Genomic DNA, 109,016 nt, shown 5'->3' on the forward strand with positions numbered 1-109,016 from the left:
GGCGGACGCGTCAGCGTCCGTAGGCCCACCGGCCGGCCCGGCGGCCTCCGGGCCGCCAGGGCCCCTTCATAAGCCGCCACAGATCGCTACGCGCTTCGGCCGTCTCAGCGGCCGACAGGCCGCCCGGGGCTGAACAGGCCGCAGGCGCTCCCAAAGCGGCCGGTCCGAGCCCTGCCGGCGTCTGCACCCGCGGATGACCTGTCGACAATTCCGCTCAGCGGACCTCTCGGCCGGGGAGACGCCGATTCGCTGGTGCCGGGAGGGCGCGGCATGGTTTTCCCCGTGCCGGGGGCTGATTCAGGCCGGTCCGAACCCTCCGGGCGTCTGGGCCCGCGGATCACCTGCCCACAGTTCCGCTCAGCGGATCTCACGGCCCGGGAGGTGCCGATTTGCTCGTGCCGGGAGGTTGCGGCGTGCTTTTCGTCATGCGGGGGGCGTTTCAGACCGGTCCGAGCCCTGCCGGCGTTTGGGCCCGCAGATCACCTGTCGACAGTTCCGCTCAGCGGACCTCACGGCCCGGCAGGTGCCGAGTCGCTCGTGCCGGGAGGCAGCGGCGCCCTTCCCCCCGTGCCGATAGCCGATTCGTGCCGGATCCGAGCCCTGCCTCGGGTGCTGGGCCCCGCGCTTTGGGGCTGCGGTTCGCTGCGTGGGGGGCTTCGGGGCGGTGGGTGGGTTACTTCCATTCGTAGAGCTTTGCCGAGGCCTTGCCCGCTGCGTCCGTTTCGAATTCGAAGACGGCCGCTATGCCGGTCAGGCGGTCGTGCTTGCCGTTCGGCGAGTCGTAGAAGATCGCGCCGCGCCAGCTGACCGCGCCGCCCTCGCCCAGGTGGCCCACGCCGGAGCCGTGCCAGGTGAGGGTGTCGCCGGACTCGGTCATGACCACGCCCTGGCCTTCGCCGAAGAGGGTGCCGTCGGCGCGCATGACCGACTCGTACGTGCCCATGTCCTGGACCCCGGCGCCCAGGAGCGTGCCGGATGCCTGGAACGAGGCCTCGATGATGGGGTGGCCGCCGTCGGTGGACAGGACGCGCCTGCCGGTGACCTCGCCCTGCTCCTCGCCGATGAGTTCGCCGAGCATGATGGGACGCCTCCTTAGGATGGGTCCCCTCTTCCGGACTACGCCCGGTGCCGCCGCCCGTCAAGCGGGGCCCGCACGGGTCATTCGCCCCGCAGGTAGCCCACCGTCAGGCCGGCCGTCCAGCCGCCGTCCACCGCCAGTTCGGCGCCCGTGATGTACGAGGCGGCGTCGGACAGGAGGAACGCGACCGCCGGGCCGATCTCCTCCGGGACGGCGACGCGGCCCATCGGGGTGCGGGGGTAGCCGCCCTCGCCGGCCTGGATGCCCACCGGCGCCGTCATCGGGGTGAGCGTCATGCCGGGATGGACCGAGTTCACGCGGATCCGGGCCTCCGCCAGCTCCACCGCCCCGATCTTCGACAGGCCCCGCACCCCCCACTTCGAGGCGCCGTACCCGGCGGTGAGCGCCAGGCCCGTGAGACCGGCGGCCGACGAGATGTTCACGATCGAACCGCCGCCCGCGGCCCGGAGGTGGGGGATGGCTGTCCTGATGCCGATGAAGACGCCGACCAGGTTGACTTCGACCACGCGGCGGAAGTGGTCCACCGGTTCGTGTTCCAGCAGTTGGCCGGTGGCTATGCCCGCGTTGTTGACCAGGCCGTCCAGTCGGCCGAACTCCGCGACCGCGTACTCCACGGCCGCCTGCCAGTCGGCCTCGCTGGTCACGTCGTGGCGCAGGAACCGCGCCGCGTCCCCCAGCTCCGCCGCCGTGGCCTCGCCCTCGTCCTCCAGCACGTCGGTGATCAGCACCCGTCCGCCGCCGTCCACGACGGACTGCGCCGCCGCCGCGCCGAGTCCCCGGGCACCGCCGGTGATCAGCACGACCTTGTCCGTCAGGTCCGCGGTCTTCGTCATGGGGCTCCGTCCATCGTTATGACTGTTCGTCATATGGCTGGCGGGTCAGTCTGGCAGAGCGGCCAGGGCCTGGGACACCCCCTTCTCCCTCGGGCCGAGGAAGTGCGGGTCGGGCTTGAAGGCGGCGTCCAGTGCGGCCTTGCCGGAGGCGAACACCTCGCGGACCCCGCCGTAGTACCAGGTCGCGTCGTGCACAGCGGCCACGCCCACCCCGTACGAGTCGATGCCCGCGGCCTGGCACAGCGCGACCGCCCGGCGTATGTGGAAGCCCTGGCTCACCAGGACCGCCCGCTCCACCCCGAAGATCTTCTTGGCCCGCACGCACGAGTCCCAGGTGTCGAAGCCCGCGTAGTCGCTGACGATCCGGTCGTCCGGCACGCCATGCCCCGTCAGGTAGGCCCGCATCGCGTCCGGCTCGTCGTATTCCACGCGGCTGTTGTCGCCCGTGACCAGCACGACCTTGACCCGCCCCGCGCGGTACAGCTCGGCCGCCGCGTCCAGCCGGTGCGCGAGGTACGGCGTGGGCCTGCCCCGCCAGAGCCCGGCCCCGAAGACCACCGCCACGTCCGAGGCGGGTGCGTCGGCGGTGCCGCGCAGCCGGTCCCCCGCGGTCACGTGGGTCCAGGTCGAGGGCAGCAGCGCCAGCACGCACAACGCCATCACCGCCTGGACCGTCCGCCGTCGCCATGCCCGGCTCATCCCGACCCCCCGTTTTCCGCCAGCCCCCGGGCGCGCCCCGGTGGCGGCCCCTCGCAAGATCAGACGTGCGGGTGGCGACCGGGGGTTCCCCGGGCCGGCGGGGATTCACTCGTACGGATGTTCCTTTCAGTGGGGGGAACGGCCGGGTGAGCGACCGGAAAACACCCGTCACCACCACGCAACGCCCCGGCAATCTCCGCCCGCCAGGATCGGTCCATGACGGAGCCGGTGCACCCTCCCGAATCCCTGTCCCCGCCCCTCGGCAGCGCGGCCGAGCTGCTCGGCCGCGTCGCCGTGCAGCTCGGTACCCAGCTCAGCGGCCTGCGCCCGCCGGGGGCCCGGCCCTCCGGAGCGCGCGCATGCCCCCCACCCTCGTCCTCGTGGCCCACGGCAGCCGGGACCCACGTGCCCTCTCCACCGTCGAGGCACTCCTCGGCCGCGTCCGCGAGCTGCGCCCCGGCCTCCCTGTCCGCCTCGGCCACATCGAGCTGACCGCCCCCCTCCTCACCGACACGCTGGACGCCCTGCACGAGGGAGGGGAAGCGGTCCTCGTACCGCTCCTCCTCGGCCGCGGCCACCACGTCACCCACGACCTCCCCCGCGCCGCGGCCGGCGCCGCCCACCTGCGCACCCGCGTCGCCGCCCCGCTCGGCCCGCACCCCCTCCTCGTCGAGGCACTCCGCGACCGGCTCGCCGAGGCCGGCTGGGCCCCCGGCACGGCCGTCGTGCTGGCCGGCGCGGGCTCCCTCGACCCCCGCTCCGCCGCCGACGCCCGCGCCACCGCCGCGCAGCTCTCCGAGCGCCTCGGCGGTGTCCCCGTCGTACCGGCCTACGCCTCCGCCGCGGCGCCCACGGTCCCCGCCGCGGCGCGCGCCCTCGCAGCCCGCGGCCACCACCGCCCCGCCCTCGCCGCGTACTTCACCGCCCCCGGCCGCTTCGCCACCCAGAGCGCGGCCGCCGCGCCCGGCCTCGCCGCCGAGCCGCTGGGCGACCACCCGGCCCTCGCGCGCCTGGTGCTGCACCGCTACGACCAGGCCTGCGCGCAGCCTTACCGCCCCGCCGGCCGCGAACTCGCCACGGCCTGAAGCCCCTCCGCCCCCGGCCCCATGCCGGCCGAACTCCCGCCGGCCGCCGGATGACCTCCGGATTGTCGGTCCGTCCGGTTAACGTCGAGACATGGAAGGCACCGCACCCGCCCCCTCGTACGACCCGTCCGAAGCCGGGTACGACCCGGCCACTCCCGGGTACGACCCGTCGGCCACCGAGCGCTGGGCCGCCGAGCCCGACAAACGCCCCGGCCGCACCGCCTTCCAGCGCGACCGCGCCCGCGTGCTGCACTCCGCCGCGCTGCGCCGCCTCGCCGGCAAGACGCAGGTGGTCACGCCCGGGACCAGCTCCCAGGACTGGGACGCCAGCCCCCGCACCCGGCTGACCCACTCCCTGGAGTGCGCCCAGGTCGGCCGGGAGCTCGGCGCCGCCCTCGGCTGCGACCCCGACCTCGTCGAGACCGCCTGCCTGGCCCACGACATGGGCCACCCGCCCTTCGGGCACAACGGCGAGGAGGTGCTCAACGACTTCGCCAAGGACTGCGGCGGCTTCGAGGGCAACGCCCAGTCGCTGCGCCTGCTCACCCGCCTCGAACCCAAGCGGTTCGTCGCCGACCCGCGCACCGGCGAGCCGGCCAGCGTCGGCCTCAACCTCACCCGTGCCGCCCTCGACGCGGCCACCAAGTACCCCTGGCCGCGCGGCGGCCACCCCGCCGACCCGACCTCCGTGAAGTTCGGGGTGTATGCGGACGACCTGCCGGTCTTCCACTGGCTGCGGCAGGGCGCACCCGCCGACCGCAAGTGCTTCGAGGCCCAGGTCATGGACTGGTCCGACGACGTCGCGTACTCCGTGCACGACTTCGAGGACGGCCTCCACGCCGGCCACCTCGACCCCAACCTCCTCTTCGCCGAGCCCGAGCGCCGCGCCATCTGGGACGTGGCCATCGGCCGGTACGTCCCCGCGGACACCGACCCCGAGGAGCTGCGGGAGGCGCTCGACCGCCTGATGGAGGAGGACTGGTGGCCGCACGGGTACGACGGCTCGGCCGTCGCCCAGGCCCGCCTGAAGGACGCCACCAGCCAGCTCATCGGCCGCTTCTGCCTCGCCGCCGAGGGCGCGACCCGCGAGGCGTACGGCTCCGGCCGGCTCACCCGGTACGCGGCGGAACTGGTCGTCCCGCGCGCCACGCGGAACGAATGCGCCGTGCTCAAGGCCGTAGCCGACCTGTACGTGATGCAGCGCGACGAACAGGAGCGGCTCCGCGCCGACCAGCGCATCGTCCTGGCGGAACTGGCCGAGGCGCTCAGCGTCCGCGCCCCCGAGGGCCTCGACCCGCAGTTCCGGGCGCTCTTCGACGCGGCCCCCGACGACCGGGCGCGCAAACGGGTGGTCGTCGACCAGATCGCCTCCCTCACCGACGCCTCGGCCCGGTCCCTGCACGCCCGGCTCACGACGCGCCGCGGGTGAGCTGATCGGGCCACTCCCTCTTCCCGAGGCAGGCTCGGTGCGGGACGCTCGCATGTGGCCGCCCGTGGCGACGAGGTCATGGCGCGGAGGTTATGAGGAGGCATCAGGTGGTCGACGCACACCGGACGTTCGTCATCGTCGGCGGGGGACTGGCCGGGGCCAAGGCGGCAGAGACGCTGCGGGCCGAGGGGTTCACCGGGAGGGTGATCCTCATCTGCGACGAGCGCGACCATCCGTACGAACGGCCGCCCCTGTCCAAGGGCTATCTGACCGGCAAGGAGGAGCGCGACAGCGTCTTCGTCCACGAGCCGGCCTGGTACGCCCGCTCCGACGTCGAGCTGCACCTCGGCCAGCCGGCCGTGCGCCTGGACCGCGCGGCAAAGACCGTGGAGCTGGGTGACGGCACCGTCGTCCCGTACGACCGGCTGCTGCTGGCCACCGGCGCCGAGCCGCGCCGCCTCGACATCCCCGGCACCGACCTGGCCGGGGTGCACCACCTGCGCCGCCTGGCCCATGCCGAGCGGCTGCGCCGGGTCCTGGTGACGCTGGGCCGCGACAACGGCCACCTGGTGATCGCCGGCGCGGGCTGGATCGGCCTGGAGGTGGCCGCCGCCGCCCGCGGCTACGGCGCCGAGGTCACCGTGATCGAGCCGGAGCCCACCCCGCTGCACGCGGTGCTCGGCCCCGAGCTGGGCCGGATCTTCACCGACCTGCACACCGAGCACGGTGTCCGCTTCCGCTTCGGCGCCCGCCTGGCGGAGATCGTCGGCCAGGACGGCATGGTGCTGGCCGCCCGCACCGCGGACGGCGACGAGCACCCGGCCCACGCCGTGCTGGCCGCCATCGGCGCGGCCCCGCGCACCGCCCTCGCCGAGGCGGCCGGCCTGGTGCTGGCCGACCGCGCGGACGGCGGGGGCATCGCGGTGGACGCGAGCCTGCGCACCTCCGACCCGGACGTGTTCGCGGCCGGTGACGTGGCCGCCGCCCAGCACCCGCTGCTCGGCCACCGCCTGCGGGTGGAGCACTGGGCCAACGCGCTCAACGGCGGCCCGGCCGCCGCCCGGGCCATGCTGGGCCAGGAGGTCGCGTACGACCGGGTGCCGTACTTCTTCTCGGACCAGTACGACATGGGCATGGAGTACTCGGGGTACGCGCCGCCCGGCTCGTACGACGAGGTGGTGATCCGCGGCGACGTGGCCAAGCGCGAGTTCATCGCCTTCTGGCTGGCCGAGGGGCGCGTGATCGCCGGCCTCAACATGAACGTGTGGGACGTCACCGAGTCCATCCAGGCCCTGATCAGGACGGGTGCGCGGCCCGGCGGGGAGGCGCTGGCCGATCCCTCGGTGCCGCTCGCCTCGCTGCTGGAGGCGCAGGAGGGGCGGGAGGCGACCGGCTGACGGGATCGGAGCGCCCCGGCCGTAGACTTCACGCGTGGCAGGCAGGATCAACGACGACGACGTGAAGGCGGTACGGGACGCGGTCCCGATCGACGCCGTGGTGTCCGAGTACCTCCAGCTGCGGAACGCCGGCGGCGGCAACCTCAAGGGCCTCTGCCCCTTCCACGACGAGAAGTCCCCGTCCTTCCAGGTCAGTCCGAGCAAGGGCCTGTACCACTGCTTCGGCTGCCAGGCGGGCGGGGACACCCTCGACTTCATCATGAAGATCGACCACCTCTCGTTCTCGGAGGCGGTGGAGCGGCTCGCCGGCCAGGCCGGCATCACCCTCCGGTACGAGGAGGGCGGCTACACCCCCGGCCAGAGCGGCCGCGGCGAGCGGATCCGGCTCGTCGAGGCGCACAAGGCCGCGGCGGAGTTCTACGTCGGCCAGCTGGAGAGCCCCGAGGCGGAGATCGCCCGGAAGTTCCTGGCCGGCCGCGGGTTCGACCAGGGGGCGGCCGCGCACTTCGGCGTCGGCTACAGCCCCGCGGGCTGGGACCACCTCACCCGCTTCCTGCGCGGCAAGGGCTTCAGCGACAAGGAGCTCCTGCTGTCCGGTCTGGCCCAGGACAGCCGCAGCGGCAAGCCCATCGACCGCTTCCGGGGCCGGCTGATGTGGCCGATCCGCGACATCACCGGGGAGGTCGTCGGGTTCGGCGCGCGCAAGCTGCGCGACGACGACAACGGCCCGAAGTACCTGAACACCCCCGAGACGGCGATCTACAAGAAGTCCCAGGTCCTCTACGGCATCGACCTGGCCAAGAAGGAGATCGCGAAGACCTCCACGGCCGTCGTGGTCGAGGGCTACACGGACGTGATGGCCTGCCACCTCGCCGGGGTGACCACGGCGATCGCGACCTGTGGCACGGCCTTCGGTGGCGACCACATCAAGATCCTGCGCCGCCTGCTGATGGACAACGCCACCGCCGAGGTGATCTTCACGTTCGACGGCGACGCAGCCGGCCAGAAGGCCGCCCTGCGCGCCTTCGAGGACGACCAGAAGTTCGCCGCGGAGACCTCCATCGCGATCACGCCGGGCGGCATGGACCCGTGCGAGCTGCGCCTCGCGAAGGGTGACGAGGCGGTGCAGGACCTGGTCGGGTCCCGCACCCCGCTGTTCGAGTTCGCGCTGCGGCACATCGTCTCCCGCCACAATCTCGACAACCCGGCGGGCCGGGCGGCCGCGCTGGACGAGGCCGCGCCGGTGGTCGCCAACATCAAGAACATCGCGATCCAGCACGAGTCCGCCGTGCAGCTGGCCGGGATGCTGGGCGTGCGCGACGAGCAGTTCGTGGTCAAGCGGGTGGCCCAGCTGGCCCGCTGGGCGCGCGAGCGCGGCAAGCAGCCGGACCGGCCGCAGCAGCGCCCCCGGCCGTACGAGCAGGTGCCGGCGCCCGCGGCCCAGCCGGCCGGACCGGCGCTGAACCTCCGCAACCCCGTCCACCTCACCGAGCGGGAGCTCCTCAAGCTCGCCCTCCAGCGTCCCGAGCTCGTCTCGCCGACCTTCGACGCGTACGGGGTCGACGAGTTCACCGCACCGCCCTACGCGACGGTCCGCCAGGCCATCGCCGAGGCCGGCGGCGTGGTGTCGTCCGGCGAGGACTACCTCGCCCGGGTCCGCGACGCGGCGCCGAACGACACGGTCCGCGCCCTGGTCACCGAACTGGCCGTGGAGGCCATCCGGCACAAGGCCCCGGACGAGGCGTACGCGGGCGAACAGCTCGTCCAGGTACGGCTGCGCGCGGTCGACCGCCGCTTCCAGGAGGTCCAGGGCGCGATGGCCCGGCTGGCCAGCCACGCCCCGGCCGAGCAGGTCACGGCGCTCCAGCAGGAACTCTGGGTGCTCCAGCAGTACCGCCAGTCCCTGCGCAACAACGGCGCGGCGGCCCTCTAGGCGGCCCCCGCGGGCCGGTCCCCGGGACGCCCCCCCACCCCGCCGCCCCTTCCGTACGTACGTGCGGGCGGCTTCGGGAATCCCGGCGGGGGGTAACCATCCGGTCACGCACCGGACTCAAAAAGTGCCCGCACGCCCCTCGTGGCGGTGATGTGTCGTACTCCACACTGAGTTGCGGTGCCTGAGTCCTCGGAGCCCAGGAGGTCGCCCCCGTGCAGACCCAGACCCTGACCGAAGCCGTGACCCCGGACACCCGGGTGGAGGAGCACCGCGAGGCCGCGCCCGGGGCCGGACTCGCGGGCGGGCCCGAGGAGGGGCCGGAGGCGGACGGGCCGGAGGCCGACGGGCCCGCGCTGGAGGCAGGGCCGCCGGAGCCCGGCGCCGTACCCGAGGCCGAGGCCGAGGCCGAAGTCGACACCGAGGCCGACACCGAGCCGGAGGCGGAGGCCGCAGAGATCCCGCTGCCGCGCAAGGTGGTGGAGTCCGGGGGCCCGTCCTCGGACCTGTTCCGGCAGTACCTGCGCGAGATAGGCCGGATACCCCTGCTCACCGCGGCCGAGGAGGTGGAGCTCGCCCGCCGCGTCGAGGCGGGGCTCTTCGCCGAGGAGAAGCTCGGCAGCACCCCCGACCTCGACTCCCAGCTCGCCGTCGACCTCGACCGGCTGGTCGTGATGGGCCGGATGGCCAAGCGGCGCCTGATCGAGGCGAACCTGCGGCTCGTGGTCTCCGTCGCCAAGCGGTACGTCGGCCGCGGCCTGACCATGCTGGACCTGGTCCAGGAGGGCAACCTCGGGCTGATCAGGGCCGTGGAGAAGTTCGACTACGCCCGCGGCTACAAGTTCTCGACGTACGCGACCTGGTGGATCCGCCAGGCCATGTCCCGCGCCCTGGCCGACCAGGCGCGCACGATCCGCGTCCCGGTGCACGTCGTGGAGCTGATCAACCGCGTGGTCCGGGTGCAGCGCCGGATGCTCCAGGAGCGCGGGTACGAGCCCACGGCCGAGGAGGTCGCGAACCACCTGGAGCTCTCTCCCGAGCGGGTGAGCGAGGTGCTGCGGCTGGCCCAGGAGCCGGTCTCGCTGCACGCGCCCGTGGGGGAGGAGGACGACGTGGCGCTCGGCGACCTGATCGAGGACGGCGACGCCACCTCCCCGGTGGAGTCCGCGGCCTTCTTCCTGCTGCGCGAGCACCTGGAGGCCGTGCTCTCCACGCTCGGCGAACGCGAGCGGAAGGTCGTGCAGTTGCGGTACGGGCTGATGGACGGCCGTCCCCGGACGCTGGAGGAGATCGGCCGGATCTTCGGCGTCACGCGTGAGCGGATCCGCCAGATCGAGTCCAAGACCCTCAACAAGCTCCGCGACCACGCCTTCGCGGACCAGCTCCGCGGCTACCTGGACTGACCGGCCCCCGCGCGTACGGGGACGAGGCCGGCACCCCGAGGGGGGTGCCGGCCTCAGCCGTGGGGCGTACGGTGCTGCGGGCCCGGCCCGAGCCGCGGTTCAGGCGGCCGGCACGTGCTCCGGCTCGGTCTCCGCGACGGGCTCGGCCTTCCTGTCCCGCATCACCGCGGTGGCCAGCAGGGCCGCCGCGAGGACGCCGATCGCGCTGATGGTGAAGGTCGTCGACATCGAGGCGGTGAACGCCTCCCGGGCGGCCCGGACCAGCCCGGCGTCGCCCTGGGCGGCGGCCAGCGCGCCGGCGATGGACTGCTTGGCCTGCTCGGGCGCCCCGGCCGGCATCTCCCGGGCGAAGGTGCTGGTCAGCAGCGAGCCGAGGATCGCGATGCCCAGCGCCGTACCGGCTTGCTGGATGGTGTCGTTCAGGGCCGAGCCGACGCCCGCCTTGTCGGCCGGGATGGTGCCCATCAGGGCGCCGACGGCGGCCGGCATGGCCAGGCCGGCACCGAGGCCGAGCAGGCCGAGGGCGACGGCCGGTACGGCGAAGCCGGAGTCGGCGGAGACGGTGGTCAGCAGGGCGAACGAACCGGCCATCAGGACCATGCCGGCCAGGATCAGGTAGCGGTGTCCGGCCTTCTGGGCGAGCTTGGCACCCACGCCGTTGCCGACCAGGGCGGCCACGGCGAGCGGCGTGAACGCCAGCCCGGCCTTCACGGGCGAGTAGCCGAGCACCGACTGCAGGTACTGGGTGAGGACCAGCAGCAGACCGCCGTTGCCGATCTGGACCAGGGCCAGGGAGAGCGAACCGCCGCTGAAGTTGCGGTGCTTGAAGAGGACCAGCGGGACCATCGGCGCGGCGGTGACGTTCTCCCAGACCACGAACCCGGCCAGGGCGAGGACCGCGACCGCCAGCGTGACCGTGGAGCGGCCGCCGAACGCCCCGTGCTGCGGGATCTCGATGATCCACCAGACGAGGGCGGTCATGCCGGCCGCCGACAGCACCGCGCCGAGCGGGTCGGGCTTCTGCCAGGGGGCCTTGGACTCCGGCATCAGGGTCAGGGCGGCGACGACGGCGAGCACCACGACCGGCACGTTGATGAAGAAGATCGAGTGCCAGGAGAAGCGGTCGATCAGCACGCCGCCCAGGACCGGGCTGCCGACCAGGCCGAGCATCGAGACCGAGCCCCAGGCCGCCATCGCCTTGGGGCGCTCGTCCTCGTCGAAGACGGTGATGAGGATCGACAGGGTCGAGGGCATGATCAGCGCTCCGCCGACGCCCATCGCGGTGCGTACGGCGATGACCTCGCCCGGGGTGGTGCAGAAGGTCGCGGCCAGTGAGGCGGCGCCGAAGAGCAGCAGGCCGAGGACCATGATCCGGCGGCGGCCGAACCGGTCGCCGAGGCTGCCGGAGGTGAGCAGGAGACCGGCGAAGACCAGGATGTAGGAGTCCAGGATCCACTGGGTGTCCTGGGCCGACGCGCCGATGTCCTCGATCATCGCGGGGACCGCAACGGTCAGCGCCATGTTGTCGACGACCAGGACCAGGGTGCTCAGGCAGAGCACGACCAGGATCCACCAGCGGCGTGGATTGCGGCTTTCCATGGGGTTTCCTCTCGGCTCTCGCCTTGCCTGCGAACACTGTTCCTGCGGTGCGAACACTGTACGCACAGCGGAACAGTGTTCGCAAGATTGGATTCCTGTACGCTCGATGCGAACGGTGTACGCACACCCGGCGGTGGCCGGCAGTGGCAGGTGGAGGAGCGAGCCCGATGGCCGAGAAGACGAAGCCGATCCCGTCCGTATGGGCCCGCGGACAGCGCGAGGCGGACCAGCCCGCGCTCAGCCGGGCCGCGATCGTCCGCGAGGCCATCGCCATGCTGGACGCCGACGGCATCGAAGCCCTCAGCATGCGCAAGCTGGCCGCCCGCCTGAACGCCGGCGCGACCTCCCTCTACCGGCACGTCGCCACCAAGGACGAACTGATGGAGCTCGCCGTGGACGAGGTCTGCGCCGAGGTCCACGTCCCCGACGCGGGCCCCGACTGGCGCGCGGACGTCACCGCCGCCGCGAGCTCCTTCCGCGCGACGGCCCTCCGGCACCCGTGGCTGTCCTCGGTCCTCGGCCAGGCCGGCCTCGCCTACCTCGGCCCCAACCTCATGGCGTACTCCGAGCGGCTCGCCGCCCTCTTCACGGCCGTCGGCCTCCCCGAGCCCAGCCGCGCCATCGACACCGTGTTCTCGTACGTCATCGGCATGAGCACCACCGAGGCCGCCTGGCTGACCACCGTCGCGCGCACCGGCGTGACCGAGGCCGCCTTCATCGCGCGCCTCATGCCGGCCGCCCAGCAGGCCGCCGCGGGCCACGAGCACCTCTACGAGGCCTACGGCGAGGCCGCCGCCCGGCTCGTCGGCGGGGAGGCGGACACCCCCGCCTCCCCGGCCGCCGCCCCCGCCTCCCCGGCCGCCGCCCCCGCCTCCCCGGCCGCCGCCCCCGCCTCCCCGGCCGGCGCCCCCGAGTCGCCCGAGGCATTCCGGGACGCGAAGTTCGCGTACGGCATGGAGGTCGTCCTCGACGGGCTGGCCCTGCGCCTGCCGCGCTGACTCCGGCGGGGACCAGGCAGCCTCCGGAAACGCCGCCGGGCCCGGTCCCACGAGGGGGGCCGGGCCCGGCGGCGTACGAGCAGGCGGCAGGCGCGTACGCCTCAGTCGACCTCGGCGACCGCCTGCGCGAACTGGGCCGCGTACAGCCGCGCGTACGCGCCGCCCGCCGCCAGCAGCTCCTCGTGCGTGCCCTGCTCCACGATCGAGCCGTCCTCCATCACCAGGATCACGTCCGCGTCCCGGATCGTGGAGAGGCGGTGCGCGATCACGAAGGACGTCCGGCCGTGCGCCAGCCGGGCCATCGCCTTCTGGATCAGCACCTCCGTACGGGTGTCGACCGAGCTCGTCGCCTCGTCGAGCACCAGGATCACCGGGTCAGACAGGAACGCCCGCGCGATGGTGATCAGCTGCTTCTCGCCCGCGCTGACGCCCTGGCCCTCGTCGTCCAGCACCGTGTCGTAGCCGTCGGGCAGGGTCCGGATGAACCGGTCCGCGTGCGCGGCCCGCGCCGCCGCCTCGATCTCGGCCCGGCTCACCTCACGCGCCGCGCCGTACGCGATGTTCTCCGCGATGGTGCCGCCGAAGAGCCAGGTGTCCTGGAGGACCATCCCGATGCCGGCGCGCAGCTCCTCGCGGGTCATCTTGGCGATGTCCACCCCGTCCAGCGCGATCCGGCCGCCGGTCACCTCGTAGAACCGCATCAGCAGGTTGACCAGCGTGGTCTTGCCGGCGCCCGTGGGACCCACGATGGCCACGGTGTGGCCCGGGTCGACCGTCAGCGAGAGGTCCTCGATGAGCGGCTTGTCCGGCACGTAGCGGAAGGCCACCTTGTCGAAGGTCACCTGACCGCGCAGCTCCTCCGGACGCTCCGCCACCTCGGGGTCCGGCTCCTGCTCGTCCGCGTCGAGGAGTTCGTACACCCGCTCCGCGGAGGCCACGCCCGACTGCACCAGGTTCGCCATCGACGCGACCTGCGTCAGCGGCATCGAGAACTGACGCGAGTATTGGATGAACGCCTGCACGTCGCCGATCGAGAGGGTGCCCGACGCCACCCGCAGACCGCCGACCACCGCCACCAGCACGTAGTTGATGTTCGAGACGAACATCATCACCGGCTGCATGATGCCGCTGACGAACTGCGCCCGGAAGGAGGCCCGGTACAGCGCGTCGTTCTGCTCGGCGAAGGTCTCCGCGGACTCCTTCTGGCGGCCGAAGACCTTGACCAGCGTGTGGCCCGAGTACATCTCCTCGATGTGGGCGTTCAGCTTGCCCGTGGTCTTCCACTGCTCCACGAACTGCGGCTGCGACTTCTTGCCGATCTTCGTCGCGATCACGATCGAGACGGGCACGGTCACCAGCGCCACCAGCGCGAGCAGCGGCGAGATCCAGAACATCATCGCCAGCACGCCGACGATCGTCAGCAGCGAGTTCAGCAGCTGGCCCATGGTCTGCTGCAGGGTCTGCCCGATGTTGTCGATGTCGTTGGTCGCCCGGCTGAGCACCTCGCCGCGCTTCTGCTGGTCGAAGTACGACAGCGGGAGCCGCGACAGCTTCGCCTGGAGCTCCTCCCGCATCCGGTAGACCATGCCGTTCATCACGTGGTTGGACAGCCGCGTGGCCACCAGCATCAGCAGGCCGGACGCCGCGAACACCACCAGTGCGAGCACGCACACCTGACCGACCGCACCGAAGTCGATGCCCTCGCCCGGGGTGAAGTCCGTCCCCGAGAGCATGTCGGCCGTGCCGCCCTCACCCTTGGCGCGCAGGCCCTCCAGGGCCTGCTCCTTGGTCAGGCCGGCCGGCATCCGGCGGCCCACGATCCCGGCGAACACCAGGTCGGTGGCCTTGCCGAGGATCTTCGGGCCGATCACGGTGGCCACGACGCTGCCGAAGACCGCGACGACCATGCCCCACAGCTTGGCCTTGTCCTGGGCGAGCTGGCGCAGCAGCCGCTTGCCGGACCCCTTGAAGTCCATGGACCGCTGGGCCGGCCCCATCATCATCCGTCCGCCGGGCCCGCTCATGCGGCTTCCGCCTCCGTCAGCTGGGAGAGCACGATCTCCCGGTAGGTCTCGTTGTCCGCCATCAGCTCGTGGTGCCGGCCGACACCCACGACCTGGCCCTCGTCGAGGACCAGGATCCGGTCGGCGTCGCGGATCGTGGACACGCGCTGCGCGACGATGACGACGGTCGCGTCCTCGGTCTCGCGGGCCAGGGCGGCGCGCAGTGCGGCGTCCGTGGCGTAGTCGAGTGCCGAGAACGAGTCGTCGAAGAGGTAGATCTCCGGGCGCTGCACCAGGGTGCGCGCGATGGCCAGGCGCTGGCGCTGGCCGCCGGAGACGTTCGTACCGCCCTGCGTGACGGGCGCGTCCAGGCCGCCCTCCAGGGCCTCCACGAACTCCCTGGCCTGGGCGACCTCCAGGGCCCGCCACAGCTCCTCGTCGGTCGCGTCGGGCCGCCCGTAGCGCAGGTTGGTCGCCACGGTCCCGGAGAACAGGTACGGCTTCTGCGGCACCATGCCCACGGTGCCGGCCAGCAGCTCGGGGTCGATCCGGCGGACGTCCTCGCCGTTGACGAGCACCTCGCCGCCGGTCGCGTCGAACAGCCGCGGTACGAGCCCCAGCAGCGTGGACTTGCCGCTGCCCGTGGACCCGATGATCGCGGTCGTCTCGCCGGGCCGCGCCACCAGGTCGACGCCGACCAGGACGGAGGCCTCGGCGCCCGGGTAGCGGAAGTCCGCCCCGCGCAGTTCCAGCGAGCCGCGGCGGGCCAGCTCGCGCACCGGCTCGGCCGGGGGCACCACGGAGGTCTCGGTGGCGAGGACCTCCTGGATGCGCTCGGCGCAGACCGCCGCGCGCGGCACCATCATGAACATGAAGGTGGCCATCATCACGGACATGACGATCTGCAGCAGGTAGGCGAGGAAGGCGGTCAGCGCGCCGATCTCCATGCCGCCGCTGTCGATGCGCATCGCGCCGAACCAGATGACCGCGACGCTGGAGAAGTTGATCACGATGATCACGGTGGGGAACATCAGCGCCATCAGGCGGCCGGCCGAGAGGGACACGTCGGTCAGCTCGGTGTTGGCCTTCCGGAAGCGCTCCTCCTCGTAGCCGTCCCGGACGAACGCGCGGATCACCCGGTTGCCGGAGATCTGCTCGCGCAGCACCCGGTTGACCGTGTCGAGGCGCTTCTGCATCTGCCGGAACAGCGGCTGCGTCTTCCAGACGATCGAGCCGACCGCGATGCCGAGCACGGGCACGACGCCGAGCAGCACGCCGGACAGCTTCACGTCCAGCGAGAGCGCCATGACGATGCCGCCCACGCACATGATCGGCGCGGAGACCATCAGCGTGAACGTCATCAGCACCAGCATCTGGACCTGCTGGACGTCGTTCGTGGTGCGGGTGATCAGCGAGGGCGCCCCGAACTGGCCGAGCTCGCGCGCGGAGAAGCTCTGCACCCGGTCGAACACCGCGGCGCGCACGTCCCGGCCGAGGGCCGCCGCCGTCCGCGCGCCGTAGTAGACGGCTCCGACGTTGCACACCAGCTGCACGAGGCTGACGCCGAGCATCAGGGCGCCGAAGCCGAGGATGTAGCCGGTGTCGCCCTCGATGACACCGTTGTCGATGATGTCGGCGTTCAGCGTGGGCAGGTAGAGGGTGGCGCTGGTCTGCAGCAGCTGGAGCAGGACCAGCAGGGCGATCGGTTTCCGGTACGGACCCAGATGGGTCCGCAGAAGTCGTATGAGCACGCGCAGGCTCCGGGTCGGCAAGATCGGGGGTCACCCCATCTTCCGGCACCGGCCCCGCCGCGACCCACCGGTTTTCGCAAAGGCCGGTCAAAAGGAGTAGCCGCCGCCCTCCGGGTCGTAGGGCGGCGGCCGGAGGGGGCGGGGCCGGGGCCCGCGGGGGCCGCGGTCTCAGAAGGCGCCGGGGTGGATCTGCTCCCGCGTGGCCGCGTACTGCTGGCGCACGGCCTGGCCGGCCGCCAGCTCGTCGCCCGGCTCGAAGACCTGGGCCACCGCGCCCTGCCACGCCGGCGGGCTGTGCGGGGCGAGCGAGCCCTGCTGCACGCCGAGGGCCCAGGCGGCCTGGCGGGCGGCGCCCAGGGCCGCGTAGTCCGCGGGCTGCGGTACGACGACCTGGGTGCCGAACAGCCCCGGTGCGGCCGCCTGTACGGCCGGCAGCTCGGCCGCCGCGCCCAGCAGGAAGACCCGCCGGATCTCGACGCCGCGCCCGCGCAGCACGTCCAGGGCGTCCACGAGCCCGCACAGCATGCCCTCGAAGGCCGCCCGCGCCAGGTGCTCGGGCTTCATCGAGTCGCGCCGCAGGCCGGTGAGGGTGCCCGCGCTGTGCGGCAGGTTCGGCGTCCGCTCGCCCTCCAGGTACGGCAGGAGTACGAGGCCGTGGGCGCCCGGCGTCGACTTCAGGGCCAGCGCGCTCAGCCCCTCCAGGTCGGTGCCCAGCAGCTCGGCGGTGCCGCGCAGGGCCCGTACCGCGTTGGAGGTGTACACCACCGGCAGGTGCATGCCGGTCGCGTCGGCCAGCGAGGTGATCGTGCCGCCGGGTTCGAAGAGGGGCTCGTGGTGGACGGCCATCACCGAACCGGAGGCGCCCAGGGAGACCACCGCGTCGCCCGGAGCCAGCCCGAGGCCGAGGGCGGCGGCCTGCGTCTCGCCCGTACCGGCGGAGATCAGCAGGCCCTCGGGCGTGGTGCCGGCGGCGTCGGCGGGGCCGAGCACCTCGGGCAGCACCGCCCGCTGGCCCAGGGCCAGTTCGACGAGGTCGGGGCGGTAGGTGTTGTGCGCGGGGGACCAGTAGCCGGTGCCGGAGGCCGCGCCGCGGTCGGTGGTGCGCCGGGCCGGCCGGCCCAGCAGCTGCCAGACCAGCCAGTCGTGCGGCTGCATCACCACGGCCGTGCGGCGGGCGGCCTCGGGCTCCGTGCGGGCCAGCCAGCGGAGCTTGGCGACCGGCTGGGCCGACTGGGGGACGCAGCCCACGGCCTCGGCCCAGGCCTGCCGGCCGCCCAGCTCCTCGATGAGGTCGGCGGCGGCCACCTGGGCGCGCTTGTCGTTGCCGACCAGGGCGGGCCGGACGAGGGCGCCGCCGGCGTCGAGGAGCAGCAGGCCGTGCTGCTGCGCGGAGACGCCGATCGCCTGGACGCCCTCCAGGAGCCCTCCCCCGGCGGCCTCGCCGAGGGAGAGCAGCCAGGACTGCGGGTCGGTCTCGGTGGGCTTGCTCTCGCCCGCGGGCTGCGGATGGGGGGCGTACCCCTGGCGCAGCACGGCACCGGTGTCGGTGTCACAGACGACGATGCGAGTGAAGGCGGAAGAGCTGTCCAGCCCGGCGACTATCCCCATGCCCACGATTCTGCCGCACCGCGGGGCGCGTGGGGCCCCGCCGGTACGTCAAGATCGCCGCCCGAACCTAGGTGTTGCTGGTGCCCCAGTCGTCCTCGGTGGCGGACGAGCCGTTGTGGTGGACCCGCAGCCGCTCGGGGAGGTGCTCCCCGACGGCGACGAAGGCCTTGCCGGCGTACTGGCGGCCCGTGTGCGCGGCCGTCTCGGCGGCGTTGCGCACGGCGGGGTTCTGGGCGATCCCGCGAGCGGACTTCTTCAGCTGCTCGTACCGCTCCCGCCCGGCGGCCGTGCCGAGCACGTAACCGAGGGCCAGTCCGGCGACGAACGTGAGCTTGTAACGCATGCCTGCCACCCTTCTGCATCGCTGCTGCGTGCGTGCTGCGTCGGTGCCCGGCCGCCTACCCGTCGGGGGCCGTGATCACCCGGGGCGATACCGATTGGCGGAGCACCCCCCTGCTTGCGCTAATGTATGTCTCGCAACGGGCGCCCGCCCCCCAGCAAGGCTGGTGGTGGGACTGTTCGGGGCACACGCAGCAATCCCCTGTAGCTCAATTGGCAGAGCAGCCGGCTGTTAACCGGCAGGTTACTGGTTCGAGTCCAGTCGGGGGAGCGCGATCCCCTGTAGCTCAATTGGCAGAGCATTCGGCTGTTAACCGGAGGGTTGCTGGTTCGAGTCCAGCCGGGGGAGCGATCGAAGAAGAGGGCCCCCTGATGGGCCCTCTTTTTCTGTTTCCCGTGCCGAAGTGGAACCGGGCGGCGCTGAACGCGGTCTCCTTGGGCAGGCGAAGCCGATCATGCGAGGCATCCGGAGCAGGAGATCGTATGAGCGGCTATGCTGCGGCAGACGGCGCGCACAAATGTGCGCGACGCGCCGCAAGGGGCGGTAGCTCAGCCGGTTAGAGCAGCGGACTCATAATCCGTCGGCCGTGGGTTCGAGTCCCACCCGCCCCACCGCAAAGCTGGTCAGCAGAAACGTTCTGGCCAGCCACCTTGGTGCCCCGCCCGGTCTCGCCGGGTCGGGGCACCTTGTCGTTTACCCCCTCGTGCGTGAGTGATGCGCGAGCGGCGGCAGATCGGTGCTCGCCAAGATTCGCTGGAGGGTCTCGGACACCGTCTCCGGACGCACCTCGGCGCGTGGAGACGACAGCTTGATCACGTGGCGCCCGCCGAGTCCGCCTGGCGGGTGTGGGAGGGCCTGCAGCAGGCCCACGGAGATGGCGGGGCGCAGGCGGGCGGAGTCGCCTGAGATCCGCGGGCGCGGGACACGCCGGGCCGCGCAGGCCGCGCCTCGCCGGCGCCGCCGGCGCCGTCGGCCACGGCGCGCCCTGGACGGTCGGCGACCGCGTCGGCCGCTGGCCACCTGAAGCCTGGCGGCACCCACGACGGAAGGAGCCGCTGCGAAGGTGATCACGACCCTGCAGAGCCTGGAGCACTCCAGCACGATCCGCTCCATGGGACGTCACGCGAAGGTGACCTCCGACGTGTACGTCGAGTTCCCGGCCGGTGAGAACTCCGCCCCCGATCTCGCCATCCTGCGCGAGGACGCACAGAAGCGGGGCAAGCGCTACAGCTTCGAGGACGTCCTGCTGATCGCGGAGGTGGTGTCCGTCTCCTCGGCCCGCAAGGACTACGACGACTCCACCGCCCAGTACGGCTGCTACGGCATCCCCGTCCACGTGGTGGTGGACCCGTATGCCGCGGAGGTCGTCGTTCACACGCAGCCCACCGGAACCGGCCACATCGCGGCGCACACGCACAAGTACGGCACCGGCAAGCTCCCCATCGATCTGGCCGCCGGCCGCACCTTCACTCTCGACCTGGACGAGCTGCCCCGACCCGAACCGGAGACCGGCGCGCGCTGACGGGCCGGCTACTGGTGGCCGGGAGGAAGCTGGTGTGTCAGCGGTGGTCATTAGAGTGCGGAGCGTGAGTGACGATTCCGGGCCGCGACCCACTGTCGATGATCTTGTTCAACTGATTCCGGCGGTCGTACCCCTGGAGGGAGTCGACGCCGAGCTGGTGGTGATCGGGGAGCGGTATTGGGCGCTCGCCGGTTTTGCGCCCGAGCTCGGGACTCCGGTCTGGTGCGAGAAGGTCAAGGACATTGACACCGTCGGCTGGGGGCACCAGATCTACGCCGTTGCCGCGGCTGGTGTCCGGGCGGTGGTGGCCGGAAGACTGTGCTCGCAGTGCGGGGGCCCGCTCAGCCTCACTTCCCGAGCAGCCTTCCAGCAGGTTTGCGAGGGGTACGACCCTGCGTGCGTGGACTGCAACGAGTCGCTGACGGCTGCGGTGCGTCTCATCATCGATCCTGCGCGGAAGGCCAAGCGCGAAGCCGCCAGAGCCAAAGCCGAAGAGCGGAACGCCGTCGACTCCGCCCACGCACGCTGGAATCGGCTCCAGCGGGAAGCCATTGCCGAGGAGTACGCCGCCGTCTTCCCCTCGAATGGGGAGATGCCGGCCTCGGGGGTGCGCGAGATGGTCGGCGCGCTGGCCTTGTTGCGCTACGCCCCGTCGACTTCACCCATCGCGGGTGTCGGGTCCTGGCCGGACCCGCTGTATCCGGACAACAGCAAGACCGGCTCGCTCCTCGGAACGCTGATCCGGGCCGACCTCCTGAGGATCCATGCCTCCAGTCCCGTGACCGCATTTGTCTGGGAGCCGGCGACCTTCGAAGAAGCCCTGCGCGAGGCCGAGGGCGATCTGGACGCCATCGGCACGCCCCATCTGCCCGGCAGCTTCTACCCGCTGGCCGCCCACTACTACGCACCCCACGGTACGAGCGCGGGCAAGGCCGTCGAGGAGCTCGACGCCCATCTCACCGCCGCTCTGGCGCCCGCCGGGATGACCGAAGGCCGTCAGGAGGATCTGCTGGCCGTCGCCCGGGAGCTCATCGCCGAGGAGGCGCTCCGCTACTTCACCAACCGGCTGGAGGACCTCAACCTGCCCGCCGTACCCGAGAACCACGCTGCCCGGCTCTCCGAAGCCGCGTACAAGGTGGCCGAGATCAGGCCGATCGGTGAGATCTACAACCTCGTTTGGCGTGCCACCCGCGCGGCGGCGGAGGCGGCACAGAAGAATCCCCGGGCTCCACGCGCCCACATGACCACGCACGCCGTCAACCGGTTCGAGACCGATGCGCAGCGGGCGACCGCCGACCCTGGCTGGGAGCTGAAGTCCTTCACCGCGATCACGGGGCAAGGGCCTGCAGCCATGACGCGGGCCCTGTTCTACAACATCCTCGACAGTGACCCGATCGAGACGAGTCTCCCGCAGCTCAGGGAAGCGCTGCCGGAGCCCGTCGTCGCTCCGAGAGGGGCGGCCCCAGCGGGCGGCGACGAACTGGCGGCCACGGTCGCCTGGCTGAATTCCCGGCCCGACGCATGGGATCCGCACCTCGTCGCCGCCGGCCTCAGCGTCCTTGCGGACGAGCGGGAGGACTCCCCGGAGTGGCACTACGAGGGCAGGATCCTCGCGCGGGGAGCGGGGCAGCTCCTCCGGCTCTACGGACGTCTGGCCCCGGTCATCGGAGTGCGGGAAGCCGTTCTCGCCGTCATCGCCGCTACTCCGATGCTCGTGCACCCGGTGACGATCGACGGCACGACGCTGAACAGCGGAACCTGGATCCTCGACAGGATCGGCACCCTCTTCCTCGCCCCGCCCGTCGAGGAGACAGGCGACACGGAGGACGTTCCGGAGGAGTGACTTTCCTCGGGAGAGGACTTGGCAGGGCGGCGGCGAGGAGGGCGACGGTTCCGGCCGGTCGGGGTGGGGCAGCGGATCTCGTGGAGCAGGGCCGGGGCGTCATCCCGGTCGGGGCCCAAGGCGGCGGCCTGCGTGTGCTCGTCCCGCAGGCTGGAACCGAGGCGGCAGGGTCAGATGAGGGGCTGTGACAGGTAGTCAGAGCCGTCGGTCAGCGGGGTGGTCTTCGTCAGTCCTCGCGGGTCTGGGTCACGCGCCAGAGGCTGCGGGGGAGGTCGCCCTCCTCGAAGGGGTGGAGCTCGGTCAGGTGCCAGCCGTGGGCGAGGTCGAGGACCAGGCTGCGGGGGAAGAAGTGCACGGCGAAGCCGCCGTGCTCGTAGATGTCGTCGCCGTGCGGGGTGCCCGCGCCGTAGTGGGCGTCAGCCGTGTGGCGGACCGTGTAGACGAAGGTGCCGCCCGGGCGCAGGACGCGCCGGACCTCGGCCACGAGGGAGTGGATCTCCTCGGTGGACAGCGCCATGCAGAGCAGCATGTGGGCGAAGACGGCGTCGGCCGAGGCGTCGGGGAGCGGCAGCGGTTCGCGTACGTCGTGGACGGTGGTCGTGACGCGGGCGGCGAGGCCCTCGGCTTCGGCGGCGGTACGGAGCTGGGCGAGGCCGGCGGCGGAGAAGTCCATGGCGTGCACGGTGAAGCCCCGGCGGGCGAAGTACAGGGCGTCCCGCCCGTGCCCGGCCCCGAGCTCCAGCACGTCCCCGGCCTCCCGGAACACCGAGGCGGCATACACGGCAGCCTCGGACGGCCCCGCACCGTACATCCGGGGATGTGCCCGATAGGTCTCCTGCCAATGTCCCCGCTGCCGGCCCGCCAGCCGTTCCCCGTCCGCCATGCCGATGCCTCTCTGTGCTCCCCGTTCAGGGTCTCACCGTTCCCCGGTCGAGTGGATCTCCTGGTCAATGTGGTGGAGCGGGTCCGCTGAAGAGGAGGAAGATCCGCGACCTCGGGCTGGACGAGGCGGCTGCAACGAGGGAAGGAACCGCACATCGTCCGCGGCGAGGGCAAGCAGATCACGTACCGGAACGCGGGCGTGGACTGCGCCTTCGTCGGGGCGCTGAGCAGCGGATTCTGCAACCGTTCAGGATGAAAAGGGTTCACTCTCACGAAACCGAGAGATCGCATTCAACCTCAGTAGTCCCATCGGTCCTCCGAACAGGGGATGTTCATCACGGCTCCCCGAGTCAGACTTGGCGGGCCGCAAAGTACGAGGAGTGCGAAATATGAGCAGGGTCCTGGCCGTCGTGACCAACCAGGCGACCTACGGGCGCAGTACTCACCGGACCGGGCTGTGGATCGGGGAGCTGGTGCACTTCCACGCCGGTATCCTGCAGGCCGGGTTCGAAGCCGACATTGTCAGCCCCTCGGGCGGGCGGGTCCCCCTGGACCCACGCAGCGTGAAACTGGCCGATCGAACCACGCGCAAGTACATGGCAGACCGCGCATTCATGTCCGGCCTGGACGATTCCGCCAGGGCCGCCGACATGGATCCGAACCGCTATGCCGGGATTTTCTACACGGGCGGGCACGGCGTCATGTGGGACTTTCCCGAGGACAGCGCCCTTCAGGCAACTGCCCGACAAATCTACGAGAACGGTGGGGTCGTCTCTTCGGTCTGCCACGGCGCCTGCGGGCTGCTGAACATCAGACTGTCCGACGGCTCACTGCTCGTCGACGGCAGGAAAGTCACCGGATTCTCCACCAACGAGGAGCGCGTGTCGTTCGTCAAGAACCGCGTGCCGTTCCTCCTGGAAGACGAACTTCGACAACGCGGCGCGCACTACGTCCGGGGCAAGCTCCCCATGGCCCCCTGTGCCGTCACCGACGGCAGGCTCGTGACCGGCCAGAATCCCTATTCCACCAAAGCCGTCACCAAGAAGATCATCGAAGTACTGCAACGCCTTTGACGCCCACCCAGGGCGCCACTGAACCCTTTCCATCCTGAATAGCTGCAGTTCAGCAGTGTGTGGATGGCCTTGACGATCAGGGTGATGCGGGTGGTGGGGCAGAGGCTCGGCGGTGGGTGGGGCCGCCGTGGCGCGGCGCCCGGTGGTGCGGTGGTGGCCCCGGAGCGGTCGTGGGGGGTTCGGGGGAGGGGAGCCCCGCGGGTGGGGCGTGCCGGGCGTGGGTGGTGGGCCGGCACGCGGTGGGTCAGTGGGTTCGGCGGGTCAGTGGGTTCGGTGGCGTCGGCCGGGCGGGGTGGCGGGGGCGGTGGTGTCGGCCGGGGTCAGAGGGATTCGGTGGCGTCGGCCAGGTGGTGGAGGACGTCCGTGAGGCTCTCCCGGCGGGCGTAGACGGCGCGCTGCCGGTGGGCGCCCGAGCCGTCGCGGAGCAGGGACGCCAGGGTGGCCGACGCGTGCTCCAGGTCGCCCGCCGCCGCGAGCTCCGGGGCGAGGAGGTCCAGCAGGGCTTCGGCGAGGGTGGCCGCCGGGAGCTCCGTACCGGTGAACGGGTCGAGTCCGTACCCCTCCAGGCCGTCGTGGGCGGCCCGCCAGCGGGCCAGCTGAAGGACCTCGTCGCGAACCGTCGCGGCGGGTTCGCCGGCCGCGAGGGACTTCAGCGCCGCGCCCACCAAGGCCCGTCCCAGCGCGGCCTGCAGCACGGCCACGTCCAGCCCGGGGGACATGTCGGGCGCCCGGATCTCGAGCGTCGGCCAGGTCCCGGAGGGCCGCATGTCCCAATAGACCATCTTCGTGTCGAGCGCGGCGCCCGAGGTCAGCAGCAGTTCCACCGAACGCCGGTAGTGCGCGGTGGAGCTGAAGTGCGGCGGCAGCCCCGCGGAGGGCCAGGTGGACCAGGCCATCGCCCGCCAGCTGGCGTGGCCGGTGTCGCGGCCGCCCCAGAACGGCGAGTTGGCCCCCAGCGCGATCAGCGTGGGCAGCCAGGGCCGTACGCGGTTGGCCACGGCCACCGCGGTGTCGGTGTCGAGCGTGCCGACGTGGATGTGCCGGCCGCACCCGACCAGGTTGTCGGTGAGCGCCCCGAACCGCTGGAACTGCGCGCGCTGCCGCGGTTCGTCGTCGTTGAGGTGCGGGGGCGTGCGCACCGTGAGGACGGGCGAGGGGCTGGCCAGCAGCCGGCAGCCGTGCTCCCTGGCCGTCTTGGCCAGGACGCGGCGGAGCGCGGTCAGCTCGTCGCGCAGCTGGTCGGCGGTGTCGGCGACCGGAGTCGCTATCTCCACCTGGTAGCGGGTGCCCTCGGAGTGGATCTGGGGCACATCGCCGACGTCGGACAGGACTTCGGGGGCGACGGGCGCCACCCGCCAGGTCTGGGCGTCCACGAGGAGGAACTCCTCCTCGACGCCGAGGGTCAGCGAGGGCGCCGGAACCGTGTCCGGCGCCCAGGACCACGTACGTGATGTGCTCTTGCCAGGTTCGATCACTACGCCTCCCTGGACATACGAGTCGGTTTCATGATGAGCCGACCGGCGGGTGCGGAGCGAACGTCTATTCAGTCAATCGCGGGTGAACGCCCGGCGTGTGGCGGGTACTCGCCCCCGTCGCGGCGCAGCTCACGGGGCGCCCGCCGTCCCGAGGGATGGGCGGGGCGGATGGTTCAAGTGCGAACGATTTACCATCCCGTGTGACCGCTACGACCTCGACACCGCCCAAGCGGCGGATCCTCGCCGACCTGACCCCGCTGCGCACCTCCGCCGACTACCGGCGGCTCTGGCTCGGCAACACCATCTCCTGGATGGGCCAGGCCATGACGGCCCTCGCCGTCTCGCTCCAGGTGTACGAGATCACCCGGTCCAGCTTCTCCGTGGGCCTCGTCGGGCTCTTCTCGCTCGTCCCCCTGGTCGCCTTCGGCCTGTACGGCGGGGCCATCGCCGACACCGTCGACCGCCGCAGGCTCGGCCTGTACAGCGCGCTCGGCGCGGCCGTGCTGTCCGTCGCCCTGGCCGTTGCCGCCTTCGCCGACTACCACCGCGTCTGGCTCCTGTACGCGGTCGTGGGCCTCCAGGCGGTCTGCTTCGCGCTGAACTCGCCCGCCAGATCGGCCATGATCCCCCGGCTGCTGCCGCCCGAGCAGCTGCCCGCCGCCAACGCCCTCCAGTCGCTGACCACCACCTCCGGCATGATGTTCGGCCCGATGCTCGGCGGCTTCATCGTCGGCCTGTGGGGCTACCAGGCGGCGTACCTGATCGACGCGGTCGCCTTCTCCGCCGCCCTGTACGCGATGTGGCGGCTGCCCGCGATGCGCCCCGACCGCCCCGACCGCCCCGACCGCGCCGACCGCGCCGACGGCGCCGACGGCAAGCGGGGCCGGGCCTCCGTGGTCGACGGGCTGCGCTTCCTCGCCACCCGCCCCAACATCCGGATGACCTTCTTCTCCGACATGTGCGCGATGGTCCTGGCCCAGCCCCGTGCGCTGTTCCCGGCCATCGCCGGGCTCTGGTACGGCGGCGACGCCAAGACGGTGGGCCTGCTCGTGGCCGCCCCGGCGGTCGGGGCGCTGCTGGGGGGCCTCTTCTCGGGCTGGCTCGGCCGGATCCGCCGGCACGGCCTGGCCATCCTGCTGTCCGTCGCCGCCTGGGGCGCCGCCGTCGCCGTCTTCGGGCTGACCCGCAACCTCTGGCTCGGCCTGCTCTTCCTGGCCCTCGCAGGCTGCGCCGACACCATCTCGATGGTGTTCCGCACCACCATGCTCCAGGCCGCCACCCCCGACGACCTGCGCGGCCGCCTCCAGGGCGTGTTCATCGTCGTGGTGGCCGGAGGCCCGCGCCTCGGGGACTTCCTCGCCGGCACCGCGGCCGACCTCACCTCGCCTGCCGTGGCCGTCACGGGAGGCGGCATCGCCTGCGTGGCGGCCCTGGCCCTGCTCGCCGCCGTCTGGCGCGGCTTCGCCCGCTACGACGCCCGCACCCCGGAAGCCTGACCCGGGGCCGGGCCGGCGGCCGTACCGCCGCCTCGGCGTGCCGGCGGTGCTGCCGTGCTGCGGTGTTGCCGTGCCGGCCGGCCAGTACGCGTACGCCGTCGACCCCGGCCACGGGCTGGTCGAGCCGGCGCCCACCCGCGACGGGCGGCTGCTGGTCCTGGAGCGCGGCTTCACCCGGGAGTTCAAGATCACGGCACGGCTACGTCGCCGATCCGCTCGGCGCCACCGACACCCGCCGCACCGCGGTCCCCGCCGAGGGCCCGGGCTGCGCACCGCCCGCAAGACGCTGCCGGCACAGATAACCCGCCTGCACCGGCTGGACGTGCGCCTGCCCGGCCGGTTCCAGGACGGGCCCCCGGATCAGGCCGGGTCCTGGTCCTCCGGCGCGACGATGCCGCGGGCCACGCCCAGGTCCACCAGGTCCTGAGGGCGCAGGCGCAGTTGGCCGGCGGTGGCCGGGGCCTCCTCCGGCGGGCGCTTCAGGATCGCGGCGGCCAGCTCCGGGGCGATGACGGAGAAGTAGCTGTCCGGAGTCACCCAGGTGTTGCCGGGGACCGCCAGGGCCAGCGCGCCCCCGGAGCCGCCCTCGCCGATCAGCAGGGTGGTCACCGGGACCCGCGCCCCGGCCACCGCGGCGAAAGTGTCCGCGATGGCCGCGCCCGCCCCGGAGCGTTCCGCGGCGGCGTCGTTGGCGGCGCCCGGGGTGTCGACCAGGGTGAGCACCGGGATCCCGAGCCGGTCGGCCAGCCGGATCACCCGCGCGGCGGTCCGGTACCCCGCCGGGAGGGTCGCGGTGCCGCACTGGGCGGCGTACGCCACCGTGCGCCCGCCGCGCAGCCCGAACCCGCAGAGCATCCCCGGGTCGGTGCCGCCCGCGCGGTCGCCGGACAGCGGCAGGCGCACGTCGAAGTACGCGTCCAGGTACGCCTCCGCCCGCGGCCGCCGCGGGTCGCGCGCCCGCAGTACGGCCTCCCAGCCGGTCGCGGCGGGCTCGGCGGCGGCGAGCGCGGCCGGCGGCTCCACGGGCCCGCCGGGGCCGGCATGCGAGCCGGCACTCCCGTCCGCCCCGGCGTCACATGCGTCCGAGCCGGCACCGCCCACTGCCCCGGCGTCACCGCCGTCCGGGCCGGCACCGCCCGCCACCCCGCCGAGCAGCCGCAGCCACCCGCCCACCACACCCGGCAGCTCCGCCCGCGGCACGACGGCGTCCACGTGCCCCGCCGCGTACTGGCCCTCGGCGGTGTACGCGCCCGGATCGGCGTCCGCGGGACGCACCCGAGACCCCGCGAAGCCGACCTGCGCACCGGGCAGGGCCAGCACCACGTCCGCCCCGGCCCCCAGCGTGGCCCAGCCGCCGCCGGTGGTCGGATCCCGCAGCACCGCGATCTGGGGCAGCCCCGCGGCCCGCGTCAGCACCGACTGGCGGGCCACCCGCTGGAGCTGGGTCAGCGCGAGCATCCCCTCCTGCATGCGCGAGCCGCCGGTCGCGATCAGCGACACCAGGGGCAGCCGGTGCTCGCGCGCATGCGTGTACGCGGCCTCCAGCCGGTCCCCCGTGCGCTCGCCCAGGGAACCGCCGAGGAAGCCGAACTCGAAGGACACCAGCACCGCTTCCCGGCCGCCGACCCGGGCCGTGCCGCAGACCACGGACTCGTCCTCGCCGGTGCGCCCGGCGGCGCGGGCGCGCGAGGCGTCGTAACCCGCCCAGCCGAGCGGGCCGTCGGGCCGGGACGGGCGGGCGGGGGCGGGCAGCTCGGTGAAGGAACCGGGGTCGGTGAGCGCGTCGAGGCTCTCGCGGGCGGTGAGGCGCTCCGCGGCGAGCGCCCGCTTCATGATCTTGCCCAGGTCGTTGCGGGGGAGGGCCTCGCGGAAGCGGACCACGCGGGGGCGCTTGTGCGGGGCGAGGAGCCCGGCCACGTGCGCGGTCAGTGCGTCGGCGGAGGGCGGGGCCGCCGGGTCGGCCGGGACCACCCAGGCCACGATCCGCTCGCCGAGGTCGGCGTCGGGCTCGCCGGTCACGGCCGCCTCGCGCACGCCCGGGTGGTCGAGGAGGACGTTCTCGATCTCGCCGGCGCCGATCTTGTAGCCGCCGCTCTTGATCAGGTCGGTGGCCTTGCGGCCGACGATCCGCAGGTGTCCGGCCGCGTCGCGGGTGGCCATGTCGCCGGTGCGGAACCAGCCGTCGGCGGTCAGGGCATCGGCCGTGGCGTCGGGCCGGTTCAGGTACCCGGTGAAGAGGTTCGGGCCGCGCACCTGGATCTCGCCGATGGTCTCGCCGTCGTACGCGGCGAGCACCGCGCCCGCGTCGTCGGCCAGCCGCAGCTGCACGCCCCGCACCGGGACGCCGACCGTGCCGGGGGCGGAGGCCGTGTCGTCGGCGCGGACGCTGGTGTTCATCAGGGTCTCGGTCATGCCGTACCGCTCGATCACCCGGCGCCCGGTCGCCGCCGCGATCCGCCGGTGGTCGTGCAGGGGCAACCCCGCGGAGCCGGAGACCAGCAGCCGGGCCTCCGCCAGGGCCTTGGCGAGGGCCGGGTCGGTGCCGACCGCGTCGGCGAGCCGGTGGTACATGGTCGGTACGCCGAACAGCATCGTGCCGCCCTCGCTCAGCGCCCGCGTGACGCCCTCGGCGGTGAACCGGCCCAGGTGGTGGACGGTGCCGCCGCGGCGCAGCGGGCCCAGGGTGCCGAGGACCAGGCCGTGCACGTGGAAGAGGGGGAGCGCGTGGACCACGGTGTCGGCCGCGGTCCAGTCCCAGGCGTCCTCCAGGGCGTCCAGGGTGGCGGCGACGGCGCGGCGGGGGAGCACTGCGCCCTTGGGCGGTCCGGTGGTGCCGGAGGTGTAGATCACGAAGGCGGGGGCGTCGTCGCCGGCCGCGTCCTGCGCCGGGGTGGTGACGGGACGGCCCCCTGCGGCGCCCTCGGCCGGGATGTCGAGGCGCGGCAGGCCGGCCAGCTCCGGCGGGAGTCGAGCCTCCGTGGCCGCGAGCACGAGGGCGGGTGCACTGTCGTTCAGGACGTGTACGAGTTCCCGCGCGCCGGTCTTCGGGTTCAGCGGTACGACCGGCACCCCGGCCAGCAGCCCCGCGACCACCCCGACCGCGGTCTCCAGGGTGGGGGTGGCCCACAGCGCGACCCGGCCGGCACCGGCCAGGCGGGCGGCCAGGGAGCCTGCGGCGTCCGCCAGTTGACGGTAGGTCAGCGTCCGCCCGTCGAAGCGCAGGGCGATGCGGTCGGAGGGCGCGTCCAGCGCCGGGAAGAGGGCGGTCACGCCCGTACCCTACGGCGTCACGGCAGCGGGAGGGCGATCTTCACGGCGTACACGGCGACCAGGCCGTAGCCGATCCGGAAGGTCCAGGCGCGGGCGGCGTCGGAGATCCGGGCTCCGGCGAACGACCCGGCGAGCACCAGGAGTTGCTGCCAGAGGAGGCTGGCGGCGAAGACCGCCGCGACGAACACGGCCCCCGCGGTGCCGCGGGCCAGCTCGTCGCCCTGGGCGGTGGTGAGGGCCGCGAAATAGAGGGCGGTGGTGGGGTTGACGGCGGTCAGCGCGGCAAAGCGCAGGAACGTGCGGGCGGGGCGGGGACCGGCCGCCGCTACGGGACCGGGACCGGGGGCGGTGGCCGCGGTCGGGTTCCCGGGGGTCGGCACGGAGCCCGTTACCGCCGCCCCGGCACCGACCGCCGCCGGCCCGCCAGCCGCCGCCGGCCCGCCACCCGCCGCCGGCGCACCCGTGCCCCCGCCCGCCCCGTTTCGCGGTTTCCACAGCCCGTGGGCGGCGATGGTCAGCAGGACGGCCGCCGAGAGCAGACGCACCCAGGCCTCCACGTCCGACAGCGCGGCCGAGACCAGCGGGCCGAGGGCGGTGGCGAGGGCGGCGTACGCGAGGTCGACGACGGCCACGGCCGCCGCCGCGGCCACGGCGCCGCGCCGCCCGCGCATGCTCTCCTGGAGCAGCAGCACGCCCATCGCCCCCACGGGCATCGCCACGCCCAGGCCCGCCGCCGCACCCGCCACCGCCGTCGTCCACAGTCCGCTCATGGGCCCGAGACTGGACCGCGCGGGCCCGACCGCGGCAGCGCTTAACGGCAGGCACCGCGATAATCGCGGTATGGACCGGCTCGACAGGGAGATCCTCGGGATCCTGCAGCAGGATGCGCGGATCTCGTACCGCGACCTCGGCGTACGGGTCGGCCTCAGCGCCAACGCCGCCGCCGACCGGGTCCGGCGGATGCGCCGCGACGGGGTGATCCGCGCCTTCACCGTGCTGGTGGACCCGGCGGCCGACACCGGCGGCGGGCTGGTGGTGTTCATCGACGTGACCCTGCGCGAGGACACCACGAACGAGCATTTCGAGGCCCGGGTCGCCACCCTCCCCGGCATCACCGAGGTCGTCCACGTCACCGGCGCCCACGACTACCTGGTCCGGGCCCGAGCCGCGGACCCCGCAGCGCTCGACGCACTGCTGCGCCGGCTCAAGCGGGAGGCGGGGGTGGCGCAGTCCCACACCCGGATCGCCCTGCGCGCGGCCTCGCGGCCACCTCAGCTGCCCTGACGGACGGAGCCGATGCGCCGATGCGCCGCTGAGCCCGTCCGGCTACAGCGACGACTCCCACGTGACGGTCGTGCCCCGGGCGCCCTCCGGGGTGCGGCCGTCGTCCGTCACCGTCAGGCGCACGCCCTCCGGCCGGGCGTCGACCTCGACGTCGACCGCGCCGACCTCGGGTCGCCGGTGCGCGGCGGCCAGCGCCCCGCGCAACGCCCCGATCAGCTCCGCCGCCACCTCGTCCGGCAGCAGTGCGTCCACCGCCCCGGCGAACGTCACCGACGGCTGGAAGCCGAGCAGCACCCCGGCGCCGCTGGTCTCCCGGAGCACCCGGCCGCGGACGGTGGTCGGCGCGTCGCCCGGCGGCTGCTGGAGCGCGAAGATCGCCGTACGCACCTCCTGGATGGTGGAGTCCAGTTCGTCCACGGCGAGGCTCAGCTGGTCGCCCACCGTGGGCGTGTCCTCCACCTCGGCCGCGGCGGACCTCCGCCGGGTGGCGTCCAGCATCATCTCCGTGGCGAACAGCCGCTGGACCACCAGGTCGTGCAGGTCCCTGGCGATGCGGTCGCGGTCCTCGTACACGGCCAGCTGCTCGCGGTCGTGCTGCGCGTCGGCCAGTACGAGCGCCAGCGCGGCCTGCGAGGCGAACTGGCTGGCCAGCAGCCGGTCGACCGCGTCGTACGGCTCGCCGCCCCGGTGCCGGGGCAGGGCGAGGGTGCCGATCAGCTGGCCGCCGCTCTGCAGCGGCAGCATCATGCTGGGCCCGAAGCGCTTGCGGACGTGGGTGGTCATCCGCGGGTCGGTGGCCGAGTCGTCGATGAAGACCGGCTCGCCGCCGAGGAGCTGCTCCAGCACCGGGCTGCCGGGCGCGATGGTCGTGCCGACCAGGTCGCCGGGGTCGTCGTGCGTCGAGGCGGCGACGATCTCCATGCCGCCCTCCGGGGTGGGCTGGAGCACCACCCCGGCCGCCGCGTCCGCGAGCAGTCGGGCACGGTCGGCCACGCACATCAGGGCGTCGGCGGCCGGCCGCCCGGCCAGCAGGGTGGTGGTCACCGCGGCGGCGCCCTCGATCCAGCGCTCCCGGCGGCGCGCGGTCTCGTACAGCCGGGCGTTGCCGATGGCGATGCCGGCCTGCGAGGCCAGTACGCGCACCAGGGCCAGGTCGTCCTCCGTGAACGGGCCGCCCCCGCGCTTCTCGGCGAGGTAGAGGTTGCCGAAGATCTCGGTGTGGACGCGGATCGGCACCCCGAGGAAGGTCCGCATCGGCGGGTGCCCGGGCGGCAGACCGGCGGACCTGGGGTCGGTGGTCAGGTCGTCGAGCAGCAGCGGCCGCGGGTCGTTGATGAGCGCGCCGAGCAGGCCCGTCCGGCCGTCGGGACGCTTGGGGATGCGGGCGGCCTGTTCCTCGGTGAGGCCCGAGGTGAAGAGGTCCGTCAGCTTGCTGCCGCGGGTGCGGTCCGGGTCGACGACGCCGAGCGCGCCGTACCGCGCACCGCACACCTCGGTGGCGGAGTCCACGATGTGCTGGAGCGTGGAGCGCAGCTCCAGGTCGCTGCCCACGCTGAGCACGGCCTCCAGCAGTACCGGCAGCCGGGGCGCCTCGGAGGAGGCGTCCCGGCTGCCACCGGGGTCGTGGGCGGGGGCGGGGTCGGGCTCGTGCGGCGTCATTCGGCCAGGGGGTTGAGAACCATCGGGGCGATCTTCCCTTCCAGCATCGCGCCGAGGCCCATCACGGCGCACACGTCGGGCCGTTCCGCAATGGCGACGGGCATGCCGGTGGCGTCCCGCAGCATCTGGTCGAGGCCGGGCAGCAGGGCGCTGCCTCCCACCATCATGATCCCCCGGTCCGTCAGGTCCGCGACGAGGTCCGGCGGGCAGTCCCGGAGGACCTTGCCGATGCCGTCGAGCACGGCGGTCAGGGGGGTGTGGATGGCGTTGCGCACCGCCGCGGTGTCGACCCGTACGGAGCGGGCGAGGCCGGTGGCCACGTCGCGGCCGTGGATCTCGGTCACGGCGGGACCGTGCGGGGTGATGCCGTTGCCGTGCAGGGCCAGCTGGAGGGGGCGTACGGCCTGGCTGGGCAGCATCAGCTCGTGCTGGTGGCGCAGGTGCTGGACGATGGCGTGGTCGACGGCGTCGCCGCCCACGCCCACCCGCTCGGCGGTGACGATCGAGCCCAGCGAGAGCACCGCGATCTGGGTCGCCGCGGCCCCGCACACCATGATCATCGTCGCGGTCGGCTGCTCGACGGGAAGTCCGCAGCCGACGGCCGCGGCGATCAGGGTGTCGACCAGCTCCACGCGCCGGGCACCGAGTCCGACCAGGGTCTCCACGGCCGCCCGCTGGGCCAGCGGGTCGGCGTCGTGCGGGGTGCACGCGGCGGCGCGCAGCCGCGGCTTGCGGCGCAGGGCGCGACGGAGTTTCTCGCCGAGCAGGTGGCGCAGCATCCGCTGGGCCATCTCGATGTCGACGACGGTGCCGCCGGAGACGGGCCGGGCCACCCGGATGTAGTCGGGCGTGCGGCCGGTCATCCGTTCGGCGAAGGTGCCGACGGCGATCAGGGCGCCCGTCCGGGTGTTCACCGCGGCCACGCTGGGCTCGTCGACGACCAGTCCCTGGCCCTTCACGTAGACGCGGGTCCTGGCGGCACCCAGGTCGACGGCGACGTGGCAGCGGCGCAACTGCTCAAGACTGACGGTCACGGCGGATCCTCCCGAGAGCGCTGACGCAAGGCGACCGGCCGAGCGCCGATCACAATTCACACCTTCTCGGGCATTTCGGACATTTGCCACGTTGGGCTGAGCCGCACGGGGGTGCTGCACAAGGGTGGTCTTCTGCCGTGTCAGGCCCCACCATGCCCTCACTACTCGCGCGTAACAAGGTATGGAGGCACGCATGCTGACGGCCCGCCAGAGACTGGCAGCCCTCCTCGTCCTGCTCGCCGCACTCCTCGCCCCGCTCCCGGCGCACGCCGCTGACCAGGCCGTACCGAGGAACCCGGTGGTGTTCGTGCACGGCTACAACGCCGACCCCGGCGTGTGGGGATCGCTCCGCGGCAAGCTCAGGGCGGCGGGCTACCCGGACGCCGAGCTGTTCTCCTGGGGCTACGACACCCACCAGTCCGTCAACGAGGTGCTCTCCGGGCGCCTTTCCGCGTACGTCGACCAGGTCAGGGCGCAGACCGGCGCCGACCGCGTCGACCTGGTCGCGCACTCGTTCGGTTCGCTCGTCACCCGCTGGTACGTGAAGTTCGGCGGCGGGACCGCCGCCGTCGGCCGCTGGGCCTCCCTCGCCGGCCCCAACCACGGCACCTCCACGGCGTGGGCCTGCGCCCTGTGGGACCAGGCCTGCCGCGACATGACCCCCGGCTCCTGGGTGGTCAGCCGGCTGGCCGAGGGCGACGAGACGCCGGGCCCGGTCGCGTACGCCACCTTCTGGTCGAATTGCGACGAGGTCATCAACCCCGACGGCAGCGTGGCCCTTTCGGGCGCCGCCAACACCGCGGTCGGCTGCCTCAAGCACAACGACCTGCTCGGCGACGACGGCGTGGCGCAGGGGGTACGGGCGTTCCTGGGCTCCTGAGCCGCGTCCTCCTGAGCCGCGCCCAGCCCAGGGCGCCGATGGCCCCCTCAGCCCGCCCCGGCGTCCTCGGAGAGGCGCTGCAGCAGCCCGTACGTGAACTCGGCCACGCAGCGCCGCTCCGCCCCCGCCGCGTCCTTCCCGTGGAACTCCAGCCGCCAGCGCGTGGGGGCGGTGCCCTCCATCGGCCGTACGGGCGCGAAGGCGCGTGCCACCTCGTCGACCACGCAGGACCAGGGCGCCAGGTCGTCCAGGGTCTCCAGTACCGGACCCGGCTCGCCCGGCGCCCTGACCAGCCACTCGTTCCACACCGCCCCGTCCGGCCCGGCCAGCACCTCGAAGCGGAGCGTGGGCCACAGCGGCACCGGCCACAGCAGCGCCTCGCACTCCAGGTCGCCGATGCGGCGCCGGCCGACGGACTCGGCCGGGCCGAGCACGGAGCGGTAGCGGGCCAGGGCGCCGCGGGAGCGGGGCGAGCGGACCATGGCCTGCCAGCGCTTGTTGGCCTCGCGCTGGTCGGCGAGCGTGGCGCCGAGCGAGCGGCGGGCGTCCTCGGCGAGGTCCGGCCGGAAGTCGGCCATCCGGCGCAGCAGGACGAGCTGGAAGGCGGCCGGGCCGAAGGCGTTCATGGGGTAAAGGCTGCCATCGTGCCTGGCGGCGGCGGAATTCCACACAGGATCCTTACAGGCCCGGGACCCCGATGTTGCCGGGCGCCACGTAGCCTGCGGGCGCCATGGACTACTGCCACGCGTGTCGGCGGCACCTCAACGGCGCACTCGCGTGTGCCGGATGCGGCACGCCGGCCGAGTACCTGACCACCCGCCCCGCCGCGCCCGCGGGAGGATCCCCCGAGCCGTACGCGGCACCGGAGCCGTACGCGGCGCCCGGCGGGTACGCCGAGGCGGGCCCGTACCCCCAGTACCCGGCCCCCGGTTCGTATCCCGCGCCCCAGGCGTACGCCGCCCCGGAAGCCGCCGCGTACGGCGTCCCGGCGCGGGCCGACGAGCCCCGGGACCTCGCCGATCCCGGCGACCTCGGGGTCATCGGAGCGCCCGGGGGCGGGGAGCGCGGGGGTGCCAGGCGGCGCAGGTCGGCGCACCGGCGCCGTCGGCGCACCGCCGTCACGGCCGGTTCGGCCCTGGTCTTCGCGGTGGCCGGCTCGCTGGCGGTGGCGAACCTGGTGGCCGACGACCCGGCGAAGGACCGCGCGTCCACGGTGGTCCAGCAGCAGGACCTGGGTATGGAGCAGCCGGAGGAGACCGGGGGCGCGGCCGACCCCTCGCCGTTGGCGAGCGAGAGCGGGGCGGCGCCGGTGGAGGGCACGAGCCCGGCCACCACCGCCGCAGCAGTCCCCCCGGCGCCCCGGAAGACGACCGCGGTGCCCACCACGAGCGCGCCCGCGCCGGAACCCTCGGCGTCCAGGAACGGGTCGGCCAGGACGAACAAGCCGAAGAAGGACTCGGGCAAGCCGCGCGCCACGGACGAGGGCGACGTGGCGTCCCCGGACGCCGACGACAACGGCAATGGCAACGGCGGCCAGGACGGCGAGGACAGCACCCCGGCCCCCTCGCCCACCCCGACGCAGTCGGAGGAATGCGAGTGGTTCCTCTGGTGGTGCGTCTAGGGGGTGTTGCGAAAGTCCTGTGTGGTGCCCGCGGTGTCCGGTGCGTGCTCTCGGCGTGCCGGACGAAGACCCTCGTACTGGGCGTACTCGGGGCTTTGGCCGGTGCGGCGAGAGTGCGTGCCGGGCGCCGTGGGCGCCGTGCGGGACTTTCGCAACACCCCCTAGCCGTCCGGCGGCCTCCGGGCCCACCCCGCACCGGCGGCCGCGCGCCGCTGCCGCCCCCGCCCCCGCGAGGGTGACGTGCCGGGCACCGGGCCGCCCGGGTGCTTGGGCACAGGGCCCGTCACATGGCGTGGGTCCGGGCCGGTCGCGACCTCGCGGGTGGCTGCGGTGTCGCGCAAGGGCGGGTGGGGGTGGCGGCCGCCGCCCCGCGCCGGTCGGCGGACGAGCGCGGAGCCCCCTTCCCGTGTCCGCTCGGCGTTAGCCGAGCATCCGCTTCAGGAGGTCCCGCAGGGTCGTGCGCTCCGCCTCCGAGAGGGCGGCCAGCGGCTCGCGGGCGAAGTCCAGGGTGTCGCGCAACTGGGCGGCGGTGTCGCCGCCCGCCTCCGTGGCGACGGCGAGCTTCACGCGGCGGTCCGCCGGGTCCGGGCGGCGCTCGACGAGCCCCCGGCCCTCCAGGCGGTCGATGATGCCGGTGACGTTCGACGGCTCGCACTTCAGCGTCTGTGCGATGTGCCGCATCGGCATGGGTTCCCGGGCGAGCAGGCCGAGGACTTTGGCCTGCGCGCCTGTGAGCTGGTGACGCGCGGCCGCGTGCTCGTACTCCTCGTGGTACCGGGACACCACGGCGGCGATGAGCTCGACGACCTCACAGGTCAGGGGGTCTCTCTGGCTGGGCATGGATCCAGGGTACCCATTTACTTGACAACATGAAATATCCCGGAGCATGGTTGTTTCACTCACGTAATCATTCAGGGAGTGAAGTAAAGCCATGACCGAGACCCCCGTCATCCCCTCCGTCAGCCGCGAATGGCACCTGGTGCGCCGCCCCCAGGGCTGGCCCGTCGCCGAGGACTTCGCCCTCCGCGAGGTGCCCGTGGTCGTCCCCACGGAGCCCGGCCGGATCCTGGTCCGCAACCTCCACATGTCCGTGGACCCCTACATGCGCGGCCGGATGAACGACGTGAAGTCCTACATCCCGCCGTTCCAGCTGGACCGCCCGATGGACGGCGGCGCGGTCGGCGAGGTCGTCGCCTCCACCGACGAGGGCTTCCAGGTCGGCGACCACGTCCTGCACGGCCTCGGCTGGCGCGAGTACGCCGAGGGTGACGCCAAGCTCGCCACCAAGGTCGACGGCACCCTCGCCCCGCTCTCCGCGTACCTCGGCGTCCTCGGCATGCCGGGTCTGACCGCCTACGCGGGCCTCTTCGAGACGGCCTCCTTCAAGGAGGGCGACGCGGTCTTCGTCTCCGGCGCCGCCGGCGCGGTCGGCAGCCTGGTCGGCCAGTTCGCGAAGATCAAGGGCGCCTCGCGCGTCATCGGCTCCGCCGGCTCCGACGACAAGGTGAAGCTGCTCACCGACAGGTACGGCTTCGACGCCGCCTTCAACTACAAGAACGGCCCCGTCGCCGGCCAGCTGAAGGACGCCGCCCCCGAGGGCATCGACGTCTACTTCGACAACGTCGGCGGGGACCACCTGGAGGCCGCCATCGGCTCCCTGAAGGTCCACGGCCGCGCCACCCTCTGCGGCGCGATCGCCCAGTACAACGCCACCGAGCCCACCCCCGGCCCGGCCAACCTGGCCCTGGTCATCGGCAAGCGGCTGCGCCTCCAGGGCGTGCTGGTCGGCGATCACTACGGCATCCAGCAGCAGTTCGTCTCCGACGTGGCCGGCTGGCTCCGCTCGGGCGAGCTGACCTACGACGAGACGGTGGTCGAGGGCATCGAGAACTCGGTCGACGCCTTCCTCGGACTGCTGCGCGGCGAGAACACCGGAAAGATGATCGTTTCTTTCACCCGCTAGGCTCACTCCAGACCACCGCGATCGTGGGCGCGAGTCGTGGTGCTGACCAGGAGGATTTTCCTTACATGTCCATCCAGCAGTCCGACGTGCTCTACACCGCTGTCGCCACCGCGGAGAACGGCCGTGACGGTCGCGTCGCCACCGACGACGGCCAGCTCGACGTCGTCGTGAACCCGCCCAAGGCCATGGGCGGCAGCGGCGCCGGCACCAACCCGGAGCAGCTGTTCGCCGCCGGCTACAGCGCCTGCTTCCAGGGCGCCCTCGGTGTCGTCGCCCGCAACGAGAACGCCGACATCTCCGGCTCGACGGTCACCGCCGAGGTCGGCATCGGCAAGAACGACGACGGCTTCGGCCTGATCGTCAAGATCTCCGCCACGATCCCGGACGTGGACGAGGCCAAGGCCAAGGAGCTCATCGAGAAGGCCCACCAGGTCTGCCCGTACTCCAAGGCCACCCGCGGCAACATCACGGTCGAGCTCGCCGTCTGAGACTTTGGGCCGCTGAGCCGCTGAAGCGCTGAGCCCCGCAGCCGTCCAGGCATCCGGGGCGCACCGCCTCCGCCGAGGGCCGCACCCCCGTCGACATCCCGTCGACGGAGGTGCGGCCCTCGGTCGTTAGGCTGGTCCCATGCGAGATCTTGCGGGGGGCTTCCGCTATCTGGTGTCGGGACAGCGGTGGGTCGTCGGCCACGGCCGGTGGCTGGGCTTCGGGCTGCTGCCCGGGCTGGTCTCGCTCCTGCTGTACGCGGGGGCGCTGATCGCCCTCGGCTACGGCGCCGACGACCTGACGGCCTGGGCCACGCCCTTCGCCGACGACTGGTCCTCGCCCTGGATCGGGCTGTTCCGGGGCTTCCTGACCTTCCTGGTCTTCTCCCTGGGGCTGTTCCTCGCCGTGATCACCTTCACGGCGGTGACCCTGCTGATCGGCCAGCCCTTCTACGAGTCGCTGTCCGAGCAGGTCGACCGCTCCGAGGGCGGCGAGGTGCCGGAGTCCGGCCTGCCGCTCTGGAGGGAGCTGCTGATCTCGGCCCGGGACAGCCTGCGGATCCTGGCGCGCGTGGCGCTCTACGGGATCCTGCTCTTCGCCCTCGGGTTCGTGCCGGTCATCGGGCAGACCGTGATCCCGGCCCTCGGCTTCTGCGTCTCCGGCTTCTTCCTCACCCAGGAGCTGACCTCGGTGGCGCTCCAGCGCCGCGGGGTCGGCCTCACCGACCAGCTGGCGCTGCTGCGCGGGCGGCGGATGCTGGCCCTCGGCTTCGGCGTGCCGCTGGTGCTGTCCTTCCTGGTCCCGCTGGTCGCGGTGTTCCTGATGCCGGGCGCGGTGGCGGGCGCCACCCTGATGGTGCGCGACCTCACGGGCGCCTCGGGCGACGCGGACGACGAGGCCGACGGCCACGACGAAGCCCCCGCGGCCCCCGGCGCCGCTGCCGCCGCCACCCCCGCACCCGGCTTCGGCCCGCCGCCGGTCATGGGCGGGCCGGACCTCGGCAAGGGCCGCAACCCGTACTCCACCCCGGCCTGAGTCAGTCCAGACCCATCCCCTCGGCCACCGCCGTCAGCACCCCGAGGAACGCCGTCACGGCGGGGGAGCGGGTCAGGCCGCGCGGGGTGGCCGCGTACACCTCCCGGTGCGGCAGGTCCCGCGGGGAGACCCGGACCAGCGCCACGTCCGCCCGCACCGCCCCGGCGGCCAGCGCGGGCAGCACCGTGATGCCGAGCCCGGCCGCGACGAAGCCCTGCTTGGCCGTCCAGTCGTTCACCCGGAACGCCACCCGGGGCTCGAAGCCCGCCCGCAGCGCGGGGAACATCAGCGTCCGCTCGGGCCGGACGTCGCCCTCGATCCACTCCTCCCCGGCCAGCTCCGCCAGCCGCAGGGAGCGCCGCCCGGCGAACCGGTGGCCGCGGGGCAGGGCCACGTACATCGGCTCGTCCAGCAGCGGGTGCAGCTGGGGGCCCGGCAGCGGGTGCCCGGCCGGGGTGCTCACCACGGCCAGGTCCAGTTCGCCCGCCTCCAGCAGTGCCACGTGCTTGGCCGTCGGGCCCTCGGTGTGCACCACCGCGACGTCCGGGTGCCGCTCGCGGAACTCCGCCATGGCCCGGGGTACGAGCGTCACGTCGGCGGCGGCGAACGCCCCGAGCCGCAGCATCCCGCCGCCCAGCGAACGCACCGCGTCCAGCTCGGCCCGCGCCGCCCGCAGCCGGTCGCGCACCCCCTGTGCGTGTGGCAGCAGCACCCGTCCGGCCTCGGTCAGCCGCACCCCGCGCGGCAGCCGGTCGAAGAGCACGGTGTCCCACTCGTCCTCCAGCGCCTGGATCTGTCGGGAGACCGCGGACTGGGTGTACCCGAGCGCGCGGGCGGCGGCGGTGAAGGAGCCCTCCCGGGCCACCCGCAGGAAGACCTCGTACAAGCTGTGCGGATCAGGCATGGACGCCATGCTAGACATTCGCTTGTCGCATGAATGCGGGCAGCCTAGCGTCGGGGCATGGAGAAGATCGCATTCATCGGACTGGGCGGCATGGGCGCACCGATGGCCCGTCACCTGTTGTCCTGCGGGCACCCGTTGACCGTGTGGAACCGCACCGCGGGCAAGGCGGCGCCGCTGGCCGCCGAAGGCGCCGTGGTGGCCGCGACCGTGGCGGAGGCGGTCCGCGGGGCCGACGTCGTCATCACGATGCTGGCCGACCCCGCGGCGGTCCTGGCCGTCGCGGAGGACCTGGTGCCCGCGCTGCGGCCGGGCGCGCACTGGATCGACACCTCGACCATCGGCCCGGAGCCCGTACGGGAGTTGGCGGCCCGGCTGCCGGCCGGGGCCACCCTCACCGACGCGCCCGTGATGGGGAGCGTGGACCGCGCCGCCACGGGAGACCTCTGGGTGCTCGCCGGCGGTCCGCTGCCCGACCCCGTGGAGCGGGTGCTCGACCGGCTGGGCGCGGTGACGCGCTGCGGCGGGCCCGGCACGGGGGCGGCGCTGAAGCTGGTGCTGATCAACGCCGTGATCGGCGGAGTGGCCGTCGTGGCCGAGGCCCTGAGGCTGGGTCGGGCGCTGGGGCTGCCGGAGGAACTGGTGCGTACGGAGCTCGCCAGGGGGCCGCTCGCGGGGGCCGTGGGCCGGGCCTTCGCCGAGGGCGCACACTTCCCTGTGTCGCTCGCGGCCAAGGACGTGGGCCTGGCGACCGCGCTGGCGGAACTCCCGGTACTGGAGGCCGTACGCGCGGGCCTCGCCGCCCGCCCGGAACTCGCCGGACAGGACCTGGCGCTCATCCGCTCCTGAGGCGCCCCCGGCACGCTCTCCGACGGCACCCCGGGACACCCCGCCGGGCCGGCCGGCCCGCACCGGGGACGGGCCGGCCGCCCCGGCGGGGTACGGGTCTGTCAGGCGCCCTCCGGGCCCGTCCCCAGCAGCGTCACGAACGACCGGAAGGCCGCCGGCATGTCCACGGACGCGGGATCCAGCAGCCACTGGAACTGGAGCCCGTCCATCACCGCCGTCAGCAGCGGGGCGGCCTGCTCCGGCGTGAGCCCCGACGGCAGCCGGGGCCCGAACTCGGCGCGCAGCATCGCCGCCATGTCCTCGCGCACCTGCACGTACCGGCGGGTGAAGAACTCCCGCGCCGGGTGCTCGTCCGTGACGCTCTCGCCCAGCAGCGCCGAGAAGGTCTGCACGATCCCCGGCCGCATCGCGTTGTAGTCCACCAGCGAGGCCAGCAGGTCCAGCCGCCAGGCGTCCGCCGACCGCGGCCCGCCCCCGGTGTCCCAGCGGTCCCGCTCCTCCAGCACCGCGACGAGCAGCGCCTCCTTGGTCGGGAAGTAGTGCAGCACGCCCTGCTGCGTCAGGCCCACCCGCTCGGCCACCGCGCCCAGCGACGCGCCCCGGTAGCCGCGCTCGGCGATCACCTCGACGGCGGCGCGCAGGATCTCACCGCGCCGCTCCTCGCTCCTCGCCCTGGCCATCGCCGGCACCCCTTCCTTCGGTCCCTCACGAGGACCGTACGGCATCCAATAGTCACGAAACAGTAACGTCACCTACCGCTCTACAGGGAACGGCTGCACGATGGGGGCACCCCACCAGCACTGCAACGAGGAGGTGCGGCCGTGGCGGAGACGCCCGACACCCAGGCCGACCGGACCCGCGACGAGGCCGTCGAAGCGGCACTCGGCAAGCTCGACCTCGACACGAAAGCCCGGCTGCTCTCGGGCCAGGACATGTGGACCCTGCCCGCACTCCCCGAGATCGGGCTGGGGTCCCTGGTGATGTCCGACGGCCCCATCGGGGTCCGCGGCGTGCGCTGGACCGCGGACGACCCGTCCGTCGCCCTGCCGTCCCCGACGGCCCTGGCCGCCGCCTGGGACCCCGAGCTGGCCCGCCGCGCCGGCCGGCTGCTCGCCCAGGAGGCCCGCCGCAAGGGGGTCCACGTGCTCCTCGCGCCCACCGTGAACCTGCACCGCTCGCCGCTGGGCGGCCGCCACTTCGAGTGCTACTCCGAGGACCCGTACCTCACCGGCCGGATCGGCACCGGCTACGTGAAGGGCGTGCAGGAGGGCGGCGTCGGCACCACCGTCAAGCACTTCGTGGGCAACGACGCCGAGACCGACCGCTTCACCGTCGACAACCGCATCGCGCCCCGCCCCCTGCGCGAGCTCTACCTGGCCCCCTTCGAGGCCATCGTCGAGAACGCCCACCCCTGGGGCATCATGACCGCCTACAACCAGGTCAACGGCACGACGATGACCGAGCACCGCCACCTGGTGAACGAGGTGCTCCGCGGCGAGTGGGGGTTCGACGGCTTCAACGTCTCCGACTGGATGGCCGCCCGCTCCACCACCGGCGACATCGCCGGCGGCCTCGACGTGGCCATGCCCGGCCCGCAGACCGTCTACGGCGAGCCGCTGGCCGCCGCCGTCCGCGCCGGCCGGGCCGACGAGGCGGACGTCGACGCCGCCGTACGCAACGTCCTCCGCCTCGCCGCCCGCGTCGGGCTCCTCGAAGGCGCCCCGCCCGTGGTCGCCGAGCCGCCCGCGGCCGTCGACGGCCAGGCCCTGGCCGCCGAGATCGCCCGCCGCTCCTTCGTCCTGGTACGGAACGAGAACGGCGCCCTCCCGCTCCCCGCGGGCCGCACCGTCGCCCTGGCCGGCGCAGCGGCCCGCGACGCCCGCGTCCTGGGCGGCGGCTCCGCCACCGTCTTCCCCGAGCGTGTGGTCTCCCCGCTCGACGGACTGACCGCGGCCCTCCCCGACGGCGCCCTGACCTTCAGCGTCGGCGCCGACCCCAGCGACGAACTCACCCCCGCCGACAAGGGCTTCACCCTCCGGGCCGTCTGCCGCGACGCCGAGGGCACGGTCCTGGGCGAGGGCGCCCTGCCCAGCGGCCAGGTCCAGTGGATCGGCGACGACCTGCCCGCCGGCGTCTCCTACGACACCCTCGCGACCATCGAGGTCACCGGCACCTTCGTGCCCCGCGAGAGCGGCGAGCACGCCTTCGGCACCCGGGGGCTCGGCGCCTTCGCGCTCACCGTCGGCGGGACCCCGCTCTGGACGGGCGTCCAGGAGATGGGCGACGAGGCGGACCCCTTCGAGGCCTTCTTCGGCGCCCCCAGCGAGCGCGGCCGCGTCCTCCTCACCGAGGGCGAGTCCGTCGAGGTCTCCCTGCTGTACCACGTGCCGGACATGACCGCGGCACCGCTCAAGGCCGTCATGTTCTCCTTCCTCCACCTCGGCCCGCAGCGCGACGGCGACGAGCTGATCGCCGAGGCCGCGGCGGCCGCCCGCGCCGCCGACACCGCCGTCGTGGTCGTCGCCACCACCGAGCGCGTCGAGTCCGAGGGCTTCGACCGCAGGGACCTGCGCCTGCCCGGCCGCCAGGACGACCTGGTCCGGGCCGTGGCCGCCGCCAACCCCCACACGGTGGTCGTCGTCAACGCCGGCTCCCCGGTCGAGCTGCCCTGGCGCGACGAGGTCGCGGCCGTGCTGCTCGGCTGGTTCCCCGGCCAGGAGGGCGGGGCCGCGCTGGCCGACGTACTCCTCGGCGCCGCGGAGCCCGGCGGGCGCCTGCCCACCACCTGGCCGGCCGTCCTCGGCGACGTCCCCGTCACCGACGTCACCCCGGTCGACGGCCGCCTGGAGTACGGGGAAGGCCTGTTCATCGGCTACCGCGCCTGGGAGAAGGCCGGCGCCGTCCCCGCGTACTGGTTCGGCCACGGCCTCGGCTACACCGACTGGGCGTACGAGTCACTCGACGTGACGGGATCCACCGCCCGGGTCCGGATCCGCAACACCGGCACCAGGCCCGGCCGCGAGGTCGTCCAGCTGTACGCCGCCCCGCTCGCGGACAAGGCGGAGCGTCCGGCACGGTGGCTGGCCGGCTTCGCCGGCGTCGAGGCGGGCCCCGGCGAGACCGCCGAGGCCGTGATCGAGCTGCCCGCGCGGGCCTTCGAGGTCTGGGACGAGCAGGCCGGGTCCTGGGCCCAGGTGCCCGGCGTGTACGAGATCCAGGCCGGGCGCTCGGTCGGCGACCTCCGCCTGACCGCCACGATCGTCCACTGACCGGCACCCCGGACCGGAGCCGGGGCGGGCCCTGACACCCGCCCCGGCTCCCGCACCACTCGGTCACCGGACGGCGCCCGCGCCGCCGGAGCCTGCGCCACCAGCCCCCTGCGCCACCAGCCCCTTGCGCCACCAGCCGATCGCGCCCCCGGCCCCCTGCGCCGTCGACCCCTATGCCAGCGGCGCCCGGGCCGCCGTCACCTGGCGGTGCGCCAGCTCCGCCAGCCGCGCCTGCCCGTCCTTGCCCGGGTGGAACCAGTCCCACCGGCTCAACTGCCCGACCGTGAAGGGGTACTGGAAGACCGCGCCGCCGTCGTACCGGCACAGCGGGTCCTTCCCGCACACCTCGCGCAGCGCGTCGTTGTACGCGACCACCCGGGCCCGCACCGACTTGCGCCGCGTCACCGCGGGCGCGTCCACGGCCAGCGGGTCCGCCAGCATCGAGGGGCACACGCCCAGGTTCCAGATCTTCCGGCCCAGCGGGCTGCCCCGCCCCTGCTCCCACAGCCGCATCAGGTCCGGCACGCTCGACACGTACACCTGCGTCTTCGGCAGCCTGGCCCGCAGCGTCTTCAGGGCCCGCTCGAAGTCGGCGCGGAACTCGGCCACCGGCGTCATCGCGCCGGCCGTGGCCCGGCACGCGTCGTTGGAACCGGTCATGACCGTGACCAGCTCGGGGCGCTGCACCGCCGCCTCCTCCAGCTGCGCCGGCAGGTCGGCCATACGGGCGCCCGTCCGGGCGAAGTTCCAGCTGCTGCCCGCGGCCTTCGCGTCCCCGAGCAGCCGGGTGGCCAGACTGCGCACCGCGGGATCGCTGCCGGTCGCCCACGAGGCCTCGGGACAGTCCGCCAGAACCGAACATGCATCGAAACCCCGGGTGATGGAGTCACCCACAGCGGCGATGGAGGAAGGATTCGCCTTCCACTCTGGAGTGGGCTTCGCCGAAGGCCGCGCGGCGGACACCCCACTGCGTCCACCCTGACCCCCGCCGTCACCCGCGGAACAGCCCGAGACCGCCCCGACCAGCACAAGTACGGCCGTGGCCGCTCCCGCGACGGTGGTCCCGGCGCGGTGGCGCCCCGTCGTGCTCCCCATGCCCGTGGTCCCCTCCCTCGTCGCCGGGCGGTGTTCCGTCGGCGTCCTGCTGAGTGAAAGCCCGGTGTTTCCGGCCCTCGGGACCGACCGTACGTCACACCTGGCACCCCGGCGCACGGTAGCTTTTCCCCGTGGCGATTCAGCCGCACAACCCCAGTGGCGCAATGTCAGATCGGTTCCGGTAAATTACAACACGTCACATACTGTCCGTTTTCAGGAGATTCACTCCCGATGTTGTCTACTATCAGTGACCTCGGGAGCGGCACCGGAACGAGGCCGCTGGGGAAGGCGAACCTCGTCCCACACTGGAGGTCCCGGTGACGACACGTGGAGTTCTGTACGTGCACTCCGCACCGCGCGCGCTCTGTCCGCACGTGGAATGGGCGGTTGCGGGCGTGCTCGGAGTGCGGGTGAGCCTCGACTGGATCAGACAGCCCGCGTCGCCGGGCACCTGGCGGGCCGAGTTCTCCTGGGAGGCCGAGGCGGGTACGGCGTCCAAGCTCGCCTCCGCCCTGCGCGGCTGGCACCAGCTGCGCTTCGAGGTGACGGCCGAGCCCTGCCCCACCGCCGAGGGCGAGCGCTACAGTTCCACGCCCGAACTGGGCATCTTCCACGCCGTCACCGGCCTGCACGGCGACATCCTGGTCCCCGAGGACCGGCTGCGCGCCGCCCTGGCCCGGGCCGCCGGCGGCGAGACGGACCTGGAGGCGGAGATCGCCAGACTGCTGGGCAAGCCCTGGGACGACGAGCTGGAGCCCTTCCGCTACGCGGGCGAGGGCGCCCCCGTCCGCTGGCTCCACCAGGTGGTCTGAGGACGCGCGGAGCACCCGCGGTCACGACGGAGGGCCCCGCCCGGCAAGCGCCGGGCGGGGCCCTTCACGTCAGTGCGACTCCGCGGATCAGACCGTCCGGAAGGCGAGGACCACGTTGTGGCCGCCGAACCCGAAGGAGTTGTTGATCGCGGCGATCTGGCCCTCGGGCAGCTTCCGCGGCTCGCCGACGACCACGTCGGCGTCGATGTCCTCGTCCATCGCGTCGACGTTGATGGTCGGCGGGGCGACGCGGTGGTGCAGTGCCAGCACGGTCGCGACGGTCTCGATGCCGCCGGCGCCGCCCAGCAGGTGGCCGGTCATCGACTTGGTCGCGGAGATCGCGACGTGGTCGAGGTCGTCGCCCAGCACCTTGCGCAGGGCCTTGATCTCGGCGATGTCGCCCTGCGGGGTGGACGTGGCGTGCGCGTTGAGGTGGACCACCTCGGACGGCTTCAGGCCGGTGTTGTCCAGCAGGTTCTGCACCGCCGCCGCGACGCCGCGGCCGGTGGGCTCGGGCTGCGCGATGTGGTGGGAGTCGGCGGACAGGCCCTGGCCGAGCACCTCGCAGTAGACGCGGGCGCCACGGGCGGCGGCGTGCTCGGCGGACTCCAGGACGACGACGCCCGCACCCTCGCCGAGGACGAAGCCGTCGCGCTCCTTGTCGTAGGGACGCGAGGCGAGCGTGGGGTTCTCGTTGTTCTTGGACATCGCCATCATGTTGGCGAAGGCCGCGATGGGCAGCGGGTGGATCGCCGCCTCGGTGCCGCCGGCGACGACCACGTCGGCACGGCCGGTACGGATCATCTCGACGGCGTACCCGATGGCCTCGGCGCCGGAGGCGCAGGCGCTGACCGGGGTGTGCACGCCCGCCTGGGCGTTCACCTCCAGGCCGACGTTGGCCGACGGGCCGTTCGGCATGAGCATGGGGACGGTGTGCGGGGAGACCCGGCGCACACCCTTTTCCTTCAGTACGTCGTACTGGTCGAGCAGGGTCGTCACGCCGCCGATGCCGGAGGCGATGACGGTGCCGAGGCGGTCCGGGTCGATCGACGCGTCCTCGCCGGCGGGGCCGGTGTAACCGGCGTCCTGCCAGGCCTCCTTGGCCGCGATCAGCGCGAACTGCGCCGAGCGGTCCAGCTTGCGGGCCACCGGGCGGGGCAGCACGTCCATGGGGTCCACGGCGGCCGGAGCGGCGATGCGGACCGGCAGGTCGGCGAACCGCTCGCCCTCCAGGGGCTTGACCCCGGAACGGCCGGCGAGCAGGCCTTCCCAGGTCGACGCGCTGTCGCCACCCAGCGGAGTGGTGGCGCCGATACCGGTGACGACCACGGTGCGATTGGTCGGGCTCACAGGAATTCTTTCTCCACGTGTAAGAGGGTGCTGAATTGTCACGGCGCCACCGCCGGGTGGCGACAAGCGCGCTCGATCAGGCCTGGTGCTTCAGGATGTAGTCGGCAGCGTCGCCGACCGTCTTGAGGTTCTTGACGTCCTCGTCCGGGATCTTGACGTCGAAGCGCTCTTCGGCGGCGACGACGACCTCGACCATGGACAGGGAGTCGACGTCCAGGTCGTCGGTGAAGGACTTGTCGAGCTGAACGTCCTCGGTCGGGATGCCCGCGATCTCGTTGACGATGTCGGCGAGACCCTCGACGATCTCGTCCTGGGTGAAGGCCATCTGGCGCTCCTTCGATAGCTGTCGTAAAAGGTGGTGCTCGGCGGGTGACCGGAGGATCCGGACGCCTAGGGGAGAGTAACGACCGTCGCGGCGTAGACGAGACCCGCCCCGAAGCCGATGACGAGCGCGGTGTCCCCGCTCTTCGCCTGCCCGGTCGCCAGGAGCCGCTCCATCGCGAGCGGGATCGAGGCGGCCGAGGTGTTGCCGGTGGTTTCGACGTCACGGGCGACCGTGACGTGCTCCGGCAGCTTCAAAGTCTTCACCATCGAGTCGATGATCCGCATGTTTGCCTGGTGCGGGATGAAGACGTCCAGGTCGTCCGGGGTGATCCCGGCCGCGTCCAGCGCCTGCTGGGCGACCTTCGCCATCTCGAAGACGGCCCAGCGGAACACCGCCTGGCCCTCCTGCGTGATGGCAGGGAACTTGTCCCCGGTCTGGTACTTGTCCCACGGCACGGTCTGCTTGATGGTCTCCGACTTGTCGCCCTCGGAGCCCCAGACGGTCGGACCGATGGCCGGCTCGTCCGAGGGCCCGACGATCACGGCACCGGCGCCGTCACCGAACAGGAAGGCCGTGGCACGGTCCTCCAGGTCGGTCAGGTCCGAGAGCCGCTCCACGCCGATGACCAGCACGTACTCGGCGGAACCCTCGACGACCAGACCCTTCGCCAGGGTCAGGCCGTAGCCGAAGCCGGCACAGCCCGCGGAGATGTCGAACGCGGCGGGCTTGCCCGCGCCGATGCGGTCGGCGATCTCCGTGGCGACCGCGGGGGTCTGCTTGAAGTGCGAGACCGTCGAGACGATCACGGCACCGATCTGCTCCGCCGAGATGCCGGCGTCGGCCAGGGCCTTGCCGGAGGCCTCGACGGACATCGAGGCGACGGTCTCGTCCTCGCCGGCCCAGTGGCGGGTGGCGATGCCCGAGCGGGAACGGATCCACTCGTCGGACGAGTCGATCGTCTCCAGGATGACCTCGTTGGGCACCACGCGGGTCGGGCGGTAGCCGCCGACACCGAGGATGCGGGCGTACGGGGAGCCCTTGGCAGGCTTGATCTTCGACATGCTGTGGGGGCTCCTTCTCTCAGGCCGCGTGCTCGGCGATGAGCGCGGCGGCCTTTTCGAGGTCGTCCGGGGTCTTGAGGGCCACCGAGGGAACACCCTTGAGCGCGCGCTTGGCAAGGCCCGTGAGGGTCCCGCCCGGGCACAGCTCGACGATCCCGGTGACCTTCAGCTCCGCGAAGGTCTCCATGCACAGGTCCCAGCGCACCGGGTTGGCCACCTGGCCCACCAGGCGGGCGACGACCTCGGCGCCCGAAGCCACGACCTGGCCGTCCTTGTTCGAGACGTAGCTCAGCGACGGGTCCGCCGGGGAGAGGGCCTTGGCGGCCACCTCCAGGGTGGCCACGGCCGGAGCCATGTGGTGCGTGTGGAAGGCCCCCGCGACCTTGAGGGGGACGACCTTCATGGCGCCCTCGGGCTTGTCCTCGCCCAGGGCGGCCAGCTGCTCCATCGTGCCGGCGGCCACGATCTGGCCCGCGCCGTTGATGTTGGCCGGGGTCAGACCCAGCTTCTCCAGGTGGGCGACCACGGTGTCCCGGTCGCCGCCGAGCACGGCGGACATGCCGGTCGGGGTGACCGCGGCGGCCTCGGCCATCGCCAGGCCGCGGGTGCGGACGAGCTTGAGCGCGTCCGTTTCGGACAGCACGCCCGCGTAGCCGGCGGCGGTGATCTCACCGACGCTGTGGCCGGCGACGGCGCCGAAAGCGGAGCCCGCGTCCAGGGCGGCGGCGGACAGCAGACCCGCGGCGACGAGCAGCGGCTGGGCCACCGCCGTGTCACGGATCGCGTCGGCGTCGGCCTGCGTGCCGTAGTGGGCGAGGTCGAGACCGATGGCGTCGGACCAGGCGGCGAGCTTGTCGGCGGCGCCGGGAAGGTCGAGCCAGGGGGTCAGGAAGCCGGGCGTCTGAGCGCCTTGGCCGGGAGCGACGAGTACGAGCACCCTCACACTCTCTCTTGTCGATGGTCCCCGCCGCCCGTGGGGACAGGGACGAAGAACCGATGGGGTAATTGTTGATGTCCTACAAAAGTCTAGGACCCAGTATCACCGTCGGCCAGACGCCCCAGAATCAGCGCGATCCTCAGGGTGAACGCTGAACGTACATCGGACGGGGACCATCCGGTGACGTCCGTCACACGTCGCAGCCGGTAGCGCACGGTGTTCGGGTGCACGAACAGCATCCGCGCAGCCCCCTCAAGACTGCTCGCCTGCTCCAGATAGACGCTCAAGGTTTCCAGGAGCGCCGATCCGGCCTCCTCCAGCGGTCTGTAGATCTCCTCCACCAGCTGTTCGCGGGCCGAGGGGTCTCCCGCGATGGCGCGCTCCGGCAGGAGATCGTCCGCCAGCACCGGGCGCGGCGCGTCCTGCCAGGCCGCACAGGCCTTCAGGCCCGCGGCCGCGGCCTGCGCGGACCTCGTCGCGGTGAGCAGGTCGGGTACGACGGGCCCCGCCACGACCGGGCCCGCGGCGAACGGGCCGATCAGCGCCTTGGCCACGCCCAGCGGGTTGTCGCTGCCGCCCGCGATGACCACCAGCCGGTCGCCCAGCACCCCGGTGAGCACCTGGACCTTCGCGTGCCGGGAGGCGCGCCGGATGGCCTCCACCGTGAGTTCGCTGTCGCCGTCGGGGGCCGTGCCCAGCACCACGCAGACGTGCTCCGGCGAGTTCCAGCCGAGCGCGGCGGCCCGGGAGAGCGCGCCCTCGTCGGCCTCGCCGGACAGCACCGCGTTGACGACCAGGGACTCCAGCCGGGCGTCCCAGGCGCCGCGCGCCTCGGCGGCCTGCGCGTACACCTGGGCCGTGGCGAAGGCGATCTCCCGGGCGTACACCAGCAGCGCCTCGCGCAGGATCGACTCGTCGCCGGGTGCGGCGACCTCCTCGATCGCGGCCTCCATGACCTCGATCGTGGTGCGCACCATCTCGACGGTCTGGCGGAGCGTGATCGCCCGGGTCAGCTCGCGCGGAGCCGTGCCGAAGACGTCGGTCGAGATGGCCTGGGGGGTCTCGGGGTGCCGGAACCATTCGGTGAAGGCCGCGATGCCGGCCTGGGCGACCAGACCGATCCACGACCGGTTCTCCGGGGGCATCGCCCGGTACCACGGCAGCATCTCGTCCATGCGGGCGATCGCGTTCGCGGCAAGGCGGCCCGACGACTTCTCGAGCCGTCGCAGCGTCGCGGCGTGCGGGTGGGCGGGATGCGCGGGGGAAAGCTCACGATCGGGTTCTGGCACGGGACAAGACTGCCTTATCCGGACGCCCGGGCGGAGCCCCGGGGTCTACGGTGGCTCCCATGACGGATGTGCGGCGCGGTGCTGACCGGTATGCGGGCGGGGACGGGGAGGCCGGCATCACGACCCGGCACGCCTTCTCCTTCGGGAGCTTCTACGACCCCGAGAACATCCGGTTCGGACCGGTCCTGGCGTGCAACGAGGAGCTGCTGGCGCCCGGCGCGGGCTTCGAGGAGCACCCCCACAGCCACACGGAGATCGTCACCTGGGTCGTGGAGGGCGAGCTGACCCACCGCGACACGGCGGGCCACGCGACCGTGGTGCGGCCCGGGGACGTGCAGCGCCTCGGCTCCGCCGCCGGTGTCCGGCACGTCGAGCGGAACGACGGCGATGTTCCGCTGCGCTTCGTGCAGATGTGGCTCGCGCCTCTGGAGGCCGGGGGCGATCCCTCGTACGAGGTGGTCCGGGGGATCGCCGACGGCACCCCGTACGGTCTGCCGGCCGCCGGCGCGGTGCTGCACGTGCGCCGGCCGGCCGCCGGCGAGCGTACGGCCGTACCGGACGCGGCCCGCGTGTACGTGCACGTGGTGCGCGGCGAGCACGGCCTTGACGGCGAGTTGCTCGGCCCCGGGGACTCGGCGCGGATCACCGGCCCGGAGGGCCTGGAGATCGTGGCGAAGTCCCCGGGGGAGCTGCTGATGTGGGAGCTGCCGTGACGGCGGTTCCGGCAGCGGCCCGAGGGGGCGGCCCGGCTACCTGAGGTAGACGATGCCGTCCGTCGTGATCGTCGGGCGGCCGGCGGTGCCGACGTTGACGACCTTCAGGGTGTGGGTGCCGCCGGTGGTCCAGGACTTCGTGAAGACCGCGTCCCGGTACTTCACGGTGTCCGACTTCAGGTCCACCGTGGCGACCTTGGCCCCGTCGAGGTAGACGTGCGCCTGGCCGGAACCGCTCGCCCGGGACACCACCCACGCCACCGAGCGGCCGGTGAAGGTCCAGCCGAGGGAGGCGTTCGCGGACGAGGTCGAGAGCGAGCCGCCGCCGAGGTAGCTGCTGCTCGAACGGGCGGCCCAGGTGCCGGACTTGACGGCCGCCGTCTCCTGGAGGAGGGCCGGCGCGGCCGTGCCCGAGGCGGTGGCGGTGTTGCCCGCCTGGTCGTACGCGGTCATCGGGAAGGCCGTGGTGACGCCGGGCGCGGCGGTCTTCGCGGAGCTGAGCGTGGTCGGCAGGTAGGTGACCTGGACCGGGGCGGTGAGCTTGACGTTCTTCAGCGCCGCGGTGTCGGCCGCCCGCCAGGAGAGCGTGACCGGGACGGCCGTGGGCTCGACGGTGCCGGCGCGCAGGGCGAGCGAGGGCTTGACCGGGAAGGTGGGCGGGGTGGTCTCCGCGACCACGGTGACGGCCGCCGAGGTCGCGACCCTGCCCGACTGGTGGGTGGCGCGGACCTGGACCTGGTGGCTGCCGGGCGGCAGGGTCGCGGCCGCCGAGGTCGCCGTGCCGCTCTCGCTCGCCACGGACGTGCCGTCCACCAGCAGTTCGTACCTGGTGATGAACGCGGCGGGGGTGGTGGCGGTCCAGCGGACCGTGACCGCGCCCCTGGTGTAGTACGTGCCGCCCGACTTCCCGGCGCCCGACACGGAGCTGACGGCCAGTCCGGCGACCGGGCCGGCCGCCCAGTTGCGCAGGGCGGGCAGCTGTCCGTACAGCGTGGTGCCGGGGCACTCGGTGGCGAAGCCGTCGCGGTGGCCGGAGATCCGCCGGAAGGTGACGTCCGTACCGGCGGTGTACTTGCCGTTGTCGATGACGGCCTTGACGGTGGTGCTGCCGGCCGGGTCGTGCCGGTACTGGCCGAGCTTCCAGGCGGCGACGCGGGCCACCGCGGTCTTGGCGGCGGCCGGTGCGTCGACGCCGGTGTAGCTGCCGATCACCGCGATGCCGGTGGTGTCGGTGTTGAAGCCGTACGTCTGGGCGCCGACGACGGGGAGGTCGACGCCGCCCTTGCGGCCCTCGAAGACCGTGCCGCACTTGTCGACGATGAAGTTGTAGCCGAGGTCCTTCCAGCCGTTCGTCTTCACGTGCAGCGTGTGCAGGCCGCGCATGATCGCGGCCGAGTCGGCGCAGCTGTAGTCGTTGTTCTGCGCGGTGTGGTGGACGAAGGCGACCTTGACCTCGGTGCCGTACGCGGCCGCCTCGTCGTTCATCGTCTCGTCGGCGCCCCATTCGGCGCGGGTGACGATCGGCGGCCGGGGCACGGTGGAGACCGGCGCGGCCGGCGGCGGGGTGGTGGAGACGCTCGGCGACGGCGTCGCCGGGGCGGGCTCCGAGGTGCTGGCCGACGGCTCGGGGGCGGTGGCGCTCGCGGAGGGCGCGGTTCCGTCGGCGGTGGGGGTGCCGACGGGCGTGGGCTCCGGTGCGGTGGCGCTCTCGGACGGCTCGGGAGCAGGCGCGGTGGGGGTGGCCGTCTCCTCCTCCGTGCTGCCGACGGCGTACGCGGCCGGCTCGGCCCGTACGACGCGGGAGCTGCCCGGGTCGACCAGGTCGACCCGCAGGCCCTCGGGCAGGCCGGCGGAGCCGCGACCCTCGACCCGGACCTCGACGCCGTCGGAGGGGCCGGTCCAGGCGGGTTCGGAGACCCCGCGCAGGCCGGGGCGGGCGGCTCCGTCGGACGCGGCCTCGCCCTCGGAGCCGAGAGTGAGCCAGCGGCCCCACTCGCCGGTCTTCCGGGAGTGGGCGCGGACCTTGATCACGCCGTCGACCGTGCGCGAGGGGTCGGCCCAGGAGACCGCCAGCATGCTGAACGGGCCGGTGTCCTCGTCCTGGTACGCGGCCTCGGCGCCGGACACCTCCAGGGCCGGGGTGCGCATGGTGGAGACGACCGGTCCGGAGGATCTGCCGCCGCTCTCCGGCTCGGGGTCGAGGCCGTCCGTGCCGACCACACCCTGGAGGGTGAGGACGCCGGCGATTCCTGCGGTGACGGCGACGGCCGTCAGCCAGATTCTGCGCGTGCGCACCGGTTCTCTTTCTCTCCGACCAGTGGGGGGTGGCGGGGGGAGAACCGGAATCTATCCGTCCGAAGGGGGTCGACTACGGGCGCTTTTCGGCCGCAACCGGACAGACCGTCAGGAGGCGGGTCCGTGATCTGCGTCTCAAAGGGAACGCAGCTCGGCCAGCACCGCGTCCGTGAAGGGCGGCCACGCCTCGACGGCCCAGGGGCCGAAGGGGCGGTCCGTCAGCGCCACGCACGCGGCGCGCGCGTCCGGGTCCACCCACAGGAAGGTGCCGGCCTGCCCGAAGTGGCCGAAGGTGCGGGGCGAGGAGCCGGCGCCGGTCCAGTGCGGGGACTTGCCGTCGCGGATCTCCATGCCCAGGCCCCAGTCGTTGGGGGACTGGCTCCCGTAGCCGGGCAGCACGCCCTTGAGGCCCGGGTGCACCACCGCGGTGGCCTCGGCGACGGTGCGGGGGTCGAGCAGGCGGGGCGCCTGGAGCTCCGCCGCGAAGCGGACCAGGTCCTCGACGGTCGAGACCGCGTCCTTGGCCGGCGAGCCGTCCAGGGTGGTCGACGCCATGCCGAGCGGCTCCAGCACCGCCTGGTGCAGGTACTCGGCGAAGGGGATGTCGGTGGCCTTGGCGATGTGGTCGCCGAGCACCTCGAAGCCGGCGTTGGAGTAGAGCCGCCGCTGCCCGGGAGGGGCCATCACCCGGTGCTCGTCGAAGGCCAGCCCGCTGGTGTGCGCGAGCAGGTGGCGTACGGTCGCGCCCTCGGGCCCGGCCGGCTCGTCCAGCTCGATCGCCCCCTCCTCGTACGCGACCAGTGCGGCGTACGCGGCGAGCGGCTTGGTGACGGAGGCCAGCGCGAAGCGGTGTCCGACCGGCCCGTGCGTTCCGGCGACGGTGCCGTCGGCCCGGACCACCGCGGCGGCGGCGGTCGGCACGGGCCAGGTCTCGATGATGCGCAGGCTCTCCATGCCGCCGAGCCTACTTGCTTGGAGTGCACTCCAAGTCTCTAGCGTGGGGGCCATGAGCCTGACGGAGAGCCGGTACACCATCGGCGAGGTGGCCGAGCGCACCGGACTGAGCGCGCACACCCTGCGCTGGTACGAGCGGATCGGCCTGATGCCGCACGTGGACCGGTCGCACTCCGGCCAGCGGCGGTTCAGCGACCGGGACCTCGACTGGCTGGCCTTCGTCGGCAAGCTGCGGGCCACCGGCATGCCGGTGGCCGACATGGTCCGGTACGCGGAGCTGGTCCGTGCGGGCGACCACACCTTCGACGAGCGGCGCGAGCTGCTGGAGCGGACCCGTCGCGACGTCCTCGCGCGGATCGACGAGCTCACCGGCACGCTCGCGGTCCTCGACCGCAAGATCGGCATCTACACGGGGAAGGCACGTTCCTGATGGAGCACGGCAAGATCGCACAGGTGGCACTCGGTACCGGCGGCCCGCTGGTGGGCGTCCAGGGCCTGGGCTGCATGGGCATCAGCGAGTACTACGGCGAGACGGACGAGGCGGCGGCGCGCGACACCCTGGAGGCGGCCCTGGAGGCCGGCGTCACCCTCTTCGACACCGCCGACGTCTACGGTCTCGGCAGGAACGAGGAGTTCCTCGCCCCCTTCGTGGCCGCCCACCGGGACGAGATCGTCCTGGCCACCAAGTTCGCGCTCGTACGCAGGCCCGACGACCCCTCCTACCGGGGCATCCGCAACGACCGCGACCACATCCGCTCGTCCGTCGAGGGCAGCCTCAAGCGGCTGGGCGTCGAGACCCTCGACCTCTACTACATGCACCGCCGCGACCCCGCCGTGCCGCTCGCCGAGTCGGTCGGCGCCATGGCGGAGCTGGTGGCCGAGGGCAAGGTGCGCCACCTCGGGCTGAGCGAGGTCACCGGGGCGGAACTGCGCGAGGCGCACGCCGTGCACCCGATCACCGCGCTGCAGTCGGAGTGGTCCCTGTTCAGCCGGGACGTGGAGCTGAGCGCGGTGGGCGCCGCGGCCGAGCTGGGCGTGGCCTTCGTGCCGTACTCGCCGCTGGGGCGGGGCTTCCTGACGGGGGCCTTCGCCGACGCCGGCAAGGAGCTGACCCCCGGCGACTTCCGGCAGGTCCAGCCCCGGTTCAGCGGCGCGAACGCGCGGGCCAACGGCCTGCTGCTGGAGCCGGTACGGGCGGTGGCCGCGGCGCGCGGTGCGAGCCCGGCGCAGGTCGCGCTGGCCTGGGTGCACCAGCGGGCCGAGGTGCACGGCCTGGCGGTCGTGCCGATCCCGGGCACCCGGAAGCGGGCCCGGCTGCTGGAGAACACCGCCGCCGCCCGCATCACGCTGACCGCGGAGGAGCTCGCGCTGCTGGAGCCCCTCGCGGGCCGGGTCGCGGGCGACCGCTACCCGGACATGACCTTCACCTCGCTGGTCCGGGAGGCGTAGGGAGGGGCCGGGGCCCGGTGCCGGCCGGGCCCCTCACAGCTGGGCCAGCAGCTCGGCCTTCTTCGAGGTGAACTCGTCGTCCGTGAGCAGCCCGGCGCTGTGCAGTTCGCCCAGGTGCCTGATCCGGTCGGCGATGTCGGCCGGGTCGCTGCGCGGGCGGACCGCCGCGACCGGCAGGGCCGGCCCCCGGCTCCGTACCGCCCGCAGCACGGCCGCGGCGAAGGGCAGCGACTCGTGCACCGCACCGCTGCCCGTGCCGAACAGCACGGTGGCCGGGTCCTGGTCGGGCTCGGCGGTACGCGTCCCCGCGCCCGGCCCCTCGCGGCGCAGCAGCCGCAGGTGCCCGCCGGGCGCCTCCGGGGTGCGCCACTCCACGCCGCCCAGCTCCGCCACGGGCAGGTACTGGTCGCCGGCCCGCCACTTGGTGGTGGAGGCGCCCGTCCGGGACCAGCGCAGCGTCACGGCCGTGCCGTCGAAGGAGGCCTTGGCGTCGTACCCCTTGAAGTGGACCGGAGCCTCGGGCGCGGCCACCAGGAAACGATTCGCCGGCTCGTCCGGCACGGGGCCCAGCGCGTCCCGGAGCTGCCGCACCAACTCGCCCGCGAGCGCGGCCCGGTCGGCCGGCAGCACCAGCCGGTACGGGTCGCAGGACTCCTTGAGCTGCCCCGCGGCAGCCTCGACCAGCGGATCGGCGCCCGGCCGCGGCTGGGCCCGCAGCACCACCGTGTCCCGCTTCCCCGGGGTGACCGTCGCGCCGGCCAACGCCTCGTAGGGCACGCGCCGTTGACCCAGCGCAGCCCACAGCCGCGGCGTCCTGATCCCCCGTTCGAAGCGGATGAGCACCGAATCCGAATGGAACTCCCAGACGGCGTGATTTCCGGCCAGTACATCACCCATGCGGCTCATCGTAAGCGGGCGTACGCCCCGGCGTCCCCTCGCACAATGGGCGGATTTCCGGGCCCTAGGCCCCTGCGGGACCGTCTGTCCCGGAAATCCCTCGCGTACAGGAGGTTTCACCGGGCGCACAGGTCACGGACGTGTACGAACCGACGCCGATCCGGGCGAAGTTGCCGAGGGAGGCCGATCCTGGCGTGAAATAGCCGGTGTGCCCCTTCGCGCCGGCGGAGGACAGCACCCTCGCCCCGAACGCCGGGTCCACCGGGTCCGCCCCGTGCCCGATGCCCCCGACCTCCAGGTACGGCACGTCGCCGATCCAGTCCTCGGGGTCCCGGGTGGCCCAGACCCGCGCGGCGGTGCCCAGTCCGGCCGCCGACCGGGCGCGCATCCCGGGGCTCCCGGCGACGGCGATGTCGGTGACCCGGGCCGGCAGGTGCCGTGCGGCCACCCCGCACACCACGGAGCCGTAGCTGTGGCAGAACAGGGCCACCGAGGAGTGCCCGGGCAGCCCCGCGGTGAGGGCGGCCAGCCGTGCGGCGCCCTGGGCGGCGAGGTGCCCGGTGGCGGCGTCCACCCCGACGCCGGCCGGTGTGGTGTACCCGGCCCAGGCGATCACGGCGGTGCCGCCGCCCGGTGCGGCCGCGCGCTCGGCGTCGTACAGCGCCTCGGCCATGCCCACGGGGGCGGAGTAGCGGCGCTGGGTGCGCTCGAAGGTCAGTACGTCGGTGTCGACGCCCGGGACGACGACGGAGACCCGGCGTGCGGTGTCCAGGTCGCCGAAGACCTCCGCGACCAGGCCGCCGCCGGTGGGGTCGAAGAAGAGGATCCGGCGCCCCGGCTCCAGCAGCGAGCCGAACCGGTGCGCGCGGCGGGCGGATGCGTCGCGGGCGGCGGGGGCCAGCCCGCTGTCCCGGGCGCGGGCCTGCTCGGCGGTGCGGGCGAGGGCCAGGGCCCGCCGGTTGGCCCGGTACCGCAGGGTCACGGGCGCGCCGTCGAGGCCGCCGACGACGAGCGGGAAGCGGTCGGCGAGCCGGGCGCGCTGGGCGCCGTCCAGGCTCGCGAAGAAGCTCCGCAGGCGGGGGGCGGGCGCGTCGGCGGGCGGCAGCCGGCGGCCGTCGATGGTGGCGCGGGCCCACACGGCCAGGGCCCCGGCACGCGGCGACGGCTCTTCCGCCGAACGGTGCAGGGCGGTCCAGCCGGTGGTGAACAGCATGACGAGGACCACCAGGAGGGCGAGCAGCGCGCGCCCGGCGGTGGGGCCGCCGACGGCGGGGGTGCCCACGGCGGTGGCAGGGGGAGGGTCGGTGGGAGTCACTGCGGACCACAGTAGGAGACCCGTACGGGCGAGTCCCCACAGGGTGACCGGCGTCACCTTCCGTACGGCGGTGGCGTCACCCTCCGTACGCAGCCGGTGTCCGCCAGTCGGCGGCGAGGGCCGGTGTGAGGTGGTCGAGGTACTCCTCCGTCATCCGGCGGATCGACTCGACGGAGGCGTCGGAGCCCAGTCCCCACAGCCGTCCGGTCACCCGCATCACGCCGGAGAAGGCGGCGACCGCGACGCGGGGGCGGGGGTCGGCGTTCACGTCCAGGCCCTCGCGGTCGGCCACCAGCCGGGCGATCTGCTCCTCCAACTCCACGGACCGGCGCAGGTGCACGGCGAGCAGCGCCGGGGTCGACTCGATCATCTGGTAGGTCCGCATGTGGAGTTCGACCGGTACGACCTCGCCGATGGCCTCCTCGATGGTCTCCCAGGCGCCGAGCACAGCGCCGCGCAGGGCGGTGAAGGGGTTCTCCTCGGCCGGGCGGGCGCGCAGGGCGGCGAGGAAGTGGGACTCGACCAGGTCCTGGGCGGTGAAGGCCACTTCCTCCTTGTTGGCGAAGTAGCGGAAGAAGGTGCGCTGGGAGACGTCGACGGCCTCGGTGATCTCGTCGACCGTGGTCTGCTCGTAGCCCTTGGTCGTGAAGAGCACGAGGGCGGCGCGCAGCAGCGCGTCCCGGGTGCGCTGCTTCTTGCGCTCGCGCAGCCCGGTCGGGGCTCCGGTCGGGGCGGCCGGCGCGATTCGATGTTCCGTCATCACCGGATTTGTCCTCTCTCCGCCTGGGCGGCTCACCCTAGCCTGTGAGCCAAATGACAGTCGCTGTCTCGTTAACCCGTTGGAGAAATGTCAGCGACTGACACTAGCCTTCCTGTCATGACTTCTCAGCTCACCGTCGCCGACGGGGCGACTTCCAAGACCCCCGGCGACGAGCCGGGCAAGGGGCTGCGCGGCCACCCGTGGCTCACGCTCTTCGCTGTCGCGATCGGCGTCATGGTGGTCACCCTCGACGGCACGATCGTCGCGATAGCCAACCCGACGATCAAGGAAGACCTCGGCGCCACGCTCGCCGAGGTCCAGTGGATCACCAACGGCTACCTGCTCGCACTGGCCGTCTCCCTGATCACCGCGGGCAAGCTCGGCGACCGGTTCGGCCACCGCCAGACCTTCCTCATCGGCATCGCCGGCTTCGCCTCCGCCTCCGCCGCCATCGGCCTCTCCGACAGCGTCGAACTGGTCATCGCCTTCCGCGTGCTCCAGGGTCTCTTCGGCGCACTGCTCATGCCGGCCGCGCTCGGCCTGCTGCGCGCCACCTTCCCCGCCGAGCGGCTCAACATGGCCATCGGCATCTGGGGCATGGTCATCGGCGCCTCCACCGCCGGCGGCCCGATCGTCGGCGGTCTGCTCGTCGAGCACGTCAGCTGGCAGTCCTGCTTCTTCATCAACGTGCCGGTGGGCCTGATCGCGCTCGTCTTCGGCCTGGTCATCCTCAAGGACCACCGCGCCGAGAACGCGCCCAAGTCCTTCGACCTGCTCGGCGTCCTGCTGCTCTCCGGAGCCATGTTCGGGCTCGTGTGGTCCATCATCAAGGCCCCGGAGTGGGGCTGGGGCGACGGCCGCACCCTCGGCTTCCTCGCCGGGACCGTGCTCTCCTTCGTGCTCTTCGCCTTCTGGGAGACCAAGGTCCGCGAACCGCTCATCCCGCTGGGCATCTTCCGCTCCGTACCGCTCTCCGCGGGCACGGTCCTGATGGTCCTGATGGCCTTCGCCTTCATGGGCGGCCTCTTCTTCGTGACCTTCTACCTCCAGAACGTGCACGGCCTCAGCCCGGTCGACAGCGGCCTCTACCTGCTGCCGCTCACCGGCATGATGATCATCGGCTCCCCGGCGGCCGGCGCGGCCATCACCAAGCTCGGCCCGCGCATCCCGCTGGTCGCCGGCATGGTCGCCACCGCTGCCGCCTGCTTCGGCCTGGCCGGACTCGACGCCGGCACCGGCACCCTCGCCATGTCCCTCTGGTTCGCCCTGCTCGGCCTCGGCCTCGCACCGGTCATGGTCGGCGCGACCGAGGTCATCGTCGGCAACGCCCCGCTGGAGCTGTCCGGCGTCGCGGGCGGCCTCCAGCAGGCCGCCATGCAGGTCGGCGGCAGCCTCGGCACGGCCGTCCTCGGCGCCGTCATGGCCGCCAAGGTCGACGGCGAGTTCGAGGACAACTGGGCCCGTGCCCAGCTCCCGCCGCTCCGGCCGGAGCAGCTGGAGCTGATGAAGAAGGGCGTCGAGGTGGGTTACGTCCCGCCGTCCCCCGAGGGCACGCCCGAGGCCGTCACACAGACGATCTCCACCGTGGTCCACGACACGTTCGTGTCGGGCATGAGCCTCGCCTTCCTGGTGGCCGGCGTCGTCGGCGTGCTCGCCGCGGCCGTCGCGCTGCTCACCAAGCGGGGCGAGAACGCCGAGGCGGGCGCCGGAGTCGGCCACATCTGACCCGCCGCCCGGACCACCGCGCGGGCGTCAACCCGATGCGTACGAGAGCCCCGCCGGCCACCGCCGGCGGGGCTCTCGCCTATCCGGGTGGACCCGGGCCGGCCCCCTTCCGCCAGGGCATCGGCGCAGGTCAGCGTGGGGGCACGGCGATCCGTACGGGCCCCCGGTCCGCCAGGACCACCCGTACGGGCCATCGCCGCACCACGAGACGGGACGAACCATGCGCATGTACCCCAGCACCCTCGCCGCGGCCGCGCTCCTGGCCGCCACGGCCCTGCTGCCCAGCACGACCCCGCAAGCCCAGGCGGCCCCGACCACCCGCACCACCGCCACCACGGCATCCCACGCCCAGGCGGCCCCCGGCACCCACACCACCTCGGGCATCCGGCCCGCCCCCCGAACCCAGGCCGCCCCCGCCGCCCCCGGCACCCGGGGCGCCGCCCCGCCGCCGCTCGCGCTCGGCACCTGTGAGCGCGGCCAGCTCTGCCTCTGGGCCAAACCCGGCTTCCAGAGCACCCGGCGCGTCCACGAGCTGAGCACCACCGACGTGGACAGCTGCGTACCGCTGCCGCCCGGCAAGACGGCTCAGGCCCTGGCCAACCGCACCGGCCGCCCGGTCACCACGTACCAGTCCGCCGAGTGCGCCGAGACGGGCGAGTTCCAGACCTACCCCGGCGACGGCGTCTGGCTCCCCGAATCGCCGTACCAGATCCGCGCGTTCAAGGTGTGGGAGAACTAGGCGGCGCCACGGCTGCACCGGCCTCGGGGAGCGTCGCCGACGGCACTGCCGCCGGCACCGCCGCCGGTTCGTTCCCCGAGAGCCGGGCCACTTCTGCGCGGAGGGCCCTGACCTCTTCGGTCAGGGCGGCGATCGCGGCGGTCTGGAGGCGTTCCTCCAGGTCGTCGCGTTCGAAGCGGGAGATGAACCAGGCCGCGATGTTGGCGGTCACCACACCGAGGAGGGCGATGCCCGACAGCATCAGGCCCACCGCCAGCACCCGGCCGAGCCCGGTGGTGGGGGAGTGGTCGCCGTACCCGACGGTCGTCATGGTCGTGAAGGACCACCAGACCGCGTCCCCCAGGTTCCTGATGTTGCCGTCGGGGGCGTCCCGCTCCACGCTCAGCACCGCCAGCGAGCCGAACATCAGCAGCCCCACCACCGCGCCCGCCACATAGGTGGTCAGCCGGATCTGCGGCGCCATCCGGGCCCGCCGCCCGACCAGCAGCAGCGTCGAGACCAGCCGCAGCAGCCGCAGCGGCTGGAGCATCGGCAGCAGCACCGCCAGCAGGTCCAGCCAGTGCGTACGGACGAACCGGCGGCGGTCCGCCGAGAGCGCCATCCGTACCAGGTAGTCCAGGGCGAAGGCGCCCCACACGCCCCACTCCACCAGCAGGCACGCCTCGTGCACCCGGACGCTCGCCTCCGGCACCACGATCGGCACGGCGTAGGCCACACCGAACGCGACGGCACAGGCGAAGAGCGGGATCTGGGTGCGGCGCTCCCAGCGGAGCTGGCGGGACGGTTCCTTCATGCCCCGCATCGTAAGGAAGACACGGGAGGGGCCGGGACCACGGCTGTCCGCGGTCCCGGCCCCTCCCGGTGCTCCGGCTCCTCCGGCGCTCCGGCGCCGTACGGCTACGCGTCGCCGCCGGCGGCGCCCGGGTCGGCCGCGGACACGTCGAGCAGCTGGTACCGGTCGATCGCCTGCTTCAGCACCGAACGGTCGATCACGCCGTCCTTGGCCAGCTCCGTCAGCACCGCCAGCACGATCGACTGCGCGTCGATGTGGAAGAACCGGCGGGCCGCCCCGCGGGTGTCCGCGAAGCCGAAGCCGTCCGCGCCCAGCGAGGTGTACCGGCCCGGCACCCAGCGCGCGATCTGGTCCGGCACGGACCGCATCCAGTCCGAGACCGCCACGAACGGTCCCTGCGCGCCGGACAGCTTGCGGGTGACGTACGGGACGCGCTGCTCCTCCTCCGGGTGGAGCAGGTTGTGCTCCTCCGCCTCGACGGCGTCGCGGCGCAGCTCGTTCCAGGAGGTCGCGGACCACACGTCGGCCCGGACGTTCCACTCCTGGGCCAGCATCCGCTGCGCCTCCAGCGCCCACGGCACCGCCACGCCCGAGGCGAGGATCTGCGCCGGTACGGCACCCGCCTCGCCCGCGCTGACGCGGTGCACGCCCTTGAGGATGCCCTCCACGTCCACGCCCGCCGGCTCGGCCGGGTGCTGGATCGGCTCGTTGTAGACGGTCAGGTAGTAGAAGACGTCCTCGCCCGGCCGGCCGTCCTCGGTCGCCCCGTACATCCGGCGCAGGCCGTCCTGGACGATGTGCGCGATCTCGTACCCGTACGCCGGGTCGTAGGCGACGCACCCGGGGTTGGTCGAGGCGAGCAGCTGGGAGTGGCCGTCCGCGTGCTGGAGGCCCTCACCGGTCAGCGTCGTACGGCCGGCGGTCGCGCCCAGCACGAAACCGCGCGAGAGCTGGTCGGCCATCTGCCAGAACTGGTCACCCGTGCGCTGGAAACCGAACATCGAGTAGAAGACGTACACCGGGATCAGCGGCTCGCCGTGCGTCGCGTACGCCGAACCGGCCGCGATCAGCGAGGCCGTGCAGCCCGCCTCCGAGATGCCGTCGTGCAGCATCTGGCCGGTCGGCGACTCCTTGTACGCGAGCAGCAGGTCGCGGTCGACCGCCTCGTACTGCTGGCCCAGCGGGTTGTAGATCTTGGCGCTCGGGAAGAACGCGTCCATGCCGAAGGTCCGGTACTCGTCCGGAGCGATCAGCACGAACCGCTTGCCGATCTCCTTGTCCCGCATCAGGTCCTTCAGGATGCGGACGAAGGCCATGGTCGTGGCGATGGACTGCTGGCCGGAGCCCTTCTTGGCCGCCGCGTACGTCTTGTCCTCCGGCAGCGGCAGCGGCTTGGCCCGCACGACCCGGGTCGGCACGTACCCGCCCAGCGCCTGGCGCCGGTCGTGCATGTACTGGATCTCCTCGGAGTTCCGGCCCGGGTGGTAGTACGGCGGCGCGCCGTTCTCCAGCTGCGCGTCCGTGACGGGGATGTGCAGGCGGTCGCGGAAGCGCTTGAGGTCGTCGACCGTCAGCTTCTTCATCTGGTGCGTGGCGTTGCGGCCCTCGAAGTTCGGGCCCAGCGTCCAGCCCTTCACCGTCTGCGCCAGGATCACCGTCGGCTGGCCCTTGTGAGCCTTGGCCGCCGCGTACGCCGCGTAGATCTTCTTGTGGTCGTGGCCACCGCGACCCAGGTGGAGCAGCTGGTGGTCGCTCATGTTCTCGACCATCTGCCGCAGCCGGTGGTCGTCGCCGAAGAAGTGCTCGCGGATGTACCCGCCGGTCTCGGTGGCGTACGTCTGGAACTGCCCGTCCGGCGTCGAGTTCATCTTGTTGACCAGGATGCCGTCGCGGTCCTGGGCCAGCAGCGGGTCCCAGGAGCGGTCCCAGATGAGCTTGATGACGTTCCAGCCGGCACCCCGGAACTGGGACTCCAGCTCCTGGATGATCTTGCCGTTGCCGCGGACCGGGCCGTCGAGGCGCTGGAGGTTGCAGTTGACCACGAAGGTCAGGTTGTCCAGGCCCTCGCGGGCGGCGAGGGAGAGCTGGCCGAGCGACTCGGGCTCGTCCATCTCGCCGTCACCGAGATACGCCCAAACGTGGGACTTGGAGGTGTCCGCGATTCCGCGCGCCTCCATGTAGCGGTTCATCCGGGCCTGATAGATCGCGCCGAGCGGGCCGAGGCCCATCGAGACGGTCGGGAACTCCCAGAAGTCCGGCATCAGACGCGGGTGCGGGTAGCTCGAAAGGCCGTACGGGGCCTTCGACTTCTCCTGGCGGAACGCGTCGAGCTGCTGCTCCGAGAGGCGGTCCAGCAGGTAGGCGCGGGCGTAGATGCCGGGCGAGGCGTGGCCCTGGAAGAAGATCTGGTCGCCGCCGTCGCCCTCGTCCTTGCCCCGGAAGAAGTGGTTGAAGCCCACGTCGTAGAGGGAGGCGGAGGAGGCGAAGGTGGCGATGTGGCCGCCGACGCCGATGCCGGGGCGCTGGGCGCGGGAGACCATGACGGCCGCGTTCCACCGGGTGGCGTTGAGGACCTTGCGCTCGATCTCCTCGTTGCCGGGGAAGAACGGCTCGTCCTTGGTGGCGATGGTGTTGACGTAGTCCGTGCTGCGCATCTCGGGCACGGCCACGCGCTTCTCGCGGGCCCGCTCGATCAGCCGCAGCATCAGGTAGCGGGCACGCTCACGGCCCCGCTCGTCGACGGCGGCGTCCAGGGAGTCGAGCCATTCCCGGGTCTCCTCCGGATCGAAGTCCGGTACCTGACTCGGCAGGCCGCCAATGATGATCGGGTTGCGATCGGATGCGGAAGCCACGCTGTTCCTTCGCTGTCGGGGGAGTCGTGCCTTGGGCTTTCAGGCCGCCTCCCATCGTCTACCGCCGCGTCCGGGACGTCATCTTTACCGCTAGGTAACCCAGGGAACTTCCGGTGATTGCCGAGTTTCCAATGGGATGGTCCGGACATCTCGCAACCTTACGCCCAAGAGGTTTACGAGGTTCGTAAGGCCGTTCGTCCCTCAAAGGGGTAGGAAAGTCATCAAGGGATTCCGAATACCCTTGGACGATGTGGCGCGGATCACGGAAGGGGCGGTGTCGAGGTGCCCTGAGTTGCGGCGAGACGACCCTGATCGTCACCGTTTCGACGGTCTCGACGGCCGGGTACTTGCGCGATCCGCCGGTCCCGTGTGGACTACGCCCAATGCTGCGCGTACGCGCGCGGCCGAAGACATTCACCGAACATGAGCAGGAGGCAACCCGTGAGCGCGACCGCGGACCACGCGGAGAACCAGGCCGTCAGGCTGGGTTTCCAGTCCGAGCAGGTGGTCCAGGAGATCGGCTACGACGATGATGTCGATCACGACTTCCGCGAGATCGTCGAGGGAGTCGTGGGTGAGCTCGTCGACGAGGACTACGACGACGTCGCCGACGCCGTGCTTCTCTGGTTCCGCGACGAGGACGGCGACCTGACCGACACGCTGGTGGACGCCACCGAGCTGGTCGAGGACGGCGCGCTGATCCTGCTGCTGACGCCCAAGACCGGACGCGACGGTTACGTGGAGCCCAGCGACATCAGCGAGGCGGCCACCACCGCGGGCCTGTCGCAGACCAAGAGCGTCAGCGTCGGCAAGGAGTGGATCGCCAGCCGCCTGATGACCCCGAAGGCCGCCAAGTCCGGCAAGCGCTGATCCGGCGCCGCACGTGCGGACGGACCCCCGCCGACCACCCGGTCGGCGGGGGTCCCGCGTTTTTTCCGCACCCGGCCGCCGGGCATAGGCTGTGCCGCACCCGTACAGCCCCACCGAAGGGAAGCGAGCGATGGCCATCGAGGTCGGCGACAAGGCCCCTGACTTCGAGCTCAAGGACAACCACGGCGTCACCGTCCGGCTCTCCGACTTCCGCGGCGAGAAGAACGTCGTCCTGCTCTTCTACCCCTTCGCCTTCACGGGCGTCTGCACCACCGAGCTGTGCGAGCTGCGCGACCAGCTGCCGCGCTTCGTGAACGAGGACACCCAGCTGCTGGCCGTCTCCAACGACTCCGTCCCCACCCTGCGCGTCTTCGGCGAGCAGGAGGGCCTGGAGTACCCGCTGCTGTCCGACTTCTGGCCGCACGGCGAGACCTCCCGCGCGTACGGCGTCTTCGCCGAGGACAAGGGCTGCGCCGTCCGCGGCACCTTCATCATCGACAAGGACGGCGTCGTCCGCTGGACCGTGGTCAACGGCCTGGCCGACGCCCGGGACCTGAACGAGTACGTCAAGGCCCTCGACAGCCTCTGATCCGGCGCGGCAGCCTGGGGAAAGACGGTGCCGGCAGCCCGGGAAAGTCCGGTGCGGACGGGAACCCGTCACTAGGATCGAACCGTTGATCCGGTAGCAACGCACGACGGGGCACCGCCCCACACAAACCAATGGAGGACCCGTGGGAGTCAGCCTCAGCAAGGGCGGCAACGTCTCGCTGACCAAGGCCGCCCCCAACCTGACGGCGGTCATCGTCGGCCTGGGCTGGGACGCTCGCACCACCACCGGGGTTGACTTCGACCTCGACGCCAGCGCCCTGCTGACGAACGACCAGGGCAAGGTCACCAACGACTCGAACTTCGTCTTCTTCAACAACCTCAAGAGCCCGGACGGCTCCGTGGAGCACACCGGTGACAACCTCACCGGTGAGGGCGAGGGCGACGACGAGCAGATCAAGGTGAACCTGGCCGGCGTGCCGGCCGATGTGCACCGCATCGTCTTCCCGGTCTCGATCTACGAGGCCGAGAGCCGCCAGCAGAGCTTCGGCCAGGTGCGCAACGCCTTCATCCGCGTCGTCAACCAGGCGGACAACGTGGAACTCGCCCGCTACGACCTCAGCGAGGACGCCTCCACCGAGACCGCCATGGTCTTCGGCGAGCTGTACCGCAACGGCGCCGAGTGGAAGTTCCGCGCCATCGGCCAGGGCTACGCCTCGGGCCTGCGGGGCATCGCGCAGGACTTCGGCGTCAACGTCTGAGCCGCCGAGCAGTAACCGGTCCGGCGCCGCGCACCCCGTGTGTGCGGCGCCGGACCGGCTTTGCCACCACACCGTCGTCCGGGGAGGACCACGAACATGGGCGTCACACTCGCCAAGGGGGGCAACGTCTCCCTCTCCAAGGCCGCACCGAACCTCACCCGCGTGATGATCGGGCTCGGCTGGGACGCACGCTCCACCACGGGGGCCGACTTCGACCTCGACGCCAGCGCCCTGATGTGCCAGAACGGCCGGGTGCTCGGGGACCCGTACTTCGTCTTCTACAACAACCTCAGGAGCCCCGAGGGGTCCGTCGAACACACCGGCGACAACCTCACCGGCGAGGGTGACGGCGACGACGAGTCGATCCTCATCGACCTCACGCTGGTGCCCGCCGAGGTCGACAAGATCGTCTTCCCCGTCTCGATCCACGACGCCGACGCCCGCCGCCAGACCTTCGGCCAGGTCACCAACGCCTTCATCCGCGTCGTGAACGTCGCCGACGGCGCCGAACTCGCCCGCTACGACCTGAGCGAGGACGCCTCCTCGGAGACCGCGATGATCTTCGGCGAGGTGTACCGGTACGGCGGCGAATGGAAGTTCAGGGCCGTGGGCCAGGGGTACGCGTCGGGCCTGAGGGGCATCGCTCTAGACTTCGGGGTCAATGTTTCGTAAAGCCGCGCCTGGATGAGGTACCTGTGGTTCTGAAAACCTTCGGCTGGTCGTTCGCCGTCACGGCGCTCGGGCTGGCCTTTGCCGCGTGGCAGTGGGGGTGGGAGGCGTTCGGGATCGTCCTGATCCTGTCGATCCTCGAGATCTCGCTGTCCTTCGACAACGCGGTCGTCAACGCCGGAATCCTGAAGAAGATGAACGCCTTCTGGCAGAAGATCTTCCTCACGATCGGTGTGCTGATCGCCGTGTTCGGCATGCGCCTGGTCTTCCCGGTGGCCATCGTGGCCATCAGCGCGAAGGTCGGTCCGATCGAGGCGGTGAACCTCGCCCTGGACCAGCCCGAGCAGTACGAAGCGCTCGTCACCGACGCCCACCCGGCGATCGCCGCCTTCGGCGGAATGTTCCTGCTGATGATCTTCCTGGACTTCATCTTCGAGGACCGGGACATCAAGTGGCTCGCCTGGCTGGAGCGTCCCCTCGCCAAGCTCGGCAAGGTCGACATGCTGTCGGTCTGCATCGCCCTGATCGCCCTGCTGGTCACGGCGATGACCTTCGCGACGAACGCGCACACCAGCACCGGCCACGCGGACAAGTCGGCCACCGTGCTGCTGTCCGGTGTGGCGGGCCTGATCACGTACCTCATCGTCGGCGGCCTCTCCTCCTACTTCGAGGACAAGCTCGAAGAGGAAGAGGAGCGCGAGCACGAGGAAGAGGAGAAGGCCAAGGCCGCGGGCAAGGAGGTCTCCGCGGTCGGCCTGGCCGGCAAGGCGGCGTTCTTCCTCTTCCTGTACCTGGAGGTCCTCGACGCCTCCTTCTCCTTCGACGGCGTGATCGGCGCCTTCGCCATCACCAACCACATCTTCTGGATGGCGCTCGGCCTCGGCATCGGCGCCATGTACGTCCGGTCGCTCACGGTCTACCTGGTCCGCCAGGGCACCCTGGACGACTACGTCTACCTGGAGCACGGCGCCCACTACGCCATCGGCGCCCTGGCCGTCATCCTGCTCATCACCATCGAGCACGAGATCAGCGAGATCATCACCGGCCTCATCGGCGTGGTGCTGATCGCCGCCTCCTTCTGGTCCTCGGTCGTCCGCAACAAGCGGCTGGGGTCCGACGACAAGGCGGAGGTCGCCTCCGGGGTGTGACCCGGCGGTGATTGCGGAACGCTCTACGCGGGGCGGCCGGGAGGGTACGGACCCTTCGGCCGCCCCGCGGTCTTGCCACCGATCACGGACGACCTGGGGAGTTGTGGGGGAGATGGGGTTCTTCGACGGGCTGCGGGGCGGCCGGGCGGCGCAGTTCCAGTCCGGCAGCGCATCGTCGAACGCGATCGAGCTGACCAGGCGACATCCGACGGTCTCGCTCACCAAGCAGGGCGCGGTCAACGGCAACCTGCGGGTCAACCTCTCCTGGCGGATGCGGACGTCCGACATCGGCGGCCGGTCCGGCCAGAGCGGCCGGCTCCTGCGCCACCCCTTCCAGCTCTTCAAGCCCGAGATCGTGCAGGCCCACACCCAGGGCATGGTCAACGTCGACCTCGACATCGGCTGCCTGTACGAGCTCACCGACGGCAGCCGGGGCGTCGTGCAGCCCCTGGGGAACTTCCTCGGCGACATCAACAGCCCGCCGTACGTGAAGCTGAGCGGCGACGACCGGTTCGGCGCCCCCTCGGGCGAGACGCTCTTCGTCAACCTCGACCACTGGGAATCGATCAAGCGCCTGCTGGTCTTCGTCTACATCTACGACCAGACGCCGGCCTTCGACCGCACCCACGCCCTGGTCACCCTCTACCCGGTCACCGGACCCCGGATCGAGATCGCCCTCGACGAGCGGCACCCCCAGGCGCGGTCCTGCGCCGTGGTGTCCCTGGAGAACGTCAAGGGCGAGCTGATCGTGCGCCGCGAGGTGAAGTTCGTGTACGGCTTCCAGGCCGAGCTCGACCGGCTCTACGGATGGGGACTGCAATGGGGGCGCGGCTACAAGACGAGCAAGACCTGAGCCGCACCCCGGAGGTTCCCCGGCGCTCAGCGCCGCAGGAACTGCGGGCCCTGGGGCGGCAGCCGGAAGTCCGGGTCGCCGCCCGGGCCCGGCACCGGCACGGGCACCGGCGGGGCCGAGACCGGCTGCGGGTAGCCGTACGCGGGCGGAGTGGCCGGCGGTGCCTGGGTCTGCGGGGCCGGGGCGGGCGTGGCGGTCGCGGGCGTCGGGCGCATGGCCTGCGTGGCCTGCTCCACGGCGGCCTCGGCGCCGGACACCTCGGCGTTCTCGTCGACCGAGATGCCGTGGTCGGTGGCCAGGCCCTCCAAACCGTTCGAGTAGCCCTCGCCCAGCGCGCGGAACTTCCACGCGTCCCCGCGGCGGTACAGCTCGCCGCAGATCATCGCCGTCTCGGTGCCGGTCTCCGGGCGGACGTCGAAATAGGCCAGCGGGTCGCCGCCGGCGCTCGGCGCGGCGTCGTACAGCAGGATCCGCAGGTCCGGGACCCGCTCGAAGGGCACGTCCTCGGCAGAGGCGACGACCAGCACGCGGTCGACTGCGGAGGTCAGCGCGGCGAGGTCGGCCTGGACCGCGTCCGTCACGGCCTCCCCGAGCCGCTTCTTGCCCAGCCGCCAGACGGCCCCCGACGGGTGCCGCGGCTGGTTGTAGAAGACGAAGTCCTCGTCCGAGCGCACACGGCCGTCAGGGCCCAGTACCAGGGCCGAGGCGTCGACGTCCGGAACCTCCGGACCGCTGGTCCAGCGCAGCACCGCCCGGACCGCAGTGGCGGCCACGGGGATGTTCGAACCCTTCTGCATCGCGTGCGTCATGCCCGTCATCCTGCCCTCTGGGAGCGGAGCGGGACAATGCGGCCCCCCTTGTCGGCGCACGGACAGGTGGGCATGGTGCAAGAGGGTTACCTGAATTTCATGAGCTTGAGGAACTCTTGACACTCATTCGTACGTACTATTACCGGCCACGCCAGAGGGGCCGCCGAGGCAGTACGGGGGAAGCACATGCGTCATTTCGGGCACGTTTCGCCTGCTGTCCGTAAGGACCTCTTCCACCAGGAACCCGTCGAATTCGACGCCGGGTCGCCTGCCCGCACGCTCGCCGCGGCCCTCGGGGCGACGCTCTACAGCCCCGCCACCCGGCCCCGGCTCGCCGGCGACGTACGCAAGCAGGCCGCCCGCGGCGTGGTCTCCATGGTGCTCTGCCTGGAGGATTCCATCAGCGACGGCGAAGTCGCCGGCGCGGAGGAGAACCTCGTCCGCCAGTTCGCCGACCTCGACGCGGCCGGCGGCGAGGTGCCGCTGCTCTTCATCCGCGTCCGCGTACCGGAGCAGATCCCGGACCTCACCGCCCGGCTCGGACCGGCCGTCCGGCACTTGGCCGGATTCGTACTCCCGAAGTTCACGGAGGAGCGCGGAGAGGCCTTCCTGGAGGCCCTCACCCGTGCGGAGGCCGTATGCGATCGCCGGCTGTACGCCATGCCGGTGCTCGAATCGCCCGAGCTGCTCCACCTGGAGACCCGGGCCGCCTCGCTCGCCGGGATCTTCCGCACGGTCGACCGGCACCGCGACCGCGTCCTGGCCCTGCGCCTGGGCGTCACCGACTTCTGCTCCGCCTACGGGCTGCGCCGCACCCCCGACATGACGGCGTACGACGTCCAGATCGTCGCCGGCGTCATCGCGGACGTGGTCAACGTCCTCTCCCGGGCCGACGGCACCGGCTTCACGGTCACCGGCCCGGTCTGGGAGTACTTCCGCCACCAGGAGCGGAAGTTCAAGCCCCAGCTGCGCCGCAGCCCCTTCCTCGACGGACAGGCGGAGGAACTGCGCACCGCCCTGATCGAGCACGACCTCGACGGGCTGCTGCGCGAGATCGAACTCGACCGGGCCAACGGCCTGCTCGGCAAGACCTGCATCCACCCCGCGCACACCACCCCCGTGCACGCGCTCTCGGTGGTCTCCCACGAGGAGTTCAGCGACGCCCAGGACATCCTGCGGCCGGAGCGGGGCGGCGGCGGAGTCCTGCGCTCCGCCTACACGAACAAGATGAACGAGGTGAAGCCCCACCGGGCCTGGGCGGAGCGCACCATGCTGCGCGCCGAGGTCTTCGGCGTGGCCCGTGAGGAGGTCGGCTTCGTCGACCTGCTCACCGCCGGGCTGTCGGGCTGAGCCGGTGGAGACGACGGAAGGGCGAGTCGACGACGTGGTGTGGTCGGGATCATGGGTGGCCGAACGGCTGGGCGTGGACCTGCGGGACCCGGGTGCCGGCGGCAGTGCTGCCGACGGTGCCGGCGGCGGTGCCGATGCCGGAGCCGGTGCGGCGGCGGGCGCCGGCGGCGGGCTGCGGGACCTGCTGGGCCTCGCCCTGCGCCGCAACCCGAAGCGGGCCCACCTGCTGGTCTCCAACGTGCTGGGCAAGCACGTGCCCCAGTCGCCCGGGACGGTCCACCGGGCCGGCTACGGGCTCGGCCTGCGCGTGCGCGAGCTGCTGGGTCCCGACGAGGCCGCCCGCGCGGTCGTGCTCGGGTACGCGGAGACCGCCACCGGCCTCGGGCACTCCGTGGCCGACGGGCTCGCCGACGCCCCGTACCTGCACTCGACCCGGCGGCCGGTGCCGGGCGTGGCCACCGCGGGAGGCTTCGAGGAGTCCCACTCCCACGCCACCTCGCACCTGCTCCTGCCGGAGGACCCGAAGCTGCTGGCCGGCACCGGGCCGCTGGTGCTGGTGGACGACGAGTTCTCCACCGGCAACACGGTGCTGAACACCATCCGCGACCTCCACGACCGCCACCCGCGCGACCGGTACGTCGTCGTGGCGCTGGTCGACATGCGCTCGCCCGAGGACCGCGACCGCCTCGCCGCCTTCGCGGACTCCCTGGGCGCACGGGTGGACCTGGTCGCCCTCGCCTCCGGCACGGTCCACCTCCCGCCGGGGGTCCTGGAGAAGGGCCAGGCCCTGGTGGCGGCACACGAGGCCGCCGCTGCGAGCCCGGCGTCCGCCGCGTCCTCCTGCGTACCGCCGCTCCGCGTCGACCTCGGCTGGCCCGCCGGCGTACCCGACGGCGGCCGCCACGGGTTCACCCCGGCGCACCGCGCGGCCCTGGCGGAGGCCCTCCCCGGCATGGCCGCCCGCATCGCGGCCGCGCTCGGCCCCCAGCCCGGCCGCGTCCTGGTCCTCGGCAACGAGGAGCTGATGTACGCGCCGCTGGCCCTCGCGCGGGAGCTGGAACGTTCCGGCAGCGCGGGGGAGGTCCGCTTCTCCACCACCACCCGCTCCCCGGTGCTGGCCGTCGACGACCCCGGCTACGCCATCCGCACGCGCCTGGTCTTCCCGGCACACGACGAGCCGGCCGACGGCCCCGGCGACCGGTACGCGTACAACGTCGCCGGAGCCGGCTTCGACGCCGTCGTCGTGGTGGTCGACTCCGCGGGCGACACGCCCGCCCTGCACGCCCCCGACGGGCTGCCCGCCGTCCTCGCCCCGCACACGGGCCGGGTGCTGCTGGCCGTCGTCCCCTCGTACGTACCGCCGTACGCGCCCGCACCCGCCTCCGCACCGGCCTCCGCGACCGCACCCGCGGACCGGCGCACCCCCGCATCCGACCGGCAGGAGCCGATCATGCCCGAGCCTCTCCGAGGCCCAGACTTCTCCTCCTACGCCGCCGAGGACGTCGGCTGGCTGCTCCAGGACCTGTCCGGCGTCCGGCTGGAGGCACCCACCGAGGAGCGGGAGGAGGCCATCCAGGCGGGCGGCGCGCACTACGCCGAGTCCCTGCCGGTCGAGTACCAGCCGAGCGAGCGCTACCAGGAGCTGTACCAGCAGGCGCTGGCCGCCTCCGCCGCCCGGGTCGCCCGCGCCGTCGGCACGGTCACCGAGACCGTGCTCGCCGAGCGCTCACCGCGCCCCGTCCTCGTCTCGCTGGCCCGCGCCGGCACCCCCGTCGGCGTCCTGATGCGCCGCTGGGCCCGGCACCGGCACGGCCTGGACCTGCCCCACTACGCCGTCTCCATCGTGCGCGGCCGGGGCATCGACACCAACGCCCTGCGCTGGCTCGCCGCCCACCACGACCCCGCGGACGTCGTCTTCGTGGACGGCTGGACCGGCAAGGGCGCCATCACCCGCGAACTCACCGCCGCCCTGCACGCCCACCGGGAGGAGGCAGGCGGCCCCGGCTTCAACCCCGACATCGTCGTGCTCGCCGACCCGGGCGGCTGCGTCGCCACCTACGGCACCCGCGAGGACTTCCTCATCCCGTCGGCCTGCCTGAACTCCACCGTTTCCGGACTCATATCCCGTACCGTGCTGCGCGCGGACCTCGTCGGCCCCCACGACTTCCACGGCGCGAAGTTCTACCGGGAGCTGGCCGGGGCCGACGTCTCGGCCGACTTCGTCGACACCGTCGCCGCCCGCTTCGACGAGGTGGCCGACGCGGTGGACGCCGAGGTCAAGGAGCTGCTGGCGGCGGACCGGGCCCCCACCTGGGAGGGCTGGGCGGCCGTCGAACGGATCAGTGAGGAGTACGGCATCCACGACGTGAACCTGGTCAAGCCCGGCGTCGGCGAGACGACGCGGGTCCTGCTGCGGCGGGTCCCCTGGAAGATCCTGGCGCGCCGCGGCGCGGGCGCCGACCTCGGCCACGTACGGCTGCTCGCCGAACAGCGCGGGGTGCCCGTCGAGGAGGTCGACGACCTGCCGTACAGCTGCGTGGGCCTGATCCACCCCCGGTACACGCGCGGCGCGACCGGCGCCGACGGCAAGGCGGTGACGGCCACGTGACCGTCCTCGTCGCGAGCGACCTCGACCGCACGCTCATCTACTCGTCCGCGGCACTCGGGCTCACCATGCCCGACGTGCTCGCGCCCCGGCTGCTCTGCGTCGAGGTGCACGAGAGCAGGCCGCTCTCCTACATGACGGAGACCGCGGCGGCGCTGCTCGCCGAGCTCACCGCCGACCCGTCGGTGGTCTTCGTCCCCACCACCACCCGGACCCGCAAGCAGTACCAGCGGATCCGCTTCCCCGGCCGCCCCGCGCCGTACGCGATCTGCGCCAACGGCGGGCAGCTGCTGGTCGACGGCGTCCCGGACCGGGACTGGCGGCGGCAGGTCGCACGGCGGCTGGCGGAGGAGTGCGCCCCGCTGGAGGAGGTGCGCAACCACCTGATCGCCACCTCGGACCCGTCCTGGCTGCGCAAGGAGCGGGTGGCCGAGGACCTCTTCGCGTACCTCGTCGTCGAGCGGCAGCTGCTGCCCGAGGAGTGGCTGAAGGCCCTCACGGAGTGGGCCGGGGAGCGCGGCTGGACCGTCTCCCTCCAGGGCCGGAAGGTGTACGCCGTGCCGCGCCCGCTCACCAAGAGCGCGGCGATGCGCGAGGTGGCCCGGCGCACCGGCGCCACCCGCACCCTGGCCGCCGGCGACTCGCTGCTGGACGCCGACCTGCTGCTGGCCGCGGACGCGGGCTGGCGGCCCGGGCACGGTGAGCTGGCCGACGCGGGCTGGACGGCGCCGGGCGTGACGGCGCTGGATCTGGCCGGCGTCGTGGCGGGCGAGGAAATCGTCCGCCGGTTCAGCCGTAACGCGGGGGTTCGCCGGGAAGACTGACCGGCATGACCAAGGGCAACACGACCAAGATCACCGAAGAGCTGTACGCCTACGTGCTCGACCACAACCCCCCGCTGGACGCGGTGCAGCGGGGGCTGGTCGAGACGACGTACGAGCGCTTCCCGGGCGTCGCGGGCATGCAGTCCGCGGAGGAGCAGGGGCCGCTGCTGGCCTTCCTGGTGCGGCTGGTGGGTGCCAGACACGTGGTCGAGGTCGGTACGTTCACCGGCTTCTCCGCCCTGTCGATGGCCCAGGCCCTGCCCGCCGACGGCCGGCTGATCGCCTGCGACATCTCGGAGGAGTGGACCTCCGTGGGCCGCGCGGCCTGGGAGGAGGCGGGCGTCGCCGACCGCATCGAGCTGCGCATAGCGCCGGCCCTGGAGACGCTGCGGGCGATGCCGGAGGAGCCGCACGTCGACCTGGCGTACCTGGACGCGGACAAGGAGAGCTACATCGCGTACTGGGAGGAGCTGGTTCCGCGGATGCGGCCGGGCGGCCTGATCGTCGCGGACAACACCCTCTTCCACGGCCGAGTGGTCGACCCGGCGGCGACCGGGGCTCCGGCGGCGATCCGGCAGTTCAACGACCATGTGGCGAAGGACGGGCGGATGGACAGCGTGCTGACGATCATCTCGGACGGGCTGACGCTGTCGCGGAAGAGGTGACCTGAGGTGACCCTGGGGTGACCCGTGCGGGCCCGCCCCTGCGGGCCCGCACGCCGCGGCGGTCCCGCCCCCGAAGGGACGGCCCGGCGCGGCAGGAGGGGCGCGTCCTAGCCGCAGCCCCCGCCGCCGCAGCAGCCGCCGCCCGACGGGGCCGCGGGAGCGGACTTCGTACCGCCGACGGCGACGGCCGAGAGCAGCTTGACGGTGTCGTCGTGCCCGGCGGGGCAGGCGGCGGGGGCGGCGGACTCGGCCATCGGCCGGCTCACCTCAAAGGAGTCCCCACAGGTGCGGCAGCGGAATTCGTAACGAGGCATGCGCACAGGCTACGGGGCCGGAGGCTGACCGCTCCATCCCCCGGCGCCCCTAACGGCGCGGAACGGCCCGCATCTCGGGGGTCGTCCGGCGCTCCTCGCGGGCGGCCTGCTCGGGGTGCCGGGCACGCCAGTACGGGTTGTCGTGCGGCAGCGCGCTGCCCACCCGCCCGTACATCCCGAACCACATCAGCATCACGCCCACGACGAAGCTGAACAGCACGTTCTCGATCTCGAAGGCCAGGAAGTTCAGCCCGGTGTCCAGCAGGGCGAGGTTCACGAAGCCGCTCGCGATGAAGGCCACACCGAGGACGATGTTCAGCGTCGAGGCGAAGTTGCCGCCGATGACCATGCCGATGAAGAGCAGCAGGCCCACGCAGATCGACAGCACGCTGAGGGCGCCGTTGGTGTTGAGGCCGAGGACCTGGTCGCCGCCGGTGTCGAAGAAGCCGATGTTGTCGGTCAGCCCCAGCACGCCGAACACCACCAGCAGCAGGCCGGTCAGCCCCGCGCCCACGCGGTAGACCTTGCTGAGCTTGTGGTCGGCGGGCAGGTGCTCGTCGAGCTGCGCGGTGACGGGGTGCGTGAGGCGCTGCACCAGGCCGGGCCCCGTCGGCTCCGGTGGCGGCCCGTACGGCTCGTGGGCCACGTAGGGCGCGTAGTGCTCGTGCGGCTCGGTGCACCCGTACGCGGCGTGGGGCTCGTAGGATTCCGGCCTTACGGGGACTGCACGGGACGTACGAGGCCGGTGGAAAACGTGGGCAGCCATGACGCCCTCCTCTGCTCCGTTCCCTGCACCTCCCAGCATCCGCCGCGAGCGCCCGGCGGACAACCGGCACGGAACGGTCCGGCGGGACGCGGGGCGGGGCCACCGGGCGGCGGACCCGGCACCCGACGGGGGACGGTCAGCCCCCGGCGGCCACGGACATCGGCCGGTCCGGTCAGGCCGGTCCCGGTCCGGCCGGTCCGAACTCGCCGGTCCGGCCGGTCCGGCCCGAGGTCACCCGGTGCCGCGCTGGGACCGGATCTCGGCGACGACCCGCCCGACCGCGGCCCGCACGTCCTCCATCTCCCGCAGGAACCCCCACCAGTCGGGGTGCACGCCCTCCAGCCCGGCCACCGCCCGGTCGACCCGCGCGACCGCCTGGTCCAGCGGACGCGCGTGCCGCGGATCGGGCACGCTGCGCCCCTCCATCGCCAGCCGCTGGGCGTCGCGGATCGCGAAGCGGGTGCGCTGGACCTCCGGCTGCGGGTCCTTCGCCACGGCGTCCAGGGCCCGCAGCCGGTCCCCGGCCGCCGAGACGGCCTCGTCCACCGAGTCCAGCAGGGCCCGGACCGTTCCGAAGAGCGCCGTCGCGTCGGCCCAGCGCTGCTCGCGGCGCGCGGCGGCCGCCTCGCCCAGCTTCTCCTCGGCCCGCCGTACGCTCTCCACGGCCTGGTCCGGCACCTTCTGCAGGTCCTGCCAGCAGGCCGCGCTGAACCGGCGCCGCAACTCGCTCAGCACCGGCTCCACCTGCCCGGCCCGGGTGTGCAGCGCCTGGGCGCGGGTCCGCAGGCTCACCAGCCGCCGGTCCATCTCGGCCGCCCGCTCCGGCAGCCGCTCGGCCTCCGCCCGTACCCCCTCGGCGTCCCGCAGGATCCGGTCGGCACGCTGCACCGTCTCCTGTACGCCGTGCTGCGCGGCACCCTGGTTGAGCTTGGTCAGCTCCGGCGCGAGCGCCGCGAGCCGCGCCGCCAGGTCGTCCGCCCGCATCCCGCCCGCCCGCACCGCGTCCAGCGCGTCACTCGCGGCCAGCAGCGCCGCCCGGGCCCGCTCCCGCGCCGGCGCGACCCGTGCCAGCTGCGTCTCCGCGTTCCGCAGCAGCGGCTCCAGGCCCTGTGCGAACCGGTCCAGCTCACCCTTGACCCGTACCAGCTCGTCGCGGGCCTGCTCCAGCTCCCCGCGCGCCCGCCCGGCGACCGAGGCCTCCAGCTCGGGGCGGTCCAGGTCGTACCGGTCGACGGTCTCGATGTACACGTGGCTGACCTGGTCGATGCGGTGCCCGAGCACGGTGAACCCGTCCGACGCCTGCCGCGCCGCCGGCGACCCGTCGGCCGCGACGATGGTCTCGATGGAGATCCGCAGGTCCCGCTGCGCGGTGTCCAGCTCGTAGAACGCGGCCGCGGCGGCATCCTTGGCGGCCTGCGCCTCGGCCCGTCGGCTCTCGTCCCGCCCACCGAACCACCGCCGGGAAGTCGCCGTCACAATCCCTCTCCCGTACCCCGTACCACGTCCACCGTGCCCCGGTTCATTCTCCCCCACACGAACGCGTTTGCGTCAGGGGCATGGCCTCCATGTAGGCTGTCTCCTCGTTCCACGGGTGCGTAGCTCAGGGGTAGAGCGCTGCTCTTACAAAGCAGATGTCGGCGGTTCGAAACCGTCCGCGCCCACCAGCGGGTTCTAGCAGGTAGGACCCCGTAAGAGGCCTCCCGGCTGTCATCGGCCGGGAGGCCTTTTTGCCGTCGGATGCCACATCGATGCCACATCCCCCCAAGGCGACCCCCCTGTCATCACTCTTTTGGGGGTGCACTACTGGCGGGTTATCGGGTTAGAGTGCTGGTCGAGCGGGGCCGGCGCGTCTCCCCACGCGCGCTAGATGTACGCCGCTCAGATCCTGTGATGTTCGGGCGGGGAGGCTCGGCTCACAGGCAGAGAACCCCCCGGCGCGATACGCCGGGGGGTTCTTCCGTACACGGTAAACCGCCCGGCCCCGTTTCGGGGACCGGGCGGCCGCCCCGATCGAAATCGGGGCCGGGACGGGCAGGTCTGGCGGATGTACGAACGCCGGACGGGCCGTCCCGCTCACCCCTGGTCGCGCCGAGCGCGGGGGGTGAGCCTTTGGGCGGGCCCGGGACTATTTGATGCCCGAACAACCCATAGATCACACAATGTAGGTTTTGGATAACAGACATTCGATCATGAGCCGGTCAGCGTGGGGGAGTGCCACGCTCCGTACCGCCCACCGACGACGTACTCGCCCGGCGCCGGCGGGTCGGCGACCAGATCCGGGCGGCCCGGCTGGAGCGGAACCTCACTCAGGAGCGCGTCGCCCTTGACTCTGGGATGGACCGGCCCTCGTACAACCGGATCGAGCAGGGCCACGTGAGCCCGCTCCTGGACTCCCTGATCCGGATCTCCGACGCGATCGGCGTGCCGCTCTCGCAGCTCGTCAGGGAGTAGCCCCGGCCGGAGAGTCCGGCCGGGGCCGCCGCGCGGGCGGAGCGCTGGATCAGCCGCCGCACGAGCTGCACGGCCAGACCTGCTGGCTCGTACAGTTCCCGTTGTCGTCGTAGACGTACACGGTGGTCTTCTGGCCACCGCACATGATCCGCTGGTTCGGGTCAGACGGGTCCGGGACCATGTTCCCGCAGCCAGTCGCCCTGTCCTCTTGGTGACCCATCAGGTGAACCTCGCCTTCTGCTCAGGAGTGGGCTCCCAGTACGTTCCGCACCCGTTGCAGAACCAGCGCCACCGCTCCGGCGTATTCGGACCGGTGAGGCTGGTGTCCTTCCAGAGCGCGGGGAACTGGGGGCCGTGGGGGCCGTTCGGGCAGTACGGCGGCTGAGGCGTCACGCGGGGTCTCCTTCGAGTCGGTGCCAGCGTGCTGCGCCAGCCGTGAACCGGTGGTGCGACCCGCCCCCGGTCACCCAGAAGAGGGACCTTGGGAACCGGAAGCGGGACCCGCCCGCGGCTGAGGGGTGGGAGGGGTGGAGGCGCCGCGGGCGGGAGCTTGAGAGGCCCGCGGTCAGCGGGCGGTGATGCCGAGCCAGAGAGAGGCCAGCAGGGCCAGCAGCGTGACCACGTAGGCCACCTGCTGCCCGCGGTTACTCACCGGGGTGCCCGGCCGCCTGCTCGGCGGTCATCGGCGGCAGGCCGGCCCGGCCGACGAACGCGGCGGCGTGCGGCCGGGACTCGGCGAGGCGCGCGGCGCCGACACGAACGAGGAGCGCGAGGGCGCCGAGGTCGCAGTACGAGGGCCTGATCACCGGGACGGCCCAGTAGATCGGCGTCGCCGCGGTGTACTGGCACAGCCCGGCCGCCGGCACGCCGAGGTGAGTGCGCGGGGGAAGGTACTCGACCCCGGGCGAGGTGGTGTCCCACGCGAGGCGGTCCTCGGGACGGAGCAGCGCGTAGTAGTTCCGGCCCCGGGCGTCGTGGATGACAGGCCCGTCGAGCTGCTCGGCCAGCACGAAACCGACGTGGTCGTTGTCCGTGGACTCCACGGCCGCCTGCACGAGCCCCTCAGGGAGGCGCACCGCGCCGAACACGCCCCCGGTGGGGAGGACGGCGATGCCGCGTTCGCGCCATTCGTCGTGGGCCTGCTGGGGGTTGTCGTGGCTCTGGGCCAGCCAGTTGGGCACCGTCGTTCGCCTGCTCACGCTGCGCTCCCTACCGTCGTCAGCGGGTGGTGGTGACGAGTGTGGGGGCACGAAAAGGCCCTGGGGGACACAGACTTGTGTCCCCCAGGGCCAAAGGTTCACAGACCGTCAGGCGCCCAGCCAGGTGCCGTACGACAGGAACGAATCCGGCAGCAGCCTGTGAGCGGCCTCCAGACCGGCGTACGTCTCCCGTACGGTCTGGTGATATCGGGCCTGCTGCGGTGCTGCCTTCCTCGCCCGCAGGAGGTTCGCGAACGACCCCTCCAGGTCGTTGGTCCACATCTGCGCGCGAGCAAGCTCGGCGTAGTGGTGGCTTCGCCGCGACGCCGGCCACTCCCGCGGGATGACCACCGTACGGCCGCGCTGCGCCGCCTGGCCGTACTCGTCCAGCTCGGCGAGGACCGACACCCGGTGCACCTCGACGTTCGTCGGACCGAACGCGAGGTAGTGCACGGTCGCGGCCTCGCCCGTCGCCTGGGCGATCCGGCCCGCCTCGGTCAGGTGGCCCTCCGCAGCGTCCCCGTCGTGCGAGCGGCCCGCCATCACCGCAGCGCCGAGGTGCAGTTGCCCCGTCACGACATCGCGCTCCCGGCCGACGTCGGCCTGCTCCACAATGCTGAGCCCCAGAGCCGTCAGCCGCTGGCCGGTGCGGTACTGGCCCTCGCGCATGTACGTCAGGGCACGGAAGTAGCGGTACATGCCTCCGAGGGCCGCGCTGGACGCGCGCTCAGCAGCCCACTCCAGCCGCGCCAGGGCGATGGCCGACAGGTCGGCGTACCCCAGCTTCGAGGCCACGTCGTACGCGGAGCGGTACGTGCTGGCCAGCAGCCGCCACAGCTCGTCCGACGGTGCTGCGTGCGCGGCCGTGGTGACCTCTTGGATGAGGCCCGGCAGCTGAGTGGCGGCCTGCCGGATCTCGCCGGCCCGAACGGCGATGAGGAGCCCCTCGGCGTCCGCGGAGAGCAGGGCCACCGGTCGGGGGGTGATCTCGGGGTCGGCCCCGAGGTCGTAGACGTCCAGGGCCTCGCGGATCGGCCTTATCAGGACGTCGAGCCTGTCCGTGCGCAGCTCGTCCACGTACGGCTGACCGATGACGGTGGCGACCTGGACGCGCATGGCGCGGGCCGCGCAGGCGATGACGTGAGGGGATGGAGGGCGGGTGCCCTGTTCGACCTTCTTCAACAGGCTCTCCGAGACGCCCATGAGGTCGGCGAGGGCGCTTTGGGTGAGGGAGCGTTCCCGGCGTAGGCGGCGAATGCGCGCGCCGGTGTGGTCATGAGGTAGAGCGTGCATACTGGGCTCCGTTCTGACTCGACACCAGAACAGTAGCCGCACACGGCGAAATCGCCCCCTCCCAGCCCGAAGGCTGAGAGGGGGCATCGCTGTTCAGGAGATCCCGTACCACTGGGAGCCCCAGCCGGTGTTGATGATGCTCGTAGACTGCTGCGTCAGGTCCAGCGACGCCGGTAGCGACGTCTGGCCCGAGAGCATGTTGGAGTACCGCAGCCGCGGCGCCGACAGGCCGCAGTTCACCGTGATCCCCGCGCCAGTCGCTTTCAGCGTGAGAAGGTTCGTCGTCCACGTGCCGTTGAGCAGCAGGGCGATGTACCACTCGCCGGGCCCCGCGGTGAACGGCGTCACCAGCGGCACCGACTTGCCGACCGCGCCGGACGACAGGTCCGCCGAGATGTCCGCCGTGACGCCCCGCAGCACGCCAGCGGAGTCGTACACCCCGAGGTAGCAGTTCGTCAGGCTGGCGCCCGCGTCGACGCCCGCCAGGCCGAACCAGATGCGGGACCACGTGATGCTCTTGCGGAGCTGGACCTTCACCAGCGTGATCCGGCCCGCCACCCCGCCCACAGACTGGGCAGTGACGTGCCCGGCGTCGTTCGGGTCCCCGGTCCACGCGAGGAGCCCCTGATCGGACGGCAGGGCGAGCGGGGAGTCGAGGTTGATCCCCGACGCCGCCGGCGCGCTGCCGGAGACCTTGACGACCTCCAGCAGCGAACCGGCCTTGAGGTTCACCGCGGTGGCGTTGCTCGTCTGCTGCGCCCACCGCAACCGCAGCAGGCCCGGGGTCGGCCCCGTGACCACCACCCCGCGCGGGGTCGCGATGACGCCGGCCAGGGACGCCGAGGACGCCATCACACCGATGTCCGAGTTCGAGCCGTACTGGCGAGCGGCCACCTTCAGCTGCGCCGAACCATCCGGCACCGTCGTACCCAGCGTGCCCGCGTACGGCGCCCACCCGCCCGTAGACCCGGCCGGAACCGTGAACGTGATTGTCGCGTCGGCGGCCTCCGGCCCGTCGAAGAGCAGCGTGGAGTTGAAGCGGTAGACGCTGTTTGCCTCCAGCGACGCGAACAGGTGGCCGTCATCGGAGACGACCGTGGTCGCCTGCCGCGGCTCGTCGGCCGCCTTCACCACCGTCTGCGTCAGCGCGGACAACGCGGCCACGGCCGCCGCGGCTGTCCCCGCAGGGTCGGCGCCGATCGCCGCAGGGGTGATCGGGTCTGAGCCGATGGCCGCGTGCGTGAGGGCGTGGGCTGTGGGCGTCCTGGCGTTGGTCGTCGTGGGATCGTCGCTCCTCAGCGCCACCGTGGGCCCCGCGCCGGCCGCGCCGAGCGGCGGCTGTGGACCCTGCGGACCGGTTGCGCCCGTGGGCCCGGCCGGACCGTCGGCGCCGGCCGCCCCGCGCACGTAGCCGGGCAGGCCAGGATCGGCGACGACCAGGTCGAGAATGTCGAGATCCCCCACCCCCGACGGCACCTCGAACACCCGGCGCCGCACCGGCACCCCGTCGAGACGCTCCTCCACCTCGTAGTACCGGCCCGTCGCAGGCTCAATCCCCGCCTCGTCCGTCGGGACAAGCGATGCAGACCACGCCCCGCCCGTCAGGGGCAGCTCGCGGTCCGGGGCAACGAGCAGTTGGCCGCCCGCCTCGTCGGTCCAGCGGCGCGGCAGAGCACGCAGCACCACGCTCCCGGTGCCGTCGGCGTCGGTGAACAGGTCCGCCGTGGAGCCGGTGACGGTGCGCCTCGTGGGCATCGCGGCCTCCCTCTACTTGGCGACGAGCTGATAGAGGGCGACACCGAGGCCGGCCGCGCCGGTGGCCGCGGCGATGCTCGGCAGCGGCCAGCGGGCCCGCTCCAGGGCGGCGAGACGCTTGTCCAGGTCATCGATGTCGGTCTCGGCCTGGCCGGTGCGCTGGAGCGCGAGGTCGAGCTGACCCCGGATCACGGCGAAACCCTCGCGGATCTCGCCCCTGATCTCGGCCAGCTCGACCGCCACCCGCGTGGTGTCCTCAGGAGTCACCCGCGGTCCCTGCTCGGCAGCCACCCGGCCGACGCCGGGTCGCCGACGAGGGAACCGATCGCGCCCTTGATGACGGTGAGCGCAGCCGGCACGGACGCGATGGCCGCCGCCTTGACCGCGGTCACGTCGGTGAGGTCGAAGTTCGCGGCGAGGAGCAGGCCGAGGAACGTGGTCGCGTAGGCGGCCAGGGTGCGCTCGGCGATGTCGACGAGGAGTCGGGCCATGGTGTGTTCTCCGATCAGGTCGTGACGGTGAAGCCGTGGGCCTTGCCCAGGGCGGTGAGGGAGGTCTTGCCGGGGATGCCGTTGCAGTCGTCCGCGGTCCAGCGGAGGTTGTGGCGCTCGGAGTACCGGCGCTGCCACTTCCCGAACCCGGTGACGGTGAGGCTGCCAAAGCTGCCGTCGTGCGCGTACGCGTCGGCCAGCAGGCCCTCCGCCGCGAGGGCGACCTCGACGACGTTCACCTCCGCCGGGTACGTCGTCGCGCCCTGCCGACCGCCCGGGTCCCGCTCGGCCGCGGCGATGATGTGCGCGAGGGACACCCGCGGCTGCTGCGGGCGCGGCGCCGGGACGGAAGCCGCCGGGGTGCCGCCGAGCGCCGGGTCAGCGCTGACGGTGCCCTCGGTGAACTCGGGCACGCCGTAGCCGTACGGGCTGCCGGGGCCGCGGCGGGGCCGGACGCGGAGGTACACCCCGTCGCCCTGGAAGGAGCCGCCCGCGTTGGTGTTGCCCTCGACGGTCCAGATCGAGTCCGCGTCGTACGCGTACACGACACCCACATGGTCCTGCCCGACGGTGCCGAGGTAGAAGGGGCCGCCGAGGACCGGGTACTCGGTCCAGCGGCCGCGCTTCTTCCACCACTGCACCGCGGTGAAGCAGCTGGCAGTGATGGGCCAGGCGTCGCGGGCGTTGAGCTCGTCCGCGCCCCACGCGGTGAACGTGGCGCACCAGGCCATGCCTTGGGACCACTCCAGGCCCGCGGTGGCCGGGCTGAACTTCTGGATGTTGTTCCAGTTGCCGTCCGGGTCGCGGCCCTCGTGGTAGCCGGCCTGGCTGCGCAGCAGGTTGACGTACGCGGGGCGGGACAGGGTAGCCATGGCGCCTCCAGGGCGTGCTGAGGGCTCCGGGGCCGGGGCGGCCGCGGAGTAAGGGGGTGTGAGGGCTAGGCGGGCTTGTAGGCCAGGAACAGGTTGATCGCGTCGCCGCTCGCGAACGTGAACGGGCGGACTGGGTTCCACTCGGCCGGGGTCGAACCCGTGGAGGTTGTGGGGGAGATGGCGATCATGAACGACTCGCCGCCGATCGCACGCGTGATGCCGGCGTAGTACGCCACGCCCGCATCGGTGCAGTACGCAGAGCCGATATACCCGAGTTTGGTGGTGGCCAACGTCGCGGCCTGGAAAGGGAGCGTCCATTTGTACTGGCCAGAGCCGTACGTCGTCGTCGAGCCCATCTCCACCGACACGCGCACGAAGCACACGCCGCCGCACAGCGCGTACTCGGCCTCCATGGTCCCGTTCCCGATCGCCGGATTCGAGACGGAGCCCGTCCACGTGGTCGTGTACGGCGTCCAGATGCCGCTGATCTCGTCGAGCTTTTCGGCGGTGACGTGGGCGCCGCCGGCCCAGCCTGAGTACACGAGCGGGCTCCTCTCACAGGGGGACGACGGGGCGGGTCCGTAGCCGCACGTCGGACAGCGCCGCATGCGACTTGACGACGCCGTTGGCGGACCGGGTGACGAACAGGCGCTGCCGGTCGCTCCGGAGCTGGAAATCGCCCCACGACGCAGTGACGGGCAGGGTGTTGGTGTTCGTGCTCGACAGGATCGACCGGACGCCGACCGACCCCGCAGCGGACAGCGACGTGTCCGTCGTCTCCAGCTGCCACGCCTGCGGCTCGTACGTGCCGTCCAGCCAGGCTTTCGCGCGCAGCGAGGAGCCGGAGACCTGGAGGCGGATTGCGAACCGGCGCCCGGCGGCGTGCGTCAGGTCGGTGGTGTGCTGCACGAGGAGCGTCTCCGTGCCGGCGACCCGTTTGCGGAGGGTCAGGATCACGGTCTGCGTCGTCGAGAACTCCAGCCGGGCCAGGTAGGTGTTCGAGGCGTCGGCCCAGCGGGCCACCAGCTGCATGAAGTGGCCGCCACCCGTCGCGAGTTTGTCCGTGGCGACGCTGGCGGAGATGTCCACGTCCGCGGACGGGGCGGGGATCGTGCAGTACCGGGACACGTTGATGCTCGTGAGGGACACGTACCCGTAGCCCTCGTACGCCGCCTGCACTGCGGCCGCGTACGCGTAGAACGCATCGGTCCTCTGTCCGGATTCCCGCATCGCGCGGCTCGTGTCGCCGTTCGGGAAAAACGCTTGCCGCTGGGCGCGGCTCATTTCGAGCTGGACGCCCTCGCCCCGGATATTCCGGTTGGCGATATTGGCCGGGTCGGTGCCGCCGATTTCCGATGGCGCGTCGATCACGGCGAACCCCGCGTTGCGGAGCGCGGTGGCGATCCGGGCGCGGAGCAGCGGGTCCAGGCCGCCGAGGGCGGTCTCAGGTTGGAGCAGGCTGCCGGTGTAGCCGTGGAACGAGATCGTACGCAGCGCGGTTGCCTGGAGCGCCTCGCAAATCGGCTCATCGAAATTCGTTGAGGTGATGTGCAAATCCTGGTTTCCGCTGGATTTGAGCCCCTTGAATTCGTAATACATCATGCGGGATCCGGCGACCTGAAGTGCCATTTCGCCGGAGCCCGCCTCGATGCCGCCGCCGTGGATCGCGATGGACGACCACGTCGCCCCCGTCGGGGTGTTGGAGTGCCGCGAGTAGTCGACACCCTCGACCTCCGACGCGGCCAAGTCGGCGTAGTCGTCGTACAGGTCGGCCATCGGCTACACCCCCTGGACGCTGTACTCGCTGTTGCTGCCGCCGGTGAGCGTCCAGGCCTGCCCGGACGACGCGGTGCCCCACCCGGACGTGACCGTGCGGGTGTACTGGTCCTCGATGTCCCCGGTGATCGCCGTGACGGTCATGTCCTCGCCGCCGACCGTGACCGTCAGGGGGCAGTCCGCCGGGTCCGTGGTCCACAGGCGGCCCTGGTAGACGTCCACCACGAGCGTGGTGTCGTCCGCATCCACGGCCACGCCGAGCTCGGTACCGGCGGTGTCCGTCCGGGACCCGGGCGCGGCCGTGGACACGTTCCAGATGCCGGCCGGGGAACACGAGAACGTGATCTCCCACGAGAACGGGCCCCACGTCTCCTCGTAGCCCTCGACGAGGAGATCCAGGTCCCCCGGCGGCAGCCACGACGGCAGGTCGGTCACCCGGATCACGTCGCCCACGTCCACGCGGCACGCGTCCGCGACGAGCTCGGGATGCGAGTGCAGGCGCAGCGTGATGGACGGGTACCGCGACTCGTCCCACGTGCCCTTGTGGGTGAGCCACCCGGCGATGCGCTGGCACTGGTCGTCGTCCGCGAGGGACAGCGTCACATCCTGGTCGTACAGGCCTGCGCCGTCGGGCGGGTCGGCGATCGACAGAGGCCCGTCCGTACGGGCCTCCGTCGCCCACGAGCCGCCGTCGCGCCGCACGGTGGTCTGGTTCCTCAGGAGCCGGTCGTCGTCGACGGGCTCCATCGGCGGCGCCAACTTGCTGTACGGCAGGGTGAGTCTCGGGGTCTGGTTGTAGAGGGTGGAGCGGCCGCGGTAGACCAGCCCGGCCCGGTCGCGGTCCTCCAGCAGGATTCCGCCGTCGGTCGCCTCGCACTCGCCGAACAGGTCGAGGATCGTAGTCGGCAGCTGGGGGCCCATCTGTTCCTGCGCGGCGGTGGAGCCGGCCATCAGGACGGGGATGGACTCCTCGCCGCCGAGCCGTTCGATGCGGAGGCCCGCGCGCTCGCCGGTGAACCCGGAATCGGCGCTGGAGAACGTCTCGGTGTCGTCGTTGCCGAACACCACCAGGTGCCCGATCGCCGCGCCGTCCAGGCCCGCGCCGAACCGGGTGTTGATGCCGGTGATCCGGCCCGCGCTGGTGGTCGCCAGGGTGCCGTTGGACTGGAAACCACCGGCGCCGAGGGTGATCCACGCCGAGTGGAGGTCGAGGTTGCTGCCGTTGGGTGTGGCCTGGATCAGGTAGCGGCCCCAGCCCGTCCCGAACCAGCCCGTGGCGCCCGAGTTCAGCACCAGCGTGGTGGCGCCCTCGCCGTCCTCCACGATCAGGTTCATGAGGTTGTTCCCGACCCGGAGGCGCCAGATTTTCCATGGGGAGCTGGTGGTCGTCCACTCCATCAGGGTCTGGAGGGATCCCGGATCGTCGTCCAGCCGGTACGCGAATTCCAGGTGCCAGCCGCTTGCGGAGTGGCTGGGCACAGTCGCCTTGAGGCTGGACGCGGTGCCGATGACCGGCAGCGGCAGCGACGACGGGAGGGAGTCGTCCGCGGCCATCTCCAGCCCGGTGACCCGCATCGGCGCGACGCCCGCGGTCGGACTGTAGGCCTGGACCGCCTCCCTGCCGTCCTCCATCGGCCAGTACGCGACCGGGTTGAACGACGGCATACGGCGGCGCAGCGCACTGTCGAGGCTCTTGGCGCCCTGGCCGAGACGTCGCAGGATCCCCGACGCCTGGATCGGGGTGCGCACGTGGTGGCCGGACGGGCGCCAGCGCGGCGACCACTCCGGCACCCCAAGGACCGCGCGCGAGCGGCGGTCGGTGATGCTCGCGCCGTTCGCGACCGTCCACGTCCGGCCGGCCGAGTCGGCGAACGACCCGGCGCCGGAGGCCTGCGCGGTGAACGTGGGGGAGGCCACGACCGTGCCGTCGATGCCCGAGCGGATCTCCGCAGCGCGGAACCGGCGGCCGACGGTGCCGAACCCGAGGTCGGCGTTGTCACCGATGTCGAGCGGGGCCGTCGACGCGAAAATACTCGTCGTCCCCGCGGTGGTGACGATCGGGTCCTCCAGCAGCACCCACGGCCCGGCCAGCGACGGCGCGACGTAGAACGCCAGCGTCCAGCCGCCGGAGCCGTTGTTCACGTCCAGCGTGGCCCGAACCGCCCCCACAGCGCCCGGCCCGAACGGAACAGCGGTCTCTGCGTCCCGGGAGATCAGGTTCGCGACCGTGCCGTCCGGCGACCAGCGGAAATGGGGGGCACCCGAATTGCCGATCAGCATCTGCCACGACCTCTGGTTGCCGGTCGTGCCGTACTTGCCCGCGACCTCCCAGCCGTTGGCGGTGTACCGGCCCGCCCACGCCGCGGCCTCCAGCTCGACCCGCACGTCGATGTCCCCGGTGATGTCCAGCGACGCGTGATCGGGTGTCGAGGCCCGCCCCGCGACGCCGTACGGCACGTCGAGGACGGTCTCGCCGGCGTAGGTGGTGATGTGCAGCGGCGTGTTCGGGCCGAGCAGGCCGAAGTAGGGGCTGCTGGGGTTGCGGCGGTTGTACTTGCTGCCGTTCTTCAGCGTCAGGTCTGCTGTGGAGGCGTCCACGGTGCTGCCCTCGGCGCGCCGGCCGCGGGCGTGCCGGACGGTGTCCTCTACGAGCACGTCATCGGTGATGTCGGTGAGGGCGCCGCCGAGGTCGAGGGCGAATCGCACGTCCGGCACGGCCACGGGGCAGCTCCTTACTTGTTGCCGAGGTACTTCTGCACGTCGCCGCCGTTCTTGGCGACGGCCGTCCGGATCAGCCGGACGACCTCCTCCGGCCCACGCACTTCGATGATCACGCGCGTGGGGCCGCCCCTGGCCACCGCCGGAGCACGCACGCCCGCAGCGGCGGCACCAGGGAGGGCCATCCCGGGGCCCATCAGGGAGCCGAGCGACGACGCGACGGCGCCGCGCCGGCTCTCGATGCCCGCGGCGAACCCCTGGGCCAGGGCCTGGCCGGAGTAGAGCGTCCAGCCGCGCCCCGAGAACGGGCCCTCCTTGGCGGGGCTGAAGGGGAAGAAGCGGCGCGCAGTGCTGACGACGGCGTTGGCCGCGCTCTGCACTGCGCCGAGCATCGAGTGGATGCCGTTGACGAACCCGCCCACGAGGGAGCGGCCAGCGTTGTACAGGGTGCTGCCGAGGCCGCTCAGCGCGCCTCGGGCGCGGCCGGGCAGGCTCGACAGGGTGCGCACCGCGCTGTCTACGCCGGACTGGATGGCGGCGTGCGCCCGCGTCGCGGCGTCCTGCGCGCGGCTGATGATGGCGCCCGGGAGGCCGGACAGGACGGCCGCGGCACGGCCGGGCAGGCTGGCCAGGAACCCGATGATGGCGTTGACCAGGTCGGGGATGATCGAGTGGCCGACGAGCACGTCGTACAGCCACTCGAACAGGCCGATCACTTGAACGATGAACGGGCGCACTTTTCCGTACATTTGCGCCAGAAAGGACAGGAAGTATCCGATCCCGGTGATCGTTTTCTCCAGCAGCCAACCCAGGTCAGCCAGGGCCTGCCCCATCTGCGGACTGCCCTGACCTAGGGACGTGAACAGGCTGCCGAGCCCAGCGCCCACGCGGCCCAGCAGGCCGGCGAGCCCCTCGAACACGGGGCTGGCCTTCTGGAGCATGGTGATCAGCCCAGGCAGCATGCGCTTGACCATCTCGTCGATGCCCTTGGTCAGCGACTTGGTCAGGCCCGAGTCAGCCGCCGCCTTGAAGACCTCCTTGAACTTCGGAGCGAGGGTCTTTGTCGTGTGCTCCAGGCTCGCCAGCGCATCAGAGATCGGCTTGACCATCGGCTTGGCCGCGTCCTTGAAGATCTTCTTCGCCGAGCCGACCAGCCTGGTCGCCGCCGCCTTCACCTTCGGCTCGTCCTTCACGAGCATGGCGCTCAGGCCCACGACGCCGATGCCGACCGCCGAGACCACCAGGCCGCCCAGGACCGCGCCGAGCGCCGGGCCCAGAGCAGTCGCCACGGCCGTAACGAGGGCGAGTACGAGCGCGGCAACGTAGGGGTTCTGTTGGCCGGTGATGGACTGGAGCCCCGACAGGCCAGTGGACACTGCCGACCCGATCCCCGACCGCAGGGTCGAGGTGATGCGGGAGAGCATCCCGCGGGCCATGCCGTGCCCAGACTCCTCGCCGGCCTCCGTGCTGGCGCCGGTCAGCCGCCCCCACATCGAGCGCGTGCGGGTGGCCAGGTCGGAACGCATCTGGCGCAGGTGACGCAGGAACCGGCCGCGCAGGCCCGTCATCCCCTCATCGGCGCCGCTCTCGATCGCCTCGGTGAAGCCCTGGGCGATGGCCTCGGCCTCGCTCACGAAGTGCCCGCGGGCGTTCCGCAGGCGGCCGCGGGAGTCCCGGGTGAACTGCGCGACAGAGTCCGTGGCGTCCTGCGTGGCGTCGGCAACGTTGCGCGACAGGGCGTTGGCCATGGCGTGGGACGCGGAAACGAACCGCTCGCGCATGTCCCGCAGCCGGGCCGCGGTCGAGGCGCGCAGCCGTTCCATGTTGGACTGCGCCCGGTTCACCCCGCGCCGGAACGCGCTGTCGTCCGCCCGGATATAGCCGACGAGTTCGCCGATCGTCATCGCCATGGCGGGCCCTCCTCAGTCACAGGCCCGCCAGGGCCTGCTCGATCTGCTTCGGGTTGTCGATGACGGACAGCTCGTCTCCGGCCACCTGCCGGAATACCGACTCCGGGGACAGTCCGTTGAGCAAGGTGTGGAAACGACGGCGAGTCAGCTGGGCGATGTCTTTCGGCCCGTAGCCGTACTCCCTCTGGAAGTCGCTTTCGACCGCCCACCAGTAGTGGCGGATCGCGGCCGCGGTGCGCTCTTGGCCGCGGCCCGCCGCGCCTGCCGGTTCGGGGCTTTTCCCTCGGACTCGGCCTCGCCCTGGAGGACCCGCTCGTACGCCTCGCGGAACCCGATCCGGGTGCCTTCGGCGTTCGCTGTCCCCCACGCGATGAGCGTCTTCAGCTCCATCAGGCCCATGCCCGCGTCGGTCCACGCCTCCAGGACGCCGTCACCGAAGAGCATGCCGACCATCTCGCGGAAGGCCTCCTCGCTGTCCTCTGCGCTGAGAGCGTCCAGCCGTTGGACCATGACGAGCGGCAGGTCGGTGGGGATAGCCACCTCGACGCCGCGGATGGTTTCGGTGCCGGCGCCGTTGACCTCGGCCCAGAACGCATCCCAGGACTCGCGGTCGGCGGTCACGAGATGGCCGCCGTGGTCGTCGGGCCGCTGCGCTTGACGGTGACGGCCCAGGTGACCTTTTCGTTGGTCTCGCCGCCCTCGTCGCCGAGCTGGAAGTACGCGTTCTCCCAGACCTTCCAGCTGGTGGCGCCGGGCGAGGCGAAGCGGAAGCCGCACGTGCTGTCGTTGCCGAGCCTCTCGGCCTGCGCCTCCACCAGGGCCTGTCCGGGGTCCAGGGCGCCGGTGTCGGGGTCCTCCAGGCGCCAGCCTTCCAGGGAGATCTCGACGGCGATCTGCATGTTCTGGCCCTCGGCCTGGCCGTCGCTGCCGAAGTTGGTGGTGTCGGCCTCCTCGTAATCCCTGGAGATGGTGAAGGTGTTGAGGCCGCCCTCGGAGCTGCCGCTGCCGGGGGCGATGGGCACCCAGGTGCCCGGGTTGAGGAAGTCTTCGATCTCGAATCGGACATTCCTCGCGTTGTACTTGCGCGGTGCCATGGCTCCTCCAGGGCATTACGAGATGCCCGGACGGCGAGGCGCCGGCGGGCGGAAGGGTGGGGTTAGGCCCGGTGCTTGGTCGGGCTGTAGATCTCGAACTGCACGTTGACGACGTGCTCGTGTCGGCGGTTGTCGTCCTGGCCCAGTGACGCGACGGTCTGGAGCGCGACGGCCGAGATGACCTCGGTTCCGCCCGGAAGCACGGTGTAGCTCAGGCCGTGCAGCTCGGAGCGGATCGCCGTCGCGCGGGCCCGGGAGACCCGCGGGTCGGTCGTGCCGCGTACACGGACCTGTACGCGCGGCTCGTCGTACGGCAGGCGGCCGTGGGCCTCCAGGCCGCCGTATTCGGTCAGGACGACGACCTCGTCGGGGCCGGGAGGCATGTGCTCCAGCACGATCGTGGCGCCGACGAGAGCATCCCCGTAGGTGCCGTGGCCGCGTTCGGCGAGGTAGCGGGCGAGGCCGTCGAGGAGGTCGGGTTCACCGGCCACGGAGCCACCTCCGCAACGGCACGGCCATGAGGTCGAGCATCACCCGACGCTCGGTGTTCATGGGGATTTCCAGGTACTTGGCGCTGCGCCCGGGCAGGTGCTTCCAGGTCAGCTCCTCGTGCTGTCTCCTGGCGTACACGGTGTCGTAGGTGACGGCGCCGACCAGCCCGTCACGGACGACGCGGCTGGAGCGCTCCAGCACGCCCTCACGCAGGGGCACGAGCCTGCGGGACTCGGTGAGCAGATGTTCCAACGCCTTCTGGAGGCCCTCCTCTGCGGCAGCCCGGCCGCGACGGGAGGCACCGAGGCGGCCGCCCTCCCACCGCAGCCGTACGTCCTGGCTCATTCGAGGGTCACCTCCCGGTGGTTCGGCGTGGGCAGGCCGCCGCCGTCGCGAAGCGCGGACGTGATGACCAGGGCGGCACGCCCCGACGGCAGCGTGAGGCGAGAGCGCGCGGGGCACTCCTGAGACGGCAGCAGGTACACGGTCGTAGACGCCGTGACCTCCTCGCCGTCCGAGTCCCGCACTGTGCGGTCCTTCTCCTCGACGAACGCGCGTGCCGCGACGCCGGCCGCGTAGCTGGGGCCGGCCGAGGTGTCTCCGAGGTAGGCCTCGATCGTCACCGTGTGCCGCAGCACCCACAGCGGAATGATCACGAGATCACCTCGCCGACGACGAGGAGGGCCGGGGTCAGGTCGGGCGAGCGGAGGGCGTCCCACACCGCAGGCGCGATCTGACGCCCGGCCGCGTCAGCCCCGGACACCGCGGTGACGGAGCGGCTGAGCCTGACGGAGCCGATCTCGACCCAGCCCCAGCCGGCCCCGGCGGCCCCGGTGGTGTCGCCGACCTCGATGCCCCACTGCGCCTGCGCGCACACCGCGTCGGCGAACGCAGCCGCCACCGTGGCGTTGGTGGGCAGGCCGGTGCTGGTGTCGGCGTCGTAGACGCACAGCCGGAGGACCTGTGCATCCAGGAAGCGTGAGGCCTGCACGAGGCGGGCCTCGATGTCGGCCGGGGCCGGGCCGCCGGTGTAGGTCTCGTACTGCTCGGCGGTGGCGTAGATGCGGCTCGTCATCGGCCACCTCCGGTCAGGTGCTGTTACCGACGATGATCACGTCGTACGTGACGGACGTGGAGCCCGCCGAGTTGGCGACCTTGATCAGGTCGGCGGTGGTCGCGGTGACGACCATGCCGGTCGCGTCCGTCGAGGCGGCGAACGCGGCGAACACCATCCCGGGCCGCAGGGTCAGCGTGCCGGCGGCGTTCCACAGGCCGACGAAATCGGCGCTGGCGTTGTTGCCCACCACCACGTTGTTCGTGTTCCCGAGCGACGCCGCGACCAGGATGAACTTCACCCGGGCGAAGCTGGTCGTTGTGCCGTACGAGTCGGTGAGCGACCCAGCAAGGTCGAGGGTCTCCGACGCGGACGCGGCCAGGGTCCGGGTGTCGGCGAACACCCGGTCGGCCCTGCCCGCGCCGGCCCCCGACTCCAGGTGCACGGCGTACTTCTTCAGCAGGTTGTCCGCGGCTGCGGACAGGTCGCTGGCCTTGGTGTTGACGACCGAGGCACTGACGGCGAAATCACTGGTCAGGGTCATGCCGGCCGCCTCAGGTGATCACGACGTACGGCACGAACTGCTTGGCCGTGGGCGTCGCGATCGTTGCGGGGGCCGTCGTGGTGAGCGACGAGCCGGAGGACTGCGACAGGTTCCGCTCCCCGGAGACGATCGCCGGGGCGGCAACACAGCCGAGGAGGGTCGGAACCGCGGTCGCCTTGACCATGATCCCCACCCAGTGGATACCGGTCTTCACCACCGTGTATGGGCTGGCCAGCGCCACGGTCTTGGTGGTGTTCGCCGCCCACGCGCCCGTGGTCTGGTCGGCGGTCTGGCCGACCAGCGCGGGGGTTGAGGCCGTGTCGTAGAGCGCGAACCACCAGTTGGTGGGCGTGTCCGCCGCGGTCGCCCCGGAGCGGAAGGAGATGTTCGTGACCACGTCACCGGCCCGCAGGAAGATCGGGACGGAGGTCATCACCTGCGTGGTCAGCGCGACCTGCCCGGTGTCGCCGGCGGAGTCGTACAGGCCGGTACGCGGGAGGTTGCGCCGGTGGAAGGTGTCCGGGGAGGACGGGTCCGCGGCGTTGACGTGCGCGAGCGCGTCGCGGACATTGCGGGTGTAGCCGCCGAGCTGCGTCATCACGCGCTCCTCTCTGTGATGGTCTTGCGGTTCTTGCCCTCGGCCTCGGCGAGGAGGACACGCATGGTCTCCTCCTCGTCGTCGGCCACGGAGGTCAGGTACTCGCCGACCTCGTCGACGGTGTGCTGCGACGGGTCGAAGGGCAGGTCGCCCTCGTCGACCGCCGGGGTCTCGGGGACCTCGGCGGCCGGGGCCGCGGGCGCCTCGTCCTCGGGCTCGACGTGGTATCCGGCCTGGCGGAAGTAGGCCAGCGCCCGCCGGTGCCGGTCGCCGTCGGCGATGGCCTGGCCGTTGGCGAACCCGACGCCGCAGACGCCGCCGGACACGGGCTCGGGCGCGGTGATCCGGTAGCGCATCACTGCACCTTGATCTTCCGCAGGACGCCGCACGCCTTGGTGTTCTTCAGCACCATCGCGGACGGGCCCATCTCGATCTCGCCGGACTTCACGGCGCCGGAGTGGGAGAAGTCGGGCAGCCACGTCTGGACGAGCGGGTTCCCGGCGACCGAGGCTCCGTGGAGGGCGTCCATGCCGAACGTGACGGCGTAGAGGTCGGTCAGGCCGGTGATGGTGCCGCCGCCGCCCGCCTCATCGGCGTCCGCCGAGTAGATCGGGACGATCGGGCTGGAGCCGGTCATGCCGTTGCCGATGTCGACGAGCGTCCAGTCGCCGTAGCGCTCGATCTGCCGGCCGAGCGAGTCCTTCTCCGCGGTGTACAGGCCGGCCCAGCGGGCGAGGGCCTTGATGCGGGTGATGGACGTGCGGTTACCCAGGAGGGCCTTCTCGCCGGGCGGGACCGCGCCGGGGGTGCCGAGGTCGCCGCCGCCGGTCTTGGACGGCGTGATCAGCGACAGGAACGCGTCGAGCTGGTCGAGCGCGGCCATGGCCAGGGGCTGAGTGATGATCGTGCCCGCGGTCCAGTTGAGGTAGCCGGCGCTGGTGCCGTTGTCGAGCGGGTCGTACTCGGTCTCCGTGCCGGTCAGGCTCTTGTTCAGGCCGTCGAAGCCGAGGGCGTCCACGGCGGTGTCGCCGTTGATCAGCTCTTCCTGCCACTTCTGCTGCACCGCGGTGAGCAGCTGCTGCATCTGGAACGTGGTCTCGTTCGTCGCGGCCGGGCCGAGGCTCGACAGGACGCGGTCCACGGAGAAGCTGCCGCCATGGGGCTTGAGGTCGACTGTGTACCGCTGGCGGGCCGCCTCGGCCGGGGTGTACTCGCTGTTGAGCGCGCGGAACGCGGCCGTACGCGGCGTGATGAGCCGCGTGTAGCCGTAGGTGAGGGAGCCGCCGCCGGTGCCGGGGGTGACCGTGTCGTCGAACACGATGCGGTCCAGCAGCCAAGAGTAGCGGCGGAGGTTGTCGATGACGGCGAAGTCAACATCGTTCTGGGTGTTGACCTGCGCCTGAGCCAGAGTCACAGGCATGTGCTGCTCCTAGGTTCAGCCGCCGAGTCCGGCGGCTACGGCTTGTCCGAGGGAGGTGGGGCGTCCCTGGGTGCCGGGCCCGCCGGCGAAGTCGCCCCCGCCCCGCCTCGGCGCCTGGCCGCCGCGGAGCTGCTGGTTCTGCTCGATGGCCGTCGTAATGGCGACGTCGAGCTTGGTGGTGAAGTCGGCCGCGGTAGGGTCCAGCCCTTCCACGGCCTTGAGGAACGTGCGGGAGTCGAGGAGTGCGGGCGCGTTGGCGCCGAGGCGGGCGGCCGCTCCGTGCACGGCCAGCTCTACGGCCTGCGTGCGGACGGTGCCCTCCAGCTCCCCGATGCGGGTGGTCTGGGTGGTGATGGTGGCGGTGAGCTCGGCGGGGTCGGCGGGCTTGTCGTCCTGGACGAGGTCGAGGGCTTTGCCGATCTGCTGGGCGAGTTCCTGGCGGGCCTCGGCGGCGGCGTTGGCCTTGGCGGTGGTGCGTTCCTTGCCGGCCTCGGCGCGGGCGTCGGCGAGTGCCTTCTGTGCCCAGGCGGGCAAGCTCTTCACGTCGCCCTCGGCGGCCGCGGGCGGCGCGGCCGGAGGGGCGGCCGGGGCCGGGGCGGGCGGGTTACCTGCGGGCGGGGCGGCTGGCGGCGCGGCGGGCGGGGTTCCACCGGATGCGCCGTCGCCCTCGCCGTTGCCACCCGCGATGACGAAGATCGGCCGGCCGTCGCGCCGGTAGCCCAGCACGGTGCCGGCCGCGTGGCTGGCGAGCGGGTGCCAGAAGGGGGCAGCCGGGCGGAAAGGGGTGGTGTGCATGTGCCCTCCAGGGGCGCATCGGGCCCGCTCCAGGCGGGCGTTCAGCGGGCGCGGCCGATCTGCTCGCGCTGGGGTTGGCGGCGCACCTCCGGGTGCGCGGCGACGTTCTCGCGCGCCCGGGCTTGCCAGCGGCGCACGTACGCGCCCGCGTACCGGCGGGCGTCCTCGTCCATCGCAGCGGCCGCGCGGCGCTTCCACGCCCTGATCTGCCGCTCGATGGCGCGCTGCCGCTGGGTGTCCTCGTAGCCGGTGCCCGGCGTGGCGTGGTGCGGGGGCCGCGTCGTCACCCCGGGCAGGTACAGCCCGAGACTGTGGCGGCAGTTGGGGTGGAACAGGCCGGCCGCCCTCGCCTCCGGCAGGCTGCCCGCGACGTGCACGGCGACCGTGCGGCGGGCGGCGAACAGGCCGGTGGGCTGGATCGCGTGGTCGAGGCGGACCGTGTGCGGGCCGGGCGGGCCCTGGAGGGAGAGGATCTCGCCCTCCCAAGGCCGGCACAGCGGGCACTCCAACGGGGCATCGGACACGATCACGAGTGCGGCGCCGATCTCGCCGAGGGCGTCGATGTGGCCTTCGATCGCCGCCCGGGCGGTGACCGAGCGGACGGACATCTCCGCGTACGAGGCCAGCTCCCACGAGCGGCCTGCCCGGTCGATGAACCCGGTCACGCCGCGGCGCGCGAACTCGTTCAGCGCCCGCTGCGAGGCGTCCCGGCGGGACTGGCCGGTCAGCAGCTGCGCGCCGGCCGCCCGGGAGGTGACGCCGCGGAACACGTCCAGCACAGCGCGGGTGATCCGCGCGTACAGCGGGCGGGTGTCCTCGGCGTACGAGGCGGCCAGCCGGTCCACGGCCGGGGCGCCCGGCAGGACCCGCCGGGCCTGGAGTTCCCGGCCGATGTTCAGCGCGCCGAGCTCGGCCACGGCGGCCTGTCGGCCACGCCCGTACGCCTCGGCCAGGGCTCTGGCCACCGCCCCGTTGGCGTCGGTCTGAAGGGCGGCGGTGACGGTCTCGACGGCGTTGCGCAGGTCGCCGATCGAGCGGAGCTTGAGTTCGGCCCAGCGGGGGGAGTCGATGCCCTCGGCGAGCGCCCGGCGGAGGATCTCGATGAGCGCGAGTTCGGCGTCCTCGTACAGCATCGTGACCGCCGCGGCGAGATCCTCCGCCAGGGCCGGGGAGACGGGCATCAGTCCGCCTCCCCACCGCCAGCCGGGTCACCGAACCCGGGCGCGCCGGGGCCCTCGGAGCCGGTCATGAGCGGGTCGGCGACCAGCGCGCCGGTCTCCTTCAGGATCCGTTCGGTCTCCTCGCGGACCGCGGTGTCGTCCCACGTCGGGTTGAGCCACCGCACGCGGGTCTCGATGCTCGCGGCCTGCGCCCGGTTCAGCAGCTCCAGGGTGGTGGCGGTGGTCTGCGGGTCCTCCGAGACGGAGTCGGCCAGCTCCACCCGCGGCCGCTCCGCGGTCACGGAGGAGAAGCCTTGGGCGCGGTCGAGCTGGAGGACGACCTCGGCGAGCGCGACCAGCTCGGGTACCCAGTAGCCGCCCTTGATGCCCTTGGTCAGCAGCGATGACCGCTCGTGCGCCAGTACCTCGGTGGCGGTCAGGGCGGTGGCGTCGCCGAGCCCGAAGGACTGGGCGGAGTAGCCGGCGGACTCGACTGCCTTGCGGCTGAACGCGCGCATGGACCGCTCGTGTTCCTCGACGCGGATCGCGAACTGCACCAGCGTCAGGCCCTCGCCGGAGGTCGGGGAGGCGTTGATCGCCGTCCAGATCTCCCGGTCGTCGTCGAAGCTGACGCCCTTCCCGAGGCCCTCGCTCTGGAGGAACCCCGCTGGCGCGACCAGGCGGGCCTTGGCGAGGCGGATGTCCCGCATCCACGACGTGTACGTCTCGTCCAGCGACATGAACGCGTCCCGGATGCCGTCGGACTGCCAGTCTGACCGGCCCAGCATGCTGTGCCGGTACTTGCGGTTGGGCCGCATGTTCGGGATGTACCGGCACGTCAGGCCCGGCACGCCGGTGGTGATGACGTTGCCCTCGCCCTCCGGGTCGAGGCTGTCGGCGATGGCCTGTAGCTCGGCGCGCTCGGTGAGCGGGATCGTCCGGCCGAGGTTGGTGCTGGTGCCCTCGTACAGGGCGTGCAGCACGCGGCCGGGCTCGTGGCGCTCCAGGTGGCGGAGCACGGTGTTGCCCTCGCGGAGGATCTCCCGCCACAGGGTGATGCCGGTCATCACGCCGTACTCGTAGTCGGGCAGCGCGCCGTCGACGTGCACGGCGCTGATCAGCGGCCGCTTGGCCAGGGCGGTGTTCCACGTGGCGCGCAGGGCGATCCCGCCCAGGGCGGAGCTGACCTCGGCACCCTCGCGGAGGACCGCGTCCAGGCCACAGGCCTCGGCGATCTCGTCCCACCGCTGCTGCGTCTGCTCGCTCTCGAACGTGAACGTCGGCGGCTCGGAGAAGAGCAGGGCCGCACTCTTGGCGGCGATGTCGCCGGCGAGCGGCACGTGTAGCCGGTTGTCCCGCCGGCCCATCGGCCGGGGCCGCTCCCAGAACCGCCACGGGCGGCCGGTGCCATCCCGCTCGTCACGGCCGTAGCCCTCCATGGCGTAGACCTTGCGCAGCTTGGCCTTGTCGCCGGAGTACCAGGCGTCGTCGATGGCCATGTCGGCCAGCTGCGCGGCGTAGCGCGGGGGCGGCCAGGGCGCGTTGTTCTCAGGCAGCGGCACGGCTCACCTCCGGGGTGGGGATCAGGTGGCGCCACTCGTGCGCAGTGGAGTGCAGCGCGTACCGCAGGGCGTCCGCCGAGTGGTCGTCGACCTTCAACGGCTTGTCCTCGCCGCGCTCGGCGGCCCTCTCGTCCCAGGCGTAGCCGGGCAGCTCGCCGAGCAGGCCCTCACAGGAGCGGTGGATGCGCAGCAGGCCGGAGCCGAGGGCGACGCCGACGGAGCGGATGCCGTCGAGCACGTCGTTCACGGCGGGGGAGATGCCGGGGACGTGCTCGGTCCAGAGTTGGTTCATGAACGAGGCGGCGGACGGGTCCACGAAGATCCATTCCGGGCGGACGCCGCGCGCGTTGCCCTGCTCCCCGGGACGGCGGACGCCGGCCAGCCACTGGCGGACGCCGAGGCTGTACTCGGCGTCGGTGAGCTGCCGCAGCGCCCGAGCGGAGTCGTGCCGGTACTCGGAGACCGCGTACAGGTGGTCGTCCTCGCCCTGGCCGATCAGTACGGCGGAGAACGGGTTCACGGTGCCGTAGTCGATGCCCACGCAGGTCCAGCGGCGCATGTAGGGGAGGATGTCGACCACGTGCCGGTGCTCGTCGAACATGTCGTAGACGGCGCCCTGGGCGAGGCACCAGTCCCCGAGGATGAACCGCCGGTACCACAGGCCCGTGTACTGGGCTTTGAGGCGGGCGACCATGGCGGGGTCCAACGACGGGTTGTCGTCGAGGGTGAAGTGCCAGTGATGGAGCCCGATCTCGCCCTTGCGGAGGATGAAATCCCGCCGGAGCCAGTGGAACGGCCCATCGGGGTTGGTCGTCGCCATCAGCCGGGAGGCGTTCCCGACACGGAGGCGGGACAGCAGCATCATCCAGAACGCGTGCGGCACCAACGTGGCCTCGTCGACGTAGGCGAGGACGATGGTGGAGCCGCGGATCCGGCCCTCCGCGCGGGCGTCGGAGGCGCCGACGAGGTGCACGGTGCGGCCCAGGATCGTCGCGGTGGTCGAGCCGGTGGTGTGCTGCACGTGCCGGGCGAGGGGCCCGAACAGGTGGGTGCTGCTCAGGGGGTCGAGGAGGTTGCGCTCGATCGTCTGCAGGGTGCGGCCGACGATGACCACGAGCCCCTGATCGGGCGAGTCCGCCAGCCTCAATAGGAACGCGAGCAGGGACGCGATCGTCTTGCCGCTGGAGACCGCCCCAGACCACAGGGCGATGGGCGCGTCCTGGGACTCGACGATGGAGCGGATCTGGGCCGGCGAGAGCGGCAGGGGCACGTCACGGAGCATCACCGGCCCCCTCGTCGCTCATCGCGTTGTACGCGGCGTTGAGGCCGTCACGCAGCATGCCCAGCATGCTCTTGGCGTCGTCCACGCCGTTGTTGGTGTCGAGGGCCTCCAGCTTGGCGGCCTGGTTGGAGGCCGCGCTGGAGGCCTGGATCAGGTTCCGCACGTCCGCGCTGGGCAGATCGGTGGCCTTGTAGCGGACGACCTTGCCGAGGCTGACCTCGGTGATGTTGTGCTCGTCGCGCTCCAGGCGGGTGAGGATCTTCTCGGCCTGCGCGTAGTAGCGCTCGATCAGGGCCGCGCGGCGCGCCTTGGTGTCGGCGACGCGGGCGCGGGTGGCCTGCTCGGTGGCGGTGCGGTCGAAGGACAGGCCGAGCTGTTCGGCGATGACGGACACGGTGCGGGGGCCGCGGCCGATGCGGCGTGCGATCTCGTTCCGGCCGTGGCCGTCGGCGTGGAGCGCGCGGACCTGCTCGCGGTCTGCGTCGGTGACCGGGTTGGTGTTCTGGTTGGCCACCCGGTCACCTCCGCCGCTACTTGATGTCCCACTGGCCGATCTGTGAGGCGAACCCGCTGTTGAGGCCGAAGTGCAGCATGCTGATCTTCGAGGCCTTAGGGACCTCGAACACGATGTAGCCGAGTGCCTTGCCGCCGGGCGCGATCGTCACGGTGGCGGGGAACTCGGGGCCCGCGGTGGTGCCCATGGTGATGGTGGAGTTGAACTGCTGGCCGTCGGCGTCGGCGACCTTGGCCCCGTTGGTGGGGGAGTCGTTGTAGGGGGCCTTGCCGACGTTGGCGAGCTGGATCTGAGCGGCCACGTACCGGTGTCCGGCCGCGGGCTTGATGAACTCGTCCTTGGCCTTGGCCGGGTCCACCCAGCGCTTCACGGTGACGGCGACCTTCTCGCCGTCGAGGTTGCCCGCGAGGGTGAGGGTGTCGCCGATGGCGGCGGTCCGCGGCCGGCCCTCGGGGGCGGACGGGCCGCCCTTCGGCTGCTGGACGGGCGCAGCGTCGGGCTTGGTCTTGATGCTGGTGTCGAGGCACCCGGTGAGCGTGAGCAGTGCGGCCGCGGTGAGGGCGGCTACGGCGTGGTGTATGCGCATCAGCACATGGTGGAGTCCAGGGGTTGGGAGCGTGGGGCGTGTGACCGTCCTGTGACGCGCGAACGCCCCGCGCGGTGGCGGGGCGTCGGTGTCCGGGCACGCCGGAGATGGCCCAAGGATGGGGCACGAGCGGCGGTTTCGCAACTAAGTGCGGAACGGGCCCGTCACGCCGAGACCTTGGTGACGCGCCGCGCCAGGACGGCCCTCGTGCAGCCGGGGCCCTCCAGTGGGCCGACGATGCCGCGGCGCTCCAGTTCGGCCATGAGGCTCTTCGCCCGGGTCCAACTGATGCGCATCTTGCGCTTCAGCATGCTCGCCGAGGCGATCCGGGTCTCCAGCACGATGCGCTCCGCCTGCTGCACCGCCTCCCCCTCCGAGAGCGCGAAGCGGTTGGGCTGCCCCTCCTGGTGCTCCCTGATGTACGCGGCCAGGCGCTTCGAGTAGGCGAACCACTCCGTGCCCTGCTCGCGCTCGTCGGCGAAGAGGTTGTGTAGCGCCGCTTCGAGGCTGCGGTCCCCCTCCATGGTGAGGATCACGAAGCGCGGGGCGAGGGACAGCGCCGTGATGCGCGCGGCGAGGTGCGTGGTGACGCCGATCTTCACCCGGGTGCCGAGGCGGATGAAGTACACGAGCGACTCATGGCGCCCCTCGGGGATGGCGATAGGCTGCGGCATGTCGACTCCTTACCAGTCGGCCAAGCCCCCGGACTGTTCGCGCAGTCGCGGGGGTCTGTCGTTGCCCAATTGTCCCATGGGTGTGGTCAGTTGGGAGGCTCCTGCGGGATCACCTCTCGCTTCGGGTAGACGATCGTCACGCCCCCTACCCGCTTCTCCACTCGGTCCACTTCACCCGTCTCACCTGCGAAAACATCCCCGGAGGGGGCAACCCCTTCCGGTGGGGGAGTGGCGGACGAATCGGACACCCGGCGGCGGACTGCCCAGACCACAGCCCCCGCGCCGACCGCCCACACGGCCAGGACGCCGGCCTCCGGCGACACGGCGAACACGGCCGCGAGGATCACGCACGCGAGGCCGACGAGCATGCAGCCGCCCGCCACCGGGCTCGGCCGCTCCTCCTCGGTCTCCGGGGTGCTCACACGATCACCCCGTACAGCTGCGCGCCGACCGCGTTGACGGCCTGTGCGAGGGGGACGGCGGCGAACCCGGCGACGCCGGCGGAGGTGCCGAGGCACGCCCCGCACCACGCGCCCGCCTTGAGGTCGCGCCCGTATCCGCTCTTCTTGGAGGCCGCGATCATGCCGATGGTGAGGAGCAGGACAAGCGCGGTTCCGGTCTGCGTGAGAGGCAGGTAGACGCCGGTGGCCGCGCGCTGGCCGGCCTGACCGCCGACGCCCCAGACGAGGGCGGTGTCGCCCAGCCAGTTGGAGATCCACACGGTGGTGTCGAAGATCCAGCCGACGATGCCGCCCACGGTGAGGATGGCCAGGACGCCGTACGACCAGGCGAACGCGAAGGGCAGGAGGACGCCGGCGTGGCGGAGGGGGTCGGCGCGCAGCGACTTGTGGCCGGGCCACCAGGCGACGAGGTAGTTCACGAGGATCGCGAGGCCGACGGTGACGCCGCCGATGGTGATCGCGGTGTTCATGAGGACTCCTGGAGGGCGAGGACGTCGCGCTCGGCGAAGAGCATGCCGCGGGTGTCCCGCAGCACGGGACGGATGCGGTTGCGCTCGACCCACGACCGGACGGTGCTCTCCTTCACGCCGAGACGGTCGGCGACCTCGCGCGTCGCGATGAGACGCGGCTCGTCCTCCTCCGTCTCGTCCTGCGTCTCGGGGCGTCCCGGGACGATCGGGAGCAGCCGCGCCCCGGCGGGTGCTGCGGCCATCTCCCAGCCGCTCGGCGCGGGCGTGTGGGACGGGCTCGGGACGGGCTCCGTCTCGGCCGGGCGGGGTGTCTCGCCGGGCGTCTCGACGGGGGTGGCTGCGAGGTGGAGGAGGTGGCCGAACACCAGCGGCGGGACGCACGAGACGGCGATGACGAGCCACAGTGGCGTGCGGGGTGAGCTGGACAGATGCCCGGTGACGAACGCGTGTGAGACGGGCTGGGCCGCCATCGCGGCGCCGAGTGAGACGAACGCGCCGACGATCGCGGAGCCGCGTCCCGGGGCGCCCTTGGGGCGCTTGGACGCGACGGCCGCGGCGATGCCCGCGTAGGCGGCGAGGACGGCGGCCATGCCCCAGGCGAGACGGGTGTCCCAGCCAGCGAGGACGGCGAGGTGGTGCTCGCCAGGGGCGCACATGACGAGGACGACGACGGCGACGACGGGGCGCCCGGCGTCGGTGAACCAGCGCACCCGCCAGGGGGTGGGGTGGGACGGGCGGGACGCGTCGCGTCGCAGGGTGAGACGGGGCAGGTTCACCGGGCGCTCCGGATGGCCTGGTCGAGGAGGAGGGCGTATTCGCCTCGGGTGATCGGGTCGGTCACGCGCGGGGCGAGGGCGAGGAACGCGGCCTCCGCGGCGCGGGCGGTCGCGGTGTTGATGCCGAAGCGGTTCTCGGCGTAGCGGAGGGCGAGGGCCTCGCGGGTGCCCTTCCGCATCGGGTCGCCGGAGCGGTCGGTGCGGAGGCGGTGGGCGATGAGGCGGAGGAGCTGGTGGCCGGCGTCGGTGGGGCCGACGGCGCGGCGGAGGTGTTCATCCTGCTGGGTGGGGTGAGTACGCTCGGTCATGGCCTCTCTCCTGGTCACGTCAGGGGGTGGGCTGGCCCCGGCCGGGCTCTCACACACCGACCGGGGCCGTTTCGTGTTGCTGGTTCGACCGTAGCGAGAAGTGTGGACAATGTCCACACCTCGTTGAGAGGATGCCCCATGCCCGAAGTCCCGGAGGAGAGGGAGGAGACGATGACGATCCCGAAGCTGGCCGCGCGCGTGGGGAAAAGCCGCACCCTGATCCACAGGCTGGCCACGAACCCGGCCGAGGGCTGGCCGGCCCCTACGTTCCGCCCCGGCTCGTCACGGCCGGAGTATCCGGTGGCGTGGTTCGACGGCTACTGGGCCGCGCGGCAGGCAGGTATCACGCAGGGGCGACGCACGGACCTCGACGGCCCCGCCGTCGAGTAGCCGCGCACGGCTGAGCCCCCGCCCGTGTGGGTGGGGGCTCTGTGCTGTCCGGATGCGTCCGGACCGGTCCGGATCCACCCTGGGGGCATGGCCGAGCTGCGCGTGATCGTGTACCCGCCCGACGAGGACGGCGGCCGCCGGGTGCGCTGCGACGGGGAGATCCTGGGCCGCGCGTTCGGTCCGGGCGACGTGATCGAGTTCCTCCGGAGGGCCGGACTCGATCCGGACGACGTGGACCTCCCGGCCCCGGGGCTGATCGAGTGGCGCGGCGGCGGCCCGGCCGTGTGGAGCAGCGAGGCCCCGCCCGAGCGGTGAGCGGGCGGGGCCACGCGTTGGTTAGTACGTCGGGAAGGGCGGGCTGAAGTGCGCGGCGGCCTGGGTCGCGGTGACAGCCACGATCGTCACGGCGATAGCGAGGGCGGACAGGGCGGCTCGAATGCGCATCGATCCTCCGTAGGTCGGTTCCTGGGACGTGCAGTTGACACTAGGCGTGCGCTGGATCTGCCGGCCGCTGGCGTGAGGCGTCGTCGACCGCCGTTCGAGCCCTGGTCTACGCCGCGTCGGCCATCGTCCACACCTGCCCGCACCGGCCCCCGCACCGCGCCACCGGCGACGCGCCACCCCCACCGTGGAGGGTGATCGGGCCGCCGCACTCGCAGGGTTCGGCGAGGATCCGCTCGCGGCCGACGAGGTCGAGGGCCCGCTCGACGCGCGCGCAGGCCTCGTCGGCCACGCGCTGGATGCGTGCGCGCTGCTGGTGGGTGAGGGGCAGGAACGGCGACGGGCAGCCCGCGCGGCGGCCGGGGTGGCCGTCCCAGCGTGCGAGGAGCCACAGCGCGGCGTATGAGGCGTCGCGGAGGCCTACGTACCGCCAGCGGGCCGCGTTGGCGGCGTCCTCGGGGCTGCTGGCCGGCCGCTGGATGTCGGCGGCGAGGGTGTCGGCGCAGTGGACGAGGGCGGCCTCGACGGCCCGCATCGTGTCCAGGACGGACAGGTTGATGGGTGCGGCTACCTCGCCGATCTGGTGGGGGTCGCGCTCGCGGATGCGGCGGTGCGCGGTGTGGGCGCGGTCGTAGGCGACCTCGTCGGCGTCCCGGGCGTCGAGGGCGCGGAGCAGGTCGGACTTGCCGGAGGGCGGCCACTGCTCGGTCCGCGCGTCGAGGGCGTCGGTGAGGTCGGTCCAGTGGCGGTGGATGGTGTAGAGCTGGCGGGCGGTGTGGTCGGTGCGGGTGGTCATCGCGTGCTCCTGCGGCTGGAACGGTACGGTGATCGCACCTGGGGGCGCGCCCTGGTCTTGGCGGACGATGTGGGCGCGCCCCTCGCGCATGCTCAGGCAGGGAATTCGGGGACGGGCCCGCTGACGGGGTGCACCACCGGCACCAGCACCGGCCCACCGGTCTCCGGGTCCCACTTGATCCGCCCCTCCTCGCGGACGAACGCGCTGTAGCGCAGCACGGCGGTCCCGTCGCCGGTCGGGGTGAACACGAGCGTGGCGTCGATGGGCACGGTGCTGGGGTCGATGCCCTGCTCGGTGAGCCACGTGCGGATCGCGTGCAGGCGGGCGTCGCTGATGTCTCGTTCCCGTGCCACGGCTACTTCCCCTTCTCGTGGAGGCGGACGGCGGCGGCGATGAGCGCCAGGCCGAGGACGGTGAGGCAGATGACGACGACGATGGGCAGGCTCACGGGTACCTCCGGTCGTAGCAGCTGGAGCAGATGCTGTTCTCGGTGCACGGGCAGGGCGGGACGACGGCCTCGTCCCAGGCGTAGCCGCAGCGGCGGCAGTTGCGTTGTAGGCACTCGGTGGCTTGGTAGCCGGTCCAGCGGACGGTGCGGGCGGGGATGTACTCGGTGTGGGCGCCGGTCTGGCCGCATTTGATGCAGGTGGGCTCGTCGCCGGAGAACGGGGGCAGGCTCACGGGCGGGGCTCCTTGGGCGGGGTGGTGCCGGGACAGATGAACGGGTACGCGATGTTGTGGACGTACCGGGCGCAGGCCGGGCAGTCCTCCGCGTTCGCGCCCGCGCCGAGGTGCTGGGGGGCGGCCGCGATGCCGGCGAGCTGCCGGACGGCCTGGACGTGCGCCTGTACTGCCTCGGCGAGTTGTTCCAGGGCGG

109 protein-coding genes, 4 tRNA genes and 2 pseudogenes (1 of these 115 running past the window's edge) are annotated in these 109,016 nt (G+C 72.5%); 42 read left to right on the top strand and 73 right to left on the bottom strand.

Annotated features, from left to right (window positions below; translation table 11 throughout):
• Positions 1–673: 673 nt before the first annotated feature.
• From ACIF6F_RS26420 to ACIF6F_RS26430, 3 genes are all read right to left on the bottom strand, one after another.
• Positions 674–1,078 (bottom strand): hypothetical protein, encoded by a 405-nt coding sequence (locus ACIF6F_RS26420; RefSeq protein WP_399951418.1) that lies wholly within the window; start codon positions 1,076–1,078, stop codon positions 674–676.
• A gap of 80 nt (positions 1,079–1,158) precedes the next feature.
• Positions 1,159–1,932, bottom strand: a complete 774-nt coding sequence (locus tag ACIF6F_RS26425) for a glucose 1-dehydrogenase (protein ID WP_399951421.1) — start codon at positions 1,930–1,932, stop codon at positions 1,159–1,161.
• Positions 1,933–1,977: 45 nt separating this feature from the next.
• Positions 1,978–2,631: a vancomycin high temperature exclusion protein gene (locus tag ACIF6F_RS26430; RefSeq protein WP_399951425.1), complete on the bottom strand. Its 654-nt coding sequence runs from the start codon at positions 2,629–2,631 to the stop codon at positions 1,978–1,980.
• 359 nt (positions 2,632–2,990) lie between these two features.
• Here ACIF6F_RS26430 and ACIF6F_RS26435 point away from each other — a divergent pair, with 359 nt between their 5' ends.
• From ACIF6F_RS26435 to ACIF6F_RS26455, 5 genes are all read left to right on the top strand, one after another.
• Entirely contained in the window at positions 2,991–3,716 is a 726-nt protein-coding gene (locus ACIF6F_RS26435) for a sirohydrochlorin chelatase (RefSeq protein ID WP_399951428.1), read from the top strand.
• A gap of 91 nt (positions 3,717–3,807) precedes the next feature.
• Complete coding sequence (locus tag ACIF6F_RS26440) at positions 3,808–5,145, top strand: deoxyguanosinetriphosphate triphosphohydrolase (RefSeq protein WP_399951431.1); 1,338 nt, start codon at positions 3,808–3,810, stop codon at positions 5,143–5,145.
• Between the two features lie 107 nt (positions 5,146–5,252).
• Entirely contained in the window at positions 5,253–6,542 is a 1,290-nt protein-coding gene (locus ACIF6F_RS26445) for an NAD(P)/FAD-dependent oxidoreductase (RefSeq protein WP_399951434.1), read from the top strand.
• Between the two features lie 34 nt (positions 6,543–6,576).
• Positions 6,577–8,475 (top strand): DNA primase, encoded by a 1,899-nt coding sequence (gene dnaG, locus ACIF6F_RS26450; RefSeq protein WP_399951438.1) that lies wholly within the window; start codon positions 6,577–6,579, stop codon positions 8,473–8,475.
• A 257-nt stretch (positions 8,476–8,732) separates the two neighbouring features.
• Positions 8,733–9,875: an RNA polymerase sigma factor gene (locus ACIF6F_RS26455; RefSeq protein ID WP_399952044.1), complete on the top strand. Its 1,143-nt coding sequence runs from the start codon at positions 8,733–8,735 to the stop codon at positions 9,873–9,875.
• A gap of 99 nt (positions 9,876–9,974) precedes the next feature.
• On the opposite strand, the gene ACIF6F_RS26460 is transcribed toward ACIF6F_RS26455, so the two are convergent.
• Positions 9,975–11,474, bottom strand: a complete 1,500-nt coding sequence (locus tag ACIF6F_RS26460; protein WP_399951442.1) for an MFS transporter — start codon at positions 11,472–11,474, stop codon at positions 9,975–9,977.
• Positions 11,475–11,641: 167 nt separating this feature from the next.
• On the opposite strand from ACIF6F_RS26460, the gene ACIF6F_RS26465 reads away from it, so the two are divergent.
• Positions 11,642–12,472 carry a TetR/AcrR family transcriptional regulator gene (locus ACIF6F_RS26465; protein WP_399951446.1) on the top strand — a complete coding sequence of 277 codons (831 nt, stop codon included), beginning with the start codon at positions 11,642–11,644 and terminating at the stop codon, positions 12,470–12,472.
• A 101-nt stretch (positions 12,473–12,573) separates the two neighbouring features.
• Here the strand turns inward: ACIF6F_RS26465 and ACIF6F_RS26470 are convergent, their stop codons facing one another.
• The 4 genes from ACIF6F_RS26470 to ACIF6F_RS26485 form a co-directional block, all read right to left on the bottom strand.
• Positions 12,574–14,496 (bottom strand): ABC transporter ATP-binding protein, encoded by a 1,923-nt coding sequence (locus ACIF6F_RS26470; protein WP_399951449.1) that lies wholly within the window; start codon positions 14,494–14,496, stop codon positions 12,574–12,576.
• Complete coding sequence (locus ACIF6F_RS26475; RefSeq protein ID WP_399951453.1) at positions 14,493–16,226, bottom strand: ABC transporter ATP-binding protein; 1,734 nt, start codon at positions 16,224–16,226, stop codon at positions 14,493–14,495. The genes ACIF6F_RS26470 and ACIF6F_RS26475 overlap by 4 nt, the downstream gene beginning before the upstream one ends.
• 168 nt (positions 16,227–16,394) lie before the next feature.
• Positions 16,395–17,834 (bottom strand): FGGY family carbohydrate kinase, encoded by a 1,440-nt coding sequence (locus tag ACIF6F_RS26480; protein WP_399951457.1) that lies wholly within the window; start codon positions 17,832–17,834, stop codon positions 16,395–16,397.
• 67 nt (positions 17,835–17,901) lie between these two features.
• Positions 17,902–18,177, bottom strand: a complete 276-nt coding sequence (locus ACIF6F_RS26485) for a YtxH domain-containing protein (RefSeq protein ID WP_399951460.1) — start codon at positions 18,175–18,177, stop codon at positions 17,902–17,904.
• Positions 18,178–18,371: 194 nt separating this feature from the next.
• Between ACIF6F_RS26485 and ACIF6F_RS26490 the strand changes: the two genes are divergently transcribed.
• The 5 genes from ACIF6F_RS26490 (at position 18,372) to ACIF6F_RS26510 (ending at position 21,539) form a co-directional block, all read left to right on the top strand.
• A tRNA-Asn gene (locus tag ACIF6F_RS26490) sits at positions 18,372–18,444 on the top strand.
• A gap of 5 nt (positions 18,445–18,449) precedes the next feature.
• A tRNA-Asn gene (locus tag ACIF6F_RS26495) sits at positions 18,450–18,522 on the top strand.
• Positions 18,523–18,711: 189 nt separating this feature from the next.
• A tRNA-Ile gene (locus ACIF6F_RS26500) sits at positions 18,712–18,785 on the top strand.
• 416 nt (positions 18,786–19,201) lie between these two features.
• A complete protein-coding gene (locus ACIF6F_RS26505) occupies positions 19,202–19,696 on the top strand; it encodes a Uma2 family endonuclease (RefSeq protein WP_399952046.1) in 495 nt (164 codons plus the stop codon).
• Between the two features lie 64 nt (positions 19,697–19,760).
• Entirely contained in the window at positions 19,761–21,539 is a 1,779-nt protein-coding gene (locus ACIF6F_RS26510) for a hypothetical protein (RefSeq protein ID WP_399951463.1), read from the top strand.
• Between the two features lie 226 nt (positions 21,540–21,765).
• On the opposite strand, the gene ACIF6F_RS26515 is transcribed toward ACIF6F_RS26510, so the two are convergent.
• Complete coding sequence (locus tag ACIF6F_RS26515) at positions 21,766–22,422, bottom strand: class I SAM-dependent methyltransferase (protein WP_399951468.1); 657 nt, start codon at positions 22,420–22,422, stop codon at positions 21,766–21,768.
• 388 nt (positions 22,423–22,810) lie between these two features.
• Here ACIF6F_RS26515 and ACIF6F_RS26520 point away from each other — a divergent pair, with 388 nt between their 5' ends.
• On the top strand, positions 22,811–23,494 hold the full coding sequence (locus ACIF6F_RS26520) for a type 1 glutamine amidotransferase domain-containing protein (RefSeq protein ID WP_399951471.1): 684 nt from the start codon (positions 22,811–22,813) through the stop codon (positions 23,492–23,494).
• A gap of 320 nt (positions 23,495–23,814) precedes the next feature.
• Here ACIF6F_RS26520 and ACIF6F_RS26525 read toward each other — a convergent pair whose 3' ends face one another.
• Positions 23,815–24,969, bottom strand: a complete 1,155-nt coding sequence (locus tag ACIF6F_RS26525) for a glutamate--cysteine ligase (protein ID WP_399951474.1) — start codon at positions 24,967–24,969, stop codon at positions 23,815–23,817.
• Positions 24,970–25,124: 155 nt separating this feature from the next.
• Here ACIF6F_RS26525 and ACIF6F_RS26530 point away from each other — a divergent pair, with 155 nt between their 5' ends.
• Both ACIF6F_RS26530 and ACIF6F_RS26535 read left to right on the top strand, forming a co-directional pair.
• Entirely contained in the window at positions 25,125–26,465 is a 1,341-nt protein-coding gene (locus ACIF6F_RS26530; protein WP_399951477.1) for an MFS transporter, read from the top strand.
• 70 nt (positions 26,466–26,535) lie between these two features.
• The gene (locus tag ACIF6F_RS26535) at positions 26,536–26,892 is read left to right on the top strand and encodes a hypothetical protein (protein ID WP_399951480.1); all 357 of its coding nucleotides are present in this window, start codon (positions 26,536–26,538) and stop codon (positions 26,890–26,892) included.
• Here the strand turns inward: ACIF6F_RS26535 and ACIF6F_RS26540 are convergent.
• From ACIF6F_RS26540 to ACIF6F_RS26550, 3 genes and pseudogenes are all read right to left on the bottom strand, one after another.
• Positions 26,826–28,298: a carboxyl transferase domain-containing protein gene (locus tag ACIF6F_RS26540; RefSeq protein WP_399952049.1), complete on the bottom strand. Its 1,473-nt coding sequence runs from the start codon at positions 28,296–28,298 to the stop codon at positions 26,826–26,828. The genes ACIF6F_RS26535 and ACIF6F_RS26540 overlap by 67 nt on opposite strands.
• A pseudogene (locus ACIF6F_RS26545) lies at positions 28,284–29,735 on the bottom strand (acyl-CoA synthetase); the annotation flags it as partial. The pseudogene ACIF6F_RS26545 and the gene ACIF6F_RS26540, both read right to left, overlap by 15 nt.
• 17 nt (positions 29,736–29,752) lie before the next feature.
• Complete coding sequence (locus ACIF6F_RS26550; RefSeq protein WP_399951484.1) at positions 29,753–30,505, bottom strand: LysE family transporter; 753 nt, start codon at positions 30,503–30,505, stop codon at positions 29,753–29,755.
• Between the two features lie 70 nt (positions 30,506–30,575).
• Between ACIF6F_RS26550 and ACIF6F_RS26555 the strand changes: the two genes are divergently transcribed.
• A complete protein-coding gene (locus ACIF6F_RS26555) occupies positions 30,576–31,019 on the top strand; it encodes an Lrp/AsnC family transcriptional regulator (protein WP_399951487.1) in 444 nt (147 codons plus the stop codon).
• Positions 31,020–31,061: 42 nt separating this feature from the next.
• Here ACIF6F_RS26555 and ACIF6F_RS26560 read toward each other — a convergent pair whose 3' ends face one another.
• Positions 31,062–32,678 (bottom strand): GAF domain-containing protein, encoded by a 1,617-nt coding sequence (locus tag ACIF6F_RS26560; RefSeq protein ID WP_399951490.1) that lies wholly within the window; start codon positions 32,676–32,678, stop codon positions 31,062–31,064.
• Positions 32,675–33,712 carry a rod shape-determining protein gene (locus tag ACIF6F_RS26565; protein WP_399951493.1) on the bottom strand — a complete coding sequence of 346 codons (1,038 nt, stop codon included), beginning with the start codon at positions 33,710–33,712 and terminating at the stop codon, positions 32,675–32,677. The genes ACIF6F_RS26560 and ACIF6F_RS26565 overlap by 4 nt, the downstream gene beginning before the upstream one ends.
• 193 nt (positions 33,713–33,905) lie before the next feature.
• On the opposite strand from ACIF6F_RS26565, the gene ACIF6F_RS26570 reads away from it, so the two are divergent.
• Positions 33,906–34,592, top strand: coding sequence for an esterase/lipase family protein (locus tag ACIF6F_RS26570; RefSeq protein ID WP_399951496.1), 687 nt, complete (start codon positions 33,906–33,908; stop codon positions 34,590–34,592).
• 47 nt (positions 34,593–34,639) lie between these two features.
• Here ACIF6F_RS26570 and ACIF6F_RS26575 read toward each other — a convergent pair whose 3' ends face one another.
• A complete protein-coding gene (locus ACIF6F_RS26575; RefSeq protein WP_399951499.1) occupies positions 34,640–35,218 on the bottom strand; it encodes a hypothetical protein in 579 nt (192 codons plus the stop codon).
• 104 nt (positions 35,219–35,322) lie between these two features.
• Between ACIF6F_RS26575 and ACIF6F_RS26580 the strand changes: the two genes are divergently transcribed.
• Positions 35,323–36,213, top strand: coding sequence for a hypothetical protein (locus ACIF6F_RS26580; protein WP_399951502.1), 891 nt, complete (start codon positions 35,323–35,325; stop codon positions 36,211–36,213).
• Between the two features lie 420 nt (positions 36,214–36,633).
• Here ACIF6F_RS26580 and ACIF6F_RS26585 read toward each other — a convergent pair whose 3' ends face one another.
• Positions 36,634–37,053, bottom strand: coding sequence for a MarR family winged helix-turn-helix transcriptional regulator (locus ACIF6F_RS26585; RefSeq protein WP_399951506.1), 420 nt, complete (start codon positions 37,051–37,053; stop codon positions 36,634–36,636).
• A 91-nt stretch (positions 37,054–37,144) separates the two neighbouring features.
• Between ACIF6F_RS26585 and ACIF6F_RS26590 the strand changes: the two genes are divergently transcribed.
• The 3 genes from ACIF6F_RS26590 to ACIF6F_RS26600 all read left to right on the top strand — a co-directional run bounded on the left by ACIF6F_RS26590 (position 37,145) and on the right by ACIF6F_RS26600 (position 39,697).
• A complete protein-coding gene (locus tag ACIF6F_RS26590; protein WP_399951509.1) occupies positions 37,145–38,176 on the top strand; it encodes an NADP-dependent oxidoreductase in 1,032 nt (343 codons plus the stop codon).
• Positions 38,177–38,241: 65 nt separating this feature from the next.
• Entirely contained in the window at positions 38,242–38,664 is a 423-nt protein-coding gene (locus ACIF6F_RS26595; protein ID WP_399951512.1) for an organic hydroperoxide resistance protein, read from the top strand.
• Between the two features lie 139 nt (positions 38,665–38,803).
• Positions 38,804–39,697: an EI24 domain-containing protein gene (locus ACIF6F_RS26600; RefSeq protein WP_399951515.1), complete on the top strand. Its 894-nt coding sequence runs from the start codon at positions 38,804–38,806 to the stop codon at positions 39,695–39,697.
• A gap of 1 nt (position 39,698) precedes the next feature.
• Here ACIF6F_RS26600 and ACIF6F_RS26605 read toward each other — a convergent pair whose 3' ends face one another.
• On the bottom strand, positions 39,699–40,601 hold the full coding sequence (locus ACIF6F_RS26605; RefSeq protein WP_399951518.1) for a LysR family transcriptional regulator: 903 nt from the start codon (positions 40,599–40,601) through the stop codon (positions 39,699–39,701).
• Positions 40,602–40,658: 57 nt separating this feature from the next.
• Here ACIF6F_RS26605 and ACIF6F_RS26610 point away from each other — a divergent pair, with 57 nt between their 5' ends.
• Complete coding sequence (locus ACIF6F_RS26610; RefSeq protein WP_399951521.1) at positions 40,659–41,447, top strand: NAD(P)-dependent oxidoreductase; 789 nt, start codon at positions 40,659–40,661, stop codon at positions 41,445–41,447.
• A 101-nt stretch (positions 41,448–41,548) separates the two neighbouring features.
• Here the strand turns inward: ACIF6F_RS26610 and ACIF6F_RS26615 are convergent, their stop codons facing one another.
• Positions 41,549–42,127 carry a TetR/AcrR family transcriptional regulator gene (locus ACIF6F_RS26615; RefSeq protein WP_399951524.1) on the bottom strand — a complete coding sequence of 193 codons (579 nt, stop codon included), beginning with the start codon at positions 42,125–42,127 and terminating at the stop codon, positions 41,549–41,551.
• 141 nt (positions 42,128–42,268) lie between these two features.
• Between ACIF6F_RS26615 and ACIF6F_RS26620 the strand changes: the two genes are divergently transcribed.
• Positions 42,269–44,716: a beta-glucosidase gene (locus ACIF6F_RS26620; protein WP_399951527.1), complete on the top strand. Its 2,448-nt coding sequence runs from the start codon at positions 42,269–42,271 to the stop codon at positions 44,714–44,716.
• A 171-nt stretch (positions 44,717–44,887) separates the two neighbouring features.
• On the opposite strand, the gene ACIF6F_RS26625 is transcribed toward ACIF6F_RS26620, so the two are convergent.
• Positions 44,888–45,811 (bottom strand): SGNH/GDSL hydrolase family protein, encoded by a 924-nt coding sequence (locus ACIF6F_RS26625; RefSeq protein ID WP_399951531.1) that lies wholly within the window; start codon positions 45,809–45,811, stop codon positions 44,888–44,890.
• A gap of 317 nt (positions 45,812–46,128) precedes the next feature.
• Between ACIF6F_RS26625 and ACIF6F_RS26630 the strand changes: the two genes are divergently transcribed.
• Positions 46,129–46,623, top strand: coding sequence for a DUF3145 domain-containing protein (locus ACIF6F_RS26630; protein ID WP_399951535.1), 495 nt, complete (start codon positions 46,129–46,131; stop codon positions 46,621–46,623).
• Positions 46,624–46,710: 87 nt separating this feature from the next.
• Here the strand turns inward: ACIF6F_RS26630 and fabF are convergent, their stop codons facing one another.
• From fabF to ACIF6F_RS26655, 5 genes are all read right to left on the bottom strand, one after another.
• The gene (gene fabF / locus ACIF6F_RS26635; RefSeq protein ID WP_399951538.1) at positions 46,711–47,973 is read right to left on the bottom strand and encodes a beta-ketoacyl-ACP synthase II; all 1,263 of its coding nucleotides are present in this window, start codon (positions 47,971–47,973) and stop codon (positions 46,711–46,713) included.
• A 76-nt stretch (positions 47,974–48,049) separates the two neighbouring features.
• Positions 48,050–48,298, bottom strand: coding sequence for an acyl carrier protein (locus ACIF6F_RS26640; RefSeq protein WP_399951541.1), 249 nt, complete (start codon positions 48,296–48,298; stop codon positions 48,050–48,052).
• A 65-nt stretch (positions 48,299–48,363) separates the two neighbouring features.
• Positions 48,364–49,359, bottom strand: coding sequence for a ketoacyl-ACP synthase III (locus tag ACIF6F_RS26645; RefSeq protein ID WP_399951544.1), 996 nt, complete (start codon positions 49,357–49,359; stop codon positions 48,364–48,366).
• Between the two features lie 19 nt (positions 49,360–49,378).
• Positions 49,379–50,296 carry an ACP S-malonyltransferase gene (locus tag ACIF6F_RS26650; protein WP_399951547.1) on the bottom strand — a complete coding sequence of 306 codons (918 nt, stop codon included), beginning with the start codon at positions 50,294–50,296 and terminating at the stop codon, positions 49,379–49,381.
• An 89-nt stretch (positions 50,297–50,385) separates the two neighbouring features.
• Positions 50,386–51,585 (bottom strand): PucR family transcriptional regulator, encoded by a 1,200-nt coding sequence (locus ACIF6F_RS26655; protein ID WP_399951550.1) that lies wholly within the window; start codon positions 51,583–51,585, stop codon positions 50,386–50,388.
• A 59-nt stretch (positions 51,586–51,644) separates the two neighbouring features.
• On the opposite strand from ACIF6F_RS26655, the gene ACIF6F_RS26660 reads away from it, so the two are divergent.
• A complete protein-coding gene (locus ACIF6F_RS26660; protein WP_399951553.1) occupies positions 51,645–52,298 on the top strand; it encodes a pirin family protein in 654 nt (217 codons plus the stop codon).
• Between the two features lie 36 nt (positions 52,299–52,334).
• Here ACIF6F_RS26660 and ACIF6F_RS26665 read toward each other — a convergent pair whose 3' ends face one another.
• The gene (locus tag ACIF6F_RS26665) at positions 52,335–54,593 is read right to left on the bottom strand and encodes an N-acetylmuramoyl-L-alanine amidase (RefSeq protein WP_399951556.1); all 2,259 of its coding nucleotides are present in this window, start codon (positions 54,591–54,593) and stop codon (positions 52,335–52,337) included.
• A gap of 135 nt (positions 54,594–54,728) precedes the next feature.
• Positions 54,729–55,547 carry a serine hydrolase domain-containing protein gene (locus ACIF6F_RS26670; RefSeq protein WP_399951559.1) on the bottom strand — a complete coding sequence of 273 codons (819 nt, stop codon included), beginning with the start codon at positions 55,545–55,547 and terminating at the stop codon, positions 54,729–54,731.
• Between the two features lie 52 nt (positions 55,548–55,599).
• On the opposite strand from ACIF6F_RS26670, the gene ACIF6F_RS26675 reads away from it, so the two are divergent.
• Both ACIF6F_RS26675 and ACIF6F_RS26680 read left to right on the top strand, forming a co-directional pair.
• Positions 55,600–55,977, top strand: coding sequence for a MerR family transcriptional regulator (locus ACIF6F_RS26675; protein ID WP_399951562.1), 378 nt, complete (start codon positions 55,600–55,602; stop codon positions 55,975–55,977).
• Entirely contained in the window at positions 55,977–56,996 is a 1,020-nt protein-coding gene (locus tag ACIF6F_RS26680) for an aldo/keto reductase (RefSeq protein WP_399951565.1), read from the top strand. The genes ACIF6F_RS26675 and ACIF6F_RS26680 overlap by 1 nt, the downstream gene beginning before the upstream one ends.
• A 33-nt stretch (positions 56,997–57,029) precedes the next feature.
• On the opposite strand, the gene ACIF6F_RS26685 is transcribed toward ACIF6F_RS26680, so the two are convergent.
• From ACIF6F_RS26685 to ACIF6F_RS26695, 3 genes are all read right to left on the bottom strand, one after another.
• Positions 57,030–57,902, bottom strand: coding sequence for a DUF4429 domain-containing protein (locus tag ACIF6F_RS26685; RefSeq protein ID WP_399951568.1), 873 nt, complete (start codon positions 57,900–57,902; stop codon positions 57,030–57,032).
• 55 nt (positions 57,903–57,957) lie between these two features.
• Complete coding sequence (locus ACIF6F_RS26690) at positions 57,958–59,106, bottom strand: alpha/beta hydrolase (RefSeq protein WP_399952053.1); 1,149 nt, start codon at positions 59,104–59,106, stop codon at positions 57,958–57,960.
• 178 nt (positions 59,107–59,284) lie between these two features.
• Positions 59,285–59,968: a TetR family transcriptional regulator gene (locus ACIF6F_RS26695; protein ID WP_399951571.1), complete on the bottom strand. Its 684-nt coding sequence runs from the start codon at positions 59,966–59,968 to the stop codon at positions 59,285–59,287.
• A 117-nt stretch (positions 59,969–60,085) separates the two neighbouring features.
• On the opposite strand from ACIF6F_RS26695, the pseudogene ACIF6F_RS26700 reads away from it, so the two are divergent.
• Positions 60,086–61,724 (top strand): annotated as a pseudogene (locus ACIF6F_RS26700) (MFS transporter); the annotation flags it as partial.
• A 195-nt stretch (positions 61,725–61,919) separates the two neighbouring features.
• Positions 61,920–62,432: a peptidase inhibitor family I36 protein gene (locus ACIF6F_RS26705; RefSeq protein ID WP_399952056.1), complete on the top strand. Its 513-nt coding sequence runs from the start codon at positions 61,920–61,922 to the stop codon at positions 62,430–62,432.
• On the opposite strand, the gene ACIF6F_RS26710 is transcribed toward ACIF6F_RS26705, so the two are convergent.
• On the bottom strand, positions 62,413–63,225 hold the full coding sequence (locus ACIF6F_RS26710; protein ID WP_399951574.1) for a potassium channel family protein: 813 nt from the start codon (positions 63,223–63,225) through the stop codon (positions 62,413–62,415). The genes ACIF6F_RS26705 and ACIF6F_RS26710 overlap by 20 nt on opposite strands.
• A 104-nt stretch (positions 63,226–63,329) precedes the next feature.
• Positions 63,330–66,077 carry a pyruvate dehydrogenase (acetyl-transferring), homodimeric type gene (gene aceE, locus ACIF6F_RS26715; RefSeq protein ID WP_399951577.1) on the bottom strand — a complete coding sequence of 916 codons (2,748 nt, stop codon included), beginning with the start codon at positions 66,075–66,077 and terminating at the stop codon, positions 63,330–63,332.
• Between the two features lie 441 nt (positions 66,078–66,518).
• Here aceE and ACIF6F_RS26720 point away from each other — a divergent pair, with 441 nt between their 5' ends.
• The 6 genes from ACIF6F_RS26720 (at position 66,519) to ACIF6F_RS26745 (ending at position 70,924) form a co-directional block, all read left to right on the top strand.
• On the top strand, positions 66,519–66,947 hold the full coding sequence (locus ACIF6F_RS26720; protein WP_399951580.1) for a DUF3052 domain-containing protein: 429 nt from the start codon (positions 66,519–66,521) through the stop codon (positions 66,945–66,947).
• A gap of 130 nt (positions 66,948–67,077) precedes the next feature.
• Positions 67,078–67,536, top strand: coding sequence for a peroxiredoxin (locus tag ACIF6F_RS26725; RefSeq protein ID WP_399951583.1), 459 nt, complete (start codon positions 67,078–67,080; stop codon positions 67,534–67,536).
• Between the two features lie 142 nt (positions 67,537–67,678).
• A complete protein-coding gene (locus ACIF6F_RS26730) occupies positions 67,679–68,254 on the top strand; it encodes a TerD family protein (protein ID WP_399951586.1) in 576 nt (191 codons plus the stop codon).
• Positions 68,255–68,350: 96 nt separating this feature from the next.
• On the top strand, positions 68,351–68,926 hold the full coding sequence (locus ACIF6F_RS26735) for a TerD family protein (protein ID WP_399951589.1): 576 nt from the start codon (positions 68,351–68,353) through the stop codon (positions 68,924–68,926).
• Positions 68,927–68,949: 23 nt separating this feature from the next.
• Positions 68,950–70,071 (top strand): DUF475 domain-containing protein, encoded by a 1,122-nt coding sequence (locus tag ACIF6F_RS26740; RefSeq protein ID WP_399951593.1) that lies wholly within the window; start codon positions 68,950–68,952, stop codon positions 70,069–70,071.
• Positions 70,072–70,183: 112 nt separating this feature from the next.
• Entirely contained in the window at positions 70,184–70,924 is a 741-nt protein-coding gene (locus tag ACIF6F_RS26745) for a Tellurium resistance (protein ID WP_399951596.1), read from the top strand.
• 26 nt (positions 70,925–70,950) lie between these two features.
• Here the strand turns inward: ACIF6F_RS26745 and ACIF6F_RS26750 are convergent, their stop codons facing one another.
• Positions 70,951–71,733 carry a TerD family protein gene (locus ACIF6F_RS26750; protein WP_399951599.1) on the bottom strand — a complete coding sequence of 261 codons (783 nt, stop codon included), beginning with the start codon at positions 71,731–71,733 and terminating at the stop codon, positions 70,951–70,953.
• A gap of 186 nt (positions 71,734–71,919) precedes the next feature.
• On the opposite strand from ACIF6F_RS26750, the gene ACIF6F_RS26755 reads away from it, so the two are divergent.
• The 4 genes from ACIF6F_RS26755 to ACIF6F_RS26770 all read left to right on the top strand — a co-directional run bounded on the left by ACIF6F_RS26755 (position 71,920) and on the right by ACIF6F_RS26770 (position 77,177).
• Positions 71,920–73,083: an HpcH/HpaI aldolase/citrate lyase family protein gene (locus tag ACIF6F_RS26755; RefSeq protein ID WP_399951602.1), complete on the top strand. Its 1,164-nt coding sequence runs from the start codon at positions 71,920–71,922 to the stop codon at positions 73,081–73,083.
• Between the two features lie 172 nt (positions 73,084–73,255).
• Entirely contained in the window at positions 73,256–75,691 is a 2,436-nt protein-coding gene (locus ACIF6F_RS26760) for a phosphoribosyltransferase (RefSeq protein WP_399952059.1), read from the top strand.
• Positions 75,688–76,512, top strand: a complete 825-nt coding sequence (locus ACIF6F_RS26765) for an HAD family hydrolase (RefSeq protein WP_399951605.1) — start codon at positions 75,688–75,690, stop codon at positions 76,510–76,512. The genes ACIF6F_RS26760 and ACIF6F_RS26765 overlap by 4 nt, the downstream gene beginning before the upstream one ends.
• A 5-nt stretch (positions 76,513–76,517) precedes the next feature.
• The gene (locus ACIF6F_RS26770; RefSeq protein ID WP_399951608.1) at positions 76,518–77,177 is read left to right on the top strand and encodes an O-methyltransferase; all 660 of its coding nucleotides are present in this window, start codon (positions 76,518–76,520) and stop codon (positions 77,175–77,177) included.
• 107 nt (positions 77,178–77,284) lie between these two features.
• Here the strand turns inward: ACIF6F_RS26770 and ACIF6F_RS26775 are convergent, their stop codons facing one another.
• The 3 genes from ACIF6F_RS26775 to ACIF6F_RS26785 form a co-directional block, all read right to left on the bottom strand.
• Positions 77,285–77,491 carry a zinc ribbon domain-containing protein gene (locus tag ACIF6F_RS26775; protein WP_399951611.1) on the bottom strand — a complete coding sequence of 69 codons (207 nt, stop codon included), beginning with the start codon at positions 77,489–77,491 and terminating at the stop codon, positions 77,285–77,287.
• A gap of 49 nt (positions 77,492–77,540) precedes the next feature.
• Positions 77,541–78,257, bottom strand: a complete 717-nt coding sequence (locus ACIF6F_RS26780) for a DUF4383 domain-containing protein (RefSeq protein WP_399951614.1) — start codon at positions 78,255–78,257, stop codon at positions 77,541–77,543.
• Positions 78,258–78,488: 231 nt separating this feature from the next.
• Positions 78,489–79,733 (bottom strand): hypothetical protein, encoded by a 1,245-nt coding sequence (locus tag ACIF6F_RS26785; protein WP_399951617.1) that lies wholly within the window; start codon positions 79,731–79,733, stop codon positions 78,489–78,491.
• 113 nt (positions 79,734–79,846) lie between these two features.
• Here ACIF6F_RS26785 and ACIF6F_RS26790 point away from each other — a divergent pair.
• Positions 79,847–79,921: transfer RNA gene (locus tag ACIF6F_RS26790), tRNA-Val, on the top strand.
• Between the two features lie 547 nt (positions 79,922–80,468).
• On the top strand, positions 80,469–80,708 hold the full coding sequence (locus ACIF6F_RS26795; protein WP_399951620.1) for a helix-turn-helix domain-containing protein: 240 nt from the start codon (positions 80,469–80,471) through the stop codon (positions 80,706–80,708).
• 49 nt (positions 80,709–80,757) lie between these two features.
• Here the strand turns inward: ACIF6F_RS26795 and ACIF6F_RS26800 are convergent, their stop codons facing one another.
• From ACIF6F_RS26800 to ACIF6F_RS26960, 33 genes are all read right to left on the bottom strand, one after another.
• The gene (locus tag ACIF6F_RS26800) at positions 80,758–80,928 is read right to left on the bottom strand and encodes a hypothetical protein (protein ID WP_399951623.1); all 171 of its coding nucleotides are present in this window, start codon (positions 80,926–80,928) and stop codon (positions 80,758–80,760) included.
• Entirely contained in the window at positions 80,928–81,101 is a 174-nt protein-coding gene (locus ACIF6F_RS26805) for a hypothetical protein (protein WP_399951626.1), read from the bottom strand. Before ACIF6F_RS26805 ends, ACIF6F_RS26800 begins: the two co-directional genes overlap by 1 nt.
• A 251-nt stretch (positions 81,102–81,352) precedes the next feature.
• On the bottom strand, positions 81,353–81,907 hold the full coding sequence (locus ACIF6F_RS26810) for a hypothetical protein (RefSeq protein ID WP_399951629.1): 555 nt from the start codon (positions 81,905–81,907) through the stop codon (positions 81,353–81,355).
• A 108-nt stretch (positions 81,908–82,015) separates the two neighbouring features.
• On the bottom strand, positions 82,016–83,200 hold the full coding sequence (locus ACIF6F_RS26815) for a helix-turn-helix domain-containing protein (protein WP_399951632.1): 1,185 nt from the start codon (positions 83,198–83,200) through the stop codon (positions 82,016–82,018).
• Positions 83,201–83,293: 93 nt separating this feature from the next.
• The gene (locus tag ACIF6F_RS26820) at positions 83,294–84,955 is read right to left on the bottom strand and encodes a hypothetical protein (RefSeq protein WP_399951635.1); all 1,662 of its coding nucleotides are present in this window, start codon (positions 84,953–84,955) and stop codon (positions 83,294–83,296) included.
• A gap of 12 nt (positions 84,956–84,967) precedes the next feature.
• Positions 84,968–85,222: a hypothetical protein gene (locus tag ACIF6F_RS26825; protein WP_399951638.1), complete on the bottom strand. Its 255-nt coding sequence runs from the start codon at positions 85,220–85,222 to the stop codon at positions 84,968–84,970.
• The gene (locus ACIF6F_RS26830; protein WP_399951641.1) at positions 85,219–85,446 is read right to left on the bottom strand and encodes a hypothetical protein; all 228 of its coding nucleotides are present in this window, start codon (positions 85,444–85,446) and stop codon (positions 85,219–85,221) included. The genes ACIF6F_RS26825 and ACIF6F_RS26830 overlap by 4 nt, the downstream gene beginning before the upstream one ends.
• Positions 85,447–85,460: 14 nt before the next feature.
• Positions 85,461–86,318 (bottom strand): hypothetical protein, encoded by an 858-nt coding sequence (locus tag ACIF6F_RS26835; protein ID WP_399951644.1) that lies wholly within the window; start codon positions 86,316–86,318, stop codon positions 85,461–85,463.
• A 65-nt stretch (positions 86,319–86,383) separates the two neighbouring features.
• Positions 86,384–86,860 carry a hypothetical protein gene (locus ACIF6F_RS26840; protein ID WP_399951647.1) on the bottom strand — a complete coding sequence of 159 codons (477 nt, stop codon included), beginning with the start codon at positions 86,858–86,860 and terminating at the stop codon, positions 86,384–86,386.
• Between the two features lie 13 nt (positions 86,861–86,873).
• Positions 86,874–88,094, bottom strand: coding sequence for a poly-gamma-glutamate hydrolase family protein (locus tag ACIF6F_RS26845; RefSeq protein WP_399951650.1), 1,221 nt, complete (start codon positions 88,092–88,094; stop codon positions 86,874–86,876).
• Between the two features lie 3 nt (positions 88,095–88,097).
• Positions 88,098–90,815: a hypothetical protein gene (locus ACIF6F_RS26850; RefSeq protein WP_399951652.1), complete on the bottom strand. Its 2,718-nt coding sequence runs from the start codon at positions 90,813–90,815 to the stop codon at positions 88,098–88,100.
• A gap of 11 nt (positions 90,816–90,826) precedes the next feature.
• Entirely contained in the window at positions 90,827–92,722 is a 1,896-nt protein-coding gene (locus ACIF6F_RS26855; RefSeq protein ID WP_399951655.1) for a hypothetical protein, read from the bottom strand.
• A gap of 144 nt (positions 92,723–92,866) precedes the next feature.
• Positions 92,867–93,343 (bottom strand): hypothetical protein, encoded by a 477-nt coding sequence (locus ACIF6F_RS26860; RefSeq protein ID WP_399951658.1) that lies wholly within the window; start codon positions 93,341–93,343, stop codon positions 92,867–92,869.
• Positions 93,340–93,816, bottom strand: a complete 477-nt coding sequence (locus tag ACIF6F_RS26865) for a phage tail tube protein (protein WP_399951661.1) — start codon at positions 93,814–93,816, stop codon at positions 93,340–93,342. Before ACIF6F_RS26865 ends, ACIF6F_RS26860 begins: the two co-directional genes overlap by 4 nt.
• Before the next feature lie 62 nt (positions 93,817–93,878).
• The gene (locus ACIF6F_RS26870) at positions 93,879–94,307 is read right to left on the bottom strand and encodes a minor capsid protein (RefSeq protein WP_399951664.1); all 429 of its coding nucleotides are present in this window, start codon (positions 94,305–94,307) and stop codon (positions 93,879–93,881) included.
• The gene (locus ACIF6F_RS26875) at positions 94,297–94,653 is read right to left on the bottom strand and encodes a minor capsid protein (protein WP_399951666.1); all 357 of its coding nucleotides are present in this window, start codon (positions 94,651–94,653) and stop codon (positions 94,297–94,299) included. Before ACIF6F_RS26875 ends, ACIF6F_RS26870 begins: the two co-directional genes overlap by 11 nt.
• Entirely contained in the window at positions 94,650–94,964 is a 315-nt protein-coding gene (locus tag ACIF6F_RS26880; protein WP_399951669.1) for a hypothetical protein, read from the bottom strand. The genes ACIF6F_RS26875 and ACIF6F_RS26880 overlap by 4 nt, the downstream gene beginning before the upstream one ends.
• Entirely contained in the window at positions 94,961–95,383 is a 423-nt protein-coding gene (locus tag ACIF6F_RS26885; protein ID WP_399951671.1) for a hypothetical protein, read from the bottom strand. Before ACIF6F_RS26885 ends, ACIF6F_RS26880 begins: the two co-directional genes overlap by 4 nt.
• A gap of 13 nt (positions 95,384–95,396) precedes the next feature.
• Positions 95,397–95,906, bottom strand: coding sequence for a hypothetical protein (locus tag ACIF6F_RS26890; protein ID WP_399951674.1), 510 nt, complete (start codon positions 95,904–95,906; stop codon positions 95,397–95,399).
• A gap of 10 nt (positions 95,907–95,916) precedes the next feature.
• Positions 95,917–96,504, bottom strand: a complete 588-nt coding sequence (locus ACIF6F_RS26895) for a hypothetical protein (protein ID WP_399951677.1) — start codon at positions 96,502–96,504, stop codon at positions 95,917–95,919.
• Complete coding sequence (locus tag ACIF6F_RS26900) at positions 96,504–96,860, bottom strand: hypothetical protein (protein WP_399951680.1); 357 nt, start codon at positions 96,858–96,860, stop codon at positions 96,504–96,506. The genes ACIF6F_RS26895 and ACIF6F_RS26900 overlap by 1 nt, the downstream gene beginning before the upstream one ends.
• Complete coding sequence (locus ACIF6F_RS26905) at positions 96,860–97,924, bottom strand: major capsid protein (protein WP_399951683.1); 1,065 nt, start codon at positions 97,922–97,924, stop codon at positions 96,860–96,862. Before ACIF6F_RS26905 ends, ACIF6F_RS26900 begins: the two co-directional genes overlap by 1 nt.
• 15 nt (positions 97,925–97,939) lie before the next feature.
• The gene (locus ACIF6F_RS26910; protein ID WP_399951686.1) at positions 97,940–98,719 is read right to left on the bottom strand and encodes a hypothetical protein; all 780 of its coding nucleotides are present in this window, start codon (positions 98,717–98,719) and stop codon (positions 97,940–97,942) included.
• A 41-nt stretch (positions 98,720–98,760) separates the two neighbouring features.
• Positions 98,761–99,900 (bottom strand): phage minor capsid protein, encoded by a 1,140-nt coding sequence (locus ACIF6F_RS26915; RefSeq protein ID WP_399951689.1) that lies wholly within the window; start codon positions 99,898–99,900, stop codon positions 98,761–98,763.
• Positions 99,900–101,441 (bottom strand): phage capsid protein, encoded by a 1,542-nt coding sequence (locus ACIF6F_RS26920; RefSeq protein ID WP_399951691.1) that lies wholly within the window; start codon positions 101,439–101,441, stop codon positions 99,900–99,902. The genes ACIF6F_RS26915 and ACIF6F_RS26920 overlap by 1 nt, the downstream gene beginning before the upstream one ends.
• A complete protein-coding gene (locus ACIF6F_RS26925) occupies positions 101,428–102,723 on the bottom strand; it encodes a PBSX family phage terminase large subunit (RefSeq protein WP_399951696.1) in 1,296 nt (431 codons plus the stop codon). The genes ACIF6F_RS26920 and ACIF6F_RS26925 overlap by 14 nt, the downstream gene beginning before the upstream one ends.
• On the bottom strand, positions 102,713–103,237 hold the full coding sequence (locus ACIF6F_RS26930; RefSeq protein ID WP_399951699.1) for a helix-turn-helix domain-containing protein: 525 nt from the start codon (positions 103,235–103,237) through the stop codon (positions 102,713–102,715). The genes ACIF6F_RS26925 and ACIF6F_RS26930 overlap by 11 nt, the downstream gene beginning before the upstream one ends.
• 16 nt (positions 103,238–103,253) lie before the next feature.
• Entirely contained in the window at positions 103,254–103,823 is a 570-nt protein-coding gene (locus ACIF6F_RS26935; protein WP_399951702.1) for a DUF4352 domain-containing protein, read from the bottom strand.
• 164 nt (positions 103,824–103,987) lie between these two features.
• Complete coding sequence (locus ACIF6F_RS26940; protein ID WP_399951705.1) at positions 103,988–104,497, bottom strand: DNA translocase FtsK; 510 nt, start codon at positions 104,495–104,497, stop codon at positions 103,988–103,990.
• Between the two features lie 86 nt (positions 104,498–104,583).
• Positions 104,584–104,919, bottom strand: a complete 336-nt coding sequence (locus ACIF6F_RS26945; RefSeq protein ID WP_399951708.1) for a hypothetical protein — start codon at positions 104,917–104,919, stop codon at positions 104,584–104,586.
• Positions 104,916–105,428 (bottom strand): hypothetical protein, encoded by a 513-nt coding sequence (locus tag ACIF6F_RS26950; RefSeq protein WP_399951712.1) that lies wholly within the window; start codon positions 105,426–105,428, stop codon positions 104,916–104,918. The genes ACIF6F_RS26945 and ACIF6F_RS26950 overlap by 4 nt, the downstream gene beginning before the upstream one ends.
• On the bottom strand, positions 105,425–106,204 hold the full coding sequence (locus tag ACIF6F_RS26955) for a helix-turn-helix domain-containing protein (protein ID WP_399951715.1): 780 nt from the start codon (positions 106,202–106,204) through the stop codon (positions 105,425–105,427). Before ACIF6F_RS26955 ends, ACIF6F_RS26950 begins: the two co-directional genes overlap by 4 nt.
• On the bottom strand, positions 106,201–106,512 hold the full coding sequence (locus ACIF6F_RS26960; protein WP_399951718.1) for a hypothetical protein: 312 nt from the start codon (positions 106,510–106,512) through the stop codon (positions 106,201–106,203). The genes ACIF6F_RS26955 and ACIF6F_RS26960 overlap by 4 nt, the downstream gene beginning before the upstream one ends.
• 138 nt (positions 106,513–106,650) lie before the next feature.
• Between ACIF6F_RS26960 and ACIF6F_RS26965 the strand changes: the two genes are divergently transcribed.
• Together ACIF6F_RS26965 and ACIF6F_RS26970 are read left to right on the top strand one after the other, a co-directional pair.
• Positions 106,651–106,902 carry a hypothetical protein gene (locus ACIF6F_RS26965; RefSeq protein ID WP_399951721.1) on the top strand — a complete coding sequence of 84 codons (252 nt, stop codon included), beginning with the start codon at positions 106,651–106,653 and terminating at the stop codon, positions 106,900–106,902.
• A gap of 87 nt (positions 106,903–106,989) precedes the next feature.
• Positions 106,990–107,217, top strand: coding sequence for a hypothetical protein (locus ACIF6F_RS26970; RefSeq protein WP_399951723.1), 228 nt, complete (start codon positions 106,990–106,992; stop codon positions 107,215–107,217).
• A 235-nt stretch (positions 107,218–107,452) separates the two neighbouring features.
• Here the strand turns inward: ACIF6F_RS26970 and ACIF6F_RS26975 are convergent, their stop codons facing one another.
• The 4 genes from ACIF6F_RS26975 to ACIF6F_RS26990 all read right to left on the bottom strand — a co-directional run.
• On the bottom strand, positions 107,453–108,139 hold the full coding sequence (locus ACIF6F_RS26975) for a hypothetical protein (RefSeq protein ID WP_399951726.1): 687 nt from the start codon (positions 108,137–108,139) through the stop codon (positions 107,453–107,455).
• Positions 108,140–108,231: 92 nt separating this feature from the next.
• The gene (locus ACIF6F_RS26980) at positions 108,232–108,492 is read right to left on the bottom strand and encodes a hypothetical protein (RefSeq protein ID WP_399951729.1); all 261 of its coding nucleotides are present in this window, start codon (positions 108,490–108,492) and stop codon (positions 108,232–108,234) included.
• A gap of 91 nt (positions 108,493–108,583) precedes the next feature.
• Positions 108,584–108,820 (bottom strand): hypothetical protein, encoded by a 237-nt coding sequence (locus ACIF6F_RS26985; protein WP_399951732.1) that lies wholly within the window; start codon positions 108,818–108,820, stop codon positions 108,584–108,586.
• Positions 108,817–109,016, bottom strand: the 3' portion of a protein-coding gene (locus ACIF6F_RS26990; RefSeq protein WP_399951735.1) for a hypothetical protein. The gene runs 64 nt beyond the window's last position; the window shows 200 of its 264 coding nt (coding positions 65–264); the start codon falls outside the window, past its right edge; it ends in the stop codon at positions 108,817–108,819. The genes ACIF6F_RS26985 and ACIF6F_RS26990 overlap by 4 nt, the downstream gene beginning before the upstream one ends.

Origin of the sequence: Streptomyces sp. NPDC086023, from assembly GCF_044540325.1 — a bacterium.
Lineage (GTDB): Bacteria > Actinomycetota > Actinomycetes > Streptomycetales > Streptomycetaceae > Streptomyces.

Bases quoted from the DNA above. Each gene is read 5' to 3' on its own strand.
- ACIF6F_RS26675 (WP_399951562.1), top strand. From the start codon at position 55,600: ATGAGCCTGACGGAGAGCCGGTACACCATCGGCGAGGTGGCCGAGCGC.
- ACIF6F_RS26820 (WP_399951635.1), bottom strand. From the start codon at position 84,955: ATGCCCACGAGGCGCACCGTCACCGGCTCCACGGCGGACCTGTTCACC.
- ACIF6F_RS26660 (WP_399951553.1), top strand. From the start codon at position 51,645: ATGACGGATGTGCGGCGCGGTGCTGACCGGTATGCGGGCGGGGACGGG.
- ACIF6F_RS26550 (WP_399951484.1), bottom strand. From the start codon at position 30,505: ATGAGCGGACTGTGGACGACGGCGGTGGCGGGTGCGGCGGCGGGCCTG.
- ACIF6F_RS26605 (WP_399951518.1), bottom strand. From the start codon at position 40,601: ATGCCTGATCCGCACAGCTTGTACGAGGTCTTCCTGCGGGTGGCCCGG.
- ACIF6F_RS26905 (WP_399951683.1), bottom strand. From the start codon at position 97,924: ATGCCTGTGACTCTGGCTCAGGCGCAGGTCAACACCCAGAACGATGTT.
- ACIF6F_RS26900 (WP_399951680.1), bottom strand. From the start codon at position 96,860: ATGCGCTACCGGATCACCGCGCCCGAGCCCGTGTCCGGCGGCGTCTGC.
- ACIF6F_RS26775 (WP_399951611.1), bottom strand. From the start codon at position 77,491: ATGCCTCGTTACGAATTCCGCTGCCGCACCTGTGGGGACTCCTTTGAG.
- ACIF6F_RS26585 (WP_399951506.1), bottom strand. From the start codon at position 37,053: ATGCCCAGCCAGAGAGACCCCCTGACCTGTGAGGTCGTCGAGCTCATC.
- ACIF6F_RS26915 (WP_399951689.1), bottom strand. From the start codon at position 99,900: ATGCCCGTCTCCCCGGCCCTGGCGGAGGATCTCGCCGCGGCGGTCACG.
- ACIF6F_RS26610 (WP_399951521.1), top strand. From the start codon at position 40,659: ATGGAGAAGATCGCATTCATCGGACTGGGCGGCATGGGCGCACCGATG.
- ACIF6F_RS26890 (WP_399951674.1), bottom strand. From the start codon at position 95,906: ATGACCCTGACCAGTGATTTCGCCGTCAGTGCCTCGGTCGTCAACACC.
- ACIF6F_RS26670 (WP_399951559.1), bottom strand. From the start codon at position 55,547: ATGGAGAGCCTGCGCATCATCGAGACCTGGCCCGTGCCGACCGCCGCC.
- ACIF6F_RS26935 (WP_399951702.1), bottom strand. From the start codon at position 103,823: ATGCGCATACACCACGCCGTAGCCGCCCTCACCGCGGCCGCACTGCTC.
- ACIF6F_RS26480 (WP_399951457.1), bottom strand. From the start codon at position 17,834: ATGGGGATAGTCGCCGGGCTGGACAGCTCTTCCGCCTTCACTCGCATC.
- ACIF6F_RS26530 (WP_399951477.1), top strand. From the start codon at position 25,125: ATGGGCGGGGCGGATGGTTCAAGTGCGAACGATTTACCATCCCGTGTG.
- ACIF6F_RS26975 (WP_399951726.1), bottom strand. From the start codon at position 108,139: ATGACCACCCGCACCGACCACACCGCCCGCCAGCTCTACACCATCCAC.
- ACIF6F_RS26485 (WP_399951460.1), bottom strand. From the start codon at position 18,177: ATGCGTTACAAGCTCACGTTCGTCGCCGGACTGGCCCTCGGTTACGTG.
- ACIF6F_RS26710 (WP_399951574.1), bottom strand. From the start codon at position 63,225: ATGAAGGAACCGTCCCGCCAGCTCCGCTGGGAGCGCCGCACCCAGATC.
- ACIF6F_RS26855 (WP_399951655.1), bottom strand. From the start codon at position 92,722: ATGGCGATGACGATCGGCGAACTCGTCGGCTATATCCGGGCGGACGAC.
- ACIF6F_RS26910 (WP_399951686.1), bottom strand. From the start codon at position 98,719: ATGCACACCACCCCTTTCCGCCCGGCTGCCCCCTTCTGGCACCCGCTC.
- ACIF6F_RS26640 (WP_399951541.1), bottom strand. From the start codon at position 48,298: ATGGCCTTCACCCAGGACGAGATCGTCGAGGGTCTCGCCGACATCGTC.
- ACIF6F_RS26680 (WP_399951565.1), top strand. From the start codon at position 55,977: ATGGAGCACGGCAAGATCGCACAGGTGGCACTCGGTACCGGCGGCCCG.
- ACIF6F_RS26750 (WP_399951599.1), bottom strand. From the start codon at position 71,733: ATGACGCACGCGATGCAGAAGGGTTCGAACATCCCCGTGGCCGCCACT.
- ACIF6F_RS26435 (WP_399951428.1), top strand. From the start codon at position 2,991: ATGCCCCCCACCCTCGTCCTCGTGGCCCACGGCAGCCGGGACCCACGT.
- ACIF6F_RS26645 (WP_399951544.1), bottom strand. From the start codon at position 49,359: ATGTCGAAGATCAAGCCTGCCAAGGGCTCCCCGTACGCCCGCATCCTC.
- ACIF6F_RS26540 (WP_399952049.1), bottom strand. From the start codon at position 28,298: ATGAAGCGGGCGCTCGCCGCGGAGCGCCTCACCGCCCGCGAGAGCCTC.
- ACIF6F_RS26835 (WP_399951644.1), bottom strand. From the start codon at position 86,318: ATGGCTACCCTGTCCCGCCCCGCGTACGTCAACCTGCTGCGCAGCCAG.
- ACIF6F_RS26690 (WP_399952053.1), bottom strand. From the start codon at position 59,106: ATGCTGTTCACCACCGGCTGGACCGCCCTGCACCGTTCGGCGGAAGAG.
- ACIF6F_RS26520 (WP_399951471.1), top strand. From the start codon at position 22,811: ATGAGCAGGGTCCTGGCCGTCGTGACCAACCAGGCGACCTACGGGCGC.
- ACIF6F_RS26845 (WP_399951650.1), bottom strand. From the start codon at position 88,094: ATGGCCGACCTGTACGACGACTACGCCGACTTGGCCGCGTCGGAGGTC.
- ACIF6F_RS26705 (WP_399952056.1), top strand. From the start codon at position 61,920: ATGTACCCCAGCACCCTCGCCGCGGCCGCGCTCCTGGCCGCCACGGCC.
- ACIF6F_RS26440 (WP_399951431.1), top strand. From the start codon at position 3,808: ATGGAAGGCACCGCACCCGCCCCCTCGTACGACCCGTCCGAAGCCGGG.
- ACIF6F_RS26925 (WP_399951696.1), bottom strand. From the start codon at position 102,723: ATGCTCCGTGACGTGCCCCTGCCGCTCTCGCCGGCCCAGATCCGCTCC.
- ACIF6F_RS26875 (WP_399951666.1), bottom strand. From the start codon at position 94,653: ATGAGCCAGGACGTACGGCTGCGGTGGGAGGGCGGCCGCCTCGGTGCC.
- ACIF6F_RS26965 (WP_399951721.1), top strand. From the start codon at position 106,651: ATGCCCGAAGTCCCGGAGGAGAGGGAGGAGACGATGACGATCCCGAAG.
- ACIF6F_RS26830 (WP_399951641.1), bottom strand. From the start codon at position 85,446: ATGGCCCGACTCCTCGTCGACATCGCCGAGCGCACCCTGGCCGCCTAC.
- ACIF6F_RS26580 (WP_399951502.1), top strand. From the start codon at position 35,323: ATGGACTACTGCCACGCGTGTCGGCGGCACCTCAACGGCGCACTCGCG.
- ACIF6F_RS26815 (WP_399951632.1), bottom strand. From the start codon at position 83,200: ATGCACGCTCTACCTCATGACCACACCGGCGCGCGCATTCGCCGCCTA.
- ACIF6F_RS26725 (WP_399951583.1), top strand. From the start codon at position 67,078: ATGGCCATCGAGGTCGGCGACAAGGCCCCTGACTTCGAGCTCAAGGAC.
- ACIF6F_RS26960 (WP_399951718.1), bottom strand. From the start codon at position 106,512: ATGACCGAGCGTACTCACCCCACCCAGCAGGATGAACACCTCCGCCGC.
- ACIF6F_RS26595 (WP_399951512.1), top strand. From the start codon at position 38,242: ATGTCCATCCAGCAGTCCGACGTGCTCTACACCGCTGTCGCCACCGCG.
- ACIF6F_RS26895 (WP_399951677.1), bottom strand. From the start codon at position 96,504: ATGACGCAGCTCGGCGGCTACACCCGCAATGTCCGCGACGCGCTCGCG.
- ACIF6F_RS26420 (WP_399951418.1), bottom strand. From the start codon at position 1,078: ATGCTCGGCGAACTCATCGGCGAGGAGCAGGGCGAGGTCACCGGCAGG.
- ACIF6F_RS26970 (WP_399951723.1), top strand. From the start codon at position 106,990: ATGGCCGAGCTGCGCGTGATCGTGTACCCGCCCGACGAGGACGGCGGC.
- ACIF6F_RS26460 (WP_399951442.1), bottom strand. From the start codon at position 11,474: ATGGAAAGCCGCAATCCACGCCGCTGGTGGATCCTGGTCGTGCTCTGC.
- ACIF6F_RS26425 (WP_399951421.1), bottom strand. From the start codon at position 1,932: ATGACGAAGACCGCGGACCTGACGGACAAGGTCGTGCTGATCACCGGC.
- ACIF6F_RS26470 (WP_399951449.1), bottom strand. From the start codon at position 14,496: ATGAGCGGGCCCGGCGGACGGATGATGATGGGGCCGGCCCAGCGGTCC.
- ACIF6F_RS26745 (WP_399951596.1), top strand. From the start codon at position 70,184: ATGGGGTTCTTCGACGGGCTGCGGGGCGGCCGGGCGGCGCAGTTCCAG.
- ACIF6F_RS26755 (WP_399951602.1), top strand. From the start codon at position 71,920: ATGCGTCATTTCGGGCACGTTTCGCCTGCTGTCCGTAAGGACCTCTTC.
- ACIF6F_RS26780 (WP_399951614.1), bottom strand. From the start codon at position 78,257: ATGGCTGCCCACGTTTTCCACCGGCCTCGTACGTCCCGTGCAGTCCCC.
- ACIF6F_RS26570 (WP_399951496.1), top strand. From the start codon at position 33,906: ATGCTGACGGCCCGCCAGAGACTGGCAGCCCTCCTCGTCCTGCTCGCC.
- ACIF6F_RS26515 (WP_399951468.1), bottom strand. From the start codon at position 22,422: ATGGCGGACGGGGAACGGCTGGCGGGCCGGCAGCGGGGACATTGGCAG.
- ACIF6F_RS26685 (WP_399951568.1), bottom strand. From the start codon at position 57,902: ATGAGCCGCATGGGTGATGTACTGGCCGGAAATCACGCCGTCTGGGAG.
- ACIF6F_RS26695 (WP_399951571.1), bottom strand. From the start codon at position 59,968: ATGACGGAACATCGAATCGCGCCGGCCGCCCCGACCGGAGCCCCGACC.
- ACIF6F_RS26885 (WP_399951671.1), bottom strand. From the start codon at position 95,383: ATGACGAGCCGCATCTACGCCACCGCCGAGCAGTACGAGACCTACACC.
- ACIF6F_RS26770 (WP_399951608.1), top strand. From the start codon at position 76,518: ATGACCAAGGGCAACACGACCAAGATCACCGAAGAGCTGTACGCCTAC.
- ACIF6F_RS26625 (WP_399951531.1), bottom strand. From the start codon at position 45,811: ATGGGGAGCACGACGGGGCGCCACCGCGCCGGGACCACCGTCGCGGGA.
- ACIF6F_RS26590 (WP_399951509.1), top strand. From the start codon at position 37,145: ATGACCGAGACCCCCGTCATCCCCTCCGTCAGCCGCGAATGGCACCTG.
- ACIF6F_RS26735 (WP_399951589.1), top strand. From the start codon at position 68,351: ATGGGCGTCACACTCGCCAAGGGGGGCAACGTCTCCCTCTCCAAGGCC.
- ACIF6F_RS26940 (WP_399951705.1), bottom strand. From the start codon at position 104,497: ATGCCGCAGCCTATCGCCATCCCCGAGGGGCGCCATGAGTCGCTCGTG.
- ACIF6F_RS26465 (WP_399951446.1), top strand. From the start codon at position 11,642: ATGGCCGAGAAGACGAAGCCGATCCCGTCCGTATGGGCCCGCGGACAG.
- ACIF6F_RS26555 (WP_399951487.1), top strand. From the start codon at position 30,576: ATGGACCGGCTCGACAGGGAGATCCTCGGGATCCTGCAGCAGGATGCG.
- ACIF6F_RS26865 (WP_399951661.1), bottom strand. From the start codon at position 93,816: ATGGCACCGCGCAAGTACAACGCGAGGAATGTCCGATTCGAGATCGAA.
- ACIF6F_RS26950 (WP_399951712.1), bottom strand. From the start codon at position 105,428: ATGAACACCGCGATCACCATCGGCGGCGTCACCGTCGGCCTCGCGATC.
- ACIF6F_RS26430 (WP_399951425.1), bottom strand. From the start codon at position 2,631: ATGAGCCGGGCATGGCGACGGCGGACGGTCCAGGCGGTGATGGCGTTG.
- ACIF6F_RS26800 (WP_399951623.1), bottom strand. From the start codon at position 80,928: ATGGGTCACCAAGAGGACAGGGCGACTGGCTGCGGGAACATGGTCCCG.
- ACIF6F_RS26560 (WP_399951490.1), bottom strand. From the start codon at position 32,678: ATGACGCCGCACGAGCCCGACCCCGCCCCCGCCCACGACCCCGGTGGC.
- ACIF6F_RS26575 (WP_399951499.1), bottom strand. From the start codon at position 35,218: ATGAACGCCTTCGGCCCGGCCGCCTTCCAGCTCGTCCTGCTGCGCCGG.
- ACIF6F_RS26615 (WP_399951524.1), bottom strand. From the start codon at position 42,127: ATGGCCAGGGCGAGGAGCGAGGAGCGGCGCGGTGAGATCCTGCGCGCC.
- ACIF6F_RS26600 (WP_399951515.1), top strand. From the start codon at position 38,804: ATGCGAGATCTTGCGGGGGGCTTCCGCTATCTGGTGTCGGGACAGCGG.